The organism is Paenibacillus hebaui (assembly GCF_051934385.1).
Taxonomy (GTDB): Bacteria; Bacillota; Bacilli; order Paenibacillales; family Paenibacillaceae; genus Paenibacillus.
In genome coordinates this window covers 1095756-1211098 of the sequence record NZ_CP196836.1, presented here as the reverse complement: position 1 = coordinate 1211098, position 115343 = coordinate 1095756, and the positions used below count along the sequence as shown (strand labels likewise).

The 115343-nt window shown below is 45.0% G+C and carries 103 protein-coding genes, 5 pseudogenes and 3 CRISPR repeat arrays (2 of these 111 cut by a window edge); of the genes and pseudogenes, 26 read left to right on the top strand and 82 right to left on the bottom strand.

Annotated features, from left to right (window positions below):
- Positions 1 to 6797: the 5' portion of an S-layer homology domain-containing protein gene (locus ACR32F_RS05365; protein WP_440116857.1), read on the bottom strand. Its footprint begins 175 nt before the window's first position; 6797 of the gene's 6972 nt are visible here — the first part of the coding sequence; its start codon is at positions 6795 to 6797; its stop codon lies off the left edge, out of view.
- Positions 6798 to 7557: 760 nt separating this feature from the next.
- Here ACR32F_RS05365 and ACR32F_RS05360 point away from each other — a divergent pair.
- Positions 7558 to 9294 carry a methyl-accepting chemotaxis protein gene (locus tag ACR32F_RS05360; RefSeq protein WP_440119694.1) on the top strand — a complete coding sequence of 579 codons (1737 nt, stop codon included), beginning with the start codon at positions 7558 to 7560 and terminating at the stop codon, positions 9292 to 9294.
- Positions 9295 to 9435: 141 nt separating this feature from the next.
- Here the strand turns inward: ACR32F_RS05360 and ACR32F_RS05355 are convergent, their stop codons facing one another.
- On the bottom strand, positions 9436 to 9936 hold the full coding sequence (locus ACR32F_RS05355; protein WP_440116854.1) for a hypothetical protein: 501 nt from the start codon (positions 9934 to 9936) through the stop codon (positions 9436 to 9438).
- A 313-nt stretch (positions 9937 to 10249) separates the two neighbouring features.
- Entirely contained in the window at positions 10250 to 10492 is a 243-nt protein-coding gene (locus ACR32F_RS05350; RefSeq protein WP_440116852.1) for an arginase family protein, read from the bottom strand.
- A 466-nt stretch (positions 10493 to 10958) separates the two neighbouring features.
- Here ACR32F_RS05350 and ACR32F_RS05345 point away from each other — a divergent pair, with 466 nt between their 5' ends.
- Complete coding sequence (locus ACR32F_RS05345) at positions 10959 to 11309, top strand: RNA polymerase sigma factor (RefSeq protein WP_440116850.1); 351 nt, start codon at positions 10959 to 10961, stop codon at positions 11307 to 11309.
- Between the two features lie 50 nt (positions 11310 to 11359).
- A complete protein-coding gene (locus ACR32F_RS05340) occupies positions 11360 to 11767 on the top strand; it encodes a hypothetical protein (RefSeq protein ID WP_440116848.1) in 408 nt (135 codons plus the stop codon).
- 437 nt (positions 11768 to 12204) lie between these two features.
- Here ACR32F_RS05340 and ACR32F_RS05335 read toward each other — a convergent pair whose 3' ends face one another.
- The 12 genes and pseudogenes from ACR32F_RS05335 to ACR32F_RS05280 form a co-directional block, all read right to left on the bottom strand.
- Positions 12205 to 13179 (bottom strand): alpha/beta hydrolase, encoded by a 975-nt coding sequence (locus ACR32F_RS05335; protein ID WP_440116846.1) that lies wholly within the window; start codon positions 13177 to 13179, stop codon positions 12205 to 12207.
- Positions 13176 to 13805 carry a TetR/AcrR family transcriptional regulator gene (locus tag ACR32F_RS05330; protein WP_440116844.1) on the bottom strand — a complete coding sequence of 210 codons (630 nt, stop codon included), beginning with the start codon at positions 13803 to 13805 and terminating at the stop codon, positions 13176 to 13178. Before ACR32F_RS05330 ends, ACR32F_RS05335 begins: the two co-directional genes overlap by 4 nt.
- A gap of 258 nt (positions 13806 to 14063) precedes the next feature.
- A CRISPR array of direct repeats spans positions 14064 to 15455; the repeat unit is 33 nt; unit sequence ATTTCAATCCACGCACTCCATACAGAGTGCGAC.
- Between the two features lie 193 nt (positions 15456 to 15648).
- On the bottom strand, positions 15649 to 15939 hold the full coding sequence (gene cas2, locus ACR32F_RS05325) for a CRISPR-associated endonuclease Cas2 (RefSeq protein ID WP_026081267.1): 291 nt from the start codon (positions 15937 to 15939) through the stop codon (positions 15649 to 15651).
- Between the two features lie 9 nt (positions 15940 to 15948).
- A complete protein-coding gene (cas1c, locus tag ACR32F_RS05320; protein ID WP_440116841.1) occupies positions 15949 to 16980 on the bottom strand; it encodes a type I-C CRISPR-associated endonuclease Cas1c in 1032 nt (343 codons plus the stop codon).
- Positions 16977 to 17222: pseudogene (locus tag ACR32F_RS05315) on the bottom strand (CRISPR-associated protein Cas4); the annotation flags it as partial. The pseudogene ACR32F_RS05315 and the gene cas1c, both read right to left, overlap by 4 nt.
- A 41-nt stretch (positions 17223 to 17263) precedes the next feature.
- A protein-coding gene (locus ACR32F_RS05310) for an IS3 family transposase (protein WP_440108848.1) occupies positions 17264 to 18597 on the bottom strand; the annotation gives its coding sequence in 2 pieces (ribosomal slippage) (positions 17264 to 18193 and positions 18196 to 18597; 1332 coding nt in all).
- A 91-nt stretch (positions 18598 to 18688) separates the two neighbouring features.
- A pseudogene (gene cas4 / locus ACR32F_RS05305) lies at positions 18689 to 19108 on the bottom strand (CRISPR-associated protein Cas4); the annotation flags it as partial.
- Complete coding sequence (cas7c, locus tag ACR32F_RS05300) at positions 19095 to 19967, bottom strand: type I-C CRISPR-associated protein Cas7/Csd2 (RefSeq protein ID WP_440116839.1); 873 nt, start codon at positions 19965 to 19967, stop codon at positions 19095 to 19097. The pseudogene cas4 and the gene cas7c, both read right to left, overlap by 14 nt.
- A 12-nt stretch (positions 19968 to 19979) precedes the next feature.
- A complete protein-coding gene (gene cas8c / locus ACR32F_RS05295; RefSeq protein ID WP_440116837.1) occupies positions 19980 to 21905 on the bottom strand; it encodes a type I-C CRISPR-associated protein Cas8c/Csd1 in 1926 nt (641 codons plus the stop codon).
- Entirely contained in the window at positions 21902 to 22624 is a 723-nt protein-coding gene (cas5c, locus tag ACR32F_RS05290) for a type I-C CRISPR-associated protein Cas5c (protein WP_440116835.1), read from the bottom strand. Before cas5c ends, cas8c begins: the two co-directional genes overlap by 4 nt.
- A gap of 232 nt (positions 22625 to 22856) precedes the next feature.
- Positions 22857 to 25298, bottom strand: a complete 2442-nt coding sequence (gene cas3 / locus ACR32F_RS05285) for a CRISPR-associated helicase Cas3' (protein ID WP_440116833.1) — start codon at positions 25296 to 25298, stop codon at positions 22857 to 22859.
- A gap of 692 nt (positions 25299 to 25990) precedes the next feature.
- Positions 25991 to 26341 (bottom strand): hypothetical protein, encoded by a 351-nt coding sequence (locus tag ACR32F_RS05280; RefSeq protein ID WP_440116831.1) that lies wholly within the window; start codon positions 26339 to 26341, stop codon positions 25991 to 25993.
- A gap of 355 nt (positions 26342 to 26696) precedes the next feature.
- Here ACR32F_RS05280 and ACR32F_RS05275 point away from each other — a divergent pair, with 355 nt between their 5' ends.
- Positions 26697 to 26906 (top strand): helix-turn-helix domain-containing protein, encoded by a 210-nt coding sequence (locus ACR32F_RS05275; protein ID WP_285078029.1) that lies wholly within the window; start codon positions 26697 to 26699, stop codon positions 26904 to 26906.
- A gap of 262 nt (positions 26907 to 27168) precedes the next feature.
- Here ACR32F_RS05275 and ACR32F_RS05270 read toward each other — a convergent pair whose 3' ends face one another.
- Together ACR32F_RS05270 and ACR32F_RS05265 are read right to left on the bottom strand one after the other, a co-directional pair.
- Positions 27169 to 27420 (bottom strand): hypothetical protein, encoded by a 252-nt coding sequence (locus tag ACR32F_RS05270; RefSeq protein WP_440116829.1) that lies wholly within the window; start codon positions 27418 to 27420, stop codon positions 27169 to 27171.
- A gap of 367 nt (positions 27421 to 27787) precedes the next feature.
- Positions 27788 to 28471, bottom strand: a complete 684-nt coding sequence (locus ACR32F_RS05265; RefSeq protein ID WP_440116827.1) for a hypothetical protein — start codon at positions 28469 to 28471, stop codon at positions 27788 to 27790.
- A gap of 274 nt (positions 28472 to 28745) precedes the next feature.
- A CRISPR array of direct repeats spans positions 28746 to 29591; the repeat unit is 33 nt; unit sequence ATTTCAATCCACGCACTCCATACGGAGTGCGAC.
- A 379-nt stretch (positions 29592 to 29970) separates the two neighbouring features.
- Here ACR32F_RS05265 and ACR32F_RS05260 point away from each other — a divergent pair.
- Entirely contained in the window at positions 29971 to 30549 is a 579-nt protein-coding gene (locus ACR32F_RS05260) for a TetR/AcrR family transcriptional regulator (protein WP_440116825.1), read from the top strand.
- Positions 30550 to 30628: 79 nt separating this feature from the next.
- Positions 30629 to 32815, top strand: coding sequence for a YhgE/Pip family protein (locus tag ACR32F_RS05255; RefSeq protein ID WP_440119693.1), 2187 nt, complete (start codon positions 30629 to 30631; stop codon positions 32813 to 32815).
- Between the two features lie 126 nt (positions 32816 to 32941).
- On the opposite strand, the gene ACR32F_RS05250 is transcribed toward ACR32F_RS05255, so the two are convergent.
- Positions 32942 to 33283, bottom strand: a complete 342-nt coding sequence (locus tag ACR32F_RS05250) for a DUF4190 domain-containing protein (protein WP_440116823.1) — start codon at positions 33281 to 33283, stop codon at positions 32942 to 32944.
- Between the two features lie 204 nt (positions 33284 to 33487).
- On the opposite strand from ACR32F_RS05250, the gene ACR32F_RS05245 reads away from it, so the two are divergent.
- On the top strand, positions 33488 to 34042 hold the full coding sequence (locus ACR32F_RS05245; protein WP_440116821.1) for a hypothetical protein: 555 nt from the start codon (positions 33488 to 33490) through the stop codon (positions 34040 to 34042).
- Positions 34043 to 34211: 169 nt separating this feature from the next.
- Positions 34212 to 36489: direct repeats of the CRISPR family, unit length 33 nt; unit sequence ATTTCAATCCACGCACTCCATACGGAGTGCGAC.
- 217 nt (positions 36490 to 36706) lie between these two features.
- On the opposite strand, the gene ACR32F_RS05240 is transcribed toward ACR32F_RS05245, so the two are convergent.
- From ACR32F_RS05240 to ACR32F_RS05215, 6 genes are all read right to left on the bottom strand, one after another.
- Positions 36707 to 37462, bottom strand: coding sequence for an amino acid ABC transporter ATP-binding protein (locus tag ACR32F_RS05240; protein WP_440116819.1), 756 nt, complete (start codon positions 37460 to 37462; stop codon positions 36707 to 36709).
- A gap of 33 nt (positions 37463 to 37495) precedes the next feature.
- Positions 37496 to 38155, bottom strand: a complete 660-nt coding sequence (locus ACR32F_RS05235; RefSeq protein ID WP_440116817.1) for an amino acid ABC transporter permease — start codon at positions 38153 to 38155, stop codon at positions 37496 to 37498.
- Positions 38156 to 38267: 112 nt separating this feature from the next.
- Positions 38268 to 39038 (bottom strand): amino acid ABC transporter substrate-binding protein, encoded by a 771-nt coding sequence (locus tag ACR32F_RS05230; RefSeq protein ID WP_036672520.1) that lies wholly within the window; start codon positions 39036 to 39038, stop codon positions 38268 to 38270.
- Positions 39039 to 39170: 132 nt separating this feature from the next.
- Positions 39171 to 39728: a DUF4825 domain-containing protein gene (locus ACR32F_RS05225; protein ID WP_440116814.1), complete on the bottom strand. Its 558-nt coding sequence runs from the start codon at positions 39726 to 39728 to the stop codon at positions 39171 to 39173.
- Complete coding sequence (locus ACR32F_RS05220; RefSeq protein WP_440116812.1) at positions 39725 to 40420, bottom strand: permease prefix domain 1-containing protein; 696 nt, start codon at positions 40418 to 40420, stop codon at positions 39725 to 39727. Before ACR32F_RS05220 ends, ACR32F_RS05225 begins: the two co-directional genes overlap by 4 nt.
- Entirely contained in the window at positions 40417 to 40776 is a 360-nt protein-coding gene (locus ACR32F_RS05215; RefSeq protein WP_440116810.1) for a PadR family transcriptional regulator, read from the bottom strand. The genes ACR32F_RS05220 and ACR32F_RS05215 overlap by 4 nt, the downstream gene beginning before the upstream one ends.
- A 307-nt stretch (positions 40777 to 41083) precedes the next feature.
- On the opposite strand from ACR32F_RS05215, the gene ACR32F_RS05210 reads away from it, so the two are divergent.
- Positions 41084 to 41488 (top strand): hypothetical protein, encoded by a 405-nt coding sequence (locus tag ACR32F_RS05210; RefSeq protein WP_440116808.1) that lies wholly within the window; start codon positions 41084 to 41086, stop codon positions 41486 to 41488.
- Between the two features lie 48 nt (positions 41489 to 41536).
- On the opposite strand, the gene ACR32F_RS05205 is transcribed toward ACR32F_RS05210, so the two are convergent.
- The gene (locus ACR32F_RS05205) at positions 41537 to 43042 is read right to left on the bottom strand and encodes an alpha-glucosidase/alpha-galactosidase (protein WP_440116806.1); all 1506 of its coding nucleotides are present in this window, start codon (positions 43040 to 43042) and stop codon (positions 41537 to 41539) included.
- A gap of 191 nt (positions 43043 to 43233) precedes the next feature.
- Positions 43234 to 44246: pseudogene (locus ACR32F_RS05200) on the bottom strand (AraC family transcriptional regulator).
- Positions 44247 to 44426: 180 nt separating this feature from the next.
- On the opposite strand from ACR32F_RS05200, the gene ACR32F_RS05195 reads away from it, so the two are divergent.
- Positions 44427 to 45053: a histidine phosphatase family protein gene (locus ACR32F_RS05195; RefSeq protein WP_440116804.1), complete on the top strand. Its 627-nt coding sequence runs from the start codon at positions 44427 to 44429 to the stop codon at positions 45051 to 45053.
- 201 nt (positions 45054 to 45254) lie between these two features.
- Here the strand turns inward: ACR32F_RS05195 and ACR32F_RS05190 are convergent, their stop codons facing one another.
- From ACR32F_RS05190 to ACR32F_RS05175, 4 genes are all read right to left on the bottom strand, one after another.
- Positions 45255 to 47591, bottom strand: a complete 2337-nt coding sequence (locus ACR32F_RS05190) for a rhamnogalacturonan lyase (protein WP_440119692.1) — start codon at positions 47589 to 47591, stop codon at positions 45255 to 45257.
- A 448-nt stretch (positions 47592 to 48039) separates the two neighbouring features.
- Positions 48040 to 48369: a substrate-binding domain-containing protein gene (locus tag ACR32F_RS05185; protein ID WP_440116802.1), complete on the bottom strand. Its 330-nt coding sequence runs from the start codon at positions 48367 to 48369 to the stop codon at positions 48040 to 48042.
- A 2-nt stretch (positions 48370 to 48371) separates the two neighbouring features.
- Entirely contained in the window at positions 48372 to 48761 is a 390-nt protein-coding gene (locus ACR32F_RS05180) for a hypothetical protein (RefSeq protein ID WP_440119691.1), read from the bottom strand.
- Between the two features lie 17 nt (positions 48762 to 48778).
- Complete coding sequence (locus tag ACR32F_RS05175; protein ID WP_440116800.1) at positions 48779 to 49021, bottom strand: LacI family DNA-binding transcriptional regulator; 243 nt, start codon at positions 49019 to 49021, stop codon at positions 48779 to 48781.
- Positions 49022 to 49110: 89 nt separating this feature from the next.
- Between ACR32F_RS05175 and ACR32F_RS05170 the strand changes: the two genes are divergently transcribed.
- On the top strand, positions 49111 to 49935 hold the full coding sequence (locus ACR32F_RS05170; RefSeq protein ID WP_440116798.1) for an HAD-IIB family hydrolase: 825 nt from the start codon (positions 49111 to 49113) through the stop codon (positions 49933 to 49935).
- A 139-nt stretch (positions 49936 to 50074) separates the two neighbouring features.
- Here ACR32F_RS05170 and ACR32F_RS05165 read toward each other — a convergent pair whose 3' ends face one another.
- From ACR32F_RS05165 to ACR32F_RS05135, 7 genes are all read right to left on the bottom strand, one after another.
- The gene (locus tag ACR32F_RS05165) at positions 50075 to 52240 is read right to left on the bottom strand and encodes a glycoside hydrolase family 6 protein (protein ID WP_440116796.1); all 2166 of its coding nucleotides are present in this window, start codon (positions 52238 to 52240) and stop codon (positions 50075 to 50077) included.
- A gap of 611 nt (positions 52241 to 52851) precedes the next feature.
- Positions 52852 to 53928 (bottom strand): efflux RND transporter periplasmic adaptor subunit, encoded by a 1077-nt coding sequence (locus ACR32F_RS05160; RefSeq protein ID WP_440116794.1) that lies wholly within the window; start codon positions 53926 to 53928, stop codon positions 52852 to 52854.
- A 29-nt stretch (positions 53929 to 53957) separates the two neighbouring features.
- Entirely contained in the window at positions 53958 to 55328 is a 1371-nt protein-coding gene (locus ACR32F_RS05155; protein ID WP_440116792.1) for an ABC transporter permease, read from the bottom strand.
- Positions 55329 to 55346: 18 nt separating this feature from the next.
- Entirely contained in the window at positions 55347 to 56030 is a 684-nt protein-coding gene (locus ACR32F_RS05150) for an ABC transporter ATP-binding protein (RefSeq protein ID WP_440116790.1), read from the bottom strand.
- A gap of 222 nt (positions 56031 to 56252) precedes the next feature.
- Positions 56253 to 57410: a hypothetical protein gene (locus tag ACR32F_RS05145; RefSeq protein ID WP_440116788.1), complete on the bottom strand. Its 1158-nt coding sequence runs from the start codon at positions 57408 to 57410 to the stop codon at positions 56253 to 56255.
- Positions 57407 to 58858 carry a sensor histidine kinase gene (locus tag ACR32F_RS05140; protein WP_440116786.1) on the bottom strand — a complete coding sequence of 484 codons (1452 nt, stop codon included), beginning with the start codon at positions 58856 to 58858 and terminating at the stop codon, positions 57407 to 57409. Before ACR32F_RS05140 ends, ACR32F_RS05145 begins: the two co-directional genes overlap by 4 nt.
- Complete coding sequence (locus ACR32F_RS05135; RefSeq protein WP_440116784.1) at positions 58855 to 59568, bottom strand: response regulator transcription factor; 714 nt, start codon at positions 59566 to 59568, stop codon at positions 58855 to 58857. Before ACR32F_RS05135 ends, ACR32F_RS05140 begins: the two co-directional genes overlap by 4 nt.
- 211 nt (positions 59569 to 59779) lie before the next feature.
- Here ACR32F_RS05135 and ACR32F_RS05130 point away from each other — a divergent pair, with 211 nt between their 5' ends.
- Both ACR32F_RS05130 and ACR32F_RS05125 read left to right on the top strand, forming a co-directional pair.
- A complete protein-coding gene (locus ACR32F_RS05130; protein WP_440116782.1) occupies positions 59780 to 60256 on the top strand; it encodes an RNA polymerase sigma factor in 477 nt (158 codons plus the stop codon).
- Positions 60257 to 60459: 203 nt separating this feature from the next.
- On the top strand, positions 60460 to 63261 hold the full coding sequence (locus tag ACR32F_RS05125; protein WP_440116780.1) for a DUF5689 domain-containing protein: 2802 nt from the start codon (positions 60460 to 60462) through the stop codon (positions 63259 to 63261).
- A 568-nt stretch (positions 63262 to 63829) separates the two neighbouring features.
- Here ACR32F_RS05125 and phnE (ACR32F_RS05120) read toward each other — a convergent pair.
- The 4 genes from phnE (ACR32F_RS05120) to ACR32F_RS05105 all read right to left on the bottom strand — a co-directional run bounded on the left by phnE (ACR32F_RS05120) (position 63830) and on the right by ACR32F_RS05105 (position 67431).
- Positions 63830 to 64636, bottom strand: a complete 807-nt coding sequence (gene phnE / locus ACR32F_RS05120) for a phosphonate ABC transporter, permease protein PhnE (protein WP_440116778.1) — start codon at positions 64634 to 64636, stop codon at positions 63830 to 63832.
- Positions 64633 to 65505: a phosphonate ABC transporter, permease protein PhnE gene (phnE, locus tag ACR32F_RS05115; protein ID WP_440116776.1), complete on the bottom strand. Its 873-nt coding sequence runs from the start codon at positions 65503 to 65505 to the stop codon at positions 64633 to 64635. The genes phnE (ACR32F_RS05120) and phnE (ACR32F_RS05115) overlap by 4 nt, the downstream gene beginning before the upstream one ends.
- Positions 65502 to 66299 (bottom strand): phosphonate ABC transporter ATP-binding protein, encoded by a 798-nt coding sequence (phnC, locus tag ACR32F_RS05110; RefSeq protein ID WP_440116774.1) that lies wholly within the window; start codon positions 66297 to 66299, stop codon positions 65502 to 65504. Before phnC ends, phnE (ACR32F_RS05115) begins: the two co-directional genes overlap by 4 nt.
- Before the next feature lie 175 nt (positions 66300 to 66474).
- Complete coding sequence (locus ACR32F_RS05105) at positions 66475 to 67431, bottom strand: phosphate/phosphite/phosphonate ABC transporter substrate-binding protein (protein WP_440119690.1); 957 nt, start codon at positions 67429 to 67431, stop codon at positions 66475 to 66477.
- 271 nt (positions 67432 to 67702) lie between these two features.
- On the opposite strand from ACR32F_RS05105, the gene ACR32F_RS05100 reads away from it, so the two are divergent.
- Positions 67703 to 69460 carry a bifunctional metallophosphatase/5'-nucleotidase gene (locus tag ACR32F_RS05100; RefSeq protein WP_440116772.1) on the top strand — a complete coding sequence of 586 codons (1758 nt, stop codon included), beginning with the start codon at positions 67703 to 67705 and terminating at the stop codon, positions 69458 to 69460.
- A gap of 42 nt (positions 69461 to 69502) precedes the next feature.
- On the opposite strand, the gene ACR32F_RS05095 is transcribed toward ACR32F_RS05100, so the two are convergent.
- The 20 genes from ACR32F_RS05095 to ACR32F_RS05000 all read right to left on the bottom strand — a co-directional run bounded on the left by ACR32F_RS05095 (position 69503) and on the right by ACR32F_RS05000 (position 90388).
- A complete protein-coding gene (locus ACR32F_RS05095) occupies positions 69503 to 69817 on the bottom strand; it encodes a hypothetical protein (protein ID WP_440116770.1) in 315 nt (104 codons plus the stop codon).
- Positions 69818 to 70015: 198 nt separating this feature from the next.
- Positions 70016 to 71857 carry an ABC transporter ATP-binding protein gene (locus tag ACR32F_RS05090; protein ID WP_440116768.1) on the bottom strand — a complete coding sequence of 614 codons (1842 nt, stop codon included), beginning with the start codon at positions 71855 to 71857 and terminating at the stop codon, positions 70016 to 70018.
- Positions 71838 to 73619 (bottom strand): ABC transporter ATP-binding protein, encoded by a 1782-nt coding sequence (locus tag ACR32F_RS05085; RefSeq protein ID WP_440116766.1) that lies wholly within the window; start codon positions 73617 to 73619, stop codon positions 71838 to 71840. Before ACR32F_RS05085 ends, ACR32F_RS05090 begins: the two co-directional genes overlap by 20 nt.
- A gap of 255 nt (positions 73620 to 73874) precedes the next feature.
- Entirely contained in the window at positions 73875 to 74441 is a 567-nt protein-coding gene (locus ACR32F_RS05080) for a hypothetical protein (RefSeq protein WP_440116764.1), read from the bottom strand.
- Between the two features lie 381 nt (positions 74442 to 74822).
- Positions 74823 to 75926 (bottom strand): toxic anion resistance protein, encoded by a 1104-nt coding sequence (locus ACR32F_RS05075; RefSeq protein ID WP_440116762.1) that lies wholly within the window; start codon positions 75924 to 75926, stop codon positions 74823 to 74825.
- Positions 75927 to 75937: 11 nt separating this feature from the next.
- Positions 75938 to 76690 (bottom strand): hypothetical protein, encoded by a 753-nt coding sequence (locus ACR32F_RS05070; RefSeq protein WP_440116760.1) that lies wholly within the window; start codon positions 76688 to 76690, stop codon positions 75938 to 75940.
- An 80-nt stretch (positions 76691 to 76770) separates the two neighbouring features.
- Positions 76771 to 77823, bottom strand: coding sequence for an ATP-grasp domain-containing protein (locus ACR32F_RS05065; RefSeq protein WP_440116758.1), 1053 nt, complete (start codon positions 77821 to 77823; stop codon positions 76771 to 76773).
- Positions 77824 to 78672: an HAD family hydrolase gene (locus tag ACR32F_RS05060; RefSeq protein WP_440119689.1), complete on the bottom strand. Its 849-nt coding sequence runs from the start codon at positions 78670 to 78672 to the stop codon at positions 77824 to 77826. It lies immediately after the preceding gene.
- The gene (locus ACR32F_RS05055; protein WP_440116756.1) at positions 78672 to 79823 is read right to left on the bottom strand and encodes a cysteine protease StiP family protein; all 1152 of its coding nucleotides are present in this window, start codon (positions 79821 to 79823) and stop codon (positions 78672 to 78674) included. The genes ACR32F_RS05060 and ACR32F_RS05055 overlap by 1 nt, the downstream gene beginning before the upstream one ends.
- Positions 79820 to 81241, bottom strand: a complete 1422-nt coding sequence (locus ACR32F_RS05050; RefSeq protein ID WP_440116754.1) for a phosphoribosyltransferase family protein — start codon at positions 81239 to 81241, stop codon at positions 79820 to 79822. Before ACR32F_RS05050 ends, ACR32F_RS05055 begins: the two co-directional genes overlap by 4 nt.
- Entirely contained in the window at positions 81171 to 82373 is a 1203-nt protein-coding gene (locus tag ACR32F_RS05045) for an HpcH/HpaI aldolase/citrate lyase family protein (protein ID WP_440116752.1), read from the bottom strand. The genes ACR32F_RS05050 and ACR32F_RS05045 overlap by 71 nt, the downstream gene beginning before the upstream one ends.
- A gap of 155 nt (positions 82374 to 82528) precedes the next feature.
- Complete coding sequence (locus ACR32F_RS05040; RefSeq protein WP_440116750.1) at positions 82529 to 83263, bottom strand: TerC family protein; 735 nt, start codon at positions 83261 to 83263, stop codon at positions 82529 to 82531.
- 48 nt (positions 83264 to 83311) lie between these two features.
- Positions 83312 to 84559: a TerD family protein gene (locus tag ACR32F_RS05035; protein ID WP_440116748.1), complete on the bottom strand. Its 1248-nt coding sequence runs from the start codon at positions 84557 to 84559 to the stop codon at positions 83312 to 83314.
- 25 nt (positions 84560 to 84584) lie between these two features.
- Complete coding sequence (locus tag ACR32F_RS05030; protein WP_440116746.1) at positions 84585 to 85166, bottom strand: TerD family protein; 582 nt, start codon at positions 85164 to 85166, stop codon at positions 84585 to 84587.
- 82 nt (positions 85167 to 85248) lie between these two features.
- Entirely contained in the window at positions 85249 to 85824 is a 576-nt protein-coding gene (locus ACR32F_RS05025) for a TerD family protein (RefSeq protein WP_440116744.1), read from the bottom strand.
- 95 nt (positions 85825 to 85919) lie between these two features.
- Positions 85920 to 86513 (bottom strand): TerD family protein, encoded by a 594-nt coding sequence (locus ACR32F_RS05020; protein WP_440116742.1) that lies wholly within the window; start codon positions 86511 to 86513, stop codon positions 85920 to 85922.
- Positions 86514 to 86548: 35 nt separating this feature from the next.
- Positions 86549 to 86995: a tellurite resistance TerB family protein gene (locus ACR32F_RS05015; RefSeq protein WP_440116740.1), complete on the bottom strand. Its 447-nt coding sequence runs from the start codon at positions 86993 to 86995 to the stop codon at positions 86549 to 86551.
- 332 nt (positions 86996 to 87327) lie between these two features.
- The gene (locus ACR32F_RS05010; protein ID WP_440116738.1) at positions 87328 to 88221 is read right to left on the bottom strand and encodes a hypothetical protein; all 894 of its coding nucleotides are present in this window, start codon (positions 88219 to 88221) and stop codon (positions 87328 to 87330) included.
- 259 nt (positions 88222 to 88480) lie between these two features.
- Complete coding sequence (locus tag ACR32F_RS05005) at positions 88481 to 89212, bottom strand: nuclease-related domain-containing protein (RefSeq protein WP_440116736.1); 732 nt, start codon at positions 89210 to 89212, stop codon at positions 88481 to 88483.
- A 282-nt stretch (positions 89213 to 89494) separates the two neighbouring features.
- Positions 89495 to 90388 carry an NAD(P)-dependent oxidoreductase gene (locus ACR32F_RS05000; RefSeq protein ID WP_440116734.1) on the bottom strand — a complete coding sequence of 298 codons (894 nt, stop codon included), beginning with the start codon at positions 90386 to 90388 and terminating at the stop codon, positions 89495 to 89497.
- A gap of 170 nt (positions 90389 to 90558) precedes the next feature.
- Between ACR32F_RS05000 and ACR32F_RS04995 the strand changes: the two genes are divergently transcribed.
- Positions 90559 to 90822, top strand: coding sequence for a hypothetical protein (locus ACR32F_RS04995; protein ID WP_440116732.1), 264 nt, complete (start codon positions 90559 to 90561; stop codon positions 90820 to 90822).
- A 36-nt stretch (positions 90823 to 90858) separates the two neighbouring features.
- Here ACR32F_RS04995 and ACR32F_RS04990 read toward each other — a convergent pair whose 3' ends face one another.
- The gene (locus ACR32F_RS04990) at positions 90859 to 91221 is read right to left on the bottom strand and encodes a hypothetical protein (protein ID WP_440116730.1); all 363 of its coding nucleotides are present in this window, start codon (positions 91219 to 91221) and stop codon (positions 90859 to 90861) included.
- Between the two features lie 166 nt (positions 91222 to 91387).
- Between ACR32F_RS04990 and ACR32F_RS04985 the strand changes: the two genes are divergently transcribed.
- A complete protein-coding gene (locus ACR32F_RS04985) occupies positions 91388 to 91792 on the top strand; it encodes a hypothetical protein (protein WP_440116728.1) in 405 nt (134 codons plus the stop codon).
- 113 nt (positions 91793 to 91905) lie between these two features.
- Complete coding sequence (locus ACR32F_RS04980; protein WP_440116726.1) at positions 91906 to 92439, top strand: hypothetical protein; 534 nt, start codon at positions 91906 to 91908, stop codon at positions 92437 to 92439.
- 90 nt (positions 92440 to 92529) lie between these two features.
- On the opposite strand, the gene ACR32F_RS04975 is transcribed toward ACR32F_RS04980, so the two are convergent.
- Genes ACR32F_RS04975 through ACR32F_RS04965 form a run of 3 tightly spaced genes read right to left on the bottom strand, consistent with a single transcriptional unit; the run spans position 92530 to position 94108 of the window.
- Positions 92530 to 92856, bottom strand: a complete 327-nt coding sequence (locus ACR32F_RS04975; protein WP_440116724.1) for a hypothetical protein — start codon at positions 92854 to 92856, stop codon at positions 92530 to 92532.
- 57 nt (positions 92857 to 92913) lie between these two features.
- Positions 92914 to 93588 carry a hypothetical protein gene (locus ACR32F_RS04970; protein WP_440116722.1) on the bottom strand — a complete coding sequence of 225 codons (675 nt, stop codon included), beginning with the start codon at positions 93586 to 93588 and terminating at the stop codon, positions 92914 to 92916.
- A 10-nt stretch (positions 93589 to 93598) separates the two neighbouring features.
- Positions 93599 to 94108, bottom strand: coding sequence for a lipase family protein (locus ACR32F_RS04965; RefSeq protein WP_440116720.1), 510 nt, complete (start codon positions 94106 to 94108; stop codon positions 93599 to 93601).
- Positions 94109 to 94263: 155 nt separating this feature from the next.
- Here ACR32F_RS04965 and ACR32F_RS04960 point away from each other — a divergent pair, with 155 nt between their 5' ends.
- Entirely contained in the window at positions 94264 to 94515 is a 252-nt protein-coding gene (locus tag ACR32F_RS04960; RefSeq protein WP_440116718.1) for a hypothetical protein, read from the top strand.
- Between the two features lie 22 nt (positions 94516 to 94537).
- The gene (locus ACR32F_RS04955; RefSeq protein ID WP_440116716.1) at positions 94538 to 94864 is read left to right on the top strand and encodes a hypothetical protein; all 327 of its coding nucleotides are present in this window, start codon (positions 94538 to 94540) and stop codon (positions 94862 to 94864) included.
- A 502-nt stretch (positions 94865 to 95366) separates the two neighbouring features.
- Here the strand turns inward: ACR32F_RS04955 and ACR32F_RS04950 are convergent.
- Both ACR32F_RS04950 and ACR32F_RS04945 read right to left on the bottom strand, forming a co-directional pair.
- Positions 95367 to 95648 carry a hypothetical protein gene (locus tag ACR32F_RS04950; protein ID WP_440116714.1) on the bottom strand — a complete coding sequence of 94 codons (282 nt, stop codon included), beginning with the start codon at positions 95646 to 95648 and terminating at the stop codon, positions 95367 to 95369.
- Between the two features lie 231 nt (positions 95649 to 95879).
- Positions 95880 to 97178: a galactokinase gene (locus tag ACR32F_RS04945; RefSeq protein ID WP_440116712.1), complete on the bottom strand. Its 1299-nt coding sequence runs from the start codon at positions 97176 to 97178 to the stop codon at positions 95880 to 95882.
- Between the two features lie 276 nt (positions 97179 to 97454).
- Between ACR32F_RS04945 and ACR32F_RS04940 the strand changes: the two genes are divergently transcribed.
- The 4 genes from ACR32F_RS04940 to ACR32F_RS04925 all read left to right on the top strand — a co-directional run bounded on the left by ACR32F_RS04940 (position 97455) and on the right by ACR32F_RS04925 (position 100540).
- Positions 97455 to 98111 carry an MFS transporter gene (locus ACR32F_RS04940; protein WP_440116710.1) on the top strand — a complete coding sequence of 219 codons (657 nt, stop codon included), beginning with the start codon at positions 97455 to 97457 and terminating at the stop codon, positions 98109 to 98111.
- Positions 98068 to 98709, top strand: a complete 642-nt coding sequence (locus tag ACR32F_RS04935) for an MFS transporter (RefSeq protein ID WP_440119687.1) — start codon at positions 98068 to 98070, stop codon at positions 98707 to 98709. The genes ACR32F_RS04940 and ACR32F_RS04935 overlap by 44 nt, the downstream gene beginning before the upstream one ends.
- A 159-nt stretch (positions 98710 to 98868) precedes the next feature.
- Positions 98869 to 99798, top strand: coding sequence for a DUF2268 domain-containing protein (locus ACR32F_RS04930; protein ID WP_440116708.1), 930 nt, complete (start codon positions 98869 to 98871; stop codon positions 99796 to 99798).
- Complete coding sequence (locus ACR32F_RS04925) at positions 99773 to 100540, top strand: MerR family transcriptional regulator (RefSeq protein ID WP_440116706.1); 768 nt, start codon at positions 99773 to 99775, stop codon at positions 100538 to 100540. Before ACR32F_RS04930 ends, ACR32F_RS04925 begins: the two co-directional genes overlap by 26 nt.
- A 156-nt stretch (positions 100541 to 100696) precedes the next feature.
- Here the strand turns inward: ACR32F_RS04925 and ACR32F_RS04920 are convergent.
- The 3 genes and pseudogenes from ACR32F_RS04920 to ACR32F_RS04910 all read right to left on the bottom strand — a co-directional run bounded on the left by ACR32F_RS04920 (position 100697) and on the right by ACR32F_RS04910 (position 104357).
- Positions 100697 to 102609, bottom strand: a pseudogene (locus tag ACR32F_RS04920) (3'-5' exonuclease).
- A gap of 86 nt (positions 102610 to 102695) precedes the next feature.
- A complete protein-coding gene (locus ACR32F_RS04915) occupies positions 102696 to 102971 on the bottom strand; it encodes a hypothetical protein (protein WP_440116704.1) in 276 nt (91 codons plus the stop codon).
- A gap of 15 nt (positions 102972 to 102986) precedes the next feature.
- Entirely contained in the window at positions 102987 to 104357 is a 1371-nt protein-coding gene (locus ACR32F_RS04910; RefSeq protein ID WP_440116702.1) for a lipase family protein, read from the bottom strand.
- Between the two features lie 74 nt (positions 104358 to 104431).
- Between ACR32F_RS04910 and ACR32F_RS04905 the strand changes: the two genes are divergently transcribed.
- From ACR32F_RS04905 to ACR32F_RS04895, 3 genes are read left to right on the top strand one after another with little or no spacing between them, the layout of a single operon-like run.
- Positions 104432 to 104776, top strand: a complete 345-nt coding sequence (locus tag ACR32F_RS04905; protein ID WP_440116700.1) for a hypothetical protein — start codon at positions 104432 to 104434, stop codon at positions 104774 to 104776.
- The gene (locus ACR32F_RS04900; protein ID WP_440116698.1) at positions 104773 to 105162 is read left to right on the top strand and encodes a hypothetical protein; all 390 of its coding nucleotides are present in this window, start codon (positions 104773 to 104775) and stop codon (positions 105160 to 105162) included. The genes ACR32F_RS04905 and ACR32F_RS04900 overlap by 4 nt, the downstream gene beginning before the upstream one ends.
- The gene (locus tag ACR32F_RS04895; protein ID WP_440116696.1) at positions 105143 to 105544 is read left to right on the top strand and encodes a hypothetical protein; all 402 of its coding nucleotides are present in this window, start codon (positions 105143 to 105145) and stop codon (positions 105542 to 105544) included. The genes ACR32F_RS04900 and ACR32F_RS04895 overlap by 20 nt, the downstream gene beginning before the upstream one ends.
- 94 nt (positions 105545 to 105638) lie before the next feature.
- Here the strand turns inward: ACR32F_RS04895 and ACR32F_RS04890 are convergent, their stop codons facing one another.
- The 8 genes from ACR32F_RS04890 to ACR32F_RS04855 all read right to left on the bottom strand — a co-directional run bounded on the left by ACR32F_RS04890 (position 105639) and on the right by ACR32F_RS04855 (position 112591).
- Positions 105639 to 108077 carry a DEAD/DEAH box helicase family protein gene (locus ACR32F_RS04890; RefSeq protein ID WP_440116694.1) on the bottom strand — a complete coding sequence of 813 codons (2439 nt, stop codon included), beginning with the start codon at positions 108075 to 108077 and terminating at the stop codon, positions 105639 to 105641.
- On the bottom strand, positions 108061 to 108387 hold the full coding sequence (locus tag ACR32F_RS04885; RefSeq protein ID WP_293200237.1) for a nucleoside triphosphate pyrophosphohydrolase: 327 nt from the start codon (positions 108385 to 108387) through the stop codon (positions 108061 to 108063). Before ACR32F_RS04885 ends, ACR32F_RS04890 begins: the two co-directional genes overlap by 17 nt.
- A gap of 225 nt (positions 108388 to 108612) precedes the next feature.
- Positions 108613 to 109110 (bottom strand): hypothetical protein, encoded by a 498-nt coding sequence (locus tag ACR32F_RS04880; RefSeq protein WP_440116692.1) that lies wholly within the window; start codon positions 109108 to 109110, stop codon positions 108613 to 108615.
- Positions 109111 to 109150: 40 nt separating this feature from the next.
- Complete coding sequence (locus ACR32F_RS04875; protein WP_440116690.1) at positions 109151 to 109600, bottom strand: hypothetical protein; 450 nt, start codon at positions 109598 to 109600, stop codon at positions 109151 to 109153.
- A gap of 251 nt (positions 109601 to 109851) precedes the next feature.
- Positions 109852 to 110490, bottom strand: a complete 639-nt coding sequence (locus ACR32F_RS04870) for a hypothetical protein (RefSeq protein ID WP_440116688.1) — start codon at positions 110488 to 110490, stop codon at positions 109852 to 109854.
- A gap of 199 nt (positions 110491 to 110689) precedes the next feature.
- Positions 110690 to 111001 carry a hypothetical protein gene (locus tag ACR32F_RS04865; RefSeq protein WP_440116686.1) on the bottom strand — a complete coding sequence of 104 codons (312 nt, stop codon included), beginning with the start codon at positions 110999 to 111001 and terminating at the stop codon, positions 110690 to 110692.
- Positions 111002 to 111013: 12 nt separating this feature from the next.
- A complete protein-coding gene (locus ACR32F_RS04860; RefSeq protein ID WP_440116684.1) occupies positions 111014 to 112129 on the bottom strand; it encodes a WXG100 family type VII secretion target in 1116 nt (371 codons plus the stop codon).
- 246 nt (positions 112130 to 112375) lie between these two features.
- Positions 112376 to 112591: a hypothetical protein gene (locus ACR32F_RS04855; protein WP_440116682.1), complete on the bottom strand. Its 216-nt coding sequence runs from the start codon at positions 112589 to 112591 to the stop codon at positions 112376 to 112378.
- 446 nt (positions 112592 to 113037) lie between these two features.
- Here ACR32F_RS04855 and ACR32F_RS04850 point away from each other — a divergent pair, with 446 nt between their 5' ends.
- Entirely contained in the window at positions 113038 to 113385 is a 348-nt protein-coding gene (locus ACR32F_RS04850) for a helix-turn-helix domain-containing protein (protein WP_440116680.1), read from the top strand.
- A gap of 76 nt (positions 113386 to 113461) precedes the next feature.
- On the opposite strand, the gene ACR32F_RS04845 is transcribed toward ACR32F_RS04850, so the two are convergent.
- The 4 genes and pseudogenes from ACR32F_RS04845 to ACR32F_RS04830 all read right to left on the bottom strand — a co-directional run.
- Positions 113462 to 114196, bottom strand: coding sequence for a restriction endonuclease (locus ACR32F_RS04845; RefSeq protein ID WP_440116678.1), 735 nt, complete (start codon positions 114194 to 114196; stop codon positions 113462 to 113464).
- Positions 114197 to 114209: 13 nt separating this feature from the next.
- Positions 114210 to 114734, bottom strand: coding sequence for a PsbP-related protein (locus tag ACR32F_RS04840; RefSeq protein ID WP_440116676.1), 525 nt, complete (start codon positions 114732 to 114734; stop codon positions 114210 to 114212).
- Between the two features lie 54 nt (positions 114735 to 114788).
- Complete coding sequence (locus tag ACR32F_RS04835; RefSeq protein WP_440116674.1) at positions 114789 to 115109, bottom strand: hypothetical protein; 321 nt, start codon at positions 115107 to 115109, stop codon at positions 114789 to 114791.
- A 108-nt stretch (positions 115110 to 115217) separates the two neighbouring features.
- Positions 115218 to 115343, bottom strand: a pseudogene (locus ACR32F_RS04830) (DUF3427 domain-containing protein) (its annotated part continues 1049 nt past the right edge of the window); the annotation flags it as partial.

The window sequence follows — 115343 nt, the reverse complement described above, 5'->3', positions numbered from 1 at the left end:
CTCAGATTGGCAACGGGACTTACCAGATTGCCGCATTCACTATCCAGATTGGATATTTCCAATCCCAGCTCCAGTCCAACGGGTCCTGCTTTCGTCGAACCCGTTGCTTTCACGGAAGCATGATCAGGCTGCAGATCCCCAAATGGGCTAATTTCCAGGCCACCCCCTGCTCCAAAACCCAGTTCGCCACATATAGACATTCCTTCGGAAGTCACACAAATCTGTGCCCCTCCACCTACTCCGGCATAAGCACTGGCGCCAATGCAGAACAGGCCGCATGGATCACGCATTAATATAGGACTGTTGTTCACATAGTTATACAGGTTTCCTTGACCCCCTTGAAATAAAATAGGGTCCATGGCTGTCCAGCGACCTGCTGCCGCATCATAGTCTCGCTGTCCAAAACGTACAAGTCCTGTTGTATCATCTTCCAATCCTCCTGCATAACCAATAACGAGCTTCCATTCCGGGTTGCTGTCACGCAGGCGTACACCATAGCTGTCATATTGCAGTTCCTTGACAGGCTGGCCATTGTCATCCAGCACAATCACGGGTGTTCCCACCGCATCCGTCACAACATGATATCGATGGTTAGCCCGTTTGATCGCAAGCAGCATGCCCTGATCGTCATACTCATAAGCAGATACCACGCCTTGCGGATCTACTGAAGCTGTCATTAATAATGGATTGGTCGGATTGCCGTACATATACTGTGTCTGACCATCCTCTGCCGTACGTAATATACGTCTGCCTGTATAATCATAAGCGTAGGATACGGTTGACCCGTTAACCACTGCGGACAGAAGCTCGCCGCGTGTTCCGTACTTAAAGGTATCCTGACCACGCTCACTCAGATACCCGTCTGCATCATACTTATAGGTCACACTGCCCGACTCCAACAGTTGATCCCGCTCGTTGTAGATTGCACGAATTTCCTCCGTATCGACCTTACTGAAAATTCGATTGCGATTGGTGTCATACTCGTATTGTTCCACATGTTGTTCACCTTCGGCATCCGTATGAATGACTTGGGTTAATTGACCATTCGAATCATGGGTATAATCATATGTCTCCACCTGACCTGTGGCCCCCGTGTTGATCGTTTTTCTCGTCACCCATCCACGATTATCATAGTTATAACCAATCGTGTACAATGTCTCAGGTCCCGAATATACGGAGTCTGTTACGGATGGGATGACCACATTTCTTACATAACGAAGTTCCTTTAGCGATCCTTGCGAATTGTACTCCTTCTCGACTCTAAGCTGATTATCCACAAGAGCGCTTACCTGCTGGCTTCCTACATTTCGTTCAAACCGGAAGTTACCCAACCGCTCAAGAAGCCCATTATTCCCCCAATTCATGAGGGTACTTAACTTCTCACCCCCGACATTGGTCACCATCTCCGTAAGTCGGGATGAGTTGTCATAGGTATAGCGATGTGTTGCATTAACGCTTCCAGAAACCAACTCGCTAATCACGTTTGAACCATCATAGCTATACGTACTGTTCTGGTTCCAGTCGTCTGAACTGGCTGAAGCCTTGGTCACCCGATCGGTCTGGTCTGCATATGTGAAGCTCCGCTGGATATCCGAATCATTCATGGACTCCATCCGACCACCCTGATCGTATCCATAGGTGACTTCTCGTCCACCCGGCTGAATAACACCGGTCAGATCGCCAGCTACATTAAACGTCCGCTGTAAGCCAACGTTCTCACCTGCAGGCAGAAAACGCTCCAACTCATCCAGTTCATTGTAAGCCATTGTGTATGAAGCGCCATTAGGAAGGGTAACCCCCGTCTTATTTCCGGCTTCATCATACATTTGGGTATACTCGTTCCCCCCTGGCTGCTGAACACCAATCAGTCGATTAGCATCATCGTAGCGGAAAGTCTTGCGGCTGCCAGAGGCATCCTCTGTTGCCACCAGCCGGTTGAATTCATCATACGATTGGGTGATCCATTGATCTCCCTGTGTCATGCCAGCGACGTTGCCTCGCTCGTCATACGTATACTGGATTGGGTCCACATTTTCATCCATCCGAATGATACGTTCAACATAATCCCGGTCGTTCATCACAGTCTGTACCAGAGTTCCATCCTGATCACTTTCCGTGTATGTCCGTGTATTGCTGTTATAACTTCGTGTCTTGATTACGCCATTGATGTCATGACTCTCTGTCCATTCCATTAAACTGAACGGATCGGATGGATCTTCAAGTGTGACCTTCCGACTCTGACGATAGGTGTTGCTTTTACCAGAAGGGAGTTCTATCTTCATCTCGCCAATGTACGCGGCTTGCATTTCCCATATCGGATCAGGATGCTTCCATGTTCTAATGATTGTACCGTCGGCATGTTCGGTCACGGTATGACCATCTGCATACCGTTTGCTGACTGTGGAAGCTCCCGAAGGTGTAACGGTCTCGCGGCGAATATGATCCCGCTTGTTCTGTACCCGAAGCGTGGTTACCCGATCCATCGCATCCTTGATTTCAACTTTATAACCGGACTCGATCGGAGTTCTGGTGAGTGTTTTCACGCCTTCGTTAGCTTGTTCGGCTCGAACCAGATACCCTGTATCTTGATCATAACCGTAGTTCTTCTGGGGTTTGCCAGGCTCCGTGAAAGATGTCATAAGCCCGCCTGCATCATAGGTGATGGCATAGCTTTCGCCTGCAGGATTCGTTACCGTAGCAATTCTTCCTTCATCATCCATAACCAGTTGGGTTCGCTGGCCTCCTGGTGACATAATTGCTGTCGGTGACCCATCCACACCCCTCTCAATCAAGACCTTATTATTGTTCCGATCAATCACCCCAGTCAGGCGGGCTTCGTCATCATAATCAAATCGATACAGTGTGGTACCACTAAGTGCATCCAGTGTTTTCACATGTTGAAACGTATCGGGTTGCATCTCGTAAACGAGCCTGCCACCTGCATCTGGCGCAGTAATACCGTCTGTTCGGCTCGTTCGTTTGGTATAACTCCGGAAGCTGTTTTCCGAATCCCCTCCCTCCACATGGATATAATAGGGATCTCCATCGGGTGAAACGGCCGCAAGTGGGAAATATTTATAACCAATCATATCTTGCTTCACTAACTCAAATCTCCCAGACGGCGTTAAACGATACAGATCATGGATTGAGCCGCCTTTGAGCCTGTTGAGGAGATACATGTTGCCATTCCCATCAAGCTTGAAATTATGTTCAAAAGCAAACGTTGGCTCCTCAATGATATAAGCCCCATTATATAGAGGTCTATCCGGTTGATCATAGGGTCTGGAATGGACGATTATTTCGACTTGTCCCTGAGGGGTTACCTTACGGATTCTGGAACGGTAATGAGAAAAATCATCCGATCGATCCATTAGATACAGCGTCCCGTCCGATCCCAGTTGAAAATAGGCAATCCGGCCAATTCGGCCTGGACTAACCGGTCCGGGATACTCAGTTGTATCTCCTCCCGGGATGTATTCACTCAAAATCTCCACGATGCCATCAGGACTACTCCTATATAAAATTTCTCTTTGCAAGAAAAAAATATTGCCTTCCCGGTCAACTTCGAAGTTGGTTAGATACTCTATCGGGAATTGTTCAAAGGAATCTCCATTCTTAAAATCCCTTTTCTGTTGGTCAAAGGTAAACAAACGCTGCCATATGCCATCCGCACCTCGTTTCCACATGATGCTGTCCGTATAGTTGCTTGATATAAAATATAATTCTCCTGTCGGTGAGCTCCGCAGCATCGTTGGATTTTGATGAGGTAGCTCCGACTTGGTACGCTGACCTTTCCGGTCTTCCGAAATCAGTGAATACTGATGTACTGTTCCATTCATTGTATCGTCAAGGATGATCATATGCACCGTACCATCCGGCGTAACCGTTAGTTGGTCCGATTTGGATTGTGCATAATCATAGTTATTCAGGGTTTGCGTCACTTTATTTCGGTATGGATTCGTGACCACCTGCTCTCCTCCGGCTCCAAGGAAGAGATTCTCCCCATCCGAACCGTGATGGATGTTGAGACTCCAGCCTCCAAGCCCGGCTTCCTGATACTCATTCAGAGGACTATCCAGAATCCCCTCATAATTTCTGGATAGAGACGTTGTCATGTTCGTGCGATTCGTAGTAAATGTCCCCCCTTGATTGCTCATCCGCCCGAAACTGCGAGGAAAGTCAGTTGAAGGTTCAAGATACACCATGGGGTAGTGGTTGGATACCATGAGTTGATATTCAGCATTACCATACCAGGAACGACCATAGACATCCTTTCCATCCCATTCATATCTGTAGATCAGGTTAGGCTTGGGCTCCAATTTTTCAACGATGCGGCGACCCGCAATCTGTAGTTCAACTTCAATATAAGTGATACTTGGAGAGACCACTTCACCTGTCAGTTTCGTTTCCAGTTGCTTTCCACTGATATACCCCGGTTCCCGTTGACTGTCATAGACCATACTTAACCCCGTACCTGTAACAGGGATGACCTGAGATAACGTCTGTGTCTGGCAACCGATAATGGAACCGCTGCCCTTACAGGGATCATTAATATCCGGCTTGTCTTCATTCGGTTTCCGATCCGGCGGCGATTCTGCATCCAATGGAGGACCGTAAGGCCAATTGCAATCCCAAGGTGTAAAATGTTCAATCGGTGATCGCCAGAAGCTCTGCCCCGGCTTGTACAATGCCGCCAATTCTCGTCTTTCTTCCTTCGTCAGACCAATGGCCGCCAGTGCATTCTCATTGTCCGCCGCACCATCCCCGTCAATGTCTACGGATGCCAGCCCATTGTTGACGGATAGGACTTCGATAATTCTACCGTTCTCCGATGGAATCCAAGCCCCAACGCTCCGATCATAGTACCCGATAGGTACTGTTCCTCCAACCGGGAATTCCAGAAAGTTGTCCACGTATAGATATAAAGGCTGATCGAAGCGTACCTCTGTCGCCCCGGCTGATACCGCCTCGTCAGCGGATAGCTCAACAGCGTAGGTATAACCAACCAATGATGGCAATTCTCCCGGCATGGCTTCTGGTCCTCGCTCGCCAACCGTGTATTCTGTCGCTCGGATATTCAGTTCAGCCATTGGCTGTTCCGTACCATCAGGCAACAGGATGGACCCAGAGGTTCCACCATGAATAATTAATGTGGCTTGGCGACTTCCGTCCGCATCAGTTACGGGGCTGCCCTGAGCCACCTGGGTGTCGGACACATTCTCGCCCAGTTTGACCTTGGTTACTTGATCATCGTAAGGCAATAACACAACGTCATCCAAGATCGTAAAGTCACCGCCTGAGGGTTGAGCTTTACGCTGAATCGGCATATACCCTTCCTTCTCATAATCAATGACAATCGCGCCAAAACCATTAACAGCCAGATCGAATTGTCCGTCTGCCCGGCTAATGGTGTGACCATATTGCGATTGATTGGATACAGAAACGTTGACTCCTGATAAAGGGTTTCCTTCCGCGTCCAGCACGTTGCCTCGAACCACTGCGACTCGTTCAGCATCAATAGCGCCTTCCTCAACGCCGATCTGAATAGGCCGTTCACCAGCATACAAGAACTCTATCGATTCAGAGAATGGAATGCGGTTTGTAGCCGGGAGCGGTGTGGATGTCTCCTGCGGATCAGGCGGAAGCGACGGATCGCTTGCCTTTTGAGGAACAGCATATACCTCGGCAGATCGTTTCGTCTCTACTCCTGAAGCGTCATAAGCACTTACAGCGAAACGATAGGTTTGGCCGTTTGTCAGCCCAGTAATGGTATGACTCTTTTCTTTTCCTGTATCCTGAGCGCTGCTGTTCCAGTCCGAATTCCCCTCCGCGTAATAGACTTTGTATCCAGCGGGGATAACGGTTCCACCTTGCTCCCAGCGCAGCGTTACCTGCCCGTTACCTGCCGTCGCGAGCAGTCCGACAGGAGCTGCAATCTTTTCACCGCCTGGCGGTTCTTCAGGTTTGGGTGGATTCACAGGCGGGCTTACTGGACCACCATCACCCGGAGATGTGACAGGCCCTCCCCCATTTCCCGGCGTACCAGGAGAACTGTTTTCATGGTTTCCTTTTCCTGGAGTCTCTTCACCTGGCGTACTGCCTTCGGTTCCTTCAGCTTCATTGCCGTTACTGCCTTCCCCGACTTCTGCCAGCCAGGCTCGATGCAGCAGCACTGCGCCCTCCGCACGGGTAAGCGTCCGCAGACCGCCAAATGTTCCATCCGGGTACCCCTTCATCCAACCCGCAGCAGATATAACCGATATGGATTCCACTGCCCAATGGGGAATCTGTTTTTGATCGGAGTAATTGGTCGCTGCATGACCGCTTTGTGCAGCAGGCGCAAAAGCCAATTGTAATATCTTCGCGACTTCGTAACGGTTTACGGGCTGGTCAGGCCTGAATGTTCCATCTGGATATCCGTTGACCATCCCTTCTTTTGCTGCTCTAATCACATCCGCCCCATACCATTGGTTCGTAATATCTTTAAATGAAGTAGTTGTGGATGCTGACTGATTGGAAGAAGGACGTATTTTGTATAAAAGCGTCACCAGTTCAGCTCGTGTGATGGATTGATGTGGACGGATGGTGCCATCCGGATATCCCTTCATTACCCCAGCTTCCTTAAGCGATTGAATCTCCTTCCCCGCCCATGTGGGCAGCTTTTCCTGTGAAGCTGCATTGGAGTTTAATGCGTTAGCCGCTTGAGCCAGAAGCATGCCCGAGCCTGTCCATGTCTCCAAAACCAGGAGCATAGACAAGAGCCAAAGGCAACCTGTTCGGATCATTTTTTTCTTCAATTTTCCGTTCTCCTCCCTCATCTCGGTTCTACTAAACATCCCATTCAAAAATCCTCAATATTACATTTCAATCCTAATTTATCCACAAAATGAAGAATACGGTCGAAAGTCTCATTTTCATCTTTTATTTATTTACAAATTAAGCACAAAGTCCTGAAATCAGTCGAAAAATGAAGGGAATTTGTCGATCTTTCGCTCAATGGACAAGATTCAGATGCACCCTATGTCTCAGGATACACACGATCTCCTGTAGACTGATATGTATTTTTATTCGTCCGTTGTCCCGAACGCAAAAAACTCACCATATGGTGAGTGCATGATCAATCATGATGAACGACCCTGATTCTTTGCGGAGATAATCTGGAATTTCATACATTTTTCTTATGGGGAACCTTGCATTAATAAACGTAATAATAAAGAAATAAAACGAAAAATACGTCCACAGAACCGGTACCTTAGAACTATTTTTGCTCAAAAAGCTAATATTAATATGACTTTATAACGATATACTTTAGGAAGTAACTTACCTGGGGGGCCTATAAGCGAAGTAGAAATTGAAGCAACGTAGGAAGTACCCTGAACCAATGAGAGAATGTCATGTAACAACAGCAGAATCCAGAATTATAGAAGGTGCTCGATATCGATTCACTAGACATTCGTTAGAATACATAGCGTATAGCCTCCCCCATTCAGGTATAGTACATTTTCATATTTGTAGAAGGAGTGAATAAACTTGTTAGCTAAGCTTCGCTGGAGTACCATGCCTTTTTTCATCAAAAATTTGGTGATCTCATTCGGCAGCATCACGTTGATCGGTGTTATTCTGATTACTGCCGCGTATCAGCTGCAAAAGAGCATTCTGGTTGAACAGTTGCACGATCAAGCCACCGTCATCACCCAAAAATGGTATGACGATCTGGACACGGCCAAAGTGGCCCAAGCTGCCACTGAAAAAAGCTACGCCGATCCAGTACAGCTGGAGATGAGGGCCTACCTCGATTCCATTCACGAGCTATATCCAAACATCGCGCAGGCTTACATTTTCGGTTCGGAACTGGAGAAAGGAAACGGCACGTCCATTATCGCTATCCCGACCAACCTGTTGGAGCCTTTTGAGAAAGACAATCTGCCCGCAGGCGCCATGTACCCACTTCCCGAAAAAAATGTCGTTGTGCTGGAACAAATGAAAGTGGACGGAAAGCCTGCTTTTAGTGATTTCTACACAGATGATTACGGGACTTGGACAACCCTGATGTATCCGATCAAAAACGCGGATGGCTCTATCTACGCCGCTCTTTTCTTCGATGTAGATGCCAGCGCCGTTCCAAAAGGTCTAAACAAGCTTCTTACATACGGTTTGATGTTCCTGATCGGTTTCCTGCTCTTGTTCATGGTACTGCAATTCATTGTGCTGAAAAGAACATTGCTCCCGATTCGCAACCTGATGAAGGGAATTGAGGAAGTCAGTACCGGTAACCTGGATGTAACCATTCAAACGGGACGGGACGATCTGGGTATCATTAACGAAAAATTCAATGCCATGATTGAACGATTCAATACGACCATGTTTAAAGTACAGACCACTTCTGATCATCTCTCCGAATCATCCAAGAAGTTATTGGGCATTTCGGAGCAAAATAATGAGAACATTCAGCTTATCAGTACCAATATGAGAGATATCTCCGTTGGGCTTCGCTCCCAAGACCAAGCCACGGTAGAAAGTGCTCGCGCAATGACGGAGATGTCAACGGTTGTGCAGACCATTGCCAGCAGTTCAGCCGATGTAGCAGATGAGGCGTTAAGTATGGAGCAGCGCTCGAGTGCCGGTAATGAAGTCATGCAACAAGTCATAGAGCAGATGCACCTGATCTCCGGTGCGGTGCGGCATACGTCCGAATCTATTCAATCTTTGGAAAATAACTCGAATCAAATTAGCAACATTGTTAATTTGATTACGGATATTGCCAGTCAAACCAACCTGCTGGCTCTCAATGCTTCAATCGAGGCGGCCCGCGCAGGTGAAGAAGGAAAAGGATTCGCGGTAGTTGCGGGAGAAGTACGCAATCTGGCAGAGCAATCACAGGAATCTGCCAAGCAAATCCGCCAATTGATTGAAGAGATCCAACGGGATATCCTTCAATCCTCCCAGGCGATGCAGTTAGGTTCTCAGGAAGTAACAAAGGGCTTGCAGGTGACGCAAGAAACTGGCGTGTTCTTCGAGAACATTTTGACAGCTACCAATAAAGTGGCGAACCAGATCCAGGATATCTCCAGCTCAACCGAGGAAATCTCTGCGAGCACGCAGGAAATGTCCGCTACCACGGATGAATTGTCTGCAAGCGTCAGCAAGGCGGCCAGCAGCAGTAAACAAATTGAACAATCCATCGAAGAACAGGAAGCCTCCATGGCTTCCATTGTAAGTGCCTCCGATGAGCTCTCGGCTGTATCTGAACAATTGCAGGAACTGATCTCGTTCTTCAAAGTACGCGCAGAGTAATTGAACAAAGTTAAACAAGTAGGACATAACAAAAAACCAAGACTGGCGGGCTTTTGCTCCGGTCTTGGTTTTTTGTTGTTGAACATATTTAGAACGTTTATGAAATGAAGGGGTGATCACCTTAAGTCCTCAATCCATTTACTACAATCCCGCAGCGGCTTTAATTTGTTTCCTCTGCGACACGATTAACTCTTGTATCTTTTCTGTTCCAAAAGCCCCTGCTGAGAAAGCATTCGCTTTCGGATAAAAAACCATTCGAAAAGATGTTCCATCTTGAAGGTGCACACGCAAAAAAATTCCTGTTTCGTGCTTTGCTTTCTTGTATACCTCATCAAAACCAACATACCGCAACGGTAGAAGCTCATTAATGAATTCGGATGCTGCTGTTGGGGGAAAGTCACCGATTGGACTGCCATCATTGCCACTTTCGAGGCTGACTCTTTCGACTTTGCCTTCAATGCCCAACAGATCTCCCATGGACTCAGCATCTGGATTTTCCTTTACTTCGTATATCTTTTGATCCGCTACTACGCGAAATTGCGCCTTATAACCCTTTAGTTCATAAACAACAGTTCCAATCGGAAGAAATGCCGCATCCCCATTCTCTGTCACGTGATCCGCACATGCATGCTCGTTCAGCATGTAGGTTACCTCCCCTACCCTGTCCCCAATTTGCTCTGCTGGTACCCTTTTGGTCCCCTCGTTGTTTTGAAAATAGGTAACATTATTGATCATCAGAAAATCAATCCATTCAAGGGTTCCCGGGCATGGCTCCGTTATTTCCCTCTTATTCAATGTACCGCAGCTAACTATAATGACTAGAATCAGAAGTATGCTCAAACGCTGGCTCCAATATTTAAATGGTTTCATTACCATCACCTCAACCTAGTAGACGGAATTACGAATGACATAGTTACAGACTTTTTTAGACCGCTAATGCAAGTTTAACAAGCGCCTACTTTAATACATCAATAAGCATGTTGCAAAATGTTCGCGTCACATCTTGAGCACCAGAGTCTAAATCGGGGTCGAGAATGGCTACAGTCATACCCACAATTCGATTAGAATTCAGAATCGTTTTGAGTATGTAATCTAGCTCATTCCAGTTAAGTCCATTTGGTTCTGGACAATCCACACAAGGCATAATCGAAGCATCCAGCACATCTGCATCCAGATGAAGCCAGTACCCTTTTCTCAACTAGGGATTCTGGTTATCGGCTGGAGCATACCGACAGCAGTGCGTAACAGCTCTTAAGCCACATTTTAGACACTGAAAACTATATAAGTTGAACTAAAGATGTTTACACGTACACTCCGATGACAGAATAACCTTCCAATCGCTGTTATCCCCAGATTTTTTTGATTCCCTTTTCTCAAGGGAAAAATCCGGTGATAAAGGCGAACGCTTTGCTTTTTCAGGTTTTTTCTGTCCTCTCCGTTTCTGTGTAAATGATTAGTTCAACTTATATAGATAAAAACTCAATGAAAACAATTAATAGTAAATTCTAATTCTCAAAAGCACTTTAACTCCAACTTAAAAGAAGGTAAAATATATGTAAACAAGAACTTATGTTCCCGTTTTGAAGGATTTGGTTTCATAACTCTAAGATACATCTCCTAGTTATTAGAGAATCTTAAAACAATGTACATGAAAGGGGAATTCAATGAACGAACTCCAGATCAAAGATATAATTGATATCGAACTTAAGCGAATGGCATGGAGACTACAGTATCACGGTAGGAAAGCAGCAAAGCAATATCCTTTTACTTATGATTTTACAAGACAAGAATCCTTTGAAGATGAAATTATTGATGAGTTGAACGTCGAAGATATTTTAAGCTTGATTGATAAAGTCAATGGAAGAAAGATAATACATTCACTTTATGTAGAGGACAAAAGTGTTAAGGAAATATCAGAAGAAATGAATATTAGTGTTCAGGGGGTGAATAAATGGAAAAAGAAAAACACTATGGATATTTTTAGCCATAGATTCTTTTTTCGTAACTTTTTTTAAAAAGATAAACGTCTACATAATTGTAAGTACATTGAGGAAGGATGAAAAATTTGAAGACAAAAAAATGGCCCTTCGTCGTGATAAGTAGCTCTGTCTTGGTGCCTCTGGTAATCGTCTATTTCGTTTTCTTTTCGGATTATATGAAGGGATGGTCTTCTCCAGCAAAGGAACAGCAATATTACACAGGTACCGTCGTTGAAATAAAAGAGCAAAACAGTAAAGTAGACGGGGACAAGGTAATTAGCTCCATTCTACTGGATAATGGAGCATATCTGAATGTAACGGAGAATTCTAAGTTTTATGTAACTTCGGATGACTATTATCAAGCAGATGCAAAATTCAGTGAAATGCGAATCGAGGCTGAATTTGACGATGTTAATGTAGGTGACAAGATCGAAAGTTGGACGAGACAAGTAAATAATCATTTATTTGAAATATATGAGTTAACTATAAAATAAACAAAGAAACAAGCCTTATCCAAAGGCTTGTTTCTTTGTTTGTTCCCTTAGTTTTTATTTATCAATTTAACCATATTCCATACATATCTTCCCGGGATTGGATCTGTACCATCTGCTTTGATCAGTTCACCATTAGCATACACTTGCATCTGAACGGAACCATCACCATCCAAGAAAACAGCATTATTACAACCAAGATCATCTTTAAAGAAGTCTCTCAAATTATACAGGGTTTTCCATACTGTTGAAGTCACTAGTACCTTGACCGAATCAAATTTGAGGATAGAGATGTTTTAATTTACCTCTAGCCTGCTCGTTAACTACATAAGAACAGGGAGCAGTACCTTTTGGCAACATGCTCCCCTGTTAAACTCAAGCGCCTACTTCGTTTTCCCTTAATGATTCTTGTGAAACTAGCCCGTTCTCTTCGATTGAATTTATTTTCCTACGTACTCATCCAAAAAGCGATCTACTCTTTGGAAATATTCAGTAGGGTAATGGTTGATCGCATCGATGTGCTCCGTATTTTCGGGATACCATACTTCTGCGCTTGGGTTATCTTTTAAGGACTCGTAAATCATTTCTGTATTTTTATAACTGATTTGCTGATCTCCAGTACCATGAATGAGCATAACGGGTTTGTCTTGCATCTTTTTCACCGCATCCATAGGAGATACGGAATCCAGATCAACATCAAAGGCCCAATTGGCCATCCATGTTGATGTATAACTGAATGGGAATGCAGGTAAACCTGAAAAGAAAGGCAGACCCTCTCTCAGAAATAGACCGGCATTACGAAACGGACTATCCGCGATTACGGCTTGGATGTCATCACTTTCACTTGTGGCTAGCAAAGAAGTAGCTGCCCCCATGGAAAAGCCGATAACCCCGATGCTGTCACCGGTATGGTCTCTGGATTTTAAATAGTCTACAGCTGCCAGCAAATCGTATTTTTCATTGAGGCCCAGTGTAATCAAATCACCATCGGATTTACCTTGCGAGCTGAGATCAAATGCCAATACATTGTATCCTTTCGGAACGAGATGCTCTACTAACTTTGGGGTCCGCCCTTTGACTAAACGATTGCTTGTATACCCATGGACAACAATTATCGTCTTATCGCTTGATTTACCACCAACATTTGCAGGAAAGAAGGTACCTCTAATCGTATTATCATTTTTCAAACTCTTGAACTCAACCTCTTCGTAAGGAGTTTTATCGATATTCAATTCGTAGCTGACATTCGTGTCTCTAGGATGGTGCAACAAAGTGTCTACTACTTTGTAAGATATAAAAAATACAAGAGCCACCACAAGCAAAAACACGATTCCCAGGCTCCATAAAATTTTGTTCCGTTTTTTCACACGACCTTTGTTCAATGTCAGATCGGGTTGTAATGTTGTTTGACTCATTCAGACTCCTCCAGTTTTTCTATAGGTGATATGGGTGCGAACAAATAAAAGGCATGCCCCTTCAGATTTTCCCACTCGGGATGATGAAGAATACTTTCGCCGAGAGTTAAGGCCACTCCATTTAAAAAAGAGATATAGGCACGAGAGATCATCGCTGGAGAAAAGCTTTTGTTGAATTCCCCCATTAACTGTCCCTTGGCATAGACAACTTCGATCTCATCGGTCATTACCTTAATACTTTCAAGGACCTTCTGTGTAAGTTCAGGGAATCTTATTCGTTGTCCTAAGACAGATTGAGCAAGCCGTAATTCATTGGTATAGAAGTAGATATGGTTGAATTGTTCTTCCACCATGTTCTTAATCAATCGGCTCGGTGTTCCCTCTTGTTGTAGAGAAGCAAGTGATTTCCTCTGAATATCAGCAAGCGGCTCAAGGACAGCGGCGTAGAATAAAGCTTCTTTGCTAGGAAAATATTGAAAAATGGTTCCAGGAGTCACTCCTACACGCTTCGCAATGATCGCCGTTGTGGTATTCGAATATCCACTTTCTGCGAACAGGATGACAGCTTCTTTTAGAATCCGTCTCCGACGCTCCAGTCTTTTTTCTTCATTGATGGGTCTTGCCAAATGTATTCCCCTCTCTTTAATCTAAACCTCAGTTAATTAAATGATCAGTTAATTAATTAATAATATATCTTTAATGATGGCTTATTGCAAGAGCAAATTTATCTTACTGACGAGCAGGATGAAATTCAACACATACAAACAAGCCGGAGTGCGGCCCAACATGCGCCTCCAGCTTGTTTGTATTAGGTTACTTAGGATGGTCGTTTCACGTTCCTCGTTCCATAAGTAGTTTAGTTGATCGTTCGCAAACGCGAACAAATTTCAATCCATGCACTTCATACGGAGTGCGACGTCTTCAAATGGATCGCAGGCAAGAGAGACAACAAATTTCAATCCACGCACTCCATACGGAGTGCGACAACTTGTACTGGAGATAACCTATCTCCTTCAATGATTTCAATCCACGCACTCCATACAGAGTGCGACCCGCCGCACTCAACGAAAACTTTTCTTCCGCAATGATTTCAATCCACGCACTCCATACAGAGTGCGACCACGGTGAAGATGAATACCAGATGGACCCAAAAAGATTTCAATCCACGCACTCCATACAGAGTGCGACATCTGAGGAGCTGACGCCTCAATTGTATCGATAAGATTTCAATCCACGCACTCCATACAGAGTGCGACTTTTCGCAAAAGAGTCACCGATGCTTCATCCGATTATTTCAATCCACGCACTCCATACAGAGTGCGACCTGTTCTGCGTACCAGGTCGTTAACAATACGGGTGAATTTCAATCCACGCACTCCATACAGAGTGCGACTGATTACCCGGCACAATAGCATGGAACGCGGACTTATTTCAATCCACGCACTCCATACAGAGTGCGACGTAATTTTGATGTTGCCGCGCTGATCTCTCCTGAATTTCAATCCACGCACTCCATACAGAGTGCGACAACTGCACGATGATGGACAGTGTGTGTTTTGTGTTATTTCAATCCACGCACTCCATACAGAGTGCGACTGTCCATAGGACAATCCTAAAAAACTACTCTAGGAGATTTCAATCCACGCACTCCATACAGAGTGCGACCTTTAAGCTAAAAAATATGTTACGGATAACCAAAAATTTCAATCCACGCACTCCATACAGAGTGCGACTTTTTTACAATAATCAACACCCTTTTTATCGAGTCATTTCAATCCACGCACTCCATACAGAGTGCGACCAAGATACTTGGAAAACGGAAATGCAGCTCTATTATATTTCAATCCACGCACTCCATACAGAGTGCGACTTGAAGTTGTGGCTACGTGACCACGAAAACTTGCTATTTCAATCCACGCACTCCATACAGAGTGCGACACGCGCCGATCATGAAGAAAACCAAGTTTACGAAGATTTCAATCCACGCACTCCATACAGAGTGCGACGGTGCTATGGGGTACATTGCTTTTTAGAAAAATTATTTCAATCCACGCACTCCATACAGAGTGCGACGAATCTCTCAGCTTCTGCTATTCGATTGCCTTTCTTATTTCAATCCACGCACTCCATACAGAGTGCGACTAACGACTAATCTAATGGGTATCGTTTGATCAGATTTCAATCCACGCACTCCATACAGAGTGCGACTGAGCATAGTAAACCAACCTGCTCCCGAAACCTATATTTCAATCCACGCACTCCATACAGAGTGCGACAGCGAAAAATAACGTAATATCCATGTTCAAAAGTAGATATTAACGTATTTTCAGTATTTCCACTTCTTTCAAACCCGTTATCAATCAATCTCCGCTATAGATCATTGCCAAAAGGTCACAAAAATGACCTTTTCGACAAGTTTCGAGGTGCGAATCCCCCAGGGAAATCATGTGAGCTTGGCATTCGCACCTGCTAGAGTATTAACGGGTCGCCCATATCATAGGAATCTTTGGCACCTACATGTTGAACTTTACTTTTGTAATTATCGCCCAAGTTGTAGAATCGAAGACTATCAGTATCCTTATCAATCAATTCTTCCAGTTCGAATCTTAATCGTCTAAACTGGGCAGCATCCAGTATACATTCAAACACCGAGTTTTGTACTCGCTGACCGTGATCCACACACTTTTTCGCCACTTTAGATAGTCTTCTACGGCCTTCACTATCTATCGTGCTTACATCATACGTAATCAAAATAAGCAATCGTCACACCTACTTCCACAGAAACGGAGGATACTCATCCAGATCACCGCGTATATATCTTGCCAGTAATAATGCTTGAGTATATGGTACAAGCCCCCAAGGTATTTTTTCATTCAAATACGGGTGCATAATCTTCTCTTGTTTGCGCTCCTGCCATGCTTTTAACACTTTCTTTCGTGTTTCATCATCCATAATGACTGCAAGATTTTCTTTTACATAAAAACCTTTATCGTTAACTACCTTCTTATTAATGAGAGAAAGTACAAATCGGTCTGCGTACACTCCCCGAAGTTCCTCCATCATATCCAGTGCAAGTGAAGCTCTACCTGGACGATCCCGATGCAAAAAACCAACGTATGCATCAAGTCCGACAGATTCAAGTGCAGACTTCATATCATTAGCGAGCAAGGTATAGGCAAAGGATAATAGTGCATTCACTTTATCCAGCGGAGGACGTCGGTTACGTCCGTAAAAGTAAAATGACTCCTTTTGCTGGAGAATCAGATCATCGAACACAGAGTTATATTGCACGGCAGCCGATCCTTCCAATCCGCGCAATACATCCAATTGCTCCACTTCACGCAAAAGTTTCATCGTTTCGCCTAGCGATTCCGTGACCTTCTTTATTCGTTCCGTGTCGATACGTAACGCATAATCCCGTGTTGCACGTTCCAAAATCCACTTGTTGTTGTACAACTTGCCTGTGATCATATTGCGAGCAACCCGCGCACTACGCACCTCATCGTCCGAGATACGATACTGTTCTTTGCGGAGGACCACATTTCCTCGATCCTCACCAATGACCCGTGCGAGGAATCGCCCCGTTCGTGTCATAAACGTCAAACTAACATTGCGTGACGCACAAGCCCCCATCAGTGCTGGACTTACTCCAGCATAACCAAAGGTGCATACGGCCTCCAAATTATGCAGCGGATAGCGAGCGAGAATTTCCTCCTCCTGCTTCACCACAATGTTTTCCCCATCCAGTGCAAGGTATGTATCGGGTAATGTTACAAATAAGGTGTTCAGCAGTTTTTTCATTCATTCAACCTGCTTTCGATGTAACTTGAAACAGAGCGTTTGTTCAAGATATCAGGTACACATATATTGTTCAAAGAACAACTTAGGCAGTGTGGCCCGGCTTTGGCTTTGGGTGTATGGTTTCGTTCAAAATAATGTCTCATCTCTTGAATACTTGCCTTCACACGTTCCCGATCTGCCGCAGTAATGATGACTTCAATCCTATGTTTGATCTCGTCATAATAAAAATAGGCCTTGGGAATATTAAACTGTACCCTATGTAAAGGACATTTCTAAAAAAGACCTACATGGCCCGAAGAAGGTGATCTCTGTATTCTACAGGGGTCATCCTTTTTAAGTTCCATTGGTATCTGTAGTGGTTGTAGTAGGTCATATATGATTTAATTTCTCGTTTGACTTCTTCCAGTGTGGTGCAGTCCTTCAGCAATACTTCATCCTTAAAATGACCAAAGAACGACTCCTGCGGAGCGTTATCCCAGCAGTTCCCTCGTCTGGACATGGATTGTCCAAAGCCCATACGTTTCACTTTCTTCTGAAAATCCGGATGGGTATAGTGGGTACCTTGATCCGAATGAATGAACGCGTCTTTGGTCTTCTTCCATCTTCGATTCTTCTGTAAGTGAAGCAACGTATTTGTCGCGAGATCCATGGTAATTCGTTCCGACACATGGTAAGCCAGAATTTCATTGGTGGAGCTGTCCTTGATGGTGGACAGGTAGGCTCGTTTCCCTTTTCCATAAGTTAAGTAGGTAATATCGGTTAGAAGCACTTTGCCCGGCACGCCCTGTTTGAAGTTACGTTGTAACAAGTTAGGCACGGTCCGATGTTCGTGGGTCGCCTTCATCATTCGCTTGTACGGATTGGCCTTTCGAATAGGACATACGATACTATATTTCTTCATGATTCTTCGGATTCGCTTGAGGTTCCAGACGATTTGAAACTTTCCCTCCAGTGTCATCTTGATGGAGCGTGCACCTTTGTAGCGCTTTTTAAAATGGAAGGCCCGGCTGACGTGAACGCGCAACTCTTCATCGGCCTGTTCGCTCCGATGGCGTCTGTGGATGGCTGGAGCGCTAAAGTAGCGGTAGTAGCCGCTTTTAGAGACACCTGCGACCTCGCACAAAACACTCACCATCCGCCTTAGATGGTATTTCTGAATCACGAATCGAATCAATCTGTATCGAAGACCAGGCACTAGTTTTACTCGTGGTTCCACCCCCGTTCGGCCATCCGAATCTTTTTTAAGAGTTCATTCTCTGCTTGGAGCAAACGAATCTGCGCTTCGAGTCTCGCGTTCTTCTCATCCAAGGTTAATTCTCGCTTTAAAGGTCTTCCTGAATGCTTGCCTCTTGCATCGTGTAAACCTAAATCGCCCTGCTCTCTGTATCTGGCTCTCCACCGTTTGGCAGCGGCTTCGATGCGAGTCATTCCAACGATCTCCGCATCCAACCCACAGGACTCAAAAATGTCTCTGGGCGGCTTTCCTTGCTGATTCGATGCAATAAAGAGTTGCTTGAACTCGTCTGTATACGTAATCCCTTTGGTCGATACGGACTTTACATATGGGTTTTTTGAAAGTTGTTTCATTTCTCGATCTGTAAACATTTTTTTACTCATCAGCTTATCTCCATCCTCGTCTCGTTCGTGGCATACAACAAAAATACCCCATAGAGAGACTTTTTTCAAAGTGTCTACTCTATAGGGTACAGTTTATATCACATACGAGCATTTCTTCGAGACATATGACTTGTGCTACCAATTGGGAGTGATCCGAATCATTTCGTTTTGGCTTCCCACGTTTGTATTCAACAGGATAAGGAAGGTATAACCCTTCCTCTCCTGCAAGTGGAACTCCAGATGGATCACGAATGAATTCAACCACATCACAGATGCCTGTGATCCCAAGTTCCCTCGATTGCACCGGAAGCGCACGAACCACCAGTTTATCGCCCCGTTTCTCACGAAGCGCTGGTTGATCTGCCTTTCGATGCAAATGATCTCCCTCAATGGTACGCACGTTGTCTTCCCACTGCTGTTCGATATGAATTAATGCCCACTGTCTCCTGCAAAAGTTAAAATGCTGAATCCCCGAAAGCAGCAGATAATCCTCTTCGTTATAGTCCTTCATATTCTTGGACTTCTAATCCATCAAGTTGTTCTAGAGTGTATGTGTACCGAGCATGTGTATTTTTTTCCTCTTCTGTTGCATCGGGATTTTCCTTAATTACCAAAGAACGATGCACCTTTGCAGAAGAATATTGACCAAGCTTTGATTTGTGTTCCCACCAGTACACCTTATGAATCTCCATGCTACCTTCTGGTCTGGCCGAAGATAGGTCATTTTCGAAAAGAGTTATAAGTGACTGTTTAATTCTTACAGCATCATCATTGGTGAAGCCAGTCTTTTCCGCCAATTGCGTATTGATACTTCCCTTGAAAACATATACGCCAAAGTCAACGCGATGCTTCATCCCCATTGTATCCGAGCCCCGTTCTTTGCCAGGTTCCGAGCTTACGCTTTTGGTTATTTGCATACTTGTGATGTCGATAGGTTCGATACTTCGAGCTGTATGTATTGAGACTGGACCACGTACACCAACAGAGACACCCCCACCGCTCCCTGCTCCCTTAAAGGCAAAAACTTGACCGAAACTGCGCACATCAATCCATTCCTCACAAGCAATTTTAGCAAACTCTTCACTAGATAGATTCTTTGTCTTCATTATTTTATTAAGATTCGTATTAGCGTCGGCTCGCTCCCGCAAACTGCCGTAAGCATCCACTTTACGGTCATTAGATTGAACGAAGATCGACTCTCCCATATCCTGAAGACGATTTCTGATTTTACGCTTCAGCGCGACATCCGATATTTCACCATAACCATCATAGTTTTGTCTTGGGCGATTTCCATTTAGCGGATCACCATTCGGGTTGGCATTGTGAACTGATAATACAACAGCAAAATCAATTTTATGATCCAAACTCATTCTACTCACTCCTTAGTTATTATTTTCTTTGTTCTCACTGGAATTATCTTTCTTTTTACTTTGATAGAGCGCATGTCTTTGACTATAAAATCCAAGCAAATATTTTCCTGACAACGGTATATTATTAAAATCTTCGTATTTAAATCTAAAACCAATTTCATCAATAATCTTCGTCCAATACGTAGCCTCTCTGCCCAATCTAGTCTGATAGGGTTGTATTGCCTGTTGAATCGTCGTCCATGTCCGCTCCGGATGTCTGGAAAATGCATTCATATAACGTATTGCATTGGTCGCCCGCTTCTCTTCCCCTAAAGCGCGCCGTTCAAGCACATCCGCCACCGCCAGCATACGCCCAAATAGATAACTCCGATCATCATTATGTTCATCGAGTGCCAATTCCATTTCCTCCTGTCTTTCGCTCAAATGTTTTTTGATTAACGCGCAAGCAATACTCAACGTTTTCTCCCACTCCCAAGCTTCCAGAGCGACAGGGTTGGAAGCCCTGTTGGTGACACTTGAGATGATGTCCTGCGGAATCTTTGCACCATCAATAATACACGGAAGCATACGTTCCATAAGACTCTTAATCACTTTATCTCCTGCACGAGGACCATGAGCAGCAAAGGCAATATCCCTTGGTGCAGGTGCCCCATAAAAGACAACGTAGTCATTTTGATCATTTTTCCGATATCGATGCAACCAAGCGCAAGCCATATGCCAATGAGTGAGCTTGTCCAGATAAAGGTCCTTATCCATATTGCGAAAGTATAGAACCGCCATTCTCCCCGTTGTGGCCGAATCCAGCACCATGATATTTACATCGGACTGGGACTGCGCAGCTTTCCCATCTGTTAGTTGATTTTTAACTCCGTGCAACGCCTTACCAAATTCGTTCGCCCACGCTTGATTGGTGTTTGATTTTAGCACTACAGTTGGCATCACTTCTGGATCAAGAGCGAAGGAGTCTTCCATTGGGTCAGGTATATAAAGTGAATCGTTGCCCCATGCAAGAAATACCCGATCATCAATCGGTTTACCTTGACGGTTAATCAACCATTTCAATGCATTATGAGATTTTTGAGATGCCTCGTAGCTGATACTTGCCGCATCCCTGCTATGAATAAAACGCCCACGAAAAGTAAAACCACTGGTATCATTTGACGAAATTAATTTGGCTTTGTCCGCGGAATTACGAATTTTATTGGCATGACGTTCTGTACCAGGGAGGATCTTCCCTGTTACGTAACAATAATCTTCATCGCCTAACTTTTTTCCATAATAATCAATAAAAGAACTATATACTTCCCGATCCTTCCAAACAGCAGTTAAGGGGCTAACAGGCGAATAAACGTTAAACCTTACAAAAGCACTGGTCTGATCTCCTGCTATTATTCCGAAAATAGGTGGTTTCACAGGATATCGCCCTTCATACTTGTTGTCCCACTTCTCAATCAAACGATTGTTCTCGTCCACGACCAAGGTGTTATTGTAATTAACCAAATCATGAATTAATGCTCTTTTGCTGAGATAACGATAAATACTAATTACTTTAGGATGTGCATGAGGAGATTCAGCCCAATTCCGTAGTTCATGTATGTAGGTTTCAAAAGCCTCTTCTCCTTTGATCTTACCGCCAAATGTCACAAAGTCCCCCGCCACATAGCTTAATTTGTCGTGTAACGGGTAGGGGGCAATCGCCGAACCCGCTCTACTGGCAGATTTCTCTGTACAGGGAATCAACGTGCTTGTATCGCCTTTGTCAATGACTCTGGCGGAATGAAATGTACCTTCCTCCGTAACAAGCACTTCAATATGTGCATTTTGGGTTGTATGTGAGACAGGTAGTAGAGTAAACTCTCTTTCATTTCTCATTTCTACTTCTCCTACCCTGCCTATGTTAGACTCATAGGTTTCATACAGGTTGAACAACCAACTCATCGTTCTACCTCCTCTCCCCAACTATTCAACAATTGTTCTGCTGATTCTACGTTGCTATTATCAAACCGTTTAGGCTGCATCTCCGAAATACTACGAACCTTTTCACATTCCTCTGGCTTCTTGAACTTTATAACTCCATTTTTCATTTCGGGCTCCCATAGTCGAACCTCCATCTGATCCCTGCCAGTCTCGTCCGGATAATTGATACCATGTACCATCGTGCCAAAATGAATGTCTCCGTAGTTTTTATAAAAACTATCATCTTCCCCAAAAACACAAGGTTCAACGTACCCCTGACATTCCCTTGTACCAAGGAAGATATCTCTACGTCCTCCAGCCCGAACGCATCTTTTAAATATATTATGGTGTTTGCTTTCATTACGATCAAAAGCCATATCTGGCCGGTTCAGGTTAAATTCAAAATAGGCCCTTACCTGATACTTAACATCTTTTAGATAAGTGTAATTAGCAAGCGTGTTGCCTCCTCCATAATCAATAGGCCGAATCCCCTTAGATTCCATTCTAATTGGATTCATAATACGGACGGCATCTATATACATCAAAATTGTCGGTTTCCAATATATACTTTCCGCAATGCCTTTAAGAGCCTGATAGGTAGGAATCTGATAGCTCAGTTTTTCCCCACCCAGTTTGGTCAATGGGTCAGTAAAAAGCGCATAATCCCCATATACGGAGAACTCAACTGAATTTCGAACCATACACACTCACCCCCTTTCCAATAATGGAATATATTTCTGGAATTCATCATAAACCCAAATCAAAAAAATGTAAATAAAATTCACTATACATTATATGAACGAAAATCATATATAAAAAAGCATGATATACTATCTTAAGTTTTTGTCGTCTAGTTTTACACGGGCGTGGATTGAAAAATATAGTGTATGGTGTGAGAACCTATCTGAAAATACTAGGTAGGTTTTTCTTATTTTAAAAATAGTAGCCTCCAGTCCAGCTATCGTTTTCCAGATCGACCCCATATTCTTCGTTGTAAGCTCCGTCTTTCAGAACCTTCATTTGCCCATCCAGGCATATATCCAGACCTTTGTTAACATCTAGTTCCCTAATTTCATAGGGGAAAAGATTAACGGTATACTGTTGCGCTGCGCGCATCAATCTGCTGAAATCTTCAATGCGTTCAGCACCATTTAGTTGGGCAATAATATTCTTGCCCTCCCCATAAGGTACAATTACGGAAATAGTTTTATTTTCAATAACATGAAAATGCTCAGCAGCGGTTCGATAACTATTAACGAGAAATAATGGTGGACTTTGCTTTATATTTTCAAAATAACTCTGGTAATAACGGTTTTTCTCATATCCTGCAAACAATAAGTCTGTCATCGTTACATTTAATGTAGCGACGTTAAAATTCAGCGACGTACTTACATCCAGATAGAAACGTTGAAAATAGAAACGCATTGCTTGAAGCGACAGAAGATGACCACCATGAGCATTGGAGTCTAGACGCATATCTATGAGCATCTGCTTCGTGATTTCCTTTCCCTTCCTGACCTCATGCAAATGTTTCAGATCTTCTTGTGCATGATCAATCACGTAAACCTGCTGAATCTCTTCCTCGCCGTTTCTGTTGCACCTTCCTGCCGCTTGCGCAATAGAATCCAGCCCGGACAAAGAACGGATGACACATTGAAAACTGATATCTACCCCTGCCTCTATTAGAGGTGTGCTTACACAAACCAATCTTTCTTTCCTATCAAGAAGATCCCTAATCTCGTCCAAAATCTCCTTAAGATGAGAAGCGCACATTGATGTACTTAAATGGTAAACAGGTATATCAAGTGTTGAGCTCAATCGCTGATACAAATCCTTGACCACCGATTTAGTGTTTAAAACAACCATCATGTTTCGTTTGTCAGCTAGTTTCACCTGTATAAAATCCGTCAAGGACTCATTCGAATAGGACTTCTGTGTGGCTTCATCCTTGATCTCAACCCTTTTGAATGAGGTAATGACCTGCTTCAAGTTTTGGATCATTTCCGCGTCAGGGCTAATATGCAGACGATGCTCGACAAAGTCCAAAGCGGGTTGAGTCGCCGTACATAAAACCATAGTGGACTGTCCATAGTCTTTCAGAAAATTCAGAGCTTCATTAAATAGGGAAACACAAGACACAGGAACTTTCTGCACTTCGTCAAAAATAATGACAGCTTCACAAAGATTGTGCATTCTTCGGATATTTCTACTACCTTTGGCATAGATCACGTTCAAAAACTGTACCATGGTTGTAAAAATAATCGGTGAGTCCCAATTATCCTTCGCAAGCTTCAACTTCTGACGGACATTCTTAGTTCCTTCTTCTGTTTCATCTGTCTCATCATCTTGGTCGTCCTCAATGACATTTGAATGGTGCTCCAAAATGTGCGCATCATCCTCTAATATTCTTCGTACCTCTGTTGCGTTTTGTTCTATAATTGTTGTGTATGGCAACACATAGATAATGCGTTTTTTTCCAGAATCAAGAGCGTGCTTTAAAGCGTACCGGAGACTCGCCAGCGTTTTTCCTCCGCCAGTAGGAATAGACAACGTGTAGATACCAGTCGATCTTCTCGCAAATTGGTCGCATTGTTCCGACATTTCCTGTCTTAGCTGATTAATATCTGATCTTGATTCTCTTCCCATGTTGGCCAAATGATTGATCTCTGCCATCAACCTATCATAATAGGTTTGAAAAAGTCTTTTAGTACAAGGCGTCTTTTCATCTTCATCTGTAATTCCTTCTTCAAAACGTCTGGTATCTGTGCGATCTGCATCAATCAATGCACTAAATACGAACTTCGTAAGAAACATGCATTTCTTTTCTCTAGTAAACGTAGAAGGAATATCTAAAAACTGCATCAGTTCACTAACTGCCTGATTCACATATTGTTGAAACTCATCTTCGCTCATTACAGATTCAAAAAATAGTTGTACACTTTTATCAAAATCGATAACATCTTGCTTATCTCTGACTCTGTATAGATACGGCGACTTCAAATCAGGGTCCATATAATCGTGCAGATAAGAATGATGAGAAATAATTGCGTTTCCTACAATTTCAGCCAACATCCCTTTTTCTCGTTCAATTTTCCCTGTGTGAAAAAAATGATACAGTAGCCTGCCACCTGCTGTAGAATGATCGATTTTTTTAGCCTTTCGAGAAATCTCAGGATGATGTACTGCTTCAATAATATATTCCAAAAAAGCTGTCGTAAATTTACCCATATCGTGCAACATACCAGCAAGACCAGTAATATGACGGATCTTCAGTTTGTTTCCGAAAGTTTCAGATAACTTTTGTACCCCAAGTAAATGCGCTTCGACCCACTGATTTTCAAGATCACTTTCTCGTATATGAGCTATATATTTCAACCATCTACCCCCAATCACCAATATAGTTCTTATGTCACACAAAAAATGTAACTACCCGCATAATTTCCTATCTTCAAACTTCTATAGATCTATTCGAAATACCTGCTAAAAATCCACATATTTCTTCCTTTTTTGATAATTAAAATAAAAAAATGCACTCCTTTTAAAGAGTGCAACTTCGATCTTGACGGCTACGTTTTTTATTCATACTTCGTGTACAACAGGAGTACAACATGAATGCAGTTTTAATCACATACTCCGTAAAGAGTGCGACTAATACCTGTTCAAAATACCACATGAGTCCCTTTAATTTCATTCCACGCACTCATGTAGAGTCCGACAGCAATAGATAACGTATAATCGTTTCAAAAAAGATGCTTTTAACGTCTGTCATTTAGTAAATAATAATAAATTCATCTTAATACAAATAATCCAGTTAATTCAAGAATGACGTTGCCAAAAGGGGACAATAATAGCTTAATCGACAATTTTCGAGGTGCGAATCTCCTAGAGATTTTATGTGAGCTTAACATTCGCACCATTAAATAACGCTTTTTACAGGTCTAATCTTTGTTACTTTAGTAATTTATTTTCATAGTTCAACATCAAAAGAACAAAAAAATATTCAATGTATTTGATCTCATTCTATAATGCTACTAGGACCATCGTATCATAATATAATATCAGTTTTTTTATTGAAAACGATCAAGCTTCAAGTTCATATCAACACGTTCTGGAGTCCACAATAAGACATCCGTGAGAAATGTCAAAGCATCCATTCCGCACAATCTATCCACGATTGACTCTATCAGTTTTTTTACATTTCCTTGGGGGTGCTCAGCGAGAATTATTCCTCCGGTATCTCCATTAATATATAAGTGATCTACGTGAGCAACTTTGTGTACATGCCGCAGCCATAGCGTACCTTCGTCAAGGAAAAAGATATAACTCTCATTCATAACATATCCTTGGTAAATATAAAAATCCTGAACGTCATCAAAAGAACCTATCACTACAGAAGCTAATTCAATACGATCTGACATACTCAGGAACACCTCTTTTCATTAGATCATTATCAAAATCTCATATTTCTGTAACTTACTAGATTAGTATAATTAGATGTTTGTTCCGCACAGCCTCACAATTTTCTAATATATCTACTTAAATCAAAAATCTTTTTTCATGCATAGTAATCCTTCATTCTGAGATATCGCCTCCATATTACAAAAATAAATAAAATGCTTTTTAACGAACTAAAAGTTCGATTTATTATACATATAGTACAACAAGTTAAATTTTTATTCAATAATAATTTATACAAAAAGTACGACATCTTGTATTTATAGTCCATATTCAATAAAATACACGTATATATACACTTTTTCTTGGAGGTTAATGATGGCATTAAAACCTAGCTATAAACCAATGGAGATAACCCTAATTAAAAAGGACAAGACTAAAACTTACCTGCGTACTCAACTAGGTATTTCACCTTCTACTCTAGCCAAAATGTCTAATGGAGAGTTTGTTGCGCTAAGTGTGATTGCTCGTATTTGCGAAGACCTACAATGTCGTATTGAAGAAGTTGTTGAATTTATAGAGGAGTAAATTTAAGTGGATATCTCCAATCTATACGATGCGAGAGACTATACTTTTTTAGTGAATTTGAAAAAGGGAGTTTTGTTTTTGCGGATTTATTTTATAGAGAGAAACTTGCCTACATTTCACTTTGATCTACGATATTTAAAATCACAACCGATGCTCCTTTCCAATAAGATAATTTGATGTTCATGCTACACAAGTTCCCATAATTACTTTTTGAATAACGGTAATTCATATTATCCCGATTTAGAACATATATCATCATTTTTTATAACTTTTGAATAAAAGAGCCTCTCTTAATTCTATTAAGGTTCAATTTTCCTCTGATATTAATCCCCACAATCGGGCGTTCAGTAATCGAAAAAGACAAGCTCACATCTATCACTTCGCACTCAATAGATGGTCCATCTATACTATGTACCAGAATTGTTGAACCCACTAATTTTTTCAAGGAATATAATTGGAACTCTAAACCTATAGCACTGCATATAAGCACGGTACCACGTTCAGGTATATCCATTGTGTCCTCCAATTTAAACGTATACAGTCCCCCCCCCCCTTGCATATTTTCCAATTTCCGCTCAATCTATGTACTATAAAGTCTGACCAGTTCAATCTACGTGCTGGCTCCGGCACCGTCCGCATTATCAATCCACATACTCCATACGAAGTGCAACGGCATATCATTAGATGTTTACTCAGATTTAGTTGAGAATAATCATTATTGGTCTTGCTTGGACAAAAAAGCCACCCCTCCAAGACTGGGACAGCTAATCAAGAAACATCATTTTTTTATCGTCAAACCTACAAGGTAAAATGCAACGCGGCTACGTCATTTATTCCCATTATAGAGGCTCTTATCCAACCTAGCCCAACATATAATTTTATTAAGTATGACTTACAGTACAATTTAATAATACGCTTACAGCCTGGGCATTTCTTCCAATCCGTCCATAATACATCGCCAGTTCGTAGCTGAATTTTAGATAATATGAGGCATCTATATCTGAAATGTTCTTCCAGTCAATGACCTGTATATTTTCTTCAAATATACTTTCTAATTTTTTTATAGGTAATCCGCTTAACCGATTGGCTTCAAGTAGCGTTAAGAGCCCAGAAATCAACTCGTCCTTACTTTGCAGTATAAATGATAAATATTCATCTAAAACCTCTGTTTTGCCTTCCAATAAATCCAATACCATCAAATTAACTTTAGAGATCTCTGCATAATATTTAACTTCATCTATCGATTCTTCATCTGTGATTCTTAACCATTTAAATTCGCCATAACTTTCAATACATTCCCTTGCCTTACCAAACTCCAATAACTTTTGATAAGCTATTCCCTGCATCAACAGAGCATAACCCATATAATAAACAAGCACACGATCTGTATGTATTTCTACGATGTGTGTATCTCCAAGTAACATATTTAAATTATAAATTCTAATGGACTCCTCATATAACGTTTCGCCTAGTCTAATTATTTCACTCCAGTTATTCAAGCTATAAGCCATTCTGAGTAGTGTCACAGTCGAGTCTAATCCGTATCCATCATAATACCTCGACATACCCTCTCTCCTTTTTTTTACAATTAATAACATTATATTGATTTTTCTACCATAGGTCAAACCATTGTTTAACAAAACAACTTAAAATAAGCTGCATTTAATACGACATTTCAGTTTTAGGAATTATTATCTAATTTTTTAATTCTCTGAAATGAAAAAGTCTTACCCACTTATTCATGCTTAGCATAATAAAGGTAAGACTTTTTTGGGATTCGATCTGCATTCCATACGAGTGCGACATTGATCTTCCGCACTACCTATACCCCTGAGTCGGATTTCAATCCACGCACTCCATACGAAGTGCGACTCCACTGATTTAATGGATTCGTTGATTTCATAGCCATTTCAATCCACGCACTCCATACGGAGTGCGACTATCAAACGCCCTCTACACGTCCCAGATTCGTCCAATTTCAATCCACGCACTCCATACGGAGTGCGACGTCGGGAGTCACGGCGGTTCCTGCTACCGACATATTTCAATCCACGCACTCCATACGGAGTGCGACGTTCTGACGGTCAGAGCTGTCACCATTGGGCAGATATTTCAATCCACGCACTCCATACGGAGTGCGACCTCGAATCGACACCATGCCTTTCGTTGCTTATTTTATTTCAATCCACGCACTCCATACGGAGTGCGACGTAACACTACGATTAGCGCGGGTGGGGAGGACGAAATTTCAATCCACGCACTCCATACGGAGTGCGACGAAGATCCTAGATCACAAACGTATGGTTATCGGTATTTCAATCCACGCACTCCATACGGAGTGCGACAGAAACTCTATTGCCGGATCTAACAGGGGTGATAATTTCAATCCACGCACTCCATACGGAGTGCGACACCAGATTGTGTGGGCAGCTTCAGATTGTGACCTCATTTCAATCCACGCACTCCATACGGAGTGCGACTTGAATCCGTGGAACTTTGCCCCAAATGCTTTTCAATTTCAATCCACGCACTCCATACGGAGTGCGACTTATTTGGGCATTTATCTATGTATATACATAGATCATTTCAATCCACGCACTCCATACGGAGTGCGACCAAGAAGACGAAAAAGCAGACATAGCACCCATAGCGATTTCAATCCACGCACTCCATACGGAGTGCGACAGCGAAAAAACACGTATCTTAACAATTTTATCTACCACAAATACGTTTTTTCACTATTATTCTATGACTTTCTATATCATAATTCAATCTATTCCTGTCTACGTTATGCCAAAAGGCAATAAAATACCCCTTTTCGACAACATCTGAGGTGCGAATCCACCAGGGTTTTCATGTGAGCATCACATTCGCACCTGCCTGAGTCACATACCCGGATTCCTCTAATAACCTTCTTCATCCCCCATCCACACCATGACGAAGATCACATCCACTTTCCCTGTTTAAGTGCTACAGTTATAAACGACCAATTGACTGGATGTGTAATTCGGTCAATCCCAGATACACCTTTTACTCATTCAGACAACAAGGAGGTGCATATACCATGAGAACCATTGATCGAAGGCAACAGGTCATTGACTCGGCGGAGAAATCGTTCGCGCTGTTTGGCTATAAAGCAACAACCATGGAGCAGGTTGCCCGACTTGCCAATGTAGGCAAGGGAACAATTTATACTTTTTTCGAAAACAAGGAAGAACTGTTCGACGAGATTCTCCACTCGATCATTACCGATATGAAACAAATTACGGAACAAACGGTGAAGGAAGAGAATTCGTTTCTGGACAACGTACACCTTAGCATGGACTCTCTGCTGGAGTATAGGGAGGAGCATGAGCTGTTAATCAAACTGTTCCAGGAAGTGAACGAGTTCGGCACACCACAGGCCAAAGAAGGTCTACAGAAAGTAGAGACAGCAATTCTCGAATATCTGGAGCGTCAGGTTCAGCGAGCAATGGAATTGCAGCAGATTCGAGAGGATGATCCTAAGCTGGTGTCTTTTGTCCTGCTGAAACTCTATGTCACGTTAACCTCGGATTGGAACAAAGCGCATCCTACGCTACACAAGGATCAGATTAAGGCTTTCGCAGGCCTCTTTCTCAAGAGTGGATTATCCCCAACATAGAGGAAGATGTGCGGCTGAATCCTTTTAAAATTAGAGATAGATAGATAACGGAGTAGCGTGATAATGGGGAGAGAACATGATGAAATCATTAACTGTATTTGGGCAAGATTTGAAGTCCGCCTTTAAGAAACCCAAAGTATTTATTCCGATTCTCGTTGTGCTGTTCATTCCGGTGCTGTATAGCGGTCTGTTCCTCAATGCATTCTGGGACCCGTACGGCAAAATGAATGAATTACCTGTGGCCGTGGTCAACACAGATCAGGGAGCAACCTACAACGACAAATCGCTAGAAGTCGGTCAGAATCTGGTCGATGAATTGAAAAAAAATAACGATTTCGACTGGCAATTCGTGACACGGGAACAAGCAGAGCAAGGCATGGAAGACGACACGTATTACATGACCATCGTGATCCCAGAGGATTTTTCAGCAAAAGCCACAACCCTGATGGATGATCACCCGCAACCAGCTGAGCTGATCTATGAGCCCAATGAAGGATACAACTTCCTCGCGGGTCAGATTGGTGGGACTGCGGTCAAACAGATCAAATCCAAGGTCTCCGCCAAAGTAACTGAATCCTATACGGAAACGTTACTGGATCAGGTGGAGAAGATCTCCAGCGGTTTATCGGATGCCGGAGCTGGTGCTGGCAAGATCAACGAGGGCGCAACCAAGCTGGATGACGGTGCTTCTACATTGAAAAAGAACCTGTCCAAACTGGCAGATGGAACCGACAAACTGGAAACAGGTGTGGCACCGTTAAAAGAGGGCACAGCTACCTTGGCACAAGGAATCGGTACGCTTCATGCAGGAGCCAGCTCCCTGTCGGATGGATTGTCCCAATTGGTGGCAGCAGGCACGAAGCTGGGTAACGGTGCATTGCAGGCTGAAGCGGGTGGCAAACAGTTACAGGCAGGCATTCAATCCGCTCAAGAAGGCGCGGCTAAGTTGGATGCTGGACTGGCGGCTTCCAAACAAGGAAGCGCGAAGCTGGTAGCCGGATTGCAAACCTCAGTGGAAGGTAGCAGCAAAGTAAGTGAAGGTGCAAAGGCCGTTGCGCAAGGTCTTGCTCAATTAGCCGAAGCGAGTCCTGAGCTTGCCGAGAGCCCTGCTGTCCAGCAATTGCTCGCAGCAAGTCAGGCCGTTGCTGCTGGCAGCGAGCAGGTCTATCAAGGCGGACAGCAATTAGTGGAAGGCAGCAAAAACCTACAGGCTGCACAACAGCAACTGCATCAAGGCAGCAGTCAGCTAGTGCAGGGTGAACAGCAGCTTTTACAAGGAGCAACACAATTGTCGACCGGACATGAGCAGCTTGCAACGGGCCTGCAACAATTCAACTCCAAGTTGGCCGAAGCAGCAGCTGGAGGAGCCAAACTTGCAGAAGGTTCGAGTCAGCTAAATACTGGCGTAGGTCAACTGGCTTCTGGCATGAACCAGCTTGCAGATGGGATCACAACCATTGCCGATGGTTCCCGCAAGCTGGATGATGGTGCAGGAACCTTACAAGAAGGCACTGCCAAGTTAACCGACGGCTCTGGTGAACTTGCCACCAAGCTTAATGAAGCGGCCGATGAAACGGGCAGTGTGAAAAAGACGGATGAACTTGTGAAGATGTATGCAGAGCCTGTTCAGGTCGATGAGCATAAATATAATGAGGTACCTAACTATGGTACAGGATTCTCGCCATACTTCCTGTCACTCGGGCTGTTTGTCGGCGCATTGATTGCAACGCTAGTTGTACCCACACGCGGCAGTACGGTTACCGATGCGAGTAGCTGGAATCGTTTTGTGAGCAGAACACTGGCTTTTACGATTATGAGTGCTGTTCAGTCCCTGCTCGCTTCCTGGCTCGTGTTGTCTGTCTTGGGTCTGAAGGTTCAAAGCATTCCGTTATTCCTCTTGTTCAGCTTTGTTACCAGTTTGAGCTTTATGTACATCATTCAGGCTTTGGTTACTTGGCTAGAGAATCCCGGACGCTTCCTGGCGATTCTCATGTTAATCTTCCAACTGACAACCAGTGCCGGGACATTCCCGTTGGAACTTATTCCGAATTGGTTGAAAGTGTTTAATCCATGGCTGCCCATGACCTATTCGGTAACCGGGTATAAAGCCGTTATATCAAGTGGTCAGTTCGGTGTAACCTGGGATCAGATCGGAATTCTGTGCATCTTTGCAGTGATTGGCTTGGGAGGAACCTTAACGTATTTCCTGATGCACCGCACCACAGAGAACGAAAACGTAAGCAGTGAAGTCGCACTTCACCTATAAAATAGTAAAATAAAAAGCAAAGGCGTGTACCTAAGCTCCACACTCTTCTGGACAACAGGAGGTGTTGGCAGGTATGCCTTTGCTTTTTTAGTTTAAGATACATCTAAGTTTGCTAACTTTATATTCCTAGTATGTAGAGTACATATCAGAGCTTGAGACAGCGAAAGTAAACAATAGCACTAACGCAATAAGTAATACATATATCGCTGTACCGATGATTCCACAAACTAGACCAGCAATCGCTAACCCTTTCCCTTGCTCCATGCGAATTCTGATCTCTTTGAAGGCTAAAGATGCAAATATAATCGCGACGATTCCGATTAAAATTCCCACGTAAGGAATGGTGACGGACAGAATCCCCAAAACTAGTGATACAATCGACTTGCTATTGGTCTTTGGTACTACATAAGGCGGTGGTGGCAATGTGTCGTTATAATAACGATCCACATCATTTTCGCGATGTTCCAAGGTAAATCCTCCCTGTTTATTAAGTATTATCATTATAATCGATTATGAGGGGAATTATGTTCCATTTTATGTTAATCTCAGATTTAAGCTCGTTTATTTCATGACGTCCATAAAGAAATCCGTAAGATGCTCCTTTAAGATGAGCTGTAACATGACGAATCATTGTTAGCATAATATTCTATTTTAAGGATAAGGAGGGGTATAATGTATAAATTTGCGACCTTACTTTTAACAGCAAGCTGTATAATGGCAGGATGCACAGAAACAGATACGTCTGTCGAGACTTTGAAGCCGATCGTGCGCGATATGGAAGATATTCAGACTATCCAAGAACTGCATGAGGAGAACGCCCAACTTCAGGAACAGATCACACAGCTTCAGGAGAATGCGCATAGTGAGGAGATGCGGAATAATCTGCGGGAAACCCTCAACCTGACATTCAGGCTGATGGCTGCCATGGAGTCTGGGGATCTTGCTTATATTGAGTCCGTATCCACTTCCAGCGTACAGATACCCAAATCCGGCGACACGCTCACGATTACACATGGAGAATCCCCTTCCTATGAAGTTGCTTTTCTTAAAGGAATCCATTGGGATGAATTCGAGTTCAGGGGTTATAACCAAAAAGATTCAGAACATTTCATGCTGTTCATCGCCCAACTGATCAACACCGAGGGTTCCGAGGGGAATATTGCGTATGAGTTCTCTTTTGTACGTTCAGCGGATGGCGTGTGGCTGTTTGACGGGTATGTGTCCTGATTCAAATGACCACACCTTCTCAAAGATGAATAGTCAGTGGATTGGGATTTACATCCATTCTGTAATCCGATTCCATTTTTTCCTCCTAACTCACAACTCGTTAATCCCCTGGACAAGCATCCCAACTGAATACTTTGTCCTCTTACGATGCAAAAAAGTCTCCCTCATTATTTCAATCCACACATTCCAAACGGAGTGCGACGCCGAGATACGTTCCGCAATGTCCGGTTGCTACCGATTTCTATCCACGCACTCCATACGGAGTGCGACGACATACTGGACGTACTGATATACATTTGATGTTATTTCAATCCACGCACTCCATACGGAGTGCGACGCACTGGCGCATATCACGATGGTGAACACGGATAAATTTCAATCCACGCACTCCATACGGAGTGCGACATGCTGCGTATTTAGCGTTAAAGATCACGTCAACTATTTCAATCCACGCACTCCATACGGAGTGCGACTAACGCATTGGGCGACAGTTAACCTACCTGGGGAGATTTCAATCCACGCACTCCATACGGAGTGCGACTCCCGTATCTTCACTACACCCGTAAGCCGTTGTCAATTTCAATCCACGCACTCCATACGGAGTGCGACGATTCAAGACTAAAACATTTGGGAGCGATATAGATATTTCAATCCACGCACTCCATACGGAGTGCGACAAGTCGGAGATTATGCGCGGGTTACTGACGGTCCGATTTCAATCCACGCACTCCATACGGAGTGCGACGGGAGGCATGGTTGGCGCAGCAAGAGCAGTTATTGGTATTTCAATCCACGCACTCCATACGGAGTGCGACGGTTAAAAGATTCTATAAATCCGGTTCCCGCTGGATTTCAATCCACGCACTCCATACGGAGTGCGACGCTGGCTCAAGGCGCTAGTAGCCGCGTTAGATGACGATTTCAATCCACGCACTCCATACGGAGTGCGACCTGCAAGCCCCGATCGATATCGGCATCGGATACGATTTCAATCCACGCACTCCATACGGAGTGCGACAATGATTTCGGATACCCCTTTAACCGGGTATTTCGTATTTCAATCCACGCACTCCATACGGAGTGCGACTCAATACAAAAATCTGGCTCAACAGTTTGATGGATTATTTCAATCCACGCACTCCATACGGAGTGCGACAAATCATTCAACTAAACTTTTTCTCGGATGTGGATATTTCAATCCACGCACTCCATACGGAGTGCGACTACGATCCGCGAACTAACTGGCATTGACTACGTTGTATTTCAATCCACGCACTCCATACGGAGTGCGACTAGTCTCCCTGACATTCGTATCCCTCCCAAATAAATTTCAATCCACGCACTCCATACGGAGTGCGACGATATCCATCAACAGTTAAAGGCCCCCATGTCGTATTTCAATCCACGCACTCCATACGGAGTGCGACCAGGATGGCATCCATCTTCGTATTTTTGATTACGTAATTTCAATCCACGCACTCCATACGGAGTGCGACTCCATCTCAAGCAATCGTTTCAGCTTTGTGAAATTTCAATCCACGCACTCCATACGGAGTGCGACCCGGCAGTGACGAAATTTTATTGGATATGTTCATCATTTCAATCCACGCACTCCATACGGAGTGCGACTGGGATAAACTAATCGGTCGGGCTATCAAGCTGCTATTTCAATCCACGCACTCCATACGGAGTGCGACACACGCCAGCGAGAGGGAATTGGGTCAAAATTGATATTTCAATCCACGCACTCCATACGGAGTGCGACCCAACCGTGTAGAGAAGTTATGATCGTTGCAGATGAATTTCAATCCACGCACTCCATACGGAGTGCGACGAATTGCTGGTAAATTGGTTAAAGGTGTGAGATCGATTTCAATCCACGCACTCCATACGGAGTGCGACGGTAGACTAAGTGTTTTGTCTTAGTCCAAGAAGTTATTTCAATCCACGCACTCCATACGGAGTGCGACACTTCTACAGTTCCGGCTTCCCTCCCGATCTCTGCTATTTCAATCCACGCACTCCATACGGAGTGCGACTGATGTTGATTTTTTAACAACTTCGTTATTAGTAAATTTCAATCCACGCACTCCATACGGAGTGCGACCAATTTTTATGGCTAGGCTAATTAGTTTTGTAAAATTTCAATCCACGCACTCCATACGGAGTGCGACAACAATTTCGGATGAGTTTATTATATATCGCTACACATTTCAATCCACGCACTCCATACGGAGTGCGACCGGATTACACACCAGAGGAATTACTAGAAATCGCAATTTCAATCCACGCACTCCATACGGAGTGCGACGTGAAGAAAATGCTTCGTTCCTTGTCTGCGCAGCTATTTCAATCCACGCACTCCATACGGAGTGCGACTTTAACAGTTCTATTTTCCACCGCACTCATAATTGATTTCAATCCACGCACTCCATACGGAGTGCGACAGCGAAAAAACACGTAACAGCAGCATATGGAAATATACTTATTACGTGTTTTCGTTTATCAAGCTAATTATTGTATTCATTTTAATATACAACATCCAGAATATTCAAGTATTTATTGCCAAAAGGGAACAAAAATGACCCTTTCGACAAATTCTGAGGTGCGAATCCCCCAGGGATTTCATGTGAGCTTGGCATTCGCACCTGCCTACATCTACGTTCAACCTTCTACTTCCACACGCTGCAAAAATGTCCGGGTACGCGCAAGTTTCGGATTGCCGAAGATCTGTTCTGGTGGACCCGCCTCTGCAATTTCGCCGTTATCCATGAAGAATACACGATCCGCAACGTCACGGGCGAAGCTCATCTCATGCGTGACGATCATCATCGTCATGTTTTCCTGTGCCAGCTGCTTGATTACGCGCAATACTTCACCGGTCAGCTCCGGATCGAGTGCCGACGTCGGCTCATCGAACAGGAGAATGTCCGGCTGCATCATCAGTGCCCGAGCGATGGCAACACGCTGTTTCTGTCCACCGGACAGATTGGCCGGATAGACATCGGCCTTGTCCGACAGCCCTACTTTGCCGAGTAATTCCAGACTACGGTACCGAATGACACTTGAGCTTTCTTTTTTCAAAGTCTTCGGTGCGAGTTCCAGATTAGCTTGTACGGTCAGATGCGGGAACAGGTTGAAATGCTGGAACACCATACCCATGCGATCCGTAATCTTGCGAATATCCGCGGCACCAGCATAACGACCATTGTCCGCCAGCGTCTGATTCTGAATGCGAATCGTTCCGCCCGAAATATCCTCCAGATGAATCAGGCTGCGCAGCATTGTACTTTTCCCCGAACCCGAAGGCCCGATTACAGCAATTACCTCGCCTGGTTCCACGTTAAAGGATACCTGTTTCAGTACATCAAGTGTACCGAATGATTTTCTCAATTGATTCACTTCTATAATATGTGTCATATGCAGACAGTCCTTTGATTAATCAGATTTAATTTATTCAAATGAAAACCGCTTCTCAAGTAGCTTGAACAGCAACGTGAGCACGAGTGTCATGAGCAGATACATAACCGCTGCCACGAAGAAAGGGATCAACTGCAAGTCCCGATTCACGGCCGCTTGGGCGTAGTACAACAGCTCAGGTACAGCCACGGCATAAAGAAGTGCCGTATCCTTGATGAGCGTAATGGACTCATTGGCCGTTGCGGGTAATACCACACGAACCATCTGAGGAATGATGACTTTGGTCATCGTCTGCCACTTCGTGAGTCCAAGTACCTTCGCCGCCTCATGTTGTCCCTTATCAATGGAAAGCAGCCCGCCCCTGAAGATTTCAGCGAAGTACGCCGCATAGTTCAGGATAAACGCAATCCCCGCCGCAACAAAGCGATCAAACACCAGGTATTCCCCAATCACCGGAAGCAACGGGAGACCGAAGCAGAAGAATAGAATTTGGAGCAGCAGCGGTGTCCCTCGCATTACATATACATACGTATGAGCAATCCACGCCAGCGGTTTAATCTGGCTTCTCATCGCCAGCGTGACCGCAAATCCAAGCGGCACGGATAACACGATCGCGAGCAAGAACATGAAAATGGTGGTCTGCGCACCCTCTAGCATTGGTTTTAAAATGGTCGATAGATAATCCCAACTCATTATTTTGTCTCCTCTAATCTGTTAACCCCGCATTCCTCTGGGGCATGAATCGCTCCAGCATGGAATACGGGGTCCGTTTTGTTTCAAACTATATATCAGGTGTGTAACCTGTCTATTTCAGAACCTTATCTTCACCCAACCATTGGGTGGAGATTTTAGCCGCCGTTCCGTCTGCATTCAGCTCATCAAGCGCTTTTTGCAGCTGATTCAAAAGCTCTTCATTTCCTTTTTTGATACCAATGCCATATTGTTCCGGTGCCAGAGATTCATCCAGCAGTTTGAATGTTCCCTCTTCCTTGGACATGTAATATCTCGCGACCACTTCATCAATAATAACCGCGTCCAGACGTTTCGTCTTCAGATCCGTCAGTGCAAGCACGTTATCCTTGAATTCGGAAGCCTTCACTTTATCCTTCAGAGGACTTGCTGCCAGTGCATCTGCCGCTGAGGACAGTGCCTGCAATCCCACATTTTTGCCGTCGAGTTCATCCAACTTCGTGATTGGCGAGTCTGCCAAGGTAATGGCTACCTGACTGTTTTCCAGATACGGCTTCGTGAAGAGCACTTTCTCTTTGCGCTCATCCGTAATGGTGTACCCGTTCCAGATCATGTCGATCCGGCCACTGTTCAGCTCTGATTCTTTGGAAGACCAGTCGATCGGCTGGAATGTGATTTCTTTACCCATTTTCTCCGCTGCAGCTCTTGCGTAATCAATATCAAAACCTACAATTTCATTCTGCTCGTCCCGGAAGCCCATTGGAGCAAACTTGTCATCAATTCCTACAACAATCGTGTTATCGTCTTTGCTTGCGGAACTGGAACAACCAGCCACAATCAATACACATATACTGATGAATAATAGTAGAATCGCTTTTTTTCTCATCTCTCGAACCCCTCCATGTCTATAACCAAAACCCAAACGCTTTAGTTCGTTACCACGTTATCAGAGATTTATAATAACATAGCATGGGAGAAGAGTCGAGTCTCTTGCCTATTTCCTTCTATTTCATGCAGCTTAATTGTCAACAATCTGTGAAAAAGCCTCTTTCACTTGTGCCGGTTCTACCAGCTTCTCGCGTACAGTCGAATTCCATAGCTCCGGGTTCTGAAGTTCTTTTAATTCCGTACCTGTCCATTGTTGGGCAGATTCACGACGTAAGGTATGGCTGGTATTCTCAAACTGGTAGACGATCTGCTCAAGATTATCGATCATAACAAAGTTCGCAACCGCATTATATACGAGTATCCGCTCAAGTTCCTCTGCATCCATCTCACGCGTATCCAAGCTATAATTCACTTGGACCATGAACGTCTCCGGGTACAGCTGGTAACCATTCAATCTTTCACGTAAAGGTAAAGCCTGATTCAGATGACTAAGGTTTGAATTATTACCCATGTAGGGACTCCGATATTTGGCTAAAGCGGCAAAATCATGCGTCAGCGGATTCTGCTGCTCTTCCTCGTACCGAGCCTGTTTCGCCTCGATCCTCGGATTAACGAAACCCTCAACAATCACTAAGCCAATGATGCCCAACACAACAAGTGTTATAATCCATATGTTTCTAATTCTCATAACGCATCACTCACTTCATACTTACTAACGATCCGATACGCCCGATGCACTACCAAAGGAATAAAAACGCTTAGTAATGGGATGGCAAAGGCGATGACGATCACAGCAAACTGGTAGGGTCCATCCACCTGAATGGGTCGATTAAACCAGATGTTGCTTCCGAATCGCAACGCTGCCTGCGTTCCCCATAGTACGATTATTAATGCCGCCCACAACCACCATATTCTGCGATTCCACTGCACTAAGGCAGGGATTCGAATAACCGTGGTTTTCACGGAAGTTGCTGGATCGTTCGTCTTGTTGATCAACAGATACAATACATACGTGCCACCAACAATGAGACTCACGATCATAAGCAGATTGTTTATGGCGGAGCCTTGCATCAGCACTCTCATTGGAATGGTAATGATCCAGGCTATGAGGCTATAAATCAGAGCAGACTGCAACAACGCTGTCCAGTAAGGAACACGTTGTACCCTTCGATGGTCACTCATCACTTCATCCATACCAGCGATATGCTGAATGGCGGTCTGGAACGCCTTCTCTTCACTCATCCCTTGCGAGATATAATCGTCAATCCGCGCAGCGAGATTGCTGTGAATCTCTTCTTTTAATTCTCGGTTATCTAATGTATCTTGTGCGTGAGCGAACAAACGATTCACATGACGGGTGATGCGAGCTTCCAATCTCATAGGTCTTCATCTCCTTTTTCTCCAGTGACAATCATGCAATCAATCAGTGCCTTGGCTGCCTGCCAAGCTTGAACCTGCTCTCTATAGGCTTCGAGACCCTGCGCTGTAATTCGGTAATATTTGCGTCGTCCTCCCTGCGTCTCTTCCCCCCAGTAGGGCTCCACATAAGCACTCTTCTCCAGCCTCTTCAAACTGGAATAAAGCGTAGGTTCCTTCAATTCAAACTGCTCTCCGCTCTTACGATAGATCTCCTTAATAATGCTGTAGCCATAGTTATCTGCGGGCATAAGTACACTCAGAATGATGGGGTCAATATTACCCCGAATCAGATCACTGTTAATCACTTGCACATCCATCTGCGAGTTTCACCGACTTTCTTCCGTCCTGCGTATACTATAAGACATATTACTATGTCTGTAAAGGTAATATGTATCACATGGTAAATATGCATCGCATTGAGCAACATTAGCAACAATCTCTCTTGTATTTCGTCTGGAAAACATTAGGGAAGTGGATAAAATAAAATTCTTCAATACGATAAGAACATTGACCACATTGGTATGTCTTTCAACTATGCTGATATTATCCGGCTGTAATCCTACTCCAAGTAATGGTGCAAACAAAACTGCCTCACCCTCAACATCTAATGCAAAGGAAACCAACATGGAATTAAAACAAAATCAGGGACTGCCTACACCAGTGATACAGACTGAAAGTGGCGCTCCTATTCCTGCTATACAGGGCAACTATTGCTGGGAAAGTATGTGTGCCGACTATGCAGGTGATATGGAACTGCTGGAAGGTCAATTACCTGTCTCCGTGTTGGTAGGCGAGAATATATCTATTCATCTGGGGTCAAATGTACCGCCTGACGAGTTCACTCTTGTCGAATATGTGAATGGGGAGGCACGTCCCATCTCATTGCGAGAAGGTTCATTTCAGTTAGCTCAGGAAAAAGGTACTCATTATTATGGAGCCTTTGCCCGCTGGACTTCCCCTCAAAATTCGCAGGTTTCCTTGGGTGACACCTCTTTTGCCTTTGTGATCCGTGGTGTCGAAAATAAATAAAAACAAACAGGGCCCCTCCATTTTGGAGAGGCCGTTACGCATTTTTATCTATTGCTGCACTTTTTCGCGATCTTTTCCTTTATCGGACTCTCCCGCATTTTTGTTGGCAGCATCGCGATCCTGCTGCATCTCTTCAACGGTTTTCACCTTGAGACGTGCAGCACCTTCATATTCCTTCGTCGGAATAAGATTGCCAGCAGCAAGTCTCGCTTCTGCGGCAGCAATTGCATCTCCGTACTGTGGCAACCACTGTGCCTGGGCAACCAGCATCTCGTCTACCATTTGCCAGATCTCTTTCGGATTACATACGGCACCCACGAGCGGGTCCATCATGAACGCCTGACGAAGTAACTTGTCGTCTCCGTTCACCGCTGCTTCAACCGCGAGGCGTTGCACGGAAATACTCACATTACATACGGCAGCCGGGCCAAGTGGCATATCGCCTACATGCGGCATGGAAATACCATTGCGATCCACATATCCCGGTGCTTCAATAATCGCATCATTCGGCAGGTTGGAGATTACCCCATGATTAACGGTATTGAAATGCCCACGATAGACACGTCCTGTCTCCAGCCCTTCAATAATGTACGAACCGTGCTCCTCGCCCCGTTTTTCCGGAATAAATTGCATCGGTTCATCCTTCATCCAGTTTGGAAAATCAGTCTCAAACCAGTTGCGCCCCTCGGTACACACCCGCAAATACCCACCCGTCTCTCCGTTGATCCAGTTGCCCAGGTCGATCCATTCGTTGATCTCTTCCGGACGTTTGCGGTACCACGGCACATATTCACTCAGGTGACCATTCGATTCCGTACTGTAGTATCCGAAGCGGCGCAGCATATCGATCCGCACTTTCTCGGTACAGCTGTACTCCGGATGTTTCTCGAAGGCTTCGAGCAGATCACCTGTAAGGTCTTTACCTTCATGAGACGCCTGAATATACCAGGTCTGATGGTTGATGCCTGCACAGATAATATCCACTTCACTCTTTTTCAATCCAAAAGCTTCCGCAATCTGATGATGACCATGCTGTACGCCATGACACAGTCCGATCGTCCGCACACCACCGTACTTGTTGCAGGCCCATGTCAGCATCGCCATCGGATTGGAGTAGTTCAGGAGCAGCACGTCCGGTGCACTCTGTTCCCGAATATCTTTACAGATGTCCAGCATCTCGGCGATTCCGCGTTGTCCATACATAATGCCGCCTGCACACAGCGTATCGCCGACACATTGATCTACCCCATATTTCAGTGGAATATCCACATCGGTTGCAAATGCTTCCAGTCCCCCGACACGAATCGTACACAGTACGTACTTCGCATCTTTCAACGCTTCTTTACGATCCGTCGTCGGCTGAATCTGAATATTCAATCCATTCTCACGGATATCCCGCTGACATAGCTCAGTCACCATGTCCAGATTGTGCTGGTTAATATCGCAGAATGCAATTTCGATGTTGTTAAACTCAGATACCGTGAGCAAATCCCGTAGCAACCCCCGTGTAAATCCGATACTTCCTGCCCCGATAAATGCTACTTTAAACGACATACCTATGTCCTCCCCTAATCCGAATCTTTCGCTTCGGTTAATGACTCTCTTCATGAAATCATTGTACCAACGGCAAAAGGGGAAGCGTTATCAAAATCATGACCTCTTCGAGAGGGAGTTGTCAAAAATCCTAACTTTTTTCACACCTAATCCAATAACCCAGTATTCGATTATATTAAAAAGCATTCGACTCATTCATCCGGCGGGTACTGACTGACATGTCGTTCCATCAAGGAGCGAAATTCAACCGGCGTACGGCCTGTATATTTTTTGAACAACATATGAAAATACTGACGACTGCCTACTCCAACATAGTCAGAGATTTCCGAAATCGGGATATTTGTCTGCTGAAGCAGCATCTTGGCCTTCTCTATTCGAAGCATCGTCAGGTAGTCGGTAGGTGTCCGCTGCGTGTGCTGACGAAAAATGCGATGTAAATAGCCCGGATGCAGATTGACGGCTGCCGCGATATCCTTCATCTGAATGTTGCGATCCATATTGTGATGCATGAATTCAATGGTTCGTTTTACATACAGCTCCGTCTGATCTGGCGCACTCCGGCTAATTTCTCCGCGCAGACGTGCAACACGAACCAGCAACTGGACGAACAGTGTACGCACCAGCATTCCCTGTTCCGGGGACGACAGATTCCGGGCTTCGCGATGATGTGACCTTTCCTCTGGTGGAATGATCCTCATCGGCATAGTCGATCGTCCTTGCTCCAGCAGACCACGCTGATCGAGTTCCAGCACCAGACTTTTCATAATGTGATACACCTCTTCCGGGTCAGGCAGTACCAGATATGGCGAAGCATTAGCCAATAAAGTATGGACTTCTTCCTCTTCCAGCGCGAGCTGACGGATGGATAGCTGTCCGGGGTGCGAGCCTGAGAATCCAAACTCCACATTGAGCATCCGGCAAGGGACACCGTCTTCCACTAGCAAACGGTGCGGGACATCTGCGTCGAGCTAATGAACTGTCCTTTTTTCAAAATGGCTTGCTCCGAACTCCCATCCGGCATCTGCACATCTACCCGGCACATTCCCGAAATAATGTACATGATCTCCGTCGAATCATGATTGTGATAGGACATACGGTAGTTGTCCCATTGCTTGTAATAGTACGCGTAGAAACGCGGCCCGCAGTCCTCTGTTCGTAATGCCTCCTGATACAGGCTTCCTGTCCATGGCTTCGAGATGCTCATGTCCATACCTCCATTCCTACAACGATCGATCCTCACTTTTCTCCATTGTAGCAATTCTGTAGGTTGGATATAAACTGTCTTAGTTAAAATCATATTTGCATTATTAAATTAGATAAATATATAATTAGTACATTATCTAATTATGTTATATAACTGTCTATATTAAGGAGGTTTCCAATCATGAGTACCACCTTTCATCTGGTGAGACACGGTCTCAAAGAACGACGAATCGGTGACGTCTCCCTCACTTCCGAAGGGGCTTTACAAGCCGAAGCCACAGCACTTCATTTTGCCAGAGCCGCCTTTCCCGTTACTAAAATCCTGACCAGCCCACTTCAACGAGCCCAAGAAACCGCAATCATGATTGCCCGCCACACCCATTTCCATATAACCGAAGATCCCCGCCTGCGGGAACGCGCCAATTGGGGCGATTGCCCGGATCAGTCATTCGAAGAATTCATTGCGATGTGGGATCGATGTACATCTGATCCAGATTACGTCCCACCCGTGGGTGACTCGGCAAAACAGGCTGGTGAACGTCTGGCCTCCCTCCTAACCGAATTGACTAATGAAGAGCCGGAGAACAGTAACATTATTGTGGTCGCACATGGTGGACTCATTACTGATTTTCTGGTGCAAACCTTTACCGAGCACGAGCTTAACGTCTGGCATTCCGATTTTATAGCTATGCAGAACCAACTTATCCCCGAGTGTTCCATCACCACATTGATCCATGATCAAGGAAATTACACTATTAAAGCGTTCGCATCTACTGAGCATCTAGACTCCAACTATGAAAAAGAATGACGTAACATGGATCGCTGGGAACACGCCAAGCTCTATCCGCAGATCCTAATGTGCAAAAAGCTCTGAAACCTCCATGTGCCGAGACACATTGGGATTCCAGAGCTTCTGAGCTTCGATGCCAACTCTTAAAACTGACAACGCTGCTTTACATTACAGGCTGATCCGTTGTTATGTTGTGTTGCTACTGCTCATCCGGTCAGCTTACTTTCCGCCCTTACCTGGCGTATAGAACTTCGGCAGCGTTACTTTTGACCAGTCAATATCCGATGCCATGTAGAAGGACGGATAGGAAGGCTGGTTGTATCCACTGTTCTGTCCGGCAATGCCGACACGATACATCGCATCATGCATCAGCGTGTACAGCTTGCGGTCCGTCTTCTCGGTACTCAGGTAGATACGGATCGCTGAGCTGTCCTCGGTTCTCACCAGCATCTCTTCACGCCAATCCCCGAAGATATCCGCTACGAGAGAAGGTGTGCCTTTGGTATAATTGTTGGTCAACGTTCCGGTTGCGGTCAGCAGCGTACCCCGATTCCAATCCTTGATCGTAGGCGTGACATCGATGGCACCGTCTACGATCTGGGTAGTCATGTCGGCAGCCCAACGGATATTCATATTCGTTCCAGGCATCTGATCACTGATTTTCTCACCGCTCGCTGTCCACAATCCCACAGCCCATGTCTCCAGCCCACGACGAGTCGGATCGACATCACCCACCATGCCGCGTCCGGTATCTTTGCCCGTATACCCGCCATAGATGATTTTCCCTGTCTTTGCATCTCGCAAGGAATATCCATATGGAGCCCACGGACCGCCTTCATGCACCATGAAGATCTCCAGTCCTGGACGATCCGGGTCGATATCCGCTACATGAAGTGCGTCCCCATGCCCCAGACGGGCAATCGTTCCCGGTGCAGCACTCTCGGCGGGCATCAGGTCTGTTGAGCTATACAGCACACTGCCGTCATGATCAATCGTAGCGGAACCATAGATAATCTCCTGTTTGCCATCTCCATCCACATCCGCCACACTGAAATAGTGCGCACCCTGAGTTGTAATGGAACCATACTGCGGATCTGTGCCATCCCTACCGTGCGGCCCGTCATTGAACGGATTCTTCATCGGTGTCCAGCCACTGTCCACTTTCCATTCCCGTTTCAGCTTCTTGCCATCCCAGTTGTAGGCGACCATCGTAGAACGGGTGTAATATCCGCGTGCAAAGATTGCAGACGGTTTCTTACCATCCAGATAGGCAACTCCCGCCAGAAAACGGTCCACTCGATTCCCCGGTTCGATCCGGGCCATGGCATAATCGCCCCACATCAGACCGTCATCATGACGCTCGGGTTCATACGGAATGGTCTCCAACTCTTTACCTGATTTGCCTTCAAATACCGTAACATACTCAGGTCCATCCACAATGAAACCTTCGAACTTGCGCAGCTCATTTCGGTTGCTCCGTTGTACCGCGTACACATCGATGAAGTAGTCGGCCAGGCTCTCGGCATCCTGCTGAGATAAGGGGTAGTTATATTTTTTCTCGATTCCAAAAGCCTCTTCCAATGTCGCAGGCCAGTTCCCCTTCACAACCTCTTCATGCTTATGCCAATTCCTGAACATATCCACTACGTGATTGTAGTAACCTTCAGCACTTAAGCGGTAATCATCTTCGTTGGAATATCCGGCTTTGCGATCCTGCTTTGGAAGGGTGATGTACTTCTCGGAAGTCACTTTTCCTTTTTTGTTATACTGAATAATCTTCGTACCTGGTGCAGTCTTGAACATCATCTCGGCCTTGCCATCCCCGTCAAAATCATAAACCAGCATCTGTGTATAATGGGCACCCGCACGGATATTGACCCCGAGATCGATTCGGTACAGCAATTGTCCGTCCAGGGTGTAAGCATCAATGTAGGTTTTACCGGTATATCCTTTTTGCGATACGTCCTTGGCGTTGGAAGGGTCCCATTTGACGAAAAACTCATATTGTCCATCCCCGTCCACATCCCCAACACTCATGTCATTGGCAGAATACGTATAAGCTTCTCCCGCAGGCGTCACGCCATCGGCGGGTTTTTGCAGTGGAATATCCACATAGCCGTTCGCCCACGGTTTGACGGATGCACTGCGTTTGCTCTCCTTGCCCTTCTTGTTCACCGCTGCCACTTCATAACGGGACGACGATTGGCCTGATGTATCCACATAGTTGGTGCTGTCCGTGACTGTAGCAATCTTCTTGCCATCACGGTACACGTTGAAGTCAGTACCTGTCAGCCCTTTGTCGCTGTACCCTGTGGCCTCGTCCCCAAGCAATCTCCAACTTAGAAAAACCCCTTCGGATGTCGAAGCAGCCACCAGACCACGATCGAGATATTCCAATTGAATCTCTTTCAAGTGACTGCCCCCCTTATGTGATTGCAAACTGGCCTCCGTTGCTCCATTCCCATTCGAAGCTTCTGCTCCGCTCGCACCTGCTGTTCCCCCAATGAGCAAAGCCACGCTGAGTGCCGATGACAGCACCTTGGCTGCAAGTGGCATACGCGCCTTCCTGCGACCGGATTGCATACCTGAAGCCGATCCCTTATGTACCGGCGCTGCTGTTTCTGAGTTCATCCACCTTCACGCTCCTTGAGACAGAATAGGTGACGCTAATAGGTTCATATCCTTCAAATCCGACTGAATGCGCTTACAAAATAAAAAAGAATGATCCACCTCCGATGGAACGCCTTGACTCCGTCCCCCTTCCACCTCTTCTTCAGGCTGAGCAGTTTCATCCTGCCCATCGGGTATTATTATAGACACCCTGCCTGCTCCGACATAGGCAAATATCCGTCCAAAACGATCAATATTCAGTGTTTATGAGCCTGGCCTGCCGAGCCTCGTCATCCAAAAGAAGGACTTCATCATCCATCATTCTTCCTTATCATTCCTTATTATTCCTTATTTCTCCTTTTTCCTTCACCTTTCGCTTCTCGCTTCTCTTATTTCAAGTAGAATTGCGTATGATCAGAGAAGTCTTATAGGTTTTCGTTATCGGAGCATATTGCATGCCCTTTAGTCGCCGGGTAAGGCATTGTATAACATCCTGGACCATATCGGGAATGCAATTGGTTAATGTGGTCAGTTCAGGAGTAGTCATCAATCCGACAGGATGGTTATCAAACCCGATGAGAGACATTTTTTCCGGCACCCCTATTCCCCTTTGCTTCGCTGCTCTCAATAAGCCAGTAGCTACAAAGTCACTGCCCGTGATCATTCCATCCGGTACTTGATCCGAAGCGAATAATTGTTCTCCCAGGGCATAACCATCCTCCATAGTCACCACCCCCTGTAGCATTGTGATTCTGTACACGAAAGTCCGAACTGTTGATGAGCCTGTTGAAAACCATTCCATCTCTTCTCTTGTAAGGGTGTCAGGTGGTCCATGCAGAAAAACAGATAACGGCGTCCCCTGGAAAGCAAATACGATGTCGCTTGAAAAACCGCATCTTCTTCGTCCAATCGAAAGACATCGAGAAACTCTCCATCCATAGCTTCGTTGCATATGATTGCGATACCGGAACCAATACATTCTTTAATTTCTCTCTCCGAAAGTTGGGAATGGGTAATAATGACAGCATCCATTTCCCGACGCAACAATCTGGCGCAAACTTCCTGTTCGTACTCACGGGATAATTGAGTCTGATAGATGACAAGTTGATACCCTATTGAGCCTAAAGATTGACTTAATGCACTAACAAGCTTGCTGAAATAGGATGCTCCACATCCGGGACAAGCACCCCAATATGATGGGTTGCCTGTAATCTGAACTGAACCCCATGTGTATTGCGAATATATCCCAATTCCTGAATCGCCTTCTGTACTTTTTGTCTGCTCTCAATAGAGACGTGAGGATGATCGTTTAGCACTCGTGATACAGTTGATTTGGAGACACCACTTACGCGTGAAATATCAATTATGGTAGGCATGACAAAACACCTCCTATGAAAAGTATTGACCTGGGAACGTTCCCAGCAACTATGATATGGTTAGCAAACTGTAGGAGGAATTCATACTGATGCAAACCACCTTTACACCCGCTGTAGTACAGTATCTGATATTTTTCGATTTTGATGAAACATATTATCCGCATGAATGCTTGCCCGAACAACTCGAAATGGTATATGCACTGGAAAAATATCTTCAGCAGCTTGCCAGAGATCTTCAAGTAAAGATAGCCTGGGTCACCGGAAGCAGCTTTCCGCAAATACAGTCCAAAATGAACATGGCCGGCATGACGCAGCTCCCCCATTTTATAGCGAGCAATCTGGGCACAGAGATGTGGGAAGTCGATCCTGACGGACAACTGATCCCTGTTCCTGCATGGGAAGAGATCATAAGACAATCTGGATTCACCCGAAGAACGGTAGAAGATTTAATTAACCAATTAAAGTCATTATTCAACATTGTGCTTCATGAGCAGACTCAATTTGGTCAATTCGCATATAAAATGAACTATTATTATGCCGTATCACCAGACAAAACCCAATATGATATAAGTACCATCCGACATCTGGCTGCACATCACGGGATCGGAATCAATATCAATCAAAGCAACCCCAAGGCGGGTGATCCGGAGAACGCATATGATGTCGATTTTATCCCCATAGGGACGGGTAAAAAAGCGGCTGTGCAATTCCTGATGGAGTACAATCAGGTACTTCTGGACAAAACGTTGGCCTTCGGTGACAGTGGAAATGATATTGAAATGCTACAGATGGTTGCCCATGGATATCTTCTCCAGAATGCAACGGCAGAGGCGAAATCAGGCCACAACAATGTAGCTCCTTATCCTTATGCAGAGGGGATTTTACATGTATGCAGGCATATTTTTGGGAAGTAATTGATTTTGGTGTTTACGCCTTTTACAGCATATAAAAATACCGCCACTGCCCATTACGGAGAGTGGCGGTATTTACATGTGGATAGATGATCAAGCTCATCAAGTTATGACACTTGCCTAGTGAACAGACCTCAGACGTCTAAGGCTCAATACCCCAGACCAGGTTTCCATCTTGGTAGAGGGTCACCTTGTTCCAGTCCTGATAGGAAGTTTTGGTTGAATCGTAGGAATAATCATTGGATTCATCCAAATTGCTCCAGTCTGTTTTGTACAAGCGGAGTTGGATGTCCCCGGATTGTCCACCCGCCTGAATGCTGCCAGCGCCAGTTGTGAAGCTCAGCTCAACATACGAGTCTGTGAAGGTACGCTCGATATTGGCTCCGCCCACCTGAGCCCAGTCAATCGCAGAATCCATCGCTGCTGTGCCTTCTTTGGAGAAATAATAACGAATCTTCAAGTCACTCAGATTTACAGCGGTGTTGCCCATATTTTTAATGTTGAAAAAAGGTTTGATCTGGCTGTCCGTAGCATTGGTATCTCCCGAGCGATATTGCAAAACAAGATCGCTGGTTGGAACAACCACACTCTGTGGTGTAGCAGAAGCAGCTGCGGAATTGACGCTCTCTCCAACAGCATTCACGGCACTAACCACATAGTGATACGTTGTTCCGTTCGTCAGACCTGTATTCGTATACGTTGCACCGCTCACATTCGCAGCAATCGTTGTGAATGGACCCGATGCACTCAGTGCACGTTTCACACTATAACTCGTTGCCCCTGTGGAAGCAGTCCACGTCAAGGAGACCTGGGCGTTACCAGCAGAAGCCGTCACTGCCGCTGGTGCTGCCGGAGCTGTTGTTCCGCCCGGAGGATTCCCCCCACCGTTACTTGCAGGCAGAACAGGGAATGAGTTCTTCACCAGTGTCACGAATTGATCATGGAACCAGTGACCCGATACTGGAGCATTAGCTAATGCGCCTGTTAATACGCCATCCCGAGTTGTGAAGGTCGGATCACACATCCGGTCGAAGCCTTTGCCTTCGTTGTTCGGAATTTCGGAGCTGGAGCCATCGGACTCACCTGGAGGTTTGACCCACACATAAGCATCCAGATGTGCAGGGCCCGGAGCAGCTTTAGGTGCTTCACCTATGCCAGCACCGCTGTTGTTACACCAGTTGCCACGATGATCCCGTTTATCGACCCGGCCAGAATTCACATAGGTATTGATGTTACTGCCTGTAGCCGATGTTGGGCGGTTCACCCCACCCCAACCATTACGGCTGGTATCAATGAGGAAGCCCATGCTGCTCGGCCATCCAGCTTGTACAAATCCGGAATAGAGTGCTGCAGTGAAATCCGTTTCATCAAAGTACGGGTTCCATTCATAGTAATCGGAGGATCGAATCGGTTGTCCACCAATATTCAGATCCGGATTAGGCAGATTCGGTTCATGGGTAGGCGTGGTATTCGCAGTGTTCGTGATGAAACCATCTGCACTGTTCAGCCCTGCCGCTGTGTCATTTACCACGTCGGTATACAGGGCAATAGCGCCGGTACGGTTATTGTCCCATCCGAGCCAGCCGGAGTGGCCGATATCCAGGTAGTTATACACATTAGGAATGGCATGCAGCTTGTCCAGTGCATACTTGACCCCATCTTCATAGATGCCTGTTGCGCTGGCTTGTGCACAGGCCGGAGTACTCAGATTGGTCACAAGGTTAGGCAGACTATCCGGTTCAATGATCGCCACGATGCGAATATCTTGGTACTTGGGATCTGCAAAGATATCCGCAATCACATCGATATAATCCGTTTTATACGTCTGTAGGGCGGCCTGTGTTAGTGGAAGTTCACCGTTGGATGCGAGTGCATGACAATCCCGGCCGGGCAGGTTATAGATAACGAATGAAGCGGTAATCGGTGTGCCGGCTTTCTTTTGAGCAAGTGCGGCATCCAGATGTTCCTCGATGCTCTTGCGTCCGGCATTGTTTACCCCGCCATTAATGGCATCAATACGGTCAATCCAGACTGCTGTCGGGTACGATTTGACCGTTGCCATCTTGGCCTTTAACGAAGCATCACTGGTGAGCGCAATGGACGTATCCACGAGAGCGGAATAATCCTGATTTAAATATGCCGTAGCTCCGACAAACGGGTTATTCACATGGGCTTCGGCCGCCTGAGTCACGCCTGGAGCCATGCCTGGGAAAATCCCCGCCGCAAGCATCGTTGCTGCCAGTATTTGTTTTACACCTTTTCGCAGGATCTTCTTACCTCTTGATTTGGTTTTCAACTTAGTCTTCATAGTTCCACCTTTCCTTTAGTTAGATTGGGTTGTACTCATGTCTGATCCTCTGTGTCATTATGATACTTAGCACGAAGAGAACGTTCGGATGAGTTGTGTGTATCACCTCCAGAAAAAATAGTTTAATTACGAAACGCAACATAGTGGCATGGCACGGCTACAAGAAATGACTGGAATATCAAGTGAACAAACAGTGTGTGTGGGGTCGAACATGTGAATACAATGTAGTGGGTGTTGTTACACGTGTGTTAACCATGAAGAAGGGTGAAAAAGGAATAAGGAATCTCCGACTTTCATTTTGGTAAGCGCTTACTATAAGTGGTTTAAAAAAAGGACTTCGCCTATCCATCTTTAATTGATGTTGGGTGTTCACCTCCTTATGTACTGATTATACGTCATGTAAATATTACTGTAAATTGAATTAACTAAAATTAATTATATTTTTTTCCATAATAAAAGCAGGAATTTAAAGATCTCTCTCCCCAAGCCATAAAACAGGTCCACCCTGGCAATATGCCACAATGAACCTCATGTTGAACAAGGGCGAATCGCCCGCTCCTATACTTGGTCATCTACCTATAACGCTACCCCTACCTCCCTTAAAGCTATGTCTAGGGCAGAACGACGATATCTCCCGGTTTTAACCCGCTGACCACTTCCGTCTTGTCCCCCGACTCCATTCCAGACTGAATTTTCAGCGGCTCTGTCTGTCCATTGCCTTTGTCTAACAGGACATAAGGTTCGGCCTGATCCCGCATAATCGCCAGACTGGACACAACGGTAACTTTATCCTTACGCATCGTCTCTATATCCCCTTCCAGACTCACACCTCCAAACATTCTGGCATCCGGCTTCAGTTCAATGACCACATCAAACTGGGAGGCCTGCTTGAGATCCGTGTCGGTACTCTTGCGGGCGAATTTGGATATCTTGCTCACCTTTCCAGTGAATTGCAGATCTTTCTGCGCCGTCATTCGTACCTTAACCGGCATACCCACCTTGAGCCTGAACATATCTTCCTCACCAACAATCGTCATGAATTTCAGTTTGGTCATGTTCGTAATGGACCCCATAAGCTGTCCTTCCGTAACTACACGTGTTTTGCTGTCCTCTTCATTCATCTGAAATATACCGGAAGCGGAAGCATACACAACAGACTTGCTGATCACTGCCTGCTTTTTCTGTATCTCCTTCTCCTTGAGGACCAGCGCTTTTTGATTCAATTCACTCGTCAGGCGTTTGCCCTCCCGGTCAGCAAATGCTTTCCTACGCTCCTCTTCCGTCACTCCAAGCGCCTCGCTCATATTCGCCTGATCCAGGCTAACCTGATTCATTTTATCTTCCAGCCGAGCTTTCTCCAGATCGCTTTGCAACTGTTCTACTTCCGTTTGTAACGCAGCAGTATCGAGAGTAAACAGGATATCTCCTTTGCTCACCTGTTCACCACTTTTCACATGCCATTGCTTGATGCTGGAAGCATACGGAGCGAAGACATCCGTCTGATCGGTATACACGGATTTCCCCTTCACCTGTACCGATTGTGTCATCGTTTCCTGTGTCACATCAAAGGTGATCGGTGGCGGAATCTCGGCAGGTGCCTCCGGTTTTGGCTTGTACTTTTCATACAGCCAGTACCCCGCCCCTGCCAGGAGTACAACTGTGATGATGATATTGATCCATTTCTTCATGTGCCCATATTCCCTTTCACTGATAGAGTTTACATCGACTTGATCACAGTCAGTGCATTGGTCCGAGAGGCACTAATCGCTGGATAGATGCCAGAGATAATACCTACCAGAACCGCAAATACGATGCCTAACGGCAAAGCCGACTGCTGAATAATCACGGTCATCGGTCCATTTTGCTGATCTGCCATCTGACTCGCGAGCAGACTGTTCACTCCATCAAGGGCAGCAAAGGCAATCCCTACACCGGCCACACCGCCCATTAATCCAAGCATTGCTGCTTCCGTAATGAACATCTGGCGAATTTGCCACAGATTCGCTCCCAGCACCTTCATGACACCAATCTGCTTACGCCGCTGATGTGTAGACATGATCATCGCTACAATAATGGACAGCGAGGCTAGCAGCATGATAAAACCACCGATCCCTAATGCTGCTTTTTGGTACATGGCCAGCTGGCCTGCCATTGCTTCCTCCTGGAACAGATTGCTCTGTGTGTTTAACGTCAGCTTTTTAATCTGTTCCTCGACCTGGGATACATAGCGTTTATCCTCTACCTTGACCAGGGCCGAGTTGAGATGCTTGGTCGCAGTACCGTCCGCCTGTTGTAACCCAAGTTCATCCTGCAACGCACGAGCTGTATCGAGCGGCAGATATACCTTTTTATCGTTTTGAGCACTCATATCATCCATGTTGGAAGGCTTCGTCAGTTCTCCAGACACCCGAACCGATCCACTCGTTTTGGTCTTCCTTCCATTCGAGAAATCTTCATAGCGAAATTGAATACGCTGCTGCATAAGCTGATCCTGTATGGACGACATGTCTGTAAACTGTTGCAAAAGCTCATTGTTGTAGGGATCAGCATTCAGCTGCTCAAATAACTTCTGGGTGACTTTGGGATCAATGAATCCGAACGTCGCCCCGTAATTCGCCACCGCAATCCGACCGTCTCCGGCACCACTTCCTTGTGCATAACGGTATCCGAATCCGCTCAGCGTATCCAGCTCCGTACCGACAACTTCCACATAGGAACTGCGTCCGTCCGGAAGCACCATATCGAGTGCATCCAGCTTTAGCATGGGAGCCACAGCGATAACATGGGGAAGTCGCTGTATGATCTTAATCTTCTCCATAGTCAGCGCCCCTCGTTCAAACTTCGTTTTCTGTCCGCTTCCGCTGCCATTCCCCGTCTTGATACCTTCATTGGGCATAATCGTTATTTCATCCATCTTGTAATTATCATTCAATGTTTTCTCGCTATATGTCTGTACGGACTGCCCTATACTAAGTGCAATGATCATGGCCGCAGAGCCGATGGACAGACCCAACATACACAGCAGTGTCACCATTTTCCTGCGAATGATCTGTCCCCAGGCCATACGTATTACATCCCGTATTCTCACAATTCCTCTCCCTTTGCCTCAAACTTCCCTTACAGGCTCTTCAACCAGTATTCCATGTTGCAGTGTAAGCACGACCTGCATCTGCTCAGCCACCTCTGCTTCATGTGTCACAATGACAAAGGTGGTATTCATATCCCGGTTGAGCTGCTGCAAAATGGCAATAATCTCTTTCTCCGTCTCGGTATCCAGGTTTCCCGTAGGCTCATCTGCAAAAATAACCGAGGGTTCGGTAATGAGCGAGCGTGCTATACTGACACGTTGTTGTTGACCACCTGACAGTTGGGACGGGAACAGATTTGCCTTTTCACCCAGTCCAACCTGATCCAGCAGACCGAGCGCCTTCGCTTTACGCTTGGATGGGCTAATACCCATGAATACCAGAGGCAGCTCCACATTTTCCCGGATCGTCAGATTGGACAGCAGCTCATAGGATTGGAAAATAAACCCGATGTGGCTGCGCCGAAACTCGGCCAGACGATTTTCGCCGAAACGTACGATATCTTGCCCTGCGATTAGAATCTTGCCTTGATCGGGCTTCATTAATCCAGCCATCAGATTCAGCAGGGTCGACTTACCCGAGCCTGAACTACCTAGCAGGGCCACCATCTTGCCTTCATCAATTGTGAGGTTGATATCCTGAAGCACTGGCACGTTCCCCTGCGCATTGCGGAATGAATGGGATAATTGTTCAACTTGAAGCATTCGTGCATGTCTTCCTTTCTACTTGCTGAATATGTATAGATTCGGGTAGCACATTCCCCTTTCATTATAGAGTGGAGATGTATCCGAGCTGGCCGGAGTTGTATCCAATTTGTAAAATGTAAACGCAAAAAGACCCTGTCAGCAGATGGGCTACAGCCCGTTCTGCCAGACGAGGTCTTCTTTTGTCTTCTTTTGTCTTCTTTTCGTATCCTTTTCACAAACTTACCAGGCTCTGAAGCTAAATCGGTATAGTTCGCTTTTTTCCGTCGAGCTGCCCACAACAAATAGTTCATCATTAATCCATTTCAGCTTGATGAAGTTATCAATATTGCGGTAGATCACCGTATCGGATGACAGTTTACTGTCATTCAGGTAAGCGATATGCACTTCATTTTTTTGATTCTCTATTGAGCGAACATAGGCAATATGCGATTCATCTGCGGCCAGATCAAAGTTCCACGATGTCCCCTTGACCAGCAGGTCCAGCTGATCTTGCTCCGCACGGTACCGGTACAACCCCTGTACGTTATCAACTTCCCCCTGAATGATCATATCCCCATTCTTCAGCGGCCTGAATTGTTGTATGTCTTTCATGGTCATGTACGTCTTCACTTCACGATCATCTTCCAGAGAGACGCCATAGATGGTGAACTTGTCCTTCAACATGGCCAAGATATATACCTGTTTCATATCCTGACTGACTTCGAATACATCCATAATAATAAATGTGTCACTCGGACTCTTCGCCTCACTCATGCCCGTTACTCTGGTCAGGAGCTCTTTGTGTGTGTATAACACACGTTTCTTGCCTGTACTCAGATCCATCTGTTTAAGCGTGAGATCATCCTGACCAATGTAGGTGTTATTCCCCACAAATTGTCTGTAATACGAGTTATCATTTCCAAGCTTGCGGCGTTCTCCACTCTCGATATCATATTCGAATATGGTTCTCCGTGTCTGACCAGCACGATATTGTGAGTAGATCAGTTTCTTTCGATCCGGACTCAGTGCAACCCCATAATCGGTATTGCCTCCGATATCTTTGACCTGATTATCATCCAGATTCAGCAGGAACAATTGCAGACCAGAATACGAATGATCTGGACCATTGACGACAAGGGTATCCCGATCGACCACGTCAAAGTCATAGATGGCAAAATCATTCGGAATCTTGGTAGCCGACTCGATCTGGATGGTACTGCTCGGAGGCGGTGCCAGACGGCTATTGAATTGCTCACTTGGCAAAATGACAGTTCGCGGCTTGAGATTCCCGATACTGAACAGGCTGCCAATACCGAAGATTCCGCCGACAAATGCGATCAACAGCCCTGACAACATCAGCCTGTCGCGGTTATTACGCCAAAATCCAGGATGTCTCATGCGTTCATTTCCCCCGGAAGACTGATATTTACTTGTGTCCCTTTCTGTATGATGCTCTTCATCTCCACTGTTCCTCCATGACGCTCAACGATGTTCTTCACAATAGACAGCCCCAGCCCAGCGCTTCCTTTCTCAGCTCTGTTGATTCCTTTATCCTGATAAAAGGGTTCAAATACATGCTGGAGCGCTTCCGCACCAATCCCCTCCCCCTGATCACGAATCACAATAGCTATGATATCACCCAACCGGAAGGACTGTACTTCAATAATCGAATTCACGTAACTGTATTTGACCGAGTTATCCAGAACGTTAAGGAATACCTCCTTTAACTTGTCACGATCCCCCTGGAGATACAGATGTTCCTCCAACTCATAGTGGATGCCTATATTATACTTGCCTGCCTTAATTGACATATCTTCACAAGCTTCCCGTATAATATCCGATACATCCATACGATCAAATCGATAGGACTGGATAACAGCCGAGGATACGGAGACCTCCAGAATATCAGCAACCATCGTGTTGAGCCGACGGCTTTCCTTGATAATATAATTCATGCCTTTGTCAAAAAAGTCCTGATCGGTAAATCCGTTATCCCGCAAAATCTGGGCGTATCCCAGAATCGTCGTTAGCGGTGTCTTCAATTCATGCGTCACATTGTCAAAAAAGGCCTTACTTCGCGCCTGCACTTGCTTCCCTTCGTCCCGCTCCCGCTCAATCACATCAATCTGCTCCCGAACCCGATCAATCATGGCGGTGAAGCTTGAAGCCAGTTCACCGATTTCATCCTTCGTTGTAATCTGAATATCTGCATTCAGGCTCCCCTGAGCCACTTCCGCAGAACGTTTTGTGAGCACACGGATGGGTTGTGTGATTTTCCGGGAAATAAAGATCGATGCGATAAACACAAATACAAAAATAGCGGCTGCAAACAGCTTGATCGTATTCTGGAAACGGAGGTTACGCTTGTACAGGTCGGTGTAATCCTTCTCCAACTGTACAATACCTATCAATTGTTGATCACTTCGGAGTGGGAAGGACAGATTGGCAGTGACCCGTCCATTGTCCACCACTGTAGTGTATGCAATTCGGGACTGTGCAGCTTCCTTTACATCAGGGATATCCGATACCCCATTGGCAACAGAGCCGTATGGAGAAGCATTGGGACGGTATACCGTTATGTTCCCGCCAACGGCTGAACCAATCTGCTCCGCTAACTCGCGGTTTCCCGCTTCGAGCGAGTCTCTGCTCATTCGTTTGTTATGAATCAGGAAGTACTGATTCAGCGCGATATCCAGGTTTTTCTTCGATTGTACCATGTCCTCGTGCACTTCCCGGTACATATTCTCTTGAGCTACCTTATTGGAAAGGATCAGCAGAGCCGAGAATCCGATAAAGACAATGACCGAGAATAGCACCACCATTTTGAACTGGATCGTCCATTTCATGTCTGCACCTGAATATTCAGCTTGTACCCCACACCAAATACCGTTTCAATCATCGAAATGCCTTGCACACCACTATCCAATTTCTTGCGAATCCGTTGTACGTGGATATCTACGGTTCGGGTATCGCCTGCAAAATCAAAACCCCATACCTTGTCCAGCAGTTCAGAACGTGTATGCACCTTCCGATGATGATTCACGAGAAATAACAACAGATCATATTCCTTATTCGTGAGTCCTGCCCGTTCCCCGTCCTTCCACACTTCACGCTCATCCTTGCGGATCTCAATATGCTTGCCGAGTCTTACAACTTCATAGGATTGATTCTCCAGCGTCTCGCTAATAAGATCAATTCGGCGAAAGATAGCTCGAATGCGCGCAACCACCTCGCGGATATCAAAAGGCTTCGTAATATAGTCATCCGCACCCAGCTCCATGCCAAGTACCTTGTCCAGCATATCCGACTTCGCTGTGATCATAATGACCGGTATCTTGGAATTCACGGATAGTTGTCTGCACACATCAAAACCGCTCATGTCAGGCAGCATTAAATCCAGCAGAATCAGATCCGGCTTCGAGTCTCGAAGTAGATCCAGCCCCTCTTTGCCCGAAGCAGCTTCCTTGATCCTGAATCCTTCTTTGCGTAATGAATAAGACAGAATATCGCGAATGGACTCTTCGTCCTCAATAATCAAAATTTCTTTTTGTCTCATAATCCCTTCATAATCTCCCTGCTCTATGAATTTCATCTGCCTATATTTTGTATCCCAAGTTGTATGCTTGAACAGAGGAAAGCGCCAAATGTTACAACTCCGATACAACTCTTAACGTTTTAGAAACAAACTCACGATATACTTGCAATATAAGAGACTCAAACCAGACCGGACCCAAGCCTGATCTATATCCAAGGGGGATTCACATCATATGAACAACACACGTATCAATGACGCTTATGTTAACTATAAATCAGAAATCACAAGGTATCTATCCCATATCGTCAAACAACCACAGGACGCCGAGGATCTGGCTCAGGATTGCTTCATTCGACTGATGAACGTGACCGTCGATATTCCTGAAGATCGGCTTCTCTATTATCTCAAACGAATTGCCCGTAATCTTGCCATGGACAGCTTTCGCAGGCGTACCCGTACGCTAAGACGCGACAGCCGGCTGGAAGCACCCACCCATCACTTCGATACACCCCATCTGGAAATTAATGAAGGTGTTAACGACCTGGTCTCCCATATTAACAACACCGAGCATCGTAAAATATTAAAGCTGCGCCTCATCCATGGATACTCCATCAAGGAAACGGCAGAGCTGGTGAACCGCAGTGAAGGCATGATTAAATCCTCTGTCTTCCATGCCGTAAATCGAATTCGAGCCAAAGTCATCTCCTAGAGATGGCTTTTTGTTTACGCGAAATCAACATGTTGTGGCAGATCGAATGAACCTAAACGAATTCAAATGCCTACCGACATGTCAAAAGACCCAATTTTACAAATATCGAGTTAATTTTTACAAATTGTTATGACTATGTGAGATTTTCATGTGGTAGAATATGGACGAACTCATGAATCAACTACTATTTGGGAGGGATTTGATTGGGTAATTTGACACGTATGCGGGGAGTTTGGTTAAAATCACTCCTGGCATTGTCCATGGCTTTGCCGCTTCAGATCGGATTATGGAACGGAGATGCATCGGTTCATGCGGAAGGACCGACAGACCCGGCACCGTTCATCCAGGCGAAGGTTGTTAACGAAAATGCAGGTAAGAAAGTATTGTTCGACAACTCACACGGCCAGACGGCTGGAGCCGCAGACTGGGTTATCGATGGAGGTTTCTCCGACTTCGGGAATGCACTCGCGAATGACGGTTATGATGTAAAAGAACTTCGCAAAACGACTCCATTTACCTATGATGATCTGAAAGAGTATAACGTATTCGTTATTGCAGAGCCTCAAGTTCCTTTCAAAGCATCCGAACAGGCAGCCTTGAAGCAATATGTTGAAACGGGCGGTAGTATCTTCTTTGTTGGAGATCACTACAATGCTGACCGTAACAAAAATCGCTGGGATGGCTCCGAAGTCATCAACGGCTATCGTCGGGGAGCTTTTGAAGATCCGGCCAAAGGCATGAGCACAGATGAGCGTAACTCGGAAGCCATGCAAAATGTAACCAGCTCGGACTGGTTGTCCGATAACTTCGGCGTACGATTCCGCTATAACGCACTTGGCGATATCAACGCCAATATCGTTGTACCGGCAGATCAAGCCTTCGGGATCACGGAAGGAGTATCGGGTGTAGCCATGCATGCCGGTTCAACCCTCGCCATCACCGATCCGGAAAAGGCAAAAGGCATTGTCTACCTGCCAAAAACCAACGCCAAATGGAATAACGCGGTAGACCAAGGCGTCTACAACGGTGGCGGGATCGAGGAAGGTCCTTACGTAGCTGTTTCCAAACTGGGCGCAGGTAAGGCTGCCTTCATCGGCGACTCCTCTCCAGTGGAAGATGCATCGCCAAAATACTTGCGTGAAGAGACAGGCACACGCAAAACAACCTATGACGGCTTCAAAGAAGCGGATGATGCGGTGTTGCTGGTTAACACCGTGAACTGGCTCGCTACACAAGAGAACTACACAAGTCTGACTGAAGTGAACGGACTTGAACTGGACACAGCTACAGCGCTGCTGCCATTCGAAGAGCCCGCTGCTTCCACAGAACCACAGGCTGAACCTTGGTCCGCACCTGCCGCCGGATACAAGTGGTACGATCGTTCCACGTTCAAGGCTGGCTCTTACGGTGGACCTGCATCCAGTGCGAACGCTGCTTACAGCTTCGTGAAACAAGATACACTTCCGAATGCAGAAGACTTTCAGATTCGTGTGGTTGTGGAGAACATGCCTCCGAACACAACCGTATCCGGCTATAGTGCCGGGATCTATCTGACTGGCGGAACACAGGTTGCCATGATTCAGAATGAAAGTGGTACTTGGCCGACTTCGTACGGCTATAGCTCCACATTCAGTGTAACCTCGGACAGCAAAGGCCGGGCGATCAAAGATCTGAACGTCCGCATCAAACCGGGTACAACGGGCGCTGCCAGCTTGCGTCTGCGTCTGAACGGCAGTAACCTGATCACCAATGCCGTGACGGTTGGTAATGTTCCGGCTGAGCAGCTTCCAGAAGAAGAAGGACCGATCCCAGCAGCCATCACGGTTGCTGAAGCACGCACCAAAGCCGTTGGCACTACCGTAACCATCGAAGGTGTGGTGACGACAGAGCCGGGTGCGTTTGGTGGACAAGCCTTCTATCTTCAAGATGATACCGCCGGTATCTACGTATTCCAGCACACCAGCGGCTTCCATGCAGGTGACAAGGTTAAGGTAACTGCAGCAACAACCATCTATAACAGCGAGTTCGAGCTTACAGATGTCATTGCGATTGAGAAAACAGGTACCGCTTCCGTTCCAGCTCCAATCGAGGTTGCAGCAATCAATGATGCAAACCAAGGTCAACTTGTTCAGTTGAAAAATGTAACAATCGAGAATATCATCAGTGCTACCCCTGCTGGTTCTTTTGAATTTGACGCAGCGGCAGCGGATGGAACAAGTACACACATCCGTGTAGATACACGTACAGGTGTGACAGAAACGTCCTTCCCTTATGCTGCAGGTGACAAGATTGATATCACAGGCGTTTCAGCTATTTTCAAAGACGTATTTCAACTAAAGCCTAGAAGCTTGAACGACTTTGCAGCTGTTGAGGAAGGTGGGGGCGAAGTGCCTTCCACTCCTGCTGTAGAAGCACCGGGTAAACCGGTGCTTTCCTCCAATAATGGTCATACCAACGGTCTGCTTGAAGGCTCGTACACTGTTAGTATGAATCTGTGGTGGGGCGAAAATGGCTCAGAATACAAACTGTATGAGAATGACGTTCTTGTGGATACACAAAAGTTAACTGCTGCTACACCAGCGGCTCAATCCGCCAAAACAACGATTAATGGTAAAGCTAACGGTACCTATACCTATGTAGCCGAGCTGACTAACTCCAAGGGCGCAACTCGTAGTGAGATACTCACGGTACAAGTTGCGAATGCTGCCCCTGGCAAAGCTGTATTGTCCCAGAACAATTGGGACGGCGATGGAAATTACAATGTGTCGATGAACCTCTGGTGGGGTACGAACGCAACAGAATACCGTCTCTATGAGAATGATGTATTGATTGATACACAAGCGTTGAACGCGGCAACACCTGCTGCTCAAAGTACTACGACTGACTTGTCGGGTCATGCTAATGGAACGTACACGTACCGTGCAGAGCTGATTAATGCAGCTGGTGTGACGAGCACAGAGACCATTACGGTACAGGTGACAAAAGCGCTGCCTTTGGCTAGCTAAGAAATGAATAAAAAACCGAGACCAACATTGCCTGATTCACGGGGCTGCGTGGTTTCGGTTTTTTTATAATGTTTAATATAGCTTTTATGATAAGTAACTCAATCCTCGAAATGATATTCCTTCCGCTTCCTCTTAAGGTTATTTCTTTCATCTGCGTTGTTGTGTAGATGTTTCATACATATTGTTTTTTCCTATTTAGGAAATACAAAGCGAGGACAAACGGTAGTAGCGTTAATGACAGGTATAAGAGGGTCTGTTTCTTTGGCGGTCCACTGAAAATAATGAGGCCCGTGTCTCCCATGGTTAACATAAGCGTAATGATAAAATTTAAAAATACCAATCCACCGCAAGCACTCAATATGGCTACAACAACAAGTAAAAAAATCCGAAAAAAGATATTCACCTCCTTTACATATGAAAATCGGTTTATTTTACAAATAAACGAATATTAAATCAAACAATAATAGAAATGCCCCATTTTTCAATTTATTAAAAAAAGACTATCCGTGCAGTGATTCCAGCACTTGATAGCCCTCTCATTAATCCATAATTCAACTCACCTATAAAACTACACCAGCTTCTTGCGAATATACCCCGAGATCAGGTCAATGATCGTGATCATCACGATAATACCCAGCAGAATTATACCTACTCGCGGCCAGTTCCGTGTGCTCAGTGCAAAGATCAGCGGTGTACCAATCCCCCCTGCTCCAATTACACCCAGTATGGTCGCGGAACGTACATTAATTTCGAAACGATACAAGGTATAGTTCAGGAATCCAGGCATAACCTGCGGCAGGATGGCAAACCACAACTGCTGCATGCGATTGGCTCCGGAAGCAAGCAACGCCTCAGATGGTCCATAGTCGATATTTTCAACTTCATCCGCGTACAATTTACCTAACATGCCAATGGAGTGCAGTCCAAGGGCAAGTACCCCTGCGAACGATCCGGGGCCTACAGCCTTGATGAACAGCAGGGCCATGATAATCTCGGGAAACGTACGGATGAAACTCAGCACCATTTTGCCTGCACCCGAGATAGAGCGATGCCCACTCATATTGCGAGCAGACCAGAACGCAAACGGGATACACAGTACAGCCGAGATCACTGTACCCAGCACCGAGATCGCCAGCGTATCCAAAAGCCCCCGCAGCAGATCTTCTCCCTCAGGAAGATATACAAAGTTCCAATCTGGTGCGAATATTCCGGCGACGATCGCCTTCATGATCTGGCCGGCGGTTTCCTTGAAACCGGTAAACGGTACACCTGCAAGTGCCCAGGCATACACAAGAATCAGCAGTAACACAATGACCCAGCGCATCGGGTTCTTTCGTGGTTTAGGCCGGATGCGGCTTATTTCATTTTTCATCATAACAATTTCTCCCGCAGCTTAGTACTTACATAATCAATGATCAGGACAATGACAAGGGTAAACAGAATGATAACACTCGTTTTGTCATACTCCAGGAATCCAAGTGTCGCTTCATAATACAGTCCAATCCCCCCTGCTCCTACCAGCCCGAGAATTGCTGCTGCCCTTACGTTAATCTCGAAGGCATACAGAACATAGGATGTGAACTGAGCAGCCAGTTGGGGCACTACACCATAGATAATCAGCTGGATCCGGTTCATGCCGACAGCCGTCATCGCTTCCAGCGGTCCCTGATCAATCGTTTCCAACGTCTCATAGGTCAGCTTGGCGATCAGACCAACCGAGAACACGGCTAGTGCCAGTATGCCGGGAATCGGTCCCAGACCAAATACGGCAACAAACAGTGCAGCCAGCAGCAGATCAGGCACAGTACGAATCAGGTTCAACACAAAACGAGCTGGATAATAGATCCAGCGACTTGGCATCAGATTACCCGCACAGATAATGGAAACCGGAATTGCGATGATTGCGCCGATCGTTGTTCCGATCAGTGCCATTCGAATGGTCTCCAGCATGCCCTGAACGATATTATCAAAGTAAGTCCAACGCGGAGGAAACATCTCCTTCAGCAGATCCAGCATATTCGGGAAACCTTCGATTAGCTCGCTGAAGCTGGCATCAGTCTGTTTGGCACTTGCCCACAAAAGAAGCAGAATGATGACCAAGGTGAGCAGATGTTTGGTTCGTCCCGGTGGTTTTGGTCGGTGAGCTACGGGGTCCAGGCCGGGTTCAGGGCTAGCTCCAGGTGGCTTCCTTCCCTTCCCGTTCTGCAATGGGTTATGAAGTGGAACGTTGGCAGATCCTTTCATACCAGTACTTCTTCCTGCTCATGCACAGCCTGTTTATCCAGCAATTCGTCAGCCAGGATCGGTCTGCCGTAGATCTCTGCAAATCGCTCATCCGTTGCTTCTTCAACCGGGCCGTCGAATACCACCTCGCCTGCCCGCAAACCGACAATACGGGTTGCATACTCTCTTGCCAGATCAATAAAGTGAAGGTTGACGATGGTGGTAATACCGAGATCCTGATTAATGCGTTTCAGGTCATCCATAACCTGCTTCGTGGTCAGTGGGTCGAGTGATGCGACGGGTTCGTCCGCCAAAATGATTTTGGCTTCCTGCGCAAGTACACGAGCTATGGCCACACGTTGCTGCTGTCCACCGGACAGCTGATCCGCACGGGAATAGGCTTTTTCCGCGATATTCACCCGTTCGAGCGCTCCAAATGCGAGTTCTGTATCTTCTTTTGGAAAACGACCCAAAATGGTACGCATCGTGGAGTGATACCCCACACGCCCAGCAAGTACGTTGCGGAGCACACTGGAACGTTTCACCAGATTGAAGCTCTGAAAGATCATGCCGATATCCCGACGAATCATGCGGAGTGACTTGCCATGCGCCTTTGTGATCGACTTGCCATTAATCAAAATTTCACCTTCACTGATATCATGAAGTCGGTTAATGGAGCGCAAAAGCGTCGATTTCCCCGCACCGGATAAACCAACGACGGCAATGAATTCTCCCTGTTCAAATTTCAGATTAATATTATTCAGGCCTTTGGTGCCGTTAGCATATGTTTTCGTTACGTTATAAAGCTCAATCATGGCGGTAATCCTTCTTTCGTTAATATGGTCTTACATAAGGCCGGCCGCAGTAATGGCACAAGCCAGCGCAGCGTATATCACGCTGAACTGGCCTGCCCGCTGCTACGATAAAGCTGTTCCAATCAATGAAAGCTACTTCAAAGCAAAATGATAGCGAACTACTTTTGGATATAAACTACTCGGTTTTCACTTTCTCGCCATACTCACGAACGATATCAAACTTGCTGTCATCCGACTCCACATAACCTTCGTGTGTGTAGATTTCTTTGATGATCTCGTGACCGGACGGGTCTTTACCGATGTCGATAAAAGCTTGTTTGATCTTTGCTGTCCAATCAGCATTCATGTCTGTACGTACTACGATTGTATCGTTAGGAATCGGCTCTGTGAACGCCAATACACGAGTATCTTCGAATACCGTCGGATAGTCTTTGGCTACCGTATTGCGGGCATCCTGGAAAATTGCAGCTGCATCAACGTCACCGTTCAATACGGCAATCACACCTTGGTCATGACCCTTAACGGTTACAGGCATTACGTCTTTCAATGGATCAATACCTCTATCAAGCAACAATGCTGCCGGCCATACATAACCAGCGGAAGACGTTACGTTCTGGTAGGCGATTTTTTTGCCTTTCAGATCCTCGATGGATTGGATCGGGGAGTCTTTTTTCACAATAATCATGGATTTATACGAATCTGCCAGTTGCTCGGTTGGAGCTCCAGTCTCATCATTCACACCGAAACGTTGTGCCTGAAGAATAACTTGGGCTGCGCCTTTTTCTTTGGCAAGTGTATAAGCCGTCGGAGGCAGGAAACCTACGTCCACTTTATTGGAAGCCATTGCTTCAATAATGGTGTTGTAGTCTGTCGATACGCTGACCTTCACCGGGACGCCCAGCTTGTCGCCAAGCAGCTTCTCAAGTGGTTTCGCTTTAGCTTCAAGCGTGTCTGCATTCTGTGATGGAACGAATTGCACGGTCAGTTCGGTGGGTACATAACCTTCAGCGGCTTTGTCTGTTTCTGCCGAATCGGTAGACGTACCAGAAGCATTGGAACTCGTACCCGCCCCGTTAGCCGAACCTGTTGTACTACTGTTAGACCCACAAGCACTTAGAAACAGAACCAGAATCAACAATGGTAAAAATAAAGCAGACTTCTTCAAACGAACACCCTCCAAAGAGTTTCTATTTTTCAATACTTGTCTACTATAGCTGTCATATATTTGCGCGATGTGAAGTGAAATTTGGAGTTTTGTAAAGTTTCCTGTCAGGCTGTCAGAGGCACTCATATCTGTTAGAATAGGCTCATTATGGTCTGATACCGAGCTGAACTATATGTAGAAATGCCGGAATTCACACTGTGCTCTATTTTAAACTGATATATATAGAGGAGATTGTAAAATGACATCAATCACAAACACGTCTATCTTCGACATTATGGTAACCAGCGACTTGCATGGGGCTATTCGCCCCATTCATTACAATACCAATGCTTACCGTCCGGCGGGTCTTGCTCTGCTCGCTTCGTTGATTCGCCAAGAGCGAGAACGCTCACCTGAACTGATGCTCGTGGATAATGGGGATCTGTTGCAGGGTTCTCCTTTGGCCTCATACGCTGCTTCCTTTGTGGCGGATCACGAAGTTCATCCTTTCATTAAAGTATTGAATGAACTCGGCTATGATGCTGCCGTGATGGGCAACCATGAATTTAACTACGGTCAGGACTTGCTGCGGAAAGCAGTTCAAGCATCCCATTTCCCTTGGTTGTCAGCCAATATTGTTATGGACCGGCATAAGGAAGATCATGAAAGAGATGATGAAAGTATAGTTGAACAACAACGTGCCGACGATCACCCATCGTACAAAACGTATCAGGACGACACGATCGTGATCCATTCATATGGAGGAAATCCAGATGAAGAAGCATGGCCCATTGCACCCTCTGGAGCAGGTATACCTGCCTTTGGGCCTCCTTATCTAATCAAAACATTGTCTTCGGGTGTCAAAATCGCTCTGCTGGGCGCAACCACACATTACATTCCCAACTGGGAACATCCAAAGAATATTGAAGGTTTGCAGTTCCTTGACGCCTTGGAGACCATCCGAACTTGGGTCCATTACATTCGTGAGCATGAGCAACCAGATGTGCTCGTAGTCAGTTATCACGGTGGATTTGAGAGTGACCTGGAGACGGGCGAACCTGCCGAGCGGTTAACCGGGGAGAATCAGGCATACGCCATCTGCCGGGACATTGAAGGAATTGACGTTCTGCTCACCGGGCATCAACATCGTCAGCTCACCGCTAATATCCATGGAGTTACTGTTATTCAACCTGGATTCAGTGGAAATGGTGCGGGGCATGTATCCGTTCAATTGGAACGATTACCGGATGGAAAGTGGACGATTACAGGCACAAAGGCTCGCTTGTTGCTTTTGGATGAAAGTATTAACGTGCAGCCCGATGCTGCGGTTATGAAGCTCACGGACGAGCTTGAAGCTAAAGCACAGGCATGGCTGGACCAGCCGATTGGCGAAGTAGCTGGAGACTTGTCCATTACAGATGCCACGGCTCTGCGGCTCAAGGCACATCCATTCATTGATTTTGTACATCAGGTGCAGATGGAAGCGACCGGGGCTCAGCTGTCCAATACCGCATTGCTGAGTGAAGAGGCGCGTGGGTTTGGGCGCCATATCACCGTTCGGGACGTGTTATCCAATTTCATATATCCTAATACACTGACGGTGCTTGAGCTTAGTGGTCAGGATATACGAGAAGCGTTGGAGCAAACGGCAAGATACTTTGAAGTGGATGCTCTGGGCGAAGTTGTCGTCAATCCTACTTACATGCAACCCAAACCGCAGCATTATAATTACGACATGTGGGCTGGTCTCGAATATGAGCTGGATATTTCCCAACCTGTGGGAAGTCGAGTTGTGAAGCTGGAACGTGAAGGCCAGCCAATGGACATGAATGGCACCTACTCTGTGGTGATGAACAGCTACCGCGCTGCTGGCGGCGGTGATTATGCGATGTATCCGGGGAAAAAGGTACTGCACGAAGGTGCCACGGATATGGCGGCATTAGTGGAGGATTATATTCGCAGGCATCAGCCGTTAACGGTGGAGCAGGCGGACAACTGGAAAGTTGTTGGCAGTTAAATGCGAAAGAGCAGATCCTGATCACAGGATCTGCTCTTTATTTTAAACGATATAATCAGAAATAAGGACAACGATTAGAAAAGCAACTAACCAAACCAGAAACAAGTTCGCAGTCACCATAGCCCATTTGTATTTGCCGGAATGATAGAATGCCCAACAAATAAACGAGACTAACACACCAATAGGATAAGTGGCCATGAGGCCTGCTGTTATAATGTCCAACAACGCGTGATCACTTGACTGACTATAGGCATATATGTATAGACTCATCATCAATACAAAAGGATAGGGCAAAAGCGTGATAGCGTAAATGCCATTAAAGAGAATAAGCCTATGTGCGACTTTTTCATTTTTCAAAACCGATGGTAACCTCCCTAAAAACGAACTTACTCCAGTATATCCACCTGTTTACATACCGTCATGGTTCTATTTCCCATTTTTCTTCAAGGAAATATGCAAACAAAGAGCAAGAATGAGGAGCATCATGTCCCATCCCTGCTCTTTTTTTGTATAACCACAAACCATCTAATGCGTATCCCCTTTATCCTAAAATTACTATTGCGCTTTCTTCCGCAGTTGACTGTAATACAGTTCGCTGTAGAAGCCGCCTTGTTCCAGCAATGCGTCATGCGAGCCTTGCTCCAGAAGCTGACCATCCTTCAGCACAAGAATTCGATCTGCCTGGCGGATCGTGTTCAGCCTGTGGGCAATGACAAAGCTGGTTCGCCCCTGCATCAGACGTTGCAGCCCTTCCTGAATTTTGATCTCCGTGACGGTATCGATGCTACTGGTCGCCTCATCTAGAACGAGTATGGACGGATCAGCCAGAATGGCCCGGGCAATGGCAAGCAGCTGCTTCTGCCCCTGACTAATGCCGCTCCCGTCGGCCTGGAGCACTTTGTCGTACCCGTCCTTCATTCGCACAATGAATGAATGGGCATTCGCCAGCCGGGAGGCTGCTTCCACTTCTACATCGGTCGCATCCAGGCGGCCAAAACGAATATTTTCCCGTATCGTACCCTGAAACAGAAATGAATCCTGAAGGACAAACGCCATATGTGACCGCAGATTCTCACGTCGAATGGTTGTCATGTCGCGACCGTCTACGGTTAACATGCCACTCGTCGGATCATAGAAACGGGATAACAGCTGGATCAGTGTCGTTTTCCCCGCTCCGGTCGGGCCCACAAGGGCAATCATCTCACCTGGTTTGGCTTCAAAGCTGATTTCATGTAAAATGTTCCGACCTTCATCGTATCCAAAGGATACCTTGTCGAAGCGAACGGCGCCCTCCATTTTATCCAAAGATACCGCAGCGCCTTCATCCTTCGCTTCCTCATCCTCATCCAGCACTTCGAACACACGCTCAGCCCCGGCAATCGCGGACAACAACGTATTCCACTGATTCGCCAAATCATTCAGCGGACGGGTAAATTGACGGGCATATTCCACAAAGATAATAATTACCCCAACCGTAACCGAACCCTGAATCGCCAGAATACCACCGATGCCCGCGACAATCGCAAAGCTCAGGTTATTCAATCCATTCATCAGTTTTGGGATAAAACCAGAGATCGTCTGTGCCCAGAACCCGGAAATTCGGATTCGGGTATTCCGTTCCTCAAAACCACGAATCACCCGCTCCTCTTGGGAGAATGCCTTGATGATCCGCTGCCCGGATAACGTCTCTTCGATATAACCATTGAGTTCCCCCAGGTTGCGCTGCCGCTCCTTGAAGAGCGGCCCGGTTCTACGCGTAATCCAGCGCATGCCAAGTGCCATGAGAGGCACAACGATAAATGTTAGCAAGGTCAGCAGTGGGCTGAGCCAGAGCATCACACCAAACGTTCCAAGCAGTGTTAACACACTCGAAAAAATCTGGATAGCCGAGCTGTTCAGCGTACTGCTGACATTCTCGATATCGTTAGTAACACGACTCATAATCTCACCCTGCTGACGTTTGCCGAAGAACGGAATCGGGAGCTTGTGCAGATGCGAGAACAGATCATACCGCATACGGAACACAGTCTCCTGAGCGATTTCGATCATCCATATATTTTGCAGCCAGGACGACAGGGAAAATAGAATATAGACTCCCGCCAAACCAAGCAGAAATGTCGTCCAACTGGAGCTTGTAGCCTCGCCATCAATGAATTTGTCTACCGCCACGCCGACCATATATGGACCAAGCAAAGCCAATGCGGAACTTGCAAATACCATCAGCAGCACCATCGTCAGCTTGACCTTACGACGTGCCAGATACGTCCAGATCCGGCCTAACGTACCGGACCAGTTCTTGGCCCGCGCTTTCGGCTTGCGTCCTCCACCTGCCTTCAGCGTCTCGGGATCAATCGGCGGTGGGGGCTGACGGAAAGGTTCAATGAATGCTTTGAACATGTGGTGTACCCTCCCCGTATTGTGATTCATAGATTCGGCGATACAGTTCGGATGAATCCATCAGATCCTCGTGTTTCCCTTGTCCAATCAGGCGCCCATCGTCCAACAACAGAATCAGATCCGCAGAGGTGGTTGAACTGATCTTCTGCGTAATAATAAACGTGGTACACAACAGCTCTTCCAGCGCATCCAGCAGCCTTGCTTCTGTCGCTACATCCAGTGCACTGGTACTGTCATCCAGAATGAGAATGCTTGGACGACGGACCAACGCACGGGCGATCGAGAGCCGCTGCTTCTGCCCACCGGACAGATTAACCCCGCGTTGACCCAACTGTGTATCATAGCCATTCGGCAGCTTCTCAATCGTATCGTGAATCTGCGCACGCTTCGCTGCTTCCTTAATCTCTTCCAGCGTGGCGTCCTCCCTGCCCCAAGCAATATTATCGCGCACCGAGCCTGTGAACAACACAACCTCCTGTGGCACATATCCAATGGCACGGCGCAGCGTTGAAATATCCAGGCGGGCCGCATCCATGCTGTCAATCCGCACCTTGCCTGCATCCTCGGTGTAGAGCCTTGGAATAAGCTGAACCAGAGAGGATTTCCCGGAGCCGGTTGCGCCCATGATCGCGATACGCTCCCCACGTTTGGCTGAAAAGGTGATATCCTCAAGTACCGTAATCTCACTGTTCGGATAGCTGAAGCCGACGCCCTGGAATTCAACGGCACCCCGAATCACAAGAGATGCCTCCTTTCCGCTTTGCGCAGATCGGCTTGAGTTCCTTTTTCCGTTTCCTTCACGATAAGCAGCTTCCGATACATCCTCCGTATCAAATACTTCATTCAGCCGCTGTGCTGACGCACTCGCTCTGGAGAAGGTTACCAGAATCCAAGACAGTGCAGACATGGCCCCTATCGTACGAAGCAAATAGTTGATGACAGCTACAACCTCACCTACGGTTGCACTGCCAGAAACAATATCGCGGCGTCCAAACCATAGCACGGCGATAATACAACCGTTCATCATAAGCAGCATAAACGGCATCGTGGTCTCCGTCAGGCGCAGCGCGGAGATGGTACCTTTCATCAGCTTGCCGCTATATACGGCAAAGCGTTCAATCTCATGGCCCATCCGAACGAAGACTCGGATCAGCCGAATGCCTGTCAAACTCTCCTGGATGACTCCATTGACGGCATCCAGTCTGCGCTGCACATTGCGGAACAGCAGCGCTGCCTTTTTGATCATCCAGATTACAACGACGAGCAGTACAGGCACCATCACGACGAGCAGCAGACCCAGCTTCGGATTCACCACTACAGCCATGATCATGCTGCCGATCACCACCAGCGGCACACGTGTCATGAATCGCAGACTCATAAACACCGTATCCTGCACCTGTGTGACATCCCCGGTCAATCGGGTGATCAGGGATGATGTCGTAAAACGGTTGAACACCGCATAAGAGAGCGCTTGCACTTTGTCATACAGCTTCTCCCGCAGATCGTAACCGAAGCCGAGACTCGCATGTGACGCAAAAAAAGAACTCGCTATTCCCGCGGCAAACGCCACGACGGCACTGCCCACAAGTACCCCACCCCATAGCCAAACTACTGACAGATCTCCTTGCTGGATACCATTATCAATGATCTTCGAGATCAGATAAGGCTGAGCCAGTTCGACGGTCAACTCAATCAGCATCATGACCAAGGCTGCAATGGCGGCAACTCGGTATTTCTTCAAGTAGTACAACAGCTTGATCATAACCATTCCTCCGGCCCGGAGCGCCCCTTATGGTACATGCCTTCTTCCCGGACACTCCGTTATTCATGTTGGTTTCTCCACTTTGTCCATTATGTAACCTTTTCTATGTACGTATATGATTAGTATAGCGCATTTCATGAACCCTCTTCTAATCTTATTACCCTGATTTTCCTGAATGCAATAATTTTCTCAACTTTTTGGAAGCAAAAAAAGGAAGGTTCCCCCTCCCTGTTTAGATAATGACCGAGATTTGTTCTACCATCTTCTACGTCCACGATCACCCAGATTATAATCTTTCAACTCGCCCAATGAATCGTATGTTTCCTTATATATCCGAATGATGGCCTGTACTTTGAGGAAATCAGCATCTTCTGGTCCAAGTCCTTCCATGAACATCCGCTGAATGATCTGCTGGAAGAACTGTACTCTGGCTTCAATCTGTTCTTGCTCAAGCTGCAATACCTCTTCAAAACTATGGTTCCCTATGTAATCCATTAAGCTGTCATCCTGACTGGAATAATCTGTGTTTCTCCGCTCTGCTACCCATTCATCGGGCTCGCTCGGCTGAAGATTAACACTGGTTCGCAGTTGGGAAAGTATTATTTTTTCTTTTGCCAACATGACGTGAAAGTCTTTATTACGGAGCAATTCAGATACAATCAAACTGCACATTTCGCGGTTTTGAATCAGAATTCCATCAAATGGATGCAGTGTCCACTCCCCGTTTGCATAATACAGATTAAAGTTGAAAAACTCACTGCCATATTTGTATTGGATATTAATTTTGGTCTCATCGATAATTTCGAATGAAAAATCCAGCATATTCAGCAAGCTCCTTCGCACAGCCCCAATTTTTACCTTTATTCTATCAGACACCGTACAATAAATATAGTAATAGTACGTTTAGTCGCTTCCACTATTATTCGTTGTTATTCAGATTAGCTATATATTCTGCCCTCTCGCTGCTCGCTACCACCATCATCACCAGAACAATACCCACAATAACAAAATAAAGCATACACTACCCCCTTTTCCGTTTACACGTCTCGCTCTTATTCCTTCTCAAGATATGCAGTCTTCGCTCGGTGTATGTTTATTTTGTCCGGAAGCTGGTTGAATTAGACGAAAAAAAGAGACGCACTTGGCGTCCCTGGTAGCACTGAATATGTAGCTATCTCCATACGATATTCAGCAAGTCTGACCCTAATCCAGATAAGAGCTTAATGCACTAGAATCAGGTTTGTTTTTCTCCGGAATGGCGGCAGCCTTCGGTCCTTCCAAACCCAGTCTATCACTCATTTTGGCGTTAAGCGTCGTCATCTTGTTCGTATAATCATTACAGCTCTCAATAATTCGACGATTCGACTGCTCGGACAGATCCAGCGCAGACATCAGATCACCCATAGCCTGATTGACTGCTTCAATGGACATCGCCGGTTTGGACAACAGTTCATTTGTTTTCTCTGTCGTTGTCTTCAACAATCTAGCGTTCTCCTTGAATTGGTCTTCAATCGTTTTATTGGTAGCTTCCACAGCGGAGATAACCTTTTCCTGATCATTCAATGCCATGGCAATCATCGCCGATACTGTGATCAGATTCGCTGTTTTATCAATCGCATTATTGACTGAATCAATCAGCTTGTCATTGTTATCATTGATAATGTCAGTAGCTGCAATGGCCTGATTGTACAGCATGATCATCTCTGTCATCGATTGGGTACGTGTGACTACTTTACGCAATCCACGCTCTAGATGAGCTTTACGATTATCGTTCTCAGGTTTCGCAATCTCCGTTTCAAACAATTCTTTCAGTTGGTTACCAAAAGCAATTTTGGTCTGCAAATTATAGATCTCCTGGATGGAAGAACGCTTCAACTGACGCATATTCACGATACTTTCTTCCAGGTTGTCCTTCCCGTCCCGCAAACCGTTGATAATGGCATCAATGTTCGTACGAACGGATTGATAACGATACACATAGTTTTTTAGCGGGCTTTTGCGCAACAGCCGTCCAACAAAGCTCACGTTTTTACTCTGTTGCAGACTCTCACATTCGTCACGAAGCTTTAGAATCATGTTCGATACATCCGCACGATTCCCCGACATCAGTTCATTGACTGGACGATCAAGCAACTTGAGAGTCTGTCCCGCTTTCTCCTGTGTTTTTACACCCAACTTGCCGATATCATCCATTAAGGTGTCCAGGTGAGCCGGATCACTTTGTGATACTTTCTGAATAAGCTGTGTTGCTTCCTGACTAATCCGCTGTTCATCTTCCTGCTTCAGCTGAGCCCATTCGGTTGCCATGCCAATCCCTCCTATAATTCAGAGCTGTTATAACGTTGATGTATTAGTTCCGCTTTGTTCTGGAGCTCCATTAAATCTTTATGTTCAATCGTTGATACAATATCCGATATCTTGGAATCCACATCTCGAAGACCATTCAACAGCATACGCCGATTATTCCGTTTGGCTTCTCCACTTAACCGTAGAAACGGATTAATAAAACCGTTCAGATCTTTCAAAATCAGTCTGCGCACCGTATGGTTGATATCCCCGTTGTTTAGCTCCTGAAGAGAGGGAATAACGCGCTGCAAGCGGGCAAACAACGCCAGTGATTTCTCCACAATTTCATTATCCAGTTCGTTCTTCTGACCTTCGGAAATAATCATATCTTCCAGAACTTCAAGATATTCGATCACCGGATCGAATACAGGATCTGGTTCAGTCCTGGAGGGCTTCACCGGTTCTGAGCCTGCATGCCTTGTGGAAGAAGAAACCGATTGCGGCTGTTCTGGGGAGGCTTCCATGCTCCCTGCTGGCACACCGCTCGATTCTTGTGACCCATTCAAACGGGATGCATCGTTTCTGATGTCTGTAATGGGTAAAGGGGCTGATGACGAATCCTCGACCTGTTTACGAGGCGTGGAACGTGAAGGAATCAGTCCACCCACCACGGTTGCCAGTGCCGGAATCGCCCAAGTGATGACATCCGGGATAAAGGGACTCGTGATTGCCGCGAGACCATAACCGACCAATGCGCCTATACCTATCTTCGTTTTCCGTAACATTACTTATCCTCCTGCCTGTAACAACACTTATCCGTATTGTAAAAAAACCATCCAGAAGGTGTCAATGTTGAGGGACTTTCTCAGCTAGACGTTGGTACTCCGCTTACCTTCTGAACGTCGATTATAAACGGCTGTTCGATATGACTGCCAAGAATGCCAAACTCCGGATGAAGTGGTCCAATATCATAGCCAAGCGCAGACTTGACCGCCAGATAAGGGAAGTTCACTCCGGACAGACAGGACATATGCAATCCACCCGACATTCGCGGATTGATCTCGAGCAGCTTCGGTGTATCCTTGCGGTATTTCATCTGAATATTAAAATTATAAGGAATCCGATACACTTCTGCCACACTGCGGGCAATCGCCAGCAATTCTTCATTTTCTTCGAGCAGACGCAGACGTCCTCTTTCCTTTCTACGTGGAATAGCCGTTATGAGTTTCCCATTGCGGTCCGAAAGACAATCAATGCTGTATTCATATCCTTCCAGCACCTCCATCACCATCACATTGGGAAAGGATGGTGCAGAAGAGAATGCTCGCAGGGCATCTTCATAGGAAATGGAATTGAGCGCATACCCGAACAGCTCCTGTAAAGGATCACCTTCATTGTTAATGACCCGGAACCCCATGCCGCCCTCACCATTACAGGGTTTGAAGCATACATCATGTCCACGTGCACGTAGCGCCTCATAGGCATGCTGGAATTGCGCAGCATTACTGACCGTGAAATAATCCGGGATTTCCATAACGCCCTTCTCACGCACCGATTCATAGAACCGGTCTTTCTCCATCAATTGTTCCAGCAATTCGGTATCCGAACATACGATCACCCGCGTACCGATCTCTTCGAACAGAGAGACATGTCTGCTGATATCCAGCATGTTCCAACGTGGAATAAACACATCAATCTGATGACGACGGCAAAAGTCGAGGCAAAAATCAACATATTCTCTCCCCGTTACACGCGGTTCAACTTCTGCAACATCACAGCCTTGTAATGCCATATGTCCCGGATCAGGATGTGTGCCGTAAATTTCAAATTTCAACCCATCCTCATTGTCCCGGATGGCATTCATATAATGATACGTTACAGAGAACCAACGGTTGAAGTAAATCTTCTTTTTATTCATTTATACGGTCTCCCTTATCGTAGCATCTTCAATCTGTATCTGTTGGGCGTTGTGGATATGGTGGACGTAATCGAGAATCTCATCTGCTGCAAAAGCACCGAATTGTTCCGTAAATTGATACGGTACCTGCTCGGGTACACGCTGTCTCTCCACATGCAGCTCTCCGTGAGACGGAGCGATTGCATACTGCGCAAAATCCAGCAAACAGCGATCCAGCAAAGAGTCACCTGAAGCAATTACAGGCACATCGCCGATTCGCAGTTTAATATGCTCTACAGCAGATCTCTTGTTGACGGCCGAAGGCACCAGATAGAGCTTCCGACCCTGAATGGAACTCTCCCATCCAAGCGTCTCTAACACCCGAATCTTTTCCGCAATGAGTTCCATTGGAAGCTTGTCGCGTTCAATCAGCAGTGCAAAGAACAGCTCATCACATAACCGCTGGTTAATCACCCATTCCGGGCTCAGTATGTCGTCAAATAAATCCAGGATCTCTTCGGGAGCAGCTGCCTGCTGACGAAGCAATGAACGAATATGCAGATTCCATTCTTCATCTACCTGACCGTCTATAATGATGTTGCCACCATTGCTCGTCACCGCATATTTCGGGATACATTCGTTCTGAAAAATATGAATGCGCTGATACTGCTCCACTGTACGTGTAGTCACAGGCATAAATACAATGTCTGCCGGTAAAGACTGCAACCGCTCCAATGCATATGCTGACATAAAAGCAGATAACTTGCCGTTAATCCATTCAGCGGGAACAAGTCCCGGTGTATCTTCGGGAATACGGAGTGCACGCCTGGAGTACACTAGCGTCTGATCCAGATCACTTGCATAAATCATCATTCTCCACCACCTCCCAGGGATTGAATGATGCCGCAACATGAATAGGTCAATCCCGGATATACCTCTACAGGCACTCCCCTGTCCCTGGCAAGCATCATGATATGCTGTAAATCCGGATTATCGAGACGATCAACGAGAATCTTCCAAGGGACCCGGCGCAATAACACTCGGGTTGTTTCTCCGATTCCGGGTTTGATCAGATTGATGTTGGAGATGCCAAAGGACTGCTGGATGGACTCAATGTCCTGCCAGCCTTTCCAAGTGATTTCCGGGGGACCAGTAGAATTGATATCCGTAAGAATCTCCTCTTGGTCCATCATCTGCGGAAAATGCTGAGCGATGGTATCCACGTATTGGGTCGACACATCCTCAGAAGACCATTCGGTATACCATTTGGCCCCATGGAAATCTGTCGGCCCAATCAGATCATCCCGGAGTACCGTACGGCTCACCAGTCCCGAGACGGTCGAGTTCAGGCAAGCGCTGGGAATCAGGTAATCTTCTCTCGTTCCGAAGGTACCTGAACATTGCCCGGGATCGGCCAAAACGGCGAGGTCATCATTCAGAGTCACGCCAAACTCTCGTTTCATCTTCTCACATGACTCCTTCAACACCTTGCTAATGGCACCTTTCCCTGTCCAACCGTCAACAAATTGAATGGCTGGTTCTAAACCGTGCTGCTGCAACATGTATAATAATGCATTCTCATCGATACCCTTACCACGAATAATTGAAATGCTGTAGTGCGGAATCGATACGTTGTATTTCAACTCAATATAACGTTTGATCAGGATACCAACGGGGGTTCCCGCTCGGGCGAGAGATACCAAGACCAGATTAAGTCCCCTGCGCTTTACAATCTTCTCAGCCACAATAGCGGTATGAAGTGCAATTCTTGCGGCGGATTGTTCCAGCGTCTTGTGAAAGAGCTCGATATATTCTGCAGTGGGCTGATATTCCACGGGTAGCATCTCCGAATAATGAACCCCGGATTGGATCGCCTGCTCCCGTTCACCGGTTCCCTTTTCCAGATCAACATGGCTTATATCCTTCAGTAGAAAAACAACATCTGATGCAGCATAGCTGCCCATCGGCTCGGGAGACTGAATCTCTCGTTGTCTGATTCGATCAAGTGTAGTTAAGTTCATCGCTTGTGCTCCCCTGTCTCCTCCGGCATGCCGCAATATACGATATGAATATGTCTGCATCCCAGCTGCCCAAGTACCTTTATCATCGGTTCCATTCGTTTCTCAGGCATCTGTCTCTCCAGCAGAACAAAAATTTCGTCATATTGTTCGGGCGCAATGTTATAGATGAAGTTTTGCACAGAAGCGTCTTCTGGCGAAGCGTATCCGGCACCGCTGCGAACAGCATATTCCGGAGCTTGATACGTATGGATTGGACTACGGGTAGTTGACTGATAAAATACCCCGTCCCCCATTTCGGAAGCAATACGCATAGGAATGTACATGAACTCCCCTGTTCCCATCACCAAAGTCCGTTGTCCCCTACGTTGCGACCGAAGTCGTTCCGCAATGCTGCTAATCTCCTGACGCAATACTTCGTTATGCCGGGATTGCATACCGAACCTGCCCGTATGCTGGACGTAGCTCGCTGCGCTACGCGTACCTTCACCATCTTCGGAGGTAGCGTGCAGTTGATGAAATACATCAGCAACCGATGATTCATGAAAAGTTACGACATGAAGAGACTCCACCGCTTTCTGTGCTGGGTTCAAGTTCGGAATGCCCACCACTTCAATGCCACCCTTCAACAGACTTATAGGGGTAATGGTGATTCCCAGCTCCGCTTCCAGCTCTGCAAACCGGAGTTCGTCCGCTTCGGTACGCCAATCCAGCAGTGAAGCAATAACATATTGCTTCCGAGGATATTGGGCCTGAATATCTCGAATGATATTCAACGTGGTTTTACCTGTGGTGATCTCATCGTCCACCAGTACAATAGGGCCCTTTCCTGCAAAAGCTTCATGATCCAACGCATAACAGCGATGAGCCATCGCATGGGAATGCTCTTCTTCAAATTGAATATCCGGATGCATCGCCGGAATATATTCCCTTGTCGTGTGAATATAGGATGCGTGATCAGCAAACATCTCGTACATGCTGTGTCCCAACGCTGTAGCTGTCTCGGCAAAACCAACAAAACGAATCGTTTCCGGCAACGTCATACGTTCCCGCAACAGTGTGTTGTATGCTTGGCGGGCATACTCCGGGTCGGTCAATCCCTCAACCATTACTCTCTTCCACTCGGCTACCTTGTCTTCCGCCTTTTCAGTAAGGTGCTCATACAACAGAACAGCCAGTGCCGCACCGCTCAGAAGCGATGTATACGGGTTAACCGGGATATGCTTACCGAGCAGCTTGCTGACAAACAGAAAAGAACGTTTCTTGTTGATTCGTGCAGCCATTGAAAATAGACTTTCCAGTGGCAATTGCAGCGGGTTGTGAGTTACCTGAATGCGAAGACTGAATTGATCAAGAATTGGAAACGTAGTTGTGTTGTTGCTCATGCTTGGGCAAGAGCCCGACAAAATGCTGCTGTTCATGTAACACCCCATATATTTGTGATCGGATTAGAATTCGATTCGCCCAACTCAGATGTGGTTTAATCTCATTCATTTTGTTATAGTAATTACTTTTAAACACACCCAAGCTACCGTCATTTCGGGCTATGATGCTTTCGGCATCGGTAAATTCCTCATGAGTAACAACGTACATCGCTTGTACTGGCTTAATATGAGAAGGATGAATGATTGTTTTTCCCACAATCCCATTTTCCTTGTCCATCATGACTTCACGCATCAAACCGTCCATTGTATTCGTAATATATTTCATTCTCAGATGCAGCCCGGATTTACCGAGCGTTTCTTCGAATGGTGTCTGTCGTAGTTGAGGCTTAAACACGCGCTCCCGCTGGCTAAAATATTCCCAGACCGGCCCCGAGATCAAGTATGGCTTGTCCATACGACCAAACAGATTGATAATATCCGATACACAGTCACGTATCGTCGCAATATCGTATATGGTCAATTCCGGGCTTCGTCGTAGTCCAAACAAGCTGGAGAAATCGGTCGCACCAATGCGTACATTGAGCACATATTCATAGTTTTCATCCAGTATGCTTCGAAGGTCCAGCAACGTTTTCCAGCGTGTCTCACGATAAATTACGGAAGCGGTCTCCAATATAGGCATACCATAGAGAACAGGATAATCATCCGGTTTCAGCTGATTATATTTACGGATCTGATCGAAATAGGCTCTTCCATTATCGACGCAAAATTTGGGTAAAGCCACGCCAGTAAGCATGGTTACCAGATCTCCCAACACATCGATTAGACGTTCCAATTGCTGTGGTGAACGCACGCGAGCAAACAGGAGGGGCATTCGTTCCTGACTTAGCATGCCTGTCTCCATGTAGGTCATCAGCTGGGTTAAATGCTGTGCAAGGCACTGTTCAGCAAACTCTACTTGATCGTCGCCGACGGCATCCTCAAGATCAATAATAATGGTCGTCAGACCTTCATGTTTACCATTCATAATGTCGTCCGCTATATGTGTGCGGGTCGCAGGCATATATAAAGCAGCCCCAACAGCATATGCCAGTAAATCTTTGGAAGTCCGGTGATTGAACGAGACGGGTGAAGAGAAAAATAACGCTGCTTCTTCTTCCAGACTCAAAAAATTAAAATATTTCAGGATTGTCTCCTCCTCGCACCTTTGGCAATAGCCAATCTGCAATAGTAGATTTATGCTGTCGGGGTATACAAACCAATCCCTCCTTGATTGGGAGGGATTGACGGGTCTAACTTCTACGATTGAATGAATCAGAACGATTAAATCTGGCCTTTATTCTCTCTTTTCTTCTTAGCAGAACTGAACAACATGGTGCCGACAAATACAGCGATCAAAATGGAGAAAAATACGACGTGGGAAATGTGGAAGCCGAATGCACTTGCCATCATTTTAGCCGAAATAATCGCAATCAGAATGAAAGCTGTTTGTTCCAACTCGGGAAATTTGTCAATGAGTCGAAGAAAGACTTGAGCCACTCCACGCATCATCAGAACACCAATAATTCCTCCGAGGAAAAGAACCCAGATTTGTTCACTGATTCCGAATGCTGCAATTACACTATCAATACTGAAAGCAATATCCATGAGTTCCACAAGTAAAACCGTCTTCCAGAAGGAATGTTTCTTCCCTTCATGATTATCGGGAACCTCCGGTTTGAACAATCCTTTATATGCGATATACAGGAGATAGAGTGCTCCAAGCACTTTGATCAACGTAAACTTGACGAGAAATGTTCCCAATCCAATGGCAATAAATCTGAAAATATAGGCACCCAAAATACCGTAGAACAACGCTCTCTTCTGTTGCTCTTTGGGTAGATGTTTGACCATAACCGCCAGCACAAGTGCATTATCTGCGGACAGAAGACCTTCTAGCAGAATCAGGCTGGCAATAATGCCCCAACTCACCGGATCGGATAATGTGGATACAATCTCACTCCAGGAGAAGAAATGGCCATAATTCTCACTAATGCTATTAAAAAAATCACTTATCATAAGCATGCGGCCTCCGCACTTCAAATTGTTTCATGCTTTACACCATCTTTATTTTCTTCCCGCAACCCATTGCATTCCCCATTGATGAGCCTCATCCAACGCTTGATGCCCATTATAGAACTGCACAATTCGTTCAATACTGAACGTCTCATTGTTAACGTTGCGTAACATCGCAATGCCACACATGCCGAGTGGGCTCCCGTATTCATTCATCCGTACAATAATATCGGGACCGTCCTTCTGATGGATGGTTACAACACCGTCCACTTGAGACCAGTTCGCCACACCGCCATAAATATAGGTGAATACCAGGATGCGTTCTATTTCCGAGATATGGGCACCGTTAATCCGGAGATTCTCTCCCGTTCTGACTGAGCCCGTCCGATCATCGCCATCCAATGCAATATAAGGGTAACGGTTCAGAGCGCCAAATGTCTCTCCTAATGCCTGAATAACATCACGGGTACCATCCTTCATCTCGAACAGGCAGCCCAGATCCAGATCAACACTCTTGTTGCGACCGAATAGCCCTTTGCCACCCTGTTGATTCCAGTTAAGGTTAATCAGGATTTCACCAAGTCCTCCGGCATTCTTCTTGAGGTTAATCGTATCCCCCTTCTTCTTCAGCTCAATCTTGCTGAGATTAAGCGAGTTGACAGGAGACGGAGTCGGCTCAGCTGCGGGTGGAGGTGGAGTGGGTACCACTGTCGGTGGTACGGTCGGCGGTGTTGGCGCAGGAGCTGCTCCACCATCCACGTCCACACCAAAGTTGGCACATAGTGCGTTCAAGCCGCCAGCAAAACCGGACCCAACGGCATTGAACTTCCACTCTCCGTTATGACGATACAGTTCTCCGATGACAATAGCGGTCTCCACCGTGAAACCGCTCCCCAGATCGTATCTCATAACTTCCTGACCTGTAGCCGTATTGGAAAATCGTATAAAACCATTCTGCACCTGACCAAAGCTATGACGTCGTGCTTCACCATCATAAATCGTCAGGCTGAACGCAATTTTCTCTATCCGGGCAGGGATCTTACCAAAATCAATGGCGAACTGTTTTTTCTCGCCAACCTGTCCACCATCCATATACGTTATGAACGAGGTAGAGGGCTGGTTATAGAAGATAAAATCCTCATCTCCAGCCACTTTGTTATCTGAACCCAGAAGGAACGCTGACGTGTCCAGCTCCACACCCGGAGCTGCATCCCAACCAATTCCTACCGTAAGTCGGGACAAGCCAGGATTGGTTTTGGTCAGATCACTCTTCTGGCCTTTTACAACAGCAACCGCCATAGCAGACTCACCTTTCTATGCCAATTTATTGTGCATCCAGTCCGTAATTTTTGCATAAAGCAGCCAGTCCACCCGTAAATCCACTGCCTACAGCCTGAAATTTCCAGTCCGCACCTGCCCGATAAAACTCACAGAAAACAACAGCCGTTTCAGTAGAATAGTCTTCACCGAGGTCAAACCGAAGCACTTCCCGGTCACTCGCAGCATCGACAACACGAACAAAGGCATTGGAGACTTGTCCAAAATTCTGTGCTCGTCCATCTCCATCATAGATCGTTACCGTAATACCAATTCGGTGAATGTGCGCAGGGATCTTGCTGAAGTCTACTACAATCTGCTCATCATCACCTTCACCTTCACCTGTACGATTGTCACCGGTGTGTGTTACTGAACCAGTACCGCCGCTTGGATTGTTGTAAAAAACAAAGTCATCGTTACCTTTGGCTTTTCCACCTTCATGTAACAAAAATGCCGAAGCATCCAGGTCAAAATCGACTCCACCGCTATATTTGTTCGTATCCCAACCCAAACCAACCACGACTCGGGTAAGACCCGGATTGGTCTTCGTCAAGTCAATACGTTGTCCTTTGGCAAGACTGATCGTCATTTGTTTTTCCACCTTTCCATGATTATGAGGTTAGACGAAAAGGAGAACCGTCCAGAAGACGGTCCTTCCCATCCTATAAGTCCTATTGCAAACCGTAGTCGCGTGTCAATCCAGCCAGTCCATCTTGATATCCGCTGCCGATAGCACTGAACTTCCATTCGCCACTGTGACGGTACAATTCACCAACGACTACACCCGTTTCAATGGAGAAGTCTTCCCCCAGGTCGAAACGAATCAGCTCTTCACTGGTTGCTTCGTTAACAATCCGCACATAAGCACGGGAGACTTGTCCGAAGTTCTGGCTACGTTCCGTTGCTTCATAGATCGTAATGGCGAAAGCAATTTTCTCTACATTTGCCGGTACATTAGCCAGGTCAATTTTGATTTGCTCATCATCGCCATCACCGTCTCCTGTACGGTTGTCCCCTGTGTGAACAACAGAACCATTTTCATTTTGAGGATTGTTGAAGAAGATGAAGTTTTTCTCGCCTTCTACTTTGCCTGTTGCATTGGCACAGAATACGGATACATCCAGGTCAAAGTCTTTTCCGCCATCATACTTGTTGGTATCCCAGCCCAAACCTACATTGATTTTGGACAAACCTGGGTTTGTTTTAGTGAGATCGATTTTTTGACCTTTTGAAAGATTAATTGCCATCGTTTTCATCCTCGCTTCATTTATATTTATATTTGTTTTAGTTATCGTTACATATAATTGTTAGGATAATTGTCGATTTGGATCAAATCTTGTAATTAAGAGTACCTGCGTGCGAGTTCGTCGATATGTACCGCATGGGAACCCTCTCCAATCGCAGAGAACTTCCATTCGCTTCCATGACGATACAATTCACCACAGATCAAAGCTGTTGAACCTGTGTAGTTCTCGGATAGATTGAACTTCACCAACTCACTGGAATTTTTACCATCCAGAATCCGAATATAGGCTTTCTCAATCATGCCAAAATCCTGCTTACGATTGACACAGTCGTAGATGTTAACAACGATTAATACTTTATGAACATCAGCAGGAATACGGGACAGATCCATTCTGATCTGTTCGTCGTCACCGTCTCCCTGTCCTGTTAGATTGTCTCCTGAATGGATAACCGAACGACATGCACTTTGCTTGTTGTGAAAGCAGACCAAGTTCGATTCCTTGACCAGTTTGCCTTCCTCATTCAGCATGAGAGCCGATGCATCACAATCGACATCCGCTTGTTTTTTTCTTCCAAAAAAGCCTTTGGAAGTAACCGGGTCCCAACCGAGACCGGCAATAACCTCTGTAAGTCCGGCCTTGCCTTTGGTTAAATCAATCTTCTGACCCTTGACCAAATTAATGCTTGTCACTGATTCTCACCTCCCTTCAAATGTAGAATGATTCATTACAGACTGAATTCCCCTGGGTTCAATGCAAGCACGCTGCATATTTCAGCCACTACTCTTTTCTCTTGATCGTCAAAATTGCCGTCCGCTGAACCTATTGCACTGCATACGCCTACAATGACACGGCCCACATCTGGTTTGGATTTGAACTTCGCGATGGCTTTCAATGCTTCTTGCTTCCCAATCTCCGGCGAGAATTCAAAGTTCGCCACATAATGATTGAATCGGGCAATCACTTCTGCCATATCAAATACTTTCAATTCCTGGCTCAGGTTAATATAACCAGCCATCTTGTTCTTCTCGGCTTCATCAATGGAACCATCTGCAAAAGCAACCAGTGCACAGCCTGCAACAACGGCATCCATAAAATCTTTATTTTTAAACTTTTTAACTTGCTCGCCAAGTCCTTGTTTTGTTGAATTTAACCAACTCTTGAATGAACTCATACTCAACCTCCGTAGTTTAATCATTGTATTGTTACTCATCTTTGCTGAATCTTCAAAATTGTTTTATGTCCACATCATGTTGAATAATGTAGAATTATTACTTAACTATACTCTGAAATCTGGCAATATTCTACATTAAAAAACAATTAATACGTTATGTTACGTATAAGTTCTAAATATAGTTTCAAGTGGTTTAAAAAACTTCTTCATGCTTTAGTCTTTCGATTATCATCTAAAAAACAAAAAAAAGCCTGGGCAGCGTTGCCGAGACTTTGATTTGACTAGTACACTTCATGGATTAAGTTAGAATAGATGAAATGCTTCCATCTATTCTACTGACTACCGTATGTCTGCTCCATACGCTCTTCCTCATTCGTGGACAGCAGAACGTTGAGCAAACCCATGGCATTATTGGCATCTGTTCTCACCGTTTTGTACATCTTGGCAAACGCCGCTTCATCCTGCTCCGGGTCCATAGTGGCAAGCTTGCCCCATGACGTACGTGCCTTATCATATAACGTAGTTAACGTGATGTCATAAGGATGCTGTGAAACAGGTGCCATGGATTCAAATTTGGCTGTGACTCTGAAGAAATCCATCGAATCCTGAAACGATGTACTGCTGTAATCCTTATTCTTTATCGCATCTTCGGTAATCAGCAGACCTTCACGGGCGATAAACAGCGTTTTCACCATGGCCCGCTCCATATTGGTCGCTTCTTCCCAAGTAACGTAAGATTCTTCAGGTGCTTGTACAGTCGTGAAAAAAGGAAAGGCATCGTCAATCAACCGCTGGGAATCGGAATGAATCGGGACCTCTGCATTCATGTCTACAACGGCGTCGCTATAGTTGGCAACATTAATATTTTTGGAGCCTTCCTCACTGACCCGACGCACTGGATGATCAGTAAGCGATATACGGATATAACCGAGCTTATCCGCATACTTCTGCTTCAACTCCTCCAGTGTAGAGTCCAACCCACCCTTGCCTTCTTCGGCGGAAGAAGATTTCTCTGGAGCTGAACCTGTCTGTTCACTCCCATTCGAACCGGATACCGCGTTATCCGTTGCGCCAGTATTCGGGCTGCTCGACTCGGATGAGGGGACTTCTGTATTGGAAGCAGACTCTGGGGATGATGTTTCTTTAGCTCCACCCCCACAAGCTGTCAGAATAGCTGCCAAACCGAACATGACCGTAAACATTTTCATCCTATAATTCCATTTCATCGTATAATCTTCCCCTTATCCTATGTATATTCCTGAGAACCATTAACCTCTGCATTAACTCGTGAATACTACCCAAAAATATCCTTTCGGATAACATGCGTGATTCACAATTGGACATGGTCTACATTGTATCATAAGTTAAAAATGGGGTGTATACGACGATATACCTGTGCCTAAAGGCTTCAGACCGCGCACATTAACTGCCACAACAACAAAAAAACACTGCCGTCCGTGTGGACAACAGTGTTCATACGCGTGATTATTTAATACCTTTGGCCTTCTCCATATGTTGTGACCGAATCTGAGGATCTATCGAATTAATCGATGATAACAGAGAGTAGATCGCCTGAATATCCTTCTCCTGATATACGGTCTCGGGGACTTCTGCCTCAAGCCTCTCCGTCTTGCGCTGGATCGTCTCCACCAATTCATGATCGTAGATGATCAATTCATCCGAATTCACATACCTCACAGCAGGATCAACGCTGATTCGGCAACGGTTCGTGAATGTCACCATGGAGACGAGACGTACTCTTTTGTAATCGTCCAGATGGGCATGGATGGCTTCAACATGAGCCCGATGTTGCATGAGCGGATTGTACATTTTGATCCGGCTACTGCTGACGGTCCAGTTGGCCTCTCTTCGGCCGCCGCGAATCTCACCGGTCGTCAGATTTCGCGTTTCAATAACGAAGATCCCCCGCGGACCGATTACGACATGATCAATCTGCGAATAACCGGAGCGTGACTTTGGATTGGCAACGAGCAAGTCGTTCAGCACTTTATATTCACGTGGAAGACCTAGCAGTTGTTCTGCTGTACTGGGCTCCTCAGGCTGGCGTGTCCAATCCCCTTCCGCTTTTTTCTTGCGCCGACTGCGGACTAGACGTGGGGGAAGAGGAGCAGTTGACGGCAACGCTGCAGCGGAAGCTGTAATTTGGTTCGCGAGGTCTGGTTGTGTCTTGAACAGAGACAGGATTTTCTTGAACATGGGCAAACTCCGTTCTATTTAGTGTGAGTTACCAGTGACCATTGCAGGAGTCGGAATATCATCCTTACGCATCCATTATGTAAACTTCTATTACTTATGTCGGATAAAGAGGGGCAAACATAAAGGGAAGGCAGCTAAAATCCGTTGATCAACCAAAGTATACATCATTATTTAACCAATGCTGTGACTTTAGACGCATAAATGGGGTGGGAAATAAAAAAAGCAGCGCATCCATTTCCATCGAAGAAAAAGAATACGCTGCGCTGCTGACCTTATGGATGATTAAGCCTGAAGATAGTAGGTGTAGAGTACCTGCGTACCTTTCTCATCCAGACCATTATTCGATATTTCCTGATACAGGGATTCGGCCAGCGCCAGTCCAGGTGTTCTCATGCCCATCGCTTTCGCAGATTCCAATGCAATCCCCATGTCTTTGATAAAATGTTTCACATAGAATCCAGGCTCATAATCGCCCTTGATCATTCGCGGACCGAGATTGCTAAGCGACCAGCTTCCGGCTGCTCCGGTAGCAATACTCTTCAGCACATTCTCCGCGTCCAGACCCGATGTCTTGGCATAGGCGAGTGCTTCGCATACACCCATCATGCCAGAGGCAATAGCAATCTGGTTGCACATTTTGGTATGCTGCCCGGCGCCTGCCTTGCCTTGCAGCACAATATTGGTGCCCATCTGCTCAAACAGCGGACGCACGGCTTCGAAGGCTTCCGAGCTACCGCCGACCATGATGGACAGTTTGCCATCACGTGCCCCGATGTCTCCGCCGGACACTGGCGCGTCCAGTGCATGCAGACCCTTGGCCTCAGCCGCTTCGAATATACGCTCAGCCAGCAGTGGACTGGATGTCGTCATATCAATGAGATATGAGCCTGGTTTGGCATTCGCCACAAGCCCGTCCTCTCCAAGATAGATCTCCTCGACATCTCTCGGATAACCCACCATCGTAATGATGACATCACACGCGGCGGCCAGTTTGCCTGGTGTCTCATGCCATATGGCTCCTTCTTTCACCAGTGCTTCCGCCTTAGCGGCAGTCCGGGTGTATACATGAAGCGGGTAACCCGCCTGCTGGATATGTCCTGCCATGCTTTTGCCCATCACGCCTGTACCAATAAAGCCAACTTTCGTCTCTCCAGGTGCCTTCGTTGTAATTGTCATATCGTTGGTTCCTCCTTATATCTCTCTGCTTCGCCCAGTATTTCTTCTTGGATAGCTATATCTGTATGTTAAAGCTTTCTGCCGGGCCCGTCCATCTCGTTTGCAGCTTTCTGTGAAAAAATCTGAATAAAGAATCATCTTCCCATATACTGTACAACCTAACGGAAACTATGATGTACATCATCATTCGGTGGGTACGTGGACAGCGCCTGACTTATTGGATCACAAGGGAATTCGGAGCTATCCCTTTCTGGATCTTTCGGATCTCCGCTTCCATTCTACTGCTCACGCTTGGCACGCATACGCTATATGAGACAACCAACTGGACCGTATCCACTTATCTTCAATTCACACCTCCCTACGTTCTGGCAGGAGGCGGAGCGCTGGTTGCCGCCTGGGCGCTGCCAAAGGCATACGTTTCTATCGATTTATAAAAAGACGGCCAACGGCCGCCTTCTCTTAAATAACTTTTACTTCTTATAATAATCCATTACCCGCAACCGAGTAGTCAGGATTAACGTCTGAGGAATGAGCACGAAGACAATATACATAAGTACAATTAACCATAGATGTGCCGCAAAATGTTCTGCACCGAACGATGGTTTCGGACGCTCAATAAAATACCACCAACACGGGATGGCAACAATCCATGTCAGTCCCGTCGAGAGGAACATGTCTTTTACATCGCTCCACAGGAAGCAGAACAACGCGACAAACAAGATTGGAACAGCCCAGGAATCCAATATCGGCCCCCAGCTCTGAAAGGCAAAAATAATGGCAGGATACATAAGATTGATGGTCCAGCGCCAGATATTGTTAGTGTAAAGATTCATTAACTTCTCCCCTCATTACATATCGTTGCAATCGTAACTGCATTATTCCTTTTTCGGTCATTTTATCCATGCTATCATGTAGCAACGGCCCAATACGCCTTGTCTAGCAAAAAAAATAGTTTTAAAGTGTCTTTAGAGTTTATTACCATAAAAGGAGAATTAAAGCTTGATGAAAACTAAACTCATGGCTCTATTCTTACTTATCGTTACATTTGCAATTGGAGGATGTTCAAGCATATCCACATCAGATAAGCAAAACATTGTTGAAGCAGCTACCCCCATCAGCATCCAATACATCAAGGAGTATTACAATGCGGAGTTTGTCATAACGAATTACGATATTGACGACCCTTCGGTCCATGCCCGCTTGTACCTGTATGGTCATGTAACGGGTCATGAAGATGAGCGCATTATTGTTTCATATAACTACGACACACAGGAAGTCATCAGTGCGGAAGGACCAGGTTGGTTCATCGATAGCCGCAATCCAAAAAAAACGTTTCTGCTTCCTGAGAAAAATCCGAAGAGTACATACGGATATAGTTCATCTTTTCTCTTGTTTATCCGTTAGATGTAGTCCAATTGAGGATATGCTTAATTCTGGGAAAGAAATGAAGAGTTGAAGCATGATTTTGGATATTATAGCTCATACTACCTTCAGGAAATTATCGAAGGAGTGACAGCATGAGGTTAAAAAATATCATCGCCGTTGGAGCCGTGTTAACTTGCTCAACTCTGTTATGGGGCTGTGGTACTGGCACTACCAATAATGCATCCCAGCAGCAGAATAACACAGTTCGATCGGAGAGTTGGAGCGATCCCAAACGACTGGAAGCATCCCATCTTGAGGCGCTTGAGCGTATGGAGAAAGATCATATTCATCGGATGGTTTCGCTTAGCGCAAGTATAGATGGAGACAAAGTGATGACTACGCTTGAACGGTCGAGCCAGAAGTTGGAGGAGATGAGACCTCTCGCTGAGATGCTCCAGCACGAAGGCCATCCTGCATTACTACAGCGAATTCAGGAGATGTCTGGTGACATCCAAGGATCCAAATCCGTCGTTGCTAAGATGAAAAATCTGCCTCAGGACGGTAAAATAAAGATTCAGTCTGAAAACTCCGATTCTTTGCATCACATCAGCAGCTTCCGCGATTATCACCAGTATATGCAAGAGAAAATTCAAACTTTGAACAGGAATACTACTGATTTACACTAATCAGTAATAGTACTGCTTACTCAAGTGACTTCAATCTATACAATTGTATGAACGAAGCAACAATAGTTAGGTGGGAAGATTACTTCCTATCTAACTATTTACTTGTGAGCAGATATAGACAATTACTGCATCCTGCTGCGATTTCTTTGATCTTCTCTGTCCGCTTCTTCCATCTTGCGAATGTATCGCTTCAATTCCTTTATGAGCTTCTAGTTCACTTAGTCTCACAGCAGCTCCTTCAACAAAAGACTGCATCTTGAAAGTTAACACCGATGCCGATGTTCCTACCCAATCCTGCTGCAACCTTCCATGAATCGTACGCAGCTTCTTTTCCTGTTGTACGAGCCGTTGCTGCAATTGTTCGCATTGTTGAACAGCTCTTCGTAAATCCGACAAGGATACGGATATTCTGCCCATGTCCACTTTCCTCCTGTTAATCTATCTATATATAAATTCCATTATTGTTGTTGCTGATCAGCTCTGGAACATCTGAATAGAAGCTTGAGCATCATTGGAAAAGCCACTCAAACTCAATCTCATCTCCCGAGCAGACTGCGCTAATTCTTCCGGTGTTACTTGAATCTTACCGCCGCCCGTTCCACCAACTACGGATATAAACGAAGCTACTGCGCCAGACATTACATTAGAAAACGCAGCCATTGCATTCTGATGTGCGGTCCATCTTGGAGAAATATCAAGCGTCTCTCCCGTACTCCGATCGATTAACGGGCCAATTAAGTTCCCATCCTTATCAAACTCATACTGATTCATGGAATGATATCCCTTACCTTCGTCCTTTGAGAAGGAGTCCAATAATCTAAAGATATTTCCAATGTATAGCTTATCCAGATCTACATCTATTCCAACGTCATGAACCAACATTGGCGAGCCTGCACCGAGAGGTTGGAAAGGGACCTTTAACTGTAATTGAAACTTCCAGTTCTGATACATCGCATTAGCGGTTTCAAAATCCTGTCCCTTATACACCGTAAGTCCAACGTGCCTGTCATATTCACTTATTCCGCCAGCCCCTACAGAATCACTCGGATGAACCACATTAACCATTTTGTTGTCAAAGTGACCTTCATTCACCTTAGCCAGACTTACATCATCCAGCAGATTCATTACACTTGGAGCACTGTATGTCATACCAGACACATCAATGACGAGCAGCTACATATTGAGCCAAACCACCGCCAAGAGAATGACCTGTTAGCGAAATATCCGAATCGGGGTATGCTTTCTGTACTACCTCAAACAATTCTTCTGCTTGATGAAACTGATTGTTTTCCCAACTTGAATTATCCATCATGAGTTTGAAGGGACTATTCTTGAAAATGTTATGACGTTCTGGGTCGGTTACGGCATCTTCAAGCCTTCTCGTTCTGCCCCCTACGACATCAAAGGCATCCGTTTCCCAGTCAGCAAGTACGTCCGTAGCCTTCCCTTCAGGTTCTGTTCCCCGATAACCGATGACAATCTGATCTGTAAGATCATTCTTTAAAACAACTGCGTCGAACCCAGACTTTCTGTGCAATTTTGCTTCATCTGGCTCAATCACTTTCCAATTAGCCGAATCCAGCGTATCAGGGTAATCTCCCTCATTCAAATTAAGATAGGCCAGTTCCGAAATTTCCTTATATGTTTTATCAGTTATATAAGTATCCATAAAAACTCCTCTCTGTTTACTGATCTAAAAAGTTAACGTATATTATAAAGTGTTAAGTTCACATAAATAGGAGGTTGAAGAATATTTTTAAAAATATTCAATTTGTATCTATTACAGTTATAATCTTAGCCCTTATATTGGGAGGATGTAATTCTATGCCGAATCAAGACAAAATTATTGAAGAAGCAACTCAGGTGGGACATCAATACTTTATTGATCACTATAATACTGAAGTGGAATTCACTGATCATAAATTTATGCCAAAAGATCTTAGTCACAATATCAGTTTGAGTGGACATGTTAAAAATAATAAAGAAACTGAAATCACCATCCTTATTGATTATGACACGTTTGAAGTTCAAACAGCCGTTGTACCGAAAGAGTTACTTGACAAAAAAATCAAGTAAGTTCAAACAAGGAGTAGTAGATATGCTCAGTAATAAATTTCGTACACCTCTAACCCTATTAATAATGATTAGTTTAAGTATCACTGTATTTTGCGGTTGCATGTCCAACGAGCAAAAAGAAATTGCACAAAAAGCCGAGATCGCAAGCCTAGCTTATTTTAAAGAAACCTATGGAATTGATGTTGAGTTTACAGGCCACAAGTTCATTCCATCTGACTTGTCTCATACGGTGTCACTGACAGGGTACGTAAAAGGAAATAAGACCCAAGAAATATTCTCAATGGTGGATTATGATACTTATGAAGTCAAAACAGGCTCAGTGCCCGAAGACATCAAACCTCTTAAGTAGTTTATAAGAAATTTAACTTTTAAAACTTTAGGGCCTTGTACAGATACATGGCTCTTTCATATGTAATAATAGGGATTTCATAGCCTAATCTTATCCTCTTTTTCCCAAAGAAGTAGAATCATTATAGTTCATCTTCTGAAAATCGTGTATACGACATAACATAAATGAGTAAAAAGTCTTTATAGATCTCAGATAGCAAACCTAATACATCATAAACTATAGGACGTTGTTACCAGAATAATTGCAGCAATTTGCATAAATATGTGGGATTAAATTATGGTTTATAATTTTGTCAGGCAGCGACGCATCCCTATAAACCTTTACACTCGTCACTGCCTCTAAACTCATAATGCTAATTCTCCTCACCCGCACTTAATTACATGAAATACGTAGATCCTCCCTGATTCACCGATTGGAATACAAGCAGCAAACAGAGTAATATACTGTACGCCACTACGGTTACCGCTTCGGCTTTCCCCCTTTATCCCTCCTCGCTTCAGCTTCATTCCACCCACAACGATACCCAGATGAACAGGCTAAATAACATGACTGGCACAAGTGCACCTGTAGCTAAGATGATCCATAATGTCGCGGGCTTTATTCTTTGACAGTATGCATCGACCTTACGCATCCGATCTTTGCGCCACTTGGCGAACCTGAGCTGCCTGATCATCCGATTGAGAACTATTTGCCGTTGCTCGCCCTCTTCGAATTCTTCGATCGCACTTCGCAACTCCTCGTATAATTGAGCCTCTTCCTGCCCAGCTACTATGGGTGTATTCATCTGTCCTTCCTCCCATGAGATCATTATTGAAACACAGCCTCTGACCTATTCAAACCATCATCAATACGCCTGTATTCTAATCACTACCTAACCAATTAAGCCACTCCACTACTTAAATAACACATTACGGACCTTCAAGGTTTGAAGTTTTATCGAAAATGAACAACCCAAAAAGCCCGGGCATGACCCGGACTTCGTTGAATCATGCTAGAACTATAGATCTGACTGCGTTTAGCCCGCGTTAGTGATCAACGCATTCAGACATACCGCACCCTGTGCGCGCACATTAACAACAATAATCGGCGTTTCCAGCATGTCATGCATCCAGGACATATACTCTTCTACTTTTTCGTTCGGAAGGATCGTCAGAATAACCCCTGCGAATCCACCACCATGAATACGACAAGCGCCATCACCCAGGTTTTGCAGATAATTCTCGGTCAGTGCCAGCGTGATGCCAATTTCTTGTTCCTTCACAGCACCACTCTGATATACATTCTGCAACCACTTCCATGACGAGTTACCAGACGCCGTAATCAGGCTCAGGAAATCAGCAAAACGGCCATCCCGCAACGCCTGAACCTGACCATCTACCCGATTGTTTTCCTCCAGGAAATGAAGCGCACGCAGCACGGCACGATCTCCAGCAGCTTCCCGAACCTTCTTGAGGTTGGCATAGATTGCGTCAGCTGTAATTTCCCGAACATACTCGCTGCCCAGTGCCTGAGCAACCGCTCTCATCTCATATGGCACAGCAGCGTAATCTTCCGTCAGATCAGCGTGGTTACCGCCCGTGTTCACAATGACCAATGAGTAGCCGTTTTGTTGGAAATCCCATTGAACAGGTTCAATGACAGGCTGTGCAGGATTCTCAAAATCAATAGCAATGAGTCCGCCATACGCACAAGCCATCTGATCCAGCAGACCGGAAGGTTTGTTCCAATAGTGATTCTCCGCATACTGACCGATTTTGGCCAAGGTTACAACATCCAGTGTTCCATCATTATAGAAATGATTCAAAATCGTACAGATCAGCATCTCAAATGACGCCGAGGAACTGAGTCCTGATGCCGAGAATACGTTACTGGAGATGTACGCTTTGAAGCCGCCAACCTGGTGTCCAAACTCTCCGAATCCCGCAGCCATACCGCGAATCAATGCTGTTGTGCCATCGTCTTCTGTATTTGGCGTGAGATCTGTGAGATCGATTACATATTTCTTGTCGTAGCCTTCCGAATAAAAAGTAATAACCGATTCTGCCGTTGGCGCAGCCACCGCAAGTGTATCCAGCGTAATGCTGCCCGCCAGCACTTTACCATGGTTATGATCCGTATGATTACCGCCAATCTCGCTGCGTCCTGATGCGCTGAACACCTTGCTTCCTTCTTGCGCGCCAAAGTACTCTTCAAACGTTGCGTTCAGCTTTGTATAACGTGCAGTCTGTTCCTCTACTTGTGATTGTCCATACATTTGGGCAAGTAACGCTTGGCCCTCCGTGGATTGGATCAGATTCAATGGTTGTGTCGTCATTAATAATCCTCCTATGGATATGCAGCTTTTTATTTTTTGGATGTTGGTGAACATGGTTGTCGCGTCTGTTTCATACCTTATTCCTCTCCCATTATCTCAGCTTCGTAGCGGAAAAGGTAGGGTAGAATTGAAAGTTTGTAAGCGTTTTGTGAAGTTATTTGTTGTAAAAATAGGATTGAAAACCATTTTGCAATAACTTAAATTTGGTTTAAGTGAAACACATTATTTTCCAACCATAATATGGCTATGCTTAACATCTTATTGATGGAGGGAGCGATGAAAATCAAGTCAAACTATACCAAGCTATTCGGTGCATTTTCGCTTACATTTTTGGGTGATGGACTTACGCTGGCTGCGGTTCCTTGGCTCATATCAACACTTACAAGCGACACACTGTATGCCTCTGTCACCATGACGGCACTTCGTTTACCCTGGCTTCTCTTCAGTCTACCCGTGGGTGTCCTCATTGACCGATACTCACGCAAACATATGCTGATTGGGGCAGGCTTTACGCGAATGATACTACTGCTTGCTCTGACGTTATGTATCTTGGGAGGATGGGTGAGCATTCCGCTCCTGGCTCTGTTCATGTTTGGGATTGGCCTTAGCCGAGTCGTATTCGACAGTACGGTGCAGACGGTCATCCCTCAACTGGTAGATGAGAGTAAATTAGAAAAAGCCAATGGGCAATTCACCGCGGGACAGTTAATCACAAGTGATATTCTGGGCGTTGCCCTGGGAGGGTTTATCATAACCCTGCATATTGTATTTCCTTTTGCCATAGACGCCGTAACGGCTGTTATTGCTCTGCTTTTTTTGATCAGTTTGAGGGGAAAATTCTATCCAGGGGATACGGAAGCAACCAAGAAGGAAGCTCGCCCAATGAAAAATTGGAAACGGGATATGGTCCGGCATTCAATATGTCTATCATGATCGCTTTCTCCGTGGACTAGCGATTCTGTCCGTCACCATTACGCTAATGTATTCTGTCATTTTGGCTACTCAAATCTTTTTTGTACGAGACGTCCTTCAGTTGGATGCGTTTGCATTCGGTATATTAATTTCTATCGCAACGATCGGCAGCATCGTGGGGAGCCAGGCTGTTGTTTACATGCGCAACAAGTGGACAACGAAACAGTTAATCATCTCATCCATTTTGTGTATGGGCATCGTCTACGGCGTGGTAGGTCTAACCACGAATGCATATCTGGTAGGCGGACTGTACTTCTGTGCTGTATTTTTCATTATTGTCTACAATGTTACACGTTCTTCAATTCTCCAACGTTCCGTTCCTAATGAGATGCTTGGCAGGGTTGGAAGCGTGTTTCGCTTTTTGTCCTTTGGCATTAGTGCCATTGGTACGCTTCTCGGCGGATTATTGGTACGGGTTAGTGAAACCACATTTGATCGTGTATTTTCGCTACAACTTCCTTATCTCTTGCTAAGCCTGATCTATATCATTTCGTGTCTGATATTCGCATTGAAAATGCAGAATCATTCGGAGCAACAGCATAACACTCACCAATTATAGTATTCATATATTAATAACCTGGGAGATCTTTAAAGCTTCCGGGTTATTTTTTTGGTAATCGGATATTCCATAATCCAAGCAATGTACATACAGCTCTTGACTGTTACGTTGGGTCATACTTGATAATAATCTCAAGCTTACATGAAGGAGAGATTATTGATGAAAATTACCGCGTTACGCTCAGATAAAATCTATGAAGAGATCATTCAAGCGGCACCCAATGACAAAGTAGAGCTGTATCGTGAGCACATGATGCGCCCTTTTATGAACAAATGGAACATTCAACAGATTCCTTTTCAATCCAGTGAGCCCCACGGCTTCGATGTGATCATGATGAATAATTTTATGAATATCGCTCCCGCAGATATAACGCCTAAGATTAACGAATCGTTAGCAGCGATTTCGTCTGAAGCATTTTGGCAACAGTGTCAGGATGCCGTTACTACAAGTCTAACCACCTTTCTCGAAAATGGAGTTGAACTCCCGGTATCCGAGTATCTTTATACGATTTTATTAGGAGATCAGAACAGTCCCTCGCTCCAGATGAATGAAGGCATTTGTGGAGATGGCGGAATTCCTGGCTATATTATTGCCAACCTGATTCCGGGTGCGTATACTTTACCCCGTATGCCATCCGTGTTAGCCCATGAATGCAATCATAATGTGAGATATCAATTTATTCAGTGGGATCACCACCAGATCTCGCTCGGGGAAATGATCGTTAGTGAGGGACTGGCAGAGAACTTCGCTACATCCCTGTATGGAGAACAGTTATTAGGACCCTGGGTCGCCAAAACAAATATGGAAACATTGAATACCGTAATCAAGCCCAGAATAAAAGATCAGCTGCATGTCACAGGGTTTGAACAAATCACCCCATATCTCTATGGTGATGAACTTACAGTCATGCAAAATCTGCCCCCTGTAGGTATGCCCTATGCGGCTGGCTATGCCTGCGGATATCACTTGATCCAATATTATTTGCACAAAACAGGTCAATCTATTACCGAAGCAACCATTACTCCAGCAAGTGCCATATTTGCGGAAACAAAGGACTTTTGGCATGAAGACACGCTATTTCACCGTTAAAGACATTATGCAGATTACCGGCGTAACCAAACGCGCATTACATTATTATGATAAAACCGATCTATTAAAACCGAGCAAAGTCGAGGACAATGGCTATCGGTTATATGATCAGGAAGCACTGGGGAATCTGCAAACGATTCTTCTGTTCAAAGAAATGAATTTTGCATTAAAAGACATCGCAGACATGATGCAGCTCTCCAAAAAAGAACAAAAAGAACTTCTGAGAGCGCACCGAAGCACACTTGTTGAACGAAAACAAAAGCTAGAAACCATTATTCATCATTTGGATGAATATGTGGATGGGACGGATATCGTTCATCTCGATATGTTCAGCGACTCCCCCATTCTATCTATTCAAGAGCAATATGAATCTGAGGCGAAATTTGTCTATGGGGATACGGAAAAGTATCGAGAATTCGAAACCAATATGAACCAACTTTCTATGGAAGAGCAACAAAAAACTTACCAGCAGTTCTCGGTAAACATGGAGAAGGTGTTTCGTGAATTGGCGAAGCATCATGATCAGTCTCCTGCATCAAGCGAGGTTCAGGCGTTAGTGCGTGAATGGAAGAGGTGTCTGGAACAATTCATGGTCTGTGACGCCGAGATTCTGGCCTGTATTGCAGAAGTCTATACGACCGATCGTCGCTATGTCGATTATTTTGATCAGTTTGGCGATGGGGACTTTTTGAAGTTTTTGTATAAAGCCATTATGGTTTTGGTGAAGGTTGAAAAGGTATAGGACTAGGGTTGTGTGGGTGGGAAATTACGCTAAAGAACACAAAAACAAAAAAAACGTACCTCCATCACCCAACGTTATGGAAGGTACGTTTTTTCGGTTGTTCACACGTTCATATGAATTACTTATTCTTTCGTTTAAACTTACGAGCATTTACACTTACCCTATAACCTTATCCTTCTGTTTCTCTGTTCGTTGCCGCTGCACCTCATCCAGATATTGCGTGAATCGGGATTCACCAGAGTAGCTCAGGAACAGCCATTCCAAGGCTCGTGTCATACCGATATAGAAACGGGACACCTCCCGTTCATCCACTTCATCTGTTTTGCCCACCTTGCGTGGCATCGTTTCAATGGCAATGATAAACACAGCCCTGAAATCAAGCCCTTTGGCGCTATCAATGGTTAACATTTTAATGCTTTCCTCTTCACGATCAAAACTTTTCTTACTCTGTTCATCTCTGGTCACCCAATTATACGGAAGACTGTTATCGTTTAGAGCTTGCTGTATCTCACCAATAATGTTAATTCCTTGATGTTCCTGTACCCTATAAAGGATTGCAATATCCTTCAGGGCAAACGATTTTTCCCGGCGCAGATAATCAATCGACTTGGCTACAAACGCCATCTCCGCCTGCGTGCTTTGGCTTTGGTAGATTACAGGCTCTGGTCCTTTGCGTTTTGTGAACTGAGGCGGTATAATCTCGATTCCGTCTGCCGCAGTGCTGATGACTTTTTGCTGTAACCGGGAGTGCTCCTTGTAGAAATCCCACGCAAATTGCACGATCTGTGCCGTGTTCCTATAGTTGATCGTTAGTATTTTGGAGCGCCCCCGGAAATCCAATCCCGTATCTTGAGCTAAACTGTTTTTTCGTTTGAAAATGGTTTGCGCCCGATCCTCCACAAGCAAGAGCGATTGCGTCTCCTCATTGAGACAAGCACTCACCAGCTTCAACCAATCCGGTTCGAAATCCTGACCCTCGTCAATCAATATTGCATCATACTTCGGTAACTCTTGTATGCCCTGTTCCACCTTCTCCAGCAAAGCTGGCAACTTCTTGTCCATGATCCGAAACTGCTTTCCAAGCCACGAATGGAACGTACTCACCTGAATATTGGATGCAAGCGAAGAAAACCCATCATTATTTACAAAATCAAATAAATCCTCAGGCTCTGCCATCTTCTGCACAATGGCCTGTCTCAAGTATTGGGACAAGGTTGATCCATAACAAAGTACAAGAATGTCCCAGTCTGGATCGGCCTTCGCCAGCATCCGCGCCCGACTGACAAGCACCAGCGTTTTACCACTACCCGCGACACCGCGGATTAATCGGTGCCTGTCACCAACCTGCTTCGCCATCTTTTCCTGATGCAGATCCATCGTCTTGATATTGTGCAAGGATAACAGTAACTGATCCTGATGAGGCACAATTTCTTTACGTTCCGCACTAATCCGCACTTCGGGGAACAGATGATACCGGATCGCCTGCACATCCTCATCGGTCAAGATGTATCGATTCCGAGTGGGTACCGTAAACATGTGCAGAAGCTTCTCAATCAGGATTTCCTCCGAGAAATCTTCATCCTCCGGATCGACCTCTTCTCTGGTCAGCACAAACACCGGATCTATGACACTGTATAAATCCATATGTAGAAAGTCCTTTTGCTTCAGGCGGCTGAAAACAACACCATACCCATAATTGAATTTCAAATATCCTGGCGTTCCTTCTTTAATCAAATTCTTATCCTTCTTTAATTGACCCGTTATGAGGAATGCGTTATCTCTCGCTTGCTTTAGTGGACTTCGTTCAGTAGTCGTCTCACCTGCCGTAGTGTGTAAAGTCCATTCATCCCGATTTACCTGATGCAGCGTGCCTTTGGTATAATCCTTCACTTCTAGTACAAGCAACCCTAAATCTGGCCCGATAATGACAAAATCCGGTCGTCTTCCACGAATCTCAGGTTCATAGTACACAATGTAGTCTTCCGGGAGATGTTTCTTAAGAGTTTCAAATAATAACCGTTCACCAGCCATCGCTTTTTCGGGATAACCTCTGGTACTGTATTTGCCATGCAAATCGCTCCTAAATTCTAGTTGAATATATAGTAGTTTCTTACTTCGCCACTTGATTTCGTTGCAGTTTAGATTCTAATCCACATTAGTTTCCGGCACGATCCACCTCTTCCATACGATAGGTATATCTTGCTAAATCCACTTGTTGATGCTCAAATTCAGCGATCCTTCTTGTCATTACAGTCAGAAAATGATCCATTCTGCTTCTCATTTCTTCTGACGCTTGACCTTTCCAGTCTCCTATACTTTCCCCAATAGATTGGACATGGGCCTTGTTTGCTTTTAATAGATTCATCAAATGAGTCATTTCTTTCTCTGCTTGCATCAGATCATGCAGTTCGACCAAAATTCTTCCAGACACCTCTAACCCTCCTTGTTATCCCTCGTCAGCGATCCTGAAATCTTCTGCCTTTTTGTTGATATACTCTGCAATAAGATGCGCTTCCTCTTCATACCAGCGGCTAAATTGATGCAAGTCATGTGTCAGTCGCTCCACGATCGGTTCCAATGATCGACTTCGACTCGTTTCAACCAATCGTAAGATGGAATTCATCGCTGTAGGTAAACTTGCCTGAAATTCCTGCACATAATGTTCCATCTTCTGCCCTGCGGCCTTCAAATCCTCAACAGAAAGCTGTATGGTAACACCACTCGCTGCTGCTGCATATTGTCCATATGCCCCCAACTTCGATCCATATTGTTGTAAAAGTTGCTCAAATGCTTTTTTCATGTTGTCTTGGGCTACCAAAGATTTTAAATAAGCATCAAAACGTAGATTCCCGTTTACAGGTTGTCCATTAGTAGTTGTGAATAACTTATTTGTTATAAATCCATGTTCATCAAACTGAAAATAGTTTAGATCATGTGTTTTCTGGTTACCAAATGAGTTCATAAATTTGCTTATGGGATCTTGATTCAGAAAGGGAACACTTATGGGCAAATAAACCACCTTATTTTCTGTTAGACCCAAAAAACTTTTAAAAACATTATACTTACTGTCCTTGTCAGGAATAGATATTCGTACATAAAATCTACTATTAGCTTCCTGATATGTATTGTTAATAAAGAGTCCTGTTCCTACTGTTTTGCGCGCACTCATAATACCAGAGCTAACAATGTCACCAGGATGTGATATGGAATAGATCTTATCTTTATAATCACCGTTATCAATGCGCTTAATGATGTCATCGGATAACACTGGCAATATATTCGCCGGATCATAGGTTACCGCTGATAGATCATTACGCACCGCTACATACTCGGCTAACCCACCGCCCAATGAATGTCCCGTTGTCGTTATATCTGCTGTAGGGTACTCCTTCTTAACCGTTCTATAAAGTTCCTCTGCCTGATAAAATTGTGTATCCTTATACCCCTCATTGATCACGTTTTGGTCATACTTGCTAGGGAGTCGTTCTACTCCACTCTGATGTTGATTGTATGTATTCTCCAGTTGCTTGGCTCTTCCCAAGACAACGTCCAGTACATCCGTTTCCAGATCGGGAAGTTTCTCCTGAATAGGACGACCTCCGGGCTCTGTACCTCTATAACCAATGATGATTTGATTCGTATTTTCATTATGGAATACTTCAGCGTCAAATCCGGTCTTACTGTCATGTAAAGTGGTATGTGGTTTGACAATTTTCCAGTTGGGAATTTCGTCATATTTCTGTCCTGCTTCTATCTCCGAGTTATATACTGTTTTAGATATGTAATGGTATGTTTCTTCAGTTATATAGCCATTCATTACTATTCTCCTTTCTTTAGGATTATAGTATACTATGTTGCATACTTTTTTCCAAGAAAGGAGGTTTATTCATTTTGTTAAAAATTATTCGCACAATCACACTATTCATAATAGCGATATCTATTCTCACAGGCTGTGGTGGCCTTTCTAAAGCCGATGAACAAGATTATTATGAGAAAGCCATCCCCATTGGACAAGAATATTTCAAGAAGTATTATGATACTGATGTTGAGTTTAATCGTTACGAAGTTCATGTACCCATGTCATCTACAATTGTATTATATGGTCATGTTAAAGATGACCCATATACCTCTCTCTCTTTGTCTTTATCCCTGCCCTCTCTCGAAGTTGATTCAGCTGGAGGACCTGCAGAATTTATGGACAAACGAAAGAGTGAGGATGAGGTTAACTCTCAATGAAGCTCACAACTCAAATCCTTCTACAGATCAGGAGGATTCGCTTACTTAAATTATTTCATTCAGCATTCTTAATTTTAACCCTTGTACTTATTTCAACTGGCTGTGGAGGACTATCTCAAAAAGAGGAACAAGCGTATTTTGAAAAAGCAATTCCTATTGGACAAAAGTACTTCCACGAACATTATGATGCAGATGTCGTATTTACGGAATATGATATTAACTTACCTAATTCTTCTACCATGTTTCTTTATGGTTATATTAAGAATGATCAAACAATCAAGATATCTCTATCATTAGACATACCATCTATGGAGGTGCGCTCCGGCAAAGGTCCCGAGGATTTCATAAAAAAACGAAAGAGTGAGGATGAGGTTAATTCCCAATGAAGTTTCCAATTCAAACCATCCGCAGAACAGGATGATTTTCTTTCTTAAATTAATTCATTCAGCAGTTTTAATTTTAATCCTTATATTTATTACAACTGGCTGTGGAGGATTATCTCAAAAAGAGGAACAAGCGTATTTTGAAAAGGCGATTCCGATTGGGCAAGAATACTTCAAAAAATATTACGATGTGGAAGTGGAATTTACGGAGTTTTACATCAATATTCCCATGTCTTCAACCATGGTGCTAAAAGGGTATCTTAAAGATGATCGCTATACTCATGTTTCACTCTCGTTCTATTTCCCTTCCCTAGAGGTTACATCTGCAAGCGGACCAGGAGATTTTATTCAGAAACGAAAGAGCTTGGAAGAAATTAAACCCTAGTAAAATTGCATGTTCCACCCTACATATGAAAGACAAAAAAAGCTGCCTGAATTCAGACCAACCTGAATGCAAAAGCAGCTTTTCTTGTATTATTCTACTGTCCCCGCTCAAAATACACATGCAACCGATACAGACAGATCTCCTTCGTCCAGCGATACAACACCGTCCGTTCTTCCATATCCTGCACCTGCACATCCAGAGAGAACACCCCATCCTCGAAACGGGTCATACTACCCTTCGCGCCGCTCCACTTGGACATCGGCATTTCAGAAATCAGCTTCACTATTTCAGTTGCCGTCTTCTCGTTCCATTCCCAGAGCGCTAGCTTGTACTTGTCTGAAAAGTCTTTCCGTTTCCGGTATTCCTTCTCGGTCAGATACGTATGGAAAAACCTTGCCATCTCACCCGGCGTGATCGGGTCCATCCAGTGCGCTTCGCCTCGCTCCAGCATGTACAGCAGCACGATCATCTTGTAGCTTTTGTTCATGAGCGTCTTCTCCACATCACGCAACCACACCTCCTGCCGGACGTACACCTCTCCCTCATCCGGGGACAGCAGACCCGCCCAATACAGAAACCCAACATACGAACCAAATTCACTCCGATACCCGATACTCTTCGAACGTCCCATCAGATGCAGCTCCAGATAAGTCGGAATACGCCCCAGCTCTCGCTTCACATTCAGAAAATCCTGATGCAGCTTCTCGCGGCGTGGCAGCCGTTTGCGGCTTAGCTCTTGGAGTAGATTAACCACCCGGGTCTCCAGATGAATTCCACAATTGGCTGGAACTTCAGGCACACCCGAATCCATCGCTTTCCCGCTTCGTTCCTCGTCTCCACGCACATCCAACAGACTCAGCTTCACATCCGCATTGCGGTAGTTCCCGATCAGGTCGATGATGACACAATGCGATTTGCCTTCCGCTAACCTTAGACCACGCCCTACCTGCTGGGTGAACACCGTAAGCGACTCCGTTGGACGCACAAAAAGCAACGTGTCCACACGCGGTATATCCGTTCCTTCATTGAACAGATCCACCGTCAGCACAACCTCCAGCTCACCCGCATCAAGCTGTCGGATCGCTTCCTCCCGCGACATCTCCGATGTGCGCGAATGCAGACTGAGCACCTTCACGCCCTGACTGCGGAAATAGGCAGCTAAATAGTCCGCCTGGCGGATCGATGAGCAAAAGCCAATCGTTCTCGTCTGCTTGTGCCGCACCCAGGCCGCAAAGATCGTCTCCACATGCTCCTCTTGCAACTGAACGGCCATGAGCTGTTCTTCATCATACTTTGTCCCGATCCAGCGGATCTGCGAATAGTCCGTATCATCGAATACTCCGTAATATTGAAATGGCGCCAGCCAACCTCGCCGGATCGCTTCAATAAAATGCATCTGGTACGCTACATTCCCATCACAGAGCGCATACACATCCTTGCCATCCAGTCGATCCGGGGTAGCGGTGATACCCAGCAGAAACTTCGGCTGAAAATGCTCAATCACCAACATGTACGTCTTCGCCGCCGCATGATGGAACTCATCCACCACGATCAGATCAAAGGCATCCACCGCAAACCCATCCCGGTGCTTCTGCATACTCAACGTAAAGATCGAAGCATAGACACAATCCGCCGCTCCATCTTTATACTGTCCGTTATAGATCCCATGACTGCGCTCAGGCATGATCCGCTGAAAAGACTTCTTCGCCTGGAACAAAATCTCTTCCCGGTGAGCCACAAACAATACTCGCTGGAACCGCTGGGCGAAGAAACCCGCCAGATACGTTTTGCCTAGCCCAGTTGCCATGACGACCATTGCCTTGTCGTACTGCTCCTCCATCGTGCCATGGAGTGCTTCGAGCGCATCCAACTGCGCCAAACGTGGCTGGATCGGGGCAAGCGACAGCTCGGCGGTTTCTTCTTCTTTGTCCTCAGGTAGACCTGTGCCAAACTCCGCTTCTTCCATCTCCGTGATGCGCTGGATCATCTCCGGATTCTTCTGGTGATACTTTCGGTACTCTTCCTCATACAGTTCAATCGAATCCGGGTTCACCGGCAAAGTTGTCTCGTGGTAGAAACTCTGCATGAACTTGTCCAAAGCTGACTGGAACGTATACGGCTCCGCCTCCGCATTCATCGCCAGATTCCATTCATACCCCGTCTTCAGAGCCGTGAACGAAAAGTTAGACGAACCGACGATCAGCAGTCCTTCTCCGTTGTCATGATCGAACAGATACGCTTTCGGGTGAAAAGAAGTGCCCATACTTCGCCACAAACGTGTCTCAATTCGTGGATCAACCTCACACAGTGCCCGTAAGCCCTCCGGCTGTGTGATATACAGATAGTCTCCCGCAAGCATCCGTACTTCTGCACCACGCTCCGCCGCCCGCTTTAAGTGCGGGGCCAGCAGTCTCACCCCGGACTGCATAATAAAGGACGTCATAATATAAATCCCGGACGCATGATGCATCCGGGTGATCAGTTCATCTGCAAGGTTATCTGTAATGAGTTTAACGTTAAGCTTCGTCGACATCGATCAGATACACCCGCTCCTGGAATCCACCACGCGCCTCCGCTTTGTCCGCCCGCAGCTTGTCCAGCTGGGCCGCATTCGCACCGTGCACCTCCGCCAGCGCCCGGATCACCTCCAGCATGTCAGCCAGTTCTTCCAGCGCTTCCTGATCACTTCCTGCACTCATGTATTCTTCAGACTCTTCGCTCAGCTTTGTTCTTAATTCTTGTTTATATTCCTCCGGGTCCAGAATGCGCGTCCGGCATTCCTTACCGCTTGATGTGATAATATGCGGAATCTTGTCCCGCACCAATTTGTTGTATGTAGGCATGTGGTATAACATCCTTTCTACTGTGAGAGCCTTCGAGCCTCGCGCCAGAATCTCCCTTTTTGCCATTATACCATTTGCCATAGGGAGGGATGGGTTGATTTTGTAAAGTAGTAGATTGGATTGAGGAGATAAAAATAACCTTGACTACTCGTATTCGAGTTGAAATGGGCTTTGATTATACGTAATGTCTAATTTCACAGTATCCAACTATGGATCAGAAGGGTTCTACCCCAATAGTTTTGCAACGATAGAGTTCGTATCCATTGTGTCTTTATCAATTTCCACCAAGCAAGTGTCTTCGTCTATAGCTGGTTCAAAACCAATTCTAACTTTCTCTATTTCGTACTTCTTCATCATATCAAGGATAAACTCTACCATCTTTTGAGCTTGTAACGCTGTCTCTGATTTTCCTCCGGTGTATAACTCTCTCTCAGGAAAATTCATAACGATATCTCCAGATTCTTCATCGAAAGAAAACACAATCAGTGCATCGCTAATGGTATAACCCAGATTAAGCTCAGACAATAATAGATTTCCTGTTCCTTTGGGAGAAAGAATAGCTTTGACGCTCTCTATTTGCTGAAATTCAATATCGCTTTTATTATGGTTATCATAAAAGTGAGAACTTTTGATCTGATCCACCTGAATGTTCAATTCATTCTTAATGAATTGATCCAGATTATTTTTGTTAAAATCAATTAAAATGATTTCTAAACTCTCCATAGTACAACCCCTCTAACATCAGGTAATTCTTCATATCACATTAATTCGGTATTGTAGGTGGATATAGTTGTTTATATTCCAAGTCAAACCATTGCTCAATATGGTTACATAACAATGGAATGTCTTGAAGCGCTTGCTCACAGATTTCTTTATATGAATCTTGAAGCACTTCCTCAAGTTCCAAATTCACCTGATATGCGTCAGTTTGTTTCGCATAATATACTTCCGCAGGCTCAATAACATAATTTTGATTTTTGGTTAAAGGACTTACATAGATCGTCCACTCAAGGTTACCCTTAAAGTGCTGAATACAATGCTTTAATTGCGTGTAAAGCTGATCAGCGTTATGGAATCTAAAATAAAAACCTGCAGGTTTCTCATAGATCCGATTCGGATTATACATCTCTGTTCTATTCCATTCATACGAACCTAATTTGGCCAAGGTATACGCCATAAGTTCCGGCATAAGCACCTCTTCTTTACTTTTCATGTAAATACTCTTTGACACCATCCCACCCACTTGAGAGTCCGTTTATTCTTTGTTGAAAACTATGTTTTCCTGATTACTTTCAATGATCTTATTCTTGCATACCTGCCAGCACATTTTTATTCTCCATCATGATTAACAATAAAAAAAATTCCTGTTACATCTGAAAAAGTAACCATCTCAGAAAGTTGTTTCTTCTTAAAAACAAAGATGATATTCTCTAAGGTCTGCCCCATATCCACTCACCATATCTGTTATGATGCAAAGTAATTACTTGCAATCTCGGTTAATTCATCATTTCCAAGCTCGACGTTGGTCAAGTAGTATATAAAGAATTCATTGATATGTTCTTCTTGAAACAAACTCAAATATTGAAATGCAGCCAATAACATGTCGTCCTGTGAATAACGATTTTCTTCCAGCCTCGTTTTGGCAACCTGGATCATGTCGTTCGTAAACGTGTCACACTTCGTCCTGATTAACGTATTTAAGACAAAGAAAATCTCTTCCTCGTTGTTACTCTCCAGAATATCTTTGATTTCGGTATCCTCTAACTCTTCAAGATATAATCTAGCCTTAGCTTGATTAAACGCCCGTAGAGCCTTGGGTTCATCATTGTAAAACTCTTCCCAAAATGTCATGTGAGCGATCTCTCTTGGCAACCTGGCTGATGATTGATTAGGCTTATCTAAGATAGTCCAGTCACCATTTAACTTATCTGAAACTACATTAAATAGTGACGAATCATAAGGAACAACCCGCATAGCATCATTTTCAATACTGTAATACGTATCTCCTGAAGAAGTAAACTTTATTTCAAATACGATATATTTTTGATCAAATGATAAATTGGTTTGTAATGCTAATGTATCTTTAAGCTGAACTCTCATCATCTCACTCCAATTATGTTAAAGTCACCATCTATATCTATGATCCAAATCAAATCATCTTCGTCTGCCCTAAGCTTCTTGGGCTTGGATACTTTCAACTGAAGGGATGGGATGATTTTGTAAAGTAGTTGATTGGATTGAGGAGATAAAAATAGCCCATGACTACTCGTATTCGAGTTGAAATAGGCTGTCAATCTTATTATTAATCCTCCATTGATTGGATCGCATATTCTATGTCTTGCTCCATATCCAGATCAGGATACTTCTTTTGCAATTGAAGAAGACAATCTATAAATGCTCGACTTTGGAATTCAGAAGATAGATCTTCAAATATCTCACTGAGCCAATATAAATCTTCTTCTCCGCATTGATTTAGAAATGATATGGCACTCTGCTCATTCTCTTTTAGAATGTCTACCATCTCATTCCATATCGTTTGAATAGCTGGATCGTCGGGGTGTAAATCTTTTCTCTTCTTTATTAATGAGATAACTTTTTCACTGTAGTCTACCATGGTTTGCTCTCCTCACGGTTGTCTTGAGTTATCTGGAGTAATCGTTCCGATCTGTCCATCGTTCTTGATCACTCCTACTCTAACGTTATTATAGTTTCCAAACATCCATTCACCGTCACCCTTAACTCTATTCTCAGGCAGATTTGCTACATGCTCACCTGACTTTTTTATATCTTCCGATGTCCACTCCTTAGGGAACCATGCTTGGCCCTCTCCACTTCGCTTTGCTTTGTTTTTGTGGTTTGGTATATTACCAACTCGCACACCATTTGGATATTCTTTAGTAATGTTGAATGGAATTTTATTTTTATTTAAGTAATTGATATTATCTTGACCATGACCGCCATTGATCAGTCTGTTTTTAGAATTAAAATCTCCAACTGAAACATGGTGAATTCTTTCATTACTCACTGAAAATCTTGCACCAATCATACCTTTTGGAAATCCTAATCCTTCTTTCGGAACCTTATAACCCCTATTATACGTTCCAGTAAAAGCCAATACGAGCTTAGCAGTCTGTAAACCCCCTATAGAAACTGCTGCTTGCCATGCAGGTATGGATTCTCCAGTTACGGGATGATGACCTTCCTTAAATGCGCTGATCTGTTCATCATATATATCCCCACCACTAAACTCCGGTTGCTTCGGTCCAGCTCTCATTTCTTCATAGGTGCCGCCATTTTCCCAATACTTAACAAACTCTTTTTGCCCTGGCATTCCATCCTCTGCTTCACTGGCAGGCATGTTAACTCCAAACAAAGGATTATATACCATTCGTCTTTGTTCTTCTGTGTTACCTATATTATGGTTCATCATTGTATGGGCAGCAATCTGTCCAACAACGGCTCCCAAGCTCACCTGTTCCTGATCCGCTTGTTTGAATCTCTCGGCAATCGCGAACAGATCTTGGGAAGACTTCACCATTCTTTCCAGTGCTCGATCCAGTACAGAATGTGACTGCTGAAAATCATAGAAAAACCGTTCCTGTGTTGCTCCCGCCCACTGAGACTGGATGAATCCGATCCGTGCAGTCAGGTCATTACGTATTCCTTCCAACTGCTGCCTGCCCTGCTCGATTTGCCTAGATACATGCAGCAGTTGCTCCGGTGTCACTTTAATTGTACTCATATCATTCCCCGTCGTTTGAAATAGGATTTCACCATGTTAGCAGAAGCTTGGTGTACACGCATCCTTCCAAACTCCTGATTTTCCCTTTATTAAATTAACTATATTCATATCAAACGCACTCCCCAAGTCTCAAATGCCGTGAAAAGAACTATCCGATTGAAGGTACGCGCACCTAAAGGGAATGAGATCATTCCCCTATCCGTGTCAGTTCCATATACGCATTCATCATGCTTTTCCCGATTAAGATCAAGGTAACTTAGGGGAATCATTCATCAAACATTCGGATAACTCATCCAATATTTCTTCTGTTCGTTGAAGAAGCTTTTCTATGTTGCTTAGCTCAAGTGGTTGATAATGTGGGTAATCCTCTAAGGATGACAGATGTTGCATCGTGCCGATGAACAAAGCAATATCCAATCCGGGTTCAGTGTCAGTATGGACTAAAGGCAAAATTTCGTTCATGGTGAGATCCTTGGGTGGGTGCACTGAACGATACTTATGGATATAAAGCGCCTTGATCATGGAAGCCGAGCCCAATCGCAGAGAATCAGACAAGCTTTGAACTGATTGTGATTACACATGATGGTAGCGAGCTTGATGTGATACTGAGCATGTCGGTGATAGTCCATTATTGTAGTACGTAGCATGTGGTAAGCCGGAGTATGTGGTGACTTGGGTTGTATGGAGCTATCATGGTCTTGCAAACGTGAGATAAAATCCAAATGGTGAACACAATGTGCTTCGGTAATTGACCAATTTCTTGCCATTGTCATCCCTCCAAAGAGTTAATACCAGTATTATACAATAAAATGATACCTATAGTAATCAAATATAATATTTGTATTATTCGCTTGGTGTTTACCTTGAGGAAACTTGTCTACACTTTTGAACATAGAGAGGTGAATACCATGAACGAGGACAGAGAAGTTTTGAAGCTGGTCGGAGCCAGAATTCGCGCACTACGCAAAGAAAGAGGGTATTCACAAGAATCCCTCGGAGAAAAAGGCGGATTTCATTTTTCATACATAGGACAGATCGAACGTGGTGAAAAGAATGTTTCTTTGGTGAATTTGGCGAAAATAGCTGAGTCACTTGAAGTGAACTTAATACAGCTGTTCGCTTATATCGATGAGGACTTTCACTTCACAGAGTCAGAAGAAATAATTCAAGAAATTGTAGCCATGTTGAGAGACGCCTCCCCAGAGAGTATTCATCTAACCAAAAATGTGATACGTGAGATATTAAAAGGATCTTAAACATGTAAAAAAACAAAGGCAAGGCGGCATATTAGCTGCTTTGCCTTTGTTTTTCCCGTCATTCTGGTCTACTTACTCAGATAGCTTTCGTTTTTCGGCAATTCGGGAAATTGCTACATCCCCAAAATTCCGCTCCAGCTTTATTCTTGCGTTTAACCATTGTAGCACCACAACTACATTTGATATTAGATAATGTTTTAGATGAAGCTTGCTCCTTCTTGATCGGTGCAATTTTTGCTTTTCTATTGGAAGGCGTCCATTTTCCCCAACTTCGTAGCTTGCTGTCTACTAAACCACCGTGCCAGTAATCCACTTTAAATTGATCAGCTTCATTTCTTGCTGGACCTGTAAGATCAGATGTAGTTACGATTAAAGATAAAATACAGTCATGATTCCTTTTCGCACCTACTAGTTCACGAACAGTCATTACTTGCACCTTGTTATGATCAGCATAACATTTTGCTTGGACCGCTGTTTTTTCACCACGCTTATCCGTGATAACCAGGTCTACTCCACCATCTTTACCCCCAACGCCAACTTCTTTTACGGTATAACCGTTGTCTCTAAAATAGAGTGTAAGTAAGCGCTCGAATTCTGCTCCCGTCATTTTATCTAATGGTAATGTTAAAATTACTTCGTCAGATCTGCACGTAGAGGAAGCACGATTAAATCCAGTATTCACTGGCTTTTTTGTGGTTCTCTTCTTGCTTGTACTGAAACTTCTTCGTTTTTTCTTTTTAGAAGGTTGTAATAGTCCAGCAATAACTGATAATGTAACAACACCAATAACAAGCCATATAATTTCATTCATTCACTTAATCTCCTTAGATAGCTTTCATACTTTTAGCAATACGTAGTATAGTTTTATCGTTTTGATCAAAAAAGTCTTTAGATACTTTAACGTAATAGTGGTACTCTATTTTATCATCAGACATCCAAGATAATTCAAGCACAACCATACCATCCTCATAACCAACCCACATATCTGCCTTTACTCCACTATCGAGTTTTAAACTTTGATATTTCATCGATTCTGATACTGAATCTTCTATACCTTCGAAAACGTGACTGCCATATGCGCGAATATCAATATCTGGGTTTCCCACATATAGCTGCTTTCCATCTCCATTATCAGATTCCTCTCCTGCTGTCCAATCACTAGGATAACTAATACTGAAGCCGAATCTGCTGTTATGATATGTGTTCCACTCCACATCCCTTTTCTCATTTTCAACATTCATATATGTACTTGACTCAGTTGTTATAGTATTTTCTTTGTTATTCACATCGGTAATAGAATCACAGCCTGTAATAACAATTATCAACATTATGATTAGTAAATACTTCATCGTATAATTCTCCTATCCAATTTGCTGTAAAGCAGTATTTTCATTTCACTAGAATTAAGGAAGTCTAATGAAAAAGCGTTTTCCGAAACCCAATATAGAAGTTTTTTCTGTTCCAAGCTCCATTTTAAAAATAGAAACAAATACTAGATCTTGTTGTGTAGTAACTCCATTAATAACTGGACTCCCAAACAAATTAATTCCTGCATTCACCCATTCATTACTTGACTCTTCTATTGAAGAGTTTACAACCCATTTCACAAAGTCATCCTTGCTTGGATTTGTCACGGCAAGCAACACCAATATAAATCCAATTATGATCCAAAATTTATAATTCCCACCTTTATTACTTGAGCTATACACTTCTTCACTTCTCATGTCTTTCCCCCTCCTTACTTATCTCTATTCCTACATATTACCATTACTGATTTGCATTTTAAATCGGTAATGGTACTTCTCACACCAGATTTACCGTTTCCTCACTTATCAAACAATACACTTATTCGCCACCGCCACCATCTTCGCGGGCATTTCTTCACGCAGTCGCCATATAAAACTCATCGGTTTGTTCCCTTCATGACTCACATAATCCGCTTCGCCCAGGAAGACAAA

Bases quoted from the DNA above. Each gene is read 5' to 3' on its own strand.
- ACR32F_RS05360 (WP_440119694.1), top strand. From the start codon at position 7,558: ATGCCTTTTTTCATCAAAAATTTGGTGATCTCATTCGGCAGCATCACG.
- ACR32F_RS05355 (WP_440116854.1), bottom strand. From the start codon at position 9,936: ATGCTGAACGAGCATGCATGTGCGGATCACGTGACAGAGAATGGGGAT.
- ACR32F_RS05345 (WP_440116850.1), top strand. From the start codon at position 10,959: ATGAACGAACTCCAGATCAAAGATATAATTGATATCGAACTTAAGCGA.
- ACR32F_RS05335 (WP_440116846.1), bottom strand. From the start codon at position 13,179: ATGAGTCAAACAACATTACAACCCGATCTGACATTGAACAAAGGTCGT.
- cas1c (WP_440116841.1), bottom strand. From the start codon at position 16,980: ATGAAAAAACTGCTGAACACCTTATTTGTAACATTACCCGATACATAC.
- cas7c (WP_440116839.1), bottom strand. From the start codon at position 19,967: ATGAGTTTGGATCATAAAATTGATTTTGCTGTTGTATTATCAGTTCAC.
- cas8c (WP_440116837.1), bottom strand. From the start codon at position 21,905: ATGAGTTGGTTGTTCAACCTGTATGAAACCTATGAGTCTAACATAGGC.
- cas5c (WP_440116835.1), bottom strand. From the start codon at position 22,624: ATGGTTCGAAATTCAGTTGAGTTCTCCGTATATGGGGATTATGCGCTT.
- ACR32F_RS05280 (WP_440116831.1), bottom strand. From the start codon at position 26,341: ATGTCAGATCGTATTGAATTAGCTTCTGTAGTGATAGGTTCTTTTGAT.
- ACR32F_RS05275 (WP_285078029.1), top strand. From the start codon at position 26,697: ATGGCATTAAAACCTAGCTATAAACCAATGGAGATAACCCTAATTAAA.
- ACR32F_RS05270 (WP_440116829.1), bottom strand. From the start codon at position 27,420: ATGGATATACCTGAACGTGGTACCGTGCTTATATGCAGTGCTATAGGT.
- ACR32F_RS05265 (WP_440116827.1), bottom strand. From the start codon at position 28,471: ATGTCGAGGTATTATGATGGATACGGATTAGACTCGACTGTGACACTA.
- ACR32F_RS05260 (WP_440116825.1), top strand. From the start codon at position 29,971: ATGAGAACCATTGATCGAAGGCAACAGGTCATTGACTCGGCGGAGAAA.
- ACR32F_RS05255 (WP_440119693.1), top strand. From the start codon at position 30,629: ATGAAATCATTAACTGTATTTGGGCAAGATTTGAAGTCCGCCTTTAAG.
- ACR32F_RS05245 (WP_440116821.1), top strand. From the start codon at position 33,488: ATGTATAAATTTGCGACCTTACTTTTAACAGCAAGCTGTATAATGGCA.
- ACR32F_RS05240 (WP_440116819.1), bottom strand. From the start codon at position 37,462: ATGACACATATTATAGAAGTGAATCAATTGAGAAAATCATTCGGTACA.
- ACR32F_RS05235 (WP_440116817.1), bottom strand. From the start codon at position 38,155: ATGAGTTGGGATTATCTATCGACCATTTTAAAACCAATGCTAGAGGGT.
- ACR32F_RS05230 (WP_036672520.1), bottom strand. From the start codon at position 39,038: ATGAGAAAAAAAGCGATTCTACTATTATTCATCAGTATATGTGTATTG.
- ACR32F_RS05225 (WP_440116814.1), bottom strand. From the start codon at position 39,728: ATGAGAATTAGAAACATATGGATTATAACACTTGTTGTGTTGGGCATC.
- ACR32F_RS05220 (WP_440116812.1), bottom strand. From the start codon at position 40,420: ATGAGATTGGAAGCTCGCATCACCCGTCATGTGAATCGTTTGTTCGCT.
- ACR32F_RS05215 (WP_440116810.1), bottom strand. From the start codon at position 40,776: ATGGATGTGCAAGTGATTAACAGTGATCTGATTCGGGGTAATATTGAC.
- ACR32F_RS05210 (WP_440116808.1), top strand. From the start codon at position 41,084: ATGGAATTAAAACAAAATCAGGGACTGCCTACACCAGTGATACAGACT.
- ACR32F_RS05205 (WP_440116806.1), bottom strand. From the start codon at position 43,042: ATGTCGTTTAAAGTAGCATTTATCGGGGCAGGAAGTATCGGATTTACA.
- ACR32F_RS05195 (WP_440116804.1), top strand. From the start codon at position 44,427: ATGAGTACCACCTTTCATCTGGTGAGACACGGTCTCAAAGAACGACGA.
- ACR32F_RS05190 (WP_440119692.1), bottom strand. From the start codon at position 47,591: ATGCCACTTGCAGCCAAGGTGCTGTCATCGGCACTCAGCGTGGCTTTG.
- ACR32F_RS05185 (WP_440116802.1), bottom strand. From the start codon at position 48,369: ATGGAGGATGGTTATGCCCTGGGAGAACAATTATTCGCTTCGGATCAA.
- ACR32F_RS05175 (WP_440116800.1), bottom strand. From the start codon at position 49,021: ATGCCTACCATAATTGATATTTCACGCGTAAGTGGTGTCTCCAAATCA.
- ACR32F_RS05170 (WP_440116798.1), top strand. From the start codon at position 49,111: ATGCAAACCACCTTTACACCCGCTGTAGTACAGTATCTGATATTTTTC.
- ACR32F_RS05165 (WP_440116796.1), bottom strand. From the start codon at position 52,240: ATGAAGACTAAGTTGAAAACCAAATCAAGAGGTAAGAAGATCCTGCGA.
- ACR32F_RS05160 (WP_440116794.1), bottom strand. From the start codon at position 53,928: ATGAAGAAATGGATCAATATCATCATCACAGTTGTACTCCTGGCAGGG.
- ACR32F_RS05150 (WP_440116790.1), bottom strand. From the start codon at position 56,030: ATGCTTCAAGTTGAACAATTATCCCATTCATTCCGCAATGCGCAGGGG.
- ACR32F_RS05145 (WP_440116788.1), bottom strand. From the start codon at position 57,410: ATGAGACATCCTGGATTTTGGCGTAATAACCGCGACAGGCTGATGTTG.
- ACR32F_RS05140 (WP_440116786.1), bottom strand. From the start codon at position 58,858: ATGAAATGGACGATCCAGTTCAAAATGGTGGTGCTATTCTCGGTCATT.
- ACR32F_RS05135 (WP_440116784.1), bottom strand. From the start codon at position 59,568: ATGAGACAAAAAGAAATTTTGATTATTGAGGACGAAGAGTCCATTCGC.
- ACR32F_RS05130 (WP_440116782.1), top strand. From the start codon at position 59,780: ATGAACAACACACGTATCAATGACGCTTATGTTAACTATAAATCAGAA.
- phnE (WP_440116778.1), bottom strand. From the start codon at position 64,636: ATGATGAAAAATGAAATAAGCCGCATCCGGCCTAAACCACGAAAGAAC.
- phnE (WP_440116776.1), bottom strand. From the start codon at position 65,505: ATGAAAGGATCTGCCAACGTTCCACTTCATAACCCATTGCAGAACGGG.
- phnC (WP_440116774.1), bottom strand. From the start codon at position 66,299: ATGATTGAGCTTTATAACGTAACGAAAACATATGCTAACGGCACCAAA.
- ACR32F_RS05100 (WP_440116772.1), top strand. From the start codon at position 67,703: ATGACATCAATCACAAACACGTCTATCTTCGACATTATGGTAACCAGC.
- ACR32F_RS05090 (WP_440116768.1), bottom strand. From the start codon at position 71,857: ATGTTCAAAGCATTCATTGAACCTTTCCGTCAGCCCCCACCGCCGATT.
- ACR32F_RS05085 (WP_440116766.1), bottom strand. From the start codon at position 73,619: ATGATCAAGCTGTTGTACTACTTGAAGAAATACCGAGTTGCCGCCATT.
- ACR32F_RS05080 (WP_440116764.1), bottom strand. From the start codon at position 74,441: ATGCTGGATTTTTCATTCGAAATTATCGATGAGACCAAAATTAATATC.
- ACR32F_RS05075 (WP_440116762.1), bottom strand. From the start codon at position 75,926: ATGGCAACCGAATGGGCTCAGCTGAAGCAGGAAGATGAACAGCGGATT.
- ACR32F_RS05070 (WP_440116760.1), bottom strand. From the start codon at position 76,690: ATGTTACGGAAAACGAAGATAGGTATAGGCGCATTGGTCGGTTATGGT.
- ACR32F_RS05065 (WP_440116758.1), bottom strand. From the start codon at position 77,823: ATGAATAAAAAGAAGATTTACTTCAACCGTTGGTTCTCTGTAACGTAT.
- ACR32F_RS05060 (WP_440119689.1), bottom strand. From the start codon at position 78,672: ATGATTTATGCAAGTGATCTGGATCAGACGCTAGTGTACTCCAGGCGT.
- ACR32F_RS05055 (WP_440116756.1), bottom strand. From the start codon at position 79,823: ATGAACTTAACTACACTTGATCGAATCAGACAACGAGAGATTCAGTCT.
- ACR32F_RS05050 (WP_440116754.1), bottom strand. From the start codon at position 81,241: ATGAACAGCAGCATTTTGTCGGGCTCTTGCCCAAGCATGAGCAACAAC.
- ACR32F_RS05040 (WP_440116750.1), bottom strand. From the start codon at position 83,263: ATGATAAGTGATTTTTTTAATAGCATTAGTGAGAATTATGGCCATTTC.
- ACR32F_RS05035 (WP_440116748.1), bottom strand. From the start codon at position 84,559: ATGGCGGTTGCTGTTGTAAAAGGCCAGAAGAGTGATCTGACCAAAACC.
- ACR32F_RS05030 (WP_440116746.1), bottom strand. From the start codon at position 85,166: ATGACGATCAGTCTTGCCAAAGGACAACGTATTGACTTGACGAAGACC.
- ACR32F_RS05025 (WP_440116744.1), bottom strand. From the start codon at position 85,824: ATGGCAATTAATCTTTCAAAAGGTCAAAAAATCGATCTCACTAAAACA.
- ACR32F_RS05015 (WP_440116740.1), bottom strand. From the start codon at position 86,995: ATGAGTTCATTCAAGAGTTGGTTAAATTCAACAAAACAAGGACTTGGC.
- ACR32F_RS05010 (WP_440116738.1), bottom strand. From the start codon at position 88,221: ATGAAATGGAATTATAGGATGAAAATGTTTACGGTCATGTTCGGTTTG.
- ACR32F_RS05005 (WP_440116736.1), bottom strand. From the start codon at position 89,212: ATGTTCAAGAAAATCCTGTCTCTGTTCAAGACACAACCAGACCTCGCG.
- ACR32F_RS05000 (WP_440116734.1), bottom strand. From the start codon at position 90,388: ATGACAATTACAACGAAGGCACCTGGAGAGACGAAAGTTGGCTTTATT.
- ACR32F_RS04995 (WP_440116732.1), top strand. From the start codon at position 90,559: ATGATGTACATCATCATTCGGTGGGTACGTGGACAGCGCCTGACTTAT.
- ACR32F_RS04990 (WP_440116730.1), bottom strand. From the start codon at position 91,221: ATGAATCTTTACACTAACAATATCTGGCGCTGGACCATCAATCTTATG.
- ACR32F_RS04980 (WP_440116726.1), top strand. From the start codon at position 91,906: ATGAGGTTAAAAAATATCATCGCCGTTGGAGCCGTGTTAACTTGCTCA.
- ACR32F_RS04975 (WP_440116724.1), bottom strand. From the start codon at position 92,856: ATGGGCAGAATATCCGTATCCTTGTCGGATTTACGAAGAGCTGTTCAA.
- ACR32F_RS04970 (WP_440116722.1), bottom strand. From the start codon at position 93,588: ATGACATACAGTGCTCCAAGTGTAATGAATCTGCTGGATGATGTAAGT.
- ACR32F_RS04965 (WP_440116720.1), bottom strand. From the start codon at position 94,108: ATGGATACTTATATAACTGATAAAACATATAAGGAAATTTCGGAACTG.
- ACR32F_RS04960 (WP_440116718.1), top strand. From the start codon at position 94,264: ATGCCGAATCAAGACAAAATTATTGAAGAAGCAACTCAGGTGGGACAT.
- ACR32F_RS04955 (WP_440116716.1), top strand. From the start codon at position 94,538: ATGCTCAGTAATAAATTTCGTACACCTCTAACCCTATTAATAATGATT.
- ACR32F_RS04950 (WP_440116714.1), bottom strand. From the start codon at position 95,648: ATGAATACACCCATAGTAGCTGGGCAGGAAGAGGCTCAATTATACGAG.
- ACR32F_RS04945 (WP_440116712.1), bottom strand. From the start codon at position 97,178: ATGACGACACAACCATTGAATCTGATCCAATCCACGGAGGGCCAAGCG.
- ACR32F_RS04940 (WP_440116710.1), top strand. From the start codon at position 97,455: ATGAAAATCAAGTCAAACTATACCAAGCTATTCGGTGCATTTTCGCTT.
- ACR32F_RS04930 (WP_440116708.1), top strand. From the start codon at position 98,869: ATGAAAATTACCGCGTTACGCTCAGATAAAATCTATGAAGAGATCATT.
- ACR32F_RS04925 (WP_440116706.1), top strand. From the start codon at position 99,773: ATGAAGACACGCTATTTCACCGTTAAAGACATTATGCAGATTACCGGC.
- ACR32F_RS04910 (WP_440116702.1), bottom strand. From the start codon at position 104,357: ATGAATGGCTATATAACTGAAGAAACATACCATTACATATCTAAAACA.
- ACR32F_RS04900 (WP_440116698.1), top strand. From the start codon at position 104,773: ATGAAGCTCACAACTCAAATCCTTCTACAGATCAGGAGGATTCGCTTA.
- ACR32F_RS04895 (WP_440116696.1), top strand. From the start codon at position 105,143: ATGAGGTTAATTCCCAATGAAGTTTCCAATTCAAACCATCCGCAGAAC.
- ACR32F_RS04890 (WP_440116694.1), bottom strand. From the start codon at position 108,077: ATGTCGACGAAGCTTAACGTTAAACTCATTACAGATAACCTTGCAGAT.
- ACR32F_RS04885 (WP_293200237.1), bottom strand. From the start codon at position 108,387: ATGCCTACATACAACAAATTGGTGCGGGACAAGATTCCGCATATTATC.
- ACR32F_RS04880 (WP_440116692.1), bottom strand. From the start codon at position 109,110: ATGGAGAGTTTAGAAATCATTTTAATTGATTTTAACAAAAATAATCTG.
- ACR32F_RS04875 (WP_440116690.1), bottom strand. From the start codon at position 109,600: ATGAAAAGTAAAGAAGAGGTGCTTATGCCGGAACTTATGGCGTATACC.
- ACR32F_RS04870 (WP_440116688.1), bottom strand. From the start codon at position 110,490: ATGATGAGAGTTCAGCTTAAAGATACATTAGCATTACAAACCAATTTA.
- ACR32F_RS04865 (WP_440116686.1), bottom strand. From the start codon at position 111,001: ATGGTAGACTACAGTGAAAAAGTTATCTCATTAATAAAGAAGAGAAAA.
- ACR32F_RS04860 (WP_440116684.1), bottom strand. From the start codon at position 112,129: ATGAGTACAATTAAAGTGACACCGGAGCAACTGCTGCATGTATCTAGG.
- ACR32F_RS04855 (WP_440116682.1), bottom strand. From the start codon at position 112,591: ATGAACGAAATTTTGCCTTTAGTCCATACTGACACTGAACCCGGATTG.
- ACR32F_RS04850 (WP_440116680.1), top strand. From the start codon at position 113,038: ATGAACGAGGACAGAGAAGTTTTGAAGCTGGTCGGAGCCAGAATTCGC.
- ACR32F_RS04845 (WP_440116678.1), bottom strand. From the start codon at position 114,196: ATGAATGAAATTATATGGCTTGTTATTGGTGTTGTTACATTATCAGTT.
- ACR32F_RS04840 (WP_440116676.1), bottom strand. From the start codon at position 114,734: ATGAAGTATTTACTAATCATAATGTTGATAATTGTTATTACAGGCTGT.
- ACR32F_RS04835 (WP_440116674.1), bottom strand. From the start codon at position 115,109: ATGAGAAGTGAAGAAGTGTATAGCTCAAGTAATAAAGGTGGGAATTAT.